The following is a 103,039-nucleotide window of genomic DNA, read 5'->3' as shown; positions in this document are numbered from 1 at the left end:
CTCGTTCACACACGGCCAGAGCCAGAGTCGATAGGGCCTCGTTGACTCGGCCCAGTGCTTCGAGTCCGTCGATGAGTTTGATCGCATCGTCAGGACCCATCGGCCGGTCGAAGGATCGCAGCCCGTCCTTGAGTCCGCTGAGCGCGGTGAGGCTGGTCGTGACTTCGGGAGCGAACCGTGACAGATCTGTCCACTCTTCACTCGAGAGCAGAGGATGAGGACCAGGGCTACCGGGACCGGGAATAGCCGGACCTGAGTCGACATCCGAAGCATTGGCGGCTGGAGTGCTAGCAGCCTGAACAGTCCTGCCGTCGTCTGCAGTCCCAGCGACCTCGCCGGTTTCGCAGGTTCCGCCAGTTTCGCAGGTTCCGCCAGCTTCGCAGGTTCCGCCAGCTTCGCTTGTTTCGCTGGCGTCCGAAACACGTGCCTCTGACTCACCGTGGCCATCAGCTTCATCGCGATCATTCGATACCTCTGGTTTATCAGTCGGCACGGCCGCGAGGGATTCGAACTTGCCCGCGAGTGGGTGGCCGGTGAGGTCGAGGTTGGAGTCCTTGAGCTGGTCGAACAGAGACTGCTGTCCCACTGCCGACGAGGAAGGCTCTCCTGCAGAAGACGAAGCATCGGCGGCACCTTCCCCCGCCATGGCATCACTGGGACCGGGGCGTGGGTCACGCTCTTCCGGGTTTCCTGGTGTGCGGTCGGGGGTGAGAGTCATGGTACTGAAGTCCATTCGCCAACATCGTCGTTGCTCTTCCCTTAATTATACATTCATTTCACCCTATTGCACCCTGAGTTTCGATTTTTGTTCGTTCATTATTCGATTCTCGTATCAATTGCTGATCCAGAAACTGAGTACCTCCCACGAAGCCCCAGGTCAGGACGTAGAACGACAATCGGTCGAAGTACTATCTCGACCACATGGTCACTTCCGACTTCGGTGACGATGATCTCGCGGGCAAACGCATATGAGGAACCGAGTGCGGCACGCAGGCCACTTCTTGCAAGGTGGCCCTATCTTTCTCTTCTCCCCGGGTGGAAAATGGAGACATGCATTCGATACGGGTGTGAGGAGGCCGTCATGGATCTGCTTATTCTGTTTATCATCGGGGTGTGCTTCGCCACGATTGTTTTCTTTGTCGGACGATTTGCCTGTCCGAGACACGACCGCGTGCCCCTGATGGAAGTCGACCATGTTCTCCTGTGGACCACTCTGCGTCGCGGATGGCACGCAATGGGTTCGTTGGGGCCTATCGCCCCGGGCAAGAGCGGGCCGTCAGGAAACCACCCGGCCTGATCTGGCTTAACGGGATCGCCGATCACCGATGCCCGATGCCCGATAACCGGCACCCGGCACCCGGCACCCGGCACCCGATAACCTTGCAATGTGCCTTCCTCAACGAAAGCGGACCCGAGCCGACGCCCTGGAACCGCCGCATTGCTCTGCGCAGTGGCGTCCCTCTTGGTCCTCATCGGTGTCGCTTTCTGGTTCTGGTTCAACGCACCCGACCAGGTGCCGAGCCACTTCGGGGTAAACGGTCAGCCCGAGGACTGGTCGCCAAAGAGTGAAGTCTTCGGATGGCTCGTTCCCTTTGGGAGTGGGCATCCCAGTGGTGCTCTCCATCCGCTGGATATTTGAGAAGCTGCCGATCGGCCTCGTCAACATTCCTCACAAGGAATACTGGCTGCAACGCGGCGAACGTGTCCATCTCTTCGACTGTCTGATGGAGTTCATGCGAATCACTGCTGGCGCGTGTGCTCTGCTGTTTGCATTGTCTCTGGCGCAGACGCTCAGCGTCGGGATCGGCAAATCGCGGCCGGATGCCCTTCTGGTCCTCCCGACCGGTGTCTTCCTTGCCATCGTCGCAATCGCAATGTGGAATCTCTTCCGCCGTCTCAAGCCCGACGGCAGAGACGACCGCGAGCTCAACCCCGAAAGATAGACCGAAAAGCAGGCCGAAGAATGAACCGAGACGATCTGCCGGACCGAGCTTTACACCGCAAGATCCGCAGATCCCGGCCAAGCCTCGTCACTGACGAATGGTGCTCAGCTCTGCGGCACGAACATTCCGGCGTCCCAGTCCTGCAGCGCATGCGCCGAGGCCCAGAAGTGAAGTTCGTACACACAGGCCTGCTCGAAGGTGGCACGCATCTGTGCGGCCACCTCGGCGGGGGCATTGGTGAGCTCCTGCTCAAGCAGCTGGACAGCCTGCCGGGTCGATTCGTCGAACTCGGGTGAGTCATAGGTCTGCACCCAGGTCCGGTACGGGTGGTCCGCACTCATCGCTCCGGCCCGCTCGACGAGCACCTTGCCCATATGCGCGTAGACCCAGAAGCACGGGAGCACTCCGGCCACACCTTCACCGTAGGAGCGGCTGGCGGCGGTGGCGACGAGGTAGGACACATATCCCATGGTCGTCGGTGAGGCTCGGAATCCGGCCCCGCTGTTGACCAGGTCCTCGTGGGCTGCGGCCAGGCGAGAATCGGCGAGCAGCTCTCCGTGCATCTCCTCTTCCACCGAGATCGCTTCGGCGGCGGAGCTGGCCCAGAATCGTGATGCGTCACGGTCGTTGGCGCGCGCAGCGAGGAACGACATCGCCTTGGCATAGCCGGTGAGGTAGATTCCGTCCTGGACGATGTAATTCGTGAATGCCTTCACGTCCAAGCTGCCATCCGCCAGCTGACCGAGGAACGGCAGCCTCTCGATCTCCTCAACTATCGGCCGCACCCGGTCCCATAGCTGAGTGGTCTGAGGTCCTGCGGAAAAGTCTGTCGTCATTGATATCTCCCATGCTCAAGGGACCACGGTGGTCCCGAAGTGTCATTGTGCGGTTCCCGGATGGCAAGCCGATCTGGGTGTGCAGCTGGCTGTTCTAGCGGCGGACGATGTCGACCTGGTGGTCGACGGGACCGTGAGCGCCCTGCGGATCCAGGCTGACCTGCCAGTTCGCGGCGGACTTCAGCGCCCGGGCCAAATAGTTCAGGGCATTGTCGACGGCTGCGTGGAGTAGATCCGGACCCACCTCGTCAACTGCACGTTCACGTTTGAGCACAGCCACCTCGGCGGTGATTGCCGCCGACAATGTGCACCCGGTGCCGTGAGTGTTCGGGGTTGCCACTCGCGGGTGGGTGAACTCGGTGACCGTGCCTTCGGCCGTGACGAGCACGTCGGCGACGTCACCCTCGATCGCGTGCCCGCCCTTGAGCAGCACCGCCCGAGGCCCACGATCGACAAGCTGTCTGGCCTGGGCCAACATCTCCTTCGGATTCTGCGCCACCGGCTCATCGTCACCGATCAGCAGCGCCGCCTCGGGCAGGTTCGGGGTGATGAGGTCGGAGACCGGCAGCAGGTGGTCACGGACCGCGGCCACGGCATCGACCTCGAGGAGGCGGTGCCCGGAGGTCGCGACCATGACCGGGTCTACGGTGTAGAAGCCCAGTTGGCTTTGGGCCGCTCGCGCGACGACGAGTTCCACGAGGGACCGTGAGCCGAGCATCCCCGATTTCGTGGCGTCGACGGGCATATCGCCCAGGACGCTGTCGAGCTGAACCGAGACGAAGTCATCGTCGATTCCGTAGACCCGAGAGACGCCGTGCGTGTTCTGCGCGACCAGAGCCGTGATGGCCGTGGTGCCCAGCACTCCGCGGGCGGTGAAGGTCTTGAGGTCGGCGTGGATGCCGGCTCCCCCGCTGGGGTCGGTGCCGGCGATGGACAGGGCGATGGGCGGACGCGTGGTCATCGCGCTGCCTCCGCACGTCCGTCGCCGAATTCGGCGAGCAGTTCTTCGGCTGAGGCACGCGGATCCTCGGCGCGACAGATGGCAGAGACCACGCAGATCCCAACCAGTCCCCGGCCGCGCAGTTCGGCGGCACGAGCAGTGCTGATTCCTCCGATGGCGACCGCCGGAAGTCCTGCTTCACTCACCAGCTCGCCGAGGCGGTCCGGCCCGATCCCATCGGGTGCATCGGTCTTCGTCGTGGTGTCGTAGACAGGCCCGATTCCGACGAGGTCGACAACGCCGGAGTCCCGGGCGGCTGCGAATTCGGTGCTGTTGGCCGCCGACAGCCCGATGAGCGGTTCGGGGCCGATGAGTTCGCGCACCTGTTCGACCCGAGTATCCGACTGTCCGACATGGATGTGGACGTGCGCACCTTCGGCAAGGAGGCGCTGGGCGACGGCGACGCGGTCGTTGAGGACGATGGGCACACGGCGGTCCGCGCCTGCCGAAGCGGAATCGAGGCTCGTACTGTCGGCCACCGCGCTGTCGACTGCGGAGATGACCTCGCAGGTCAGCGTGTAGAACGCATCGTCGTCGATGTCCTTGTCCCGGACCTGCACGATCCCCACTCCCCCGGCCACAGCTTGACGGACGGTGTCGGCGACGCTGCGTCCGGCTTCTCGGCACTGGGCCGAGTCCGTGACGAGGTAGAGCCGAGTATCGATTCCGGCCAGGCGTGCGTCGATTCCGGCCAGGCGGGAATTCACCTCGGGAACCGAGGGGCTCATGACTGTGCTCCGTCGACCGCGTCGGCCCCGACGGTGCCTGCTGCGACTGTGCCTGCCTCGACCTGGATCCTTGCCAGCTCCTCGCCCGTTACCGTGTGCAGCACGTCAAGGAAGTTCACGGAAAAGCTGCCGGGTCCGCGTACTCCCTCAGCGGCAGCTTCACCAGCAACCTTGAAGTGAGCGTGGGCGGCGACGACGGCCTCGAACCTCGCCGAGGCGGTCGTTGCGCCCACGAGATAGGCGGCGGTGACTGCGCCGAGTGAGCAGCCGGTGCCGATGACCAGTGGCATATAGGAGTGACCCCCGTCGAGGCGGACGACACGATCGACGCCGTCGATGTGAGCGACGATCGCGTCCCTTGGTCCTGAGACGGCAACGATGGCACCGGTGGACCGGGCCAGTTCGGCCGCGGCGGGAATCACCGCATCAACTTCGTCGGTGGAATCCACACCTCTCCCGCCCAAACCCATGCCGGCCAGGGCTGCGATCTCAGAGGCGTTTCCGCGGATGGCTGAGGGTGAAGAGTTCGCCGCGCGGCGGATTCGTGTGGTGCGGAAGTCGACGGCTCCGATGCTCACCGGGTCCAGCACCCATGGCTTGGAGTCTTCGTTGGCTGCGTCGATGGCGGCGTCAGCGGCGAGGAACTGCTGGTTCGTGGCGGTGCCGAAGTTGACCAGCAGCCCACTGGCGATCCGGGTGAACTGTGCGGCATCGGCGTCGTGGTCGAGCATCGCCGGAGCGGCGCCGATGGCCAGGAGCACGTTGGCACTGAATTGCTGCACGACGCTGTTCGTGATGCATTGGATGAGTGGATTGTTCGCACGCAGTCGTGCATTGGCAGAACGCAGTCTTGCATCGGCAGAACGCAGGTCGAAGTCAACCATGACGATCCCTTCGCTAGTATGGCCCAGATCAGGTTCGATGGGTGTTCTCTCAGCCTCACGCGAATGGCGTCAGGCACCCCATGTCATTGCCCACGACTGTATCAGCTCAGCCCCAGCACCGCCGATGCCGGCGCCCGAGGAGGGCTGATGCAGCGGCCCGGGACTGCCGAGCTGGAACCTCAGCACCACCTCGGCGAGGGACAGGATTCATTGACAGCAGAGCTGAGCGTCGAGAGCAGACTCCAGGGAGTGCGCTCTCGACGCTCAGCTCTGCTCTCGACGTTTCGCTACCGCATCGAGCGGCGCTAGCTGCGTCTCTCGGCAGCTAACCGCGTCCGACGTAGCGTTGGCCGCGGCGGCTGAGCGCATCGATGACGACGGCAGCGAGCAGGACGAGCGCGGTGATGATCTGCTGCGCATCGGAGTTGAAGCCGATGAGGTAGAGACCGTTGTTGATCGCGCCGACGACCAATGCGCCGAGTACGGCGGCCCAAGCTGAACCGCGACCGCCGAACAGCGAGGTGCCGCCGATGACCGCAGCCGCGATGGCATTGAGCAGATCCTGGGTGGGCACAAGAGTCGATCCCGCGTTCGTCGTCACCCCGGCCTTAATGAAGCCGAAGAGTGCGGCCAAAGTGCCAGCGGCCATGAAGACACTGATGCGCACCCACGTCACCCGGATGCCGGCTCGACGGGCCGCCTCGACCTTGCCGCCGACGGCGTAGATCGACCTGCCGTAGCGGGTCTTGCGCAGCACCAGATCGATAACGACCGCGATGACGATCATGAGGAGGAAGGGCATCACCAGCCCGAAGTCCTGGTTGATGAGAATGAGGAAGCCGAACACGACTGCCGCCAGCAGTGCAATGCGCACGATCACCGAAGTCCAGCTCGGCGCATCAAGGCCCTCGCCGTGCCGACGCAGCTTCGAGTAGATGATTCCGGCGGCGAAACCGATGACCGCGATCGTCCCGAACACATAGGCCCAGACGGCCGGGAAGTAGAAGTTCGCGAAATCGAAGGCGAATGTGTCCGACATCGACAGATTCTTCTGCGTGCCCAACGTCGTCAGCGTCAGCCCGGTGAAGGCGAGCAGTCCCGCCAAGGTCACGACGAATGCCGGGATGCCGACGACCGCGAAGAACCACCCTTGGATTGCTCCGACGACCATACCGAGCAGCAGCATGATGACCAACGCCACCAGGGGGTTCACTCCCTGCCTGACCACGAGTACACCGAGCAGCGACGCGGCCAGCCCACCCAGCTGCGCCAGGGACAGGTCAATCTCGCCGAGCAGCAGGATGAGGTTGATGCCCAGAGCTAGGATCGCGATGTAGGCAACCGTTGATGAAAGGTTGACGAGGTTAGCCGGAGAGAGGAAGTTGCTGTTCGCCGTCTGGAAGACGATAACGATGACGACGAGCGCGAGGATCACGGGAAGCGAACCGAGCTGGCCCTCCTTGACGCGGCGGAGGAACGTGGCGAATAGGCCCTCGTGAGAGATCCGTTCGTCGGTGATGAATGAGTTGCGGGTCATCGGCGCTCACCCCTGCGCGTGGCCCTTTGGGTCACGACATTGTCGCTGGCCCCGGTGATCGCGGCGACCAGCACGTCCGTGCGCTCGTCACCTGGGAAGTCACCGGCATCCTTGCCCAGGCGCAGCACATGCACCCTGTCGGCAACTGCCTGCACATCGGCCATATTGTGACTCACGAGCAGCACGCCCAGATCGCGTTCCTTCAAACGTTCGATGAGGTTGAGCACCTCGGCGGTCTGAGCCACACCCAGGGCTGCCGTCGGCTCGTCGAGCATGACGATGGACGGCTCGCCGAGGAGGGACCTGGCGATCGCGACCGTCTGACGTTGGCCGCCGGAGAGAGCTGCGATCGGCACCCTCACGCTCGGGATCTTCGCCGAGAGGCTGCGCAGGAGTTCCCAAGATTTGGCCTCCATGGCCACCTCGTCGAGAACGCCGCCGCGGGTCTTCTCGTGTCCGAGGAAGAGGTTGGCCACGACGTCGAGATTCTCACACAGGGAGAGATCCTGGAAGACCGTGGCGACCCTCGCGTTCTGCGCGTCCTTCGGCGAAGCGAACTTCTGCGCGGTCCCATTGATGATGAGTTCGCCCTCGTCGGCCGAGTGGACGCCTGCAATGACCTTGATCAGCGTCGACTTGCCGGCGCCATTGTCTCCGACGAGGCCGACGACCTCGCCACGGCCGATTGTCAGGTTGATGTCGGTCAGAGCCTGCACGGCTCCGAATCGTTTGTTGATCCCGCGCAGTTCGAGCACAGTTTCGCTGCTGTCGTCCGGTGTCCGCGGGGAGGCGGGCGCCGGTTCAGGTGTCTCAGGAGTCATCTGTTCCTACTTGTCGATGTCGATTCGCGGTGCCGGAGCCCGTGCGCTCCAGATGAAACCTCGCGGGTTCCGGCACTGAGCTGCGTGCTGTTATTTCACGCCTGCGTCGTCGCAGAGCTTCTTCACACCGCCGGTGCAGATGTCTTCGGCCTTGATCTGATCCCCGACGATGTCCTTCACAGTGTCTTTCGTGACGACCTTGGCCTCGACGAAGTCCGTCGGGGTGTTCTTGTAGGTTGTTGACCCTTCTGGTTCCTCGCCTCCGGCCAGGGCGACGGCAGCCTTGGCAGCGAACTCCGCCTGGGGCGGGATCGACTTGTAGATCGTGGCGTACTGGTCACCTCTGAGGATGTTCTGCAGACCGTCGACCTCCGCATCCTGACCGGTGACGACCGGTTTCACCTTGGCCTTCTTGGTGGCGGCGAGAACACCGCCGGCGGTGCCGTCATTAGCCGCGTAGATGGCGATCGGATCCTCATCTGCGCTCTGCAGCTGGCCTTCGACCCACTTACGGGCATCATCCGGGTTCCAGTCGAGGGTGTCGTGGCTGCCCGCAATGTCGACACCTGCGGCCTTGAGCGTCTCCTCGGCACCGGCCTTGAAGTCGGCGGCGTTCGGGTCCTTCGGATCGCCGTTGACCATCCACACCGGGCCCGATTTCGGGTCGACGCCCTCGGCCTTAAGCCCGTCGAGGACGGCTTGACCCTGGAGGTTGCCGATCTTCTTGTTGTCGAACGAGGTGTAGTAATCGGCGCCCTCGAAGAAACGGTCGTAGGAGATGACCGGAATCTTCTTGGCCTTGGCCTTCGACAGGGCCGATGACACCGCCGAGGCGTCGACCGGGTCGAGGACGATGGCGTCGACTCCCTCGGTGACTGCCGCTTCGACCTGCTGTTGCTGCTGGGTCGCATCTTGGTTGGCGTTGCTGTATTTGACCTTCGCATCGGGGTTCGCCTCTGCGACGTACTTCTCGAAGTTCGGCTTGTCCAGAGATTCGTAGCGGGTGGTCTTGGACTCCGGGAGCAGCAGGGCAATGGTCACCTCGCCGTCTGAACCAGAACCGCTCTCGGCTTCGGCGTTGCCTTGGCCCTTCTGGCTCCCACAGCCGCTGAGCGCGAGAGCGCCGATGGCAACCGAGGCACCGAGGAGCGCCAGCTTCTTTCGGGACTGCTTGTTACGGGACTGCAGGTTGTGCCTCATAATGAGCCTCTCAATCTTTCTGACAACGTTGTCAGGCTGAACAATATAATTCGCCCATCGACGCTCCGTGTCAACTGTTTCGCAGAAAAAATCTTCTCGGAGTGATCCCAGCGAACAGTGTCACTTGCCAGGTGCCTCTTCGCCGCTGCCGCGCGCGATCACGCGCACCGGCACCTCGAACGATCCTCCGTCCGTACCCTGTGCGGTCGCGGAACTCGGCACCTGCCGCAGACGTCGGACCGCCTCAGCGGCCATGGAGCTGACGTCGCGATCGATGACTGTCACGTCTAAGAGCTCCGCGGCGGGGAAATCGTCGATGCCCACCAGCGCCGGCCATTCATCGAGGCGCCGGCAGGCATCGATGGCTCCCTGAGTCAGAGTCGCGGACAGGGTGATCAGAGCGCTGGGCGCGCTGCGCGAACCCAGCCAGGCCGCGACGACGTTCTTCGCGCTGGCCAAGTCGTGGGCGTCTTCACGCATGTAGGCACGCCACCCGACGTCCAAGCGTCCGGCGAAGGCCGATTGGATTCCGGCGAGCCTGGCGGTGGTGATGGGGCTGGTCGAATGATCGCCGATGACGCCGAGGCTGATGTGCCCGTGATTGAGCAGTTGAGTCGCCGCCAGTTGTCCGGCACGTTCCTCATCACCGGCGATGAGGTCGACACCCGATCCTGCTGTCGATGGGTCGAAGGACACAATCTGCACGTCAGCGGACGTCGCATCGGTGTAGTACCGTGCGGCGTCCGGGTGCGATCGGATGACGCAGATCCCGGTCATGTCATTGGCCAGGCACTCGTCGAGGAAGCCGCGTTCACGGTCGAGATCGTCGGCGGTGACCGTGACGACCGGGCGCAGTCCGACCCTGCTCAGCTCGGCCTCCAGCAGGGTGAAGAGACGAGCCTGGAAGGGGTCGTTTCCGTCGCTCATGACCACACCGATGTAGGGAGATCTGCCACCGGCACGCAGGCGCCTGGCCGTGGAATTGAGGCGAAAGCCCAGCCCAGCCGCAGCGTCTTCGACCTTCTCAGCGGTCGACGCGGCCACATGTTTTTCGCCGTTGAGCACTCGGGATGCCGTTTTGATGCTGACGCCTGCGCGCGAAGCGACCGTGGCCAGGGTCGGCCGATCGTTCTGCTTCGCCATGACCACACCTTTGAGTCGGGAATCCTACGGACCGCTTGCGGTCTGCGCGCGGGCGACCGATAGGAATGATGATAACCGCTGGCCGGCGGAAGAACGCAGAATGTCCGGCGATCAGCACCTACCGGACAGGAAGATGTCACCGATCCCTGCATCAGTCCACGGCGTTGGCGATGCGCACTGCGAGGCCATCGAGGATGACTTCGAGACCATCCACGAAGTCGGGATCAGACTCGCCACCTGAGTTGGAGTCGCTTCCCACAGCCCCAGAAGCCAGCATCGCCGAGGTGAACGGGAACTGCGCTGAGGCGACGACGCGGAAGAGGGCCTCTCCATATTCGCGCTCACTCTCGGATTGAGCCTGGCCGGGCTCTCGTCCTTCCTTCAGCTCGTCCTGAAGTAGTGCTGACTGACGGACGAAGCCACTGAGCAGAGTGAGTGCCGTCAGCTTCTCGTTCCAATCGAGCTCAGTTGAAGCCAATTGCGCGAATCCTCGTTCGAGCCAGGCGATCTGGTGTGGTCCGGATGGTGCTTGGTAGATGGGCACGCGAGGAAGCCATGGCCGACGTCGATACAGAGACCACAGGTCACGTGCCCACAGTCGCAGACCTTCACGCCACCCTGCTGCGAGCGACTCGGGTATCCGCGGTTCACTTGCTGCGTCCATCATGAGCTGCAGCAGCTCGTGCTTGGAGCCGATGTGTCGATACAACGACATCGCTGTCACGTTCAACTCCTCGGCGACCTTGGGCAAGGTCGCGGCCTCCAGGCCGCCATGATCGGCAAGCTGAACAGCAGTGCTGACCACCGTCTCGACATCGAGAGTGGACTTGCGCCCCCGCTGCTGAGGAACCTCCGGCAGCCTCCAGAGTCGCCGGAAGAAGTCGGGCACCGCGCCGTCAGTCATGGAATCCACCTCTCTGTCAGTAGAGCAACAGTCTGACACACCATATAGTTTACTACATATAGTTTCTGTGTTAAATTCTGTTGCATGAATAGACGAACGGCTGCACAAGAGCCCATGAAGACCGGGCGAGTCCATGATGTCGATGCCCTTCGCGGGTTCGCCCTGCTGGGGATCTTCGTCGTCAACATCACGTTCATGGCCTCGGCCTATCCGGGGAACCTGGTCCATGATCCGAGCTTCTCGACACCGATCGATGCAGCGGCCCGATTCCTTGTGGCCGCGCTGTTCTCAATGAAGTTCTACCTGCTCTTCTCATTCCTCTTCGGATACAGCTTCGTTCTGCAGATGGATGCGGCGAAGCGCGCGGGTGCGGCGTTCGTGCCGCGAATGCTTCGCAGAGCGGTGGGCCTCTTCGTGATCGGAGTGGGGCACATCGTCCTGCTCTACGGTGGGGACGTTCTCACGACCTACGCAGTGGTCTGCCTCGTGCTCCTGGCAATGCACCAGGTACGTGATCGGACTGCGCTGCTCACGACCGGAATCATCTATGGCTTCGTGACACTCTCTCTCGTCATCAGCGCCGCGTTCCTCGATCGCTCGATGTTCATGCCCAGTCACGACGAAGCACTCCTCGGGGCCGCAGCGCAGACCCAAGCTCTGCTCGGGTCGCTGGCCGACATCGTGGGGCAGCACGTGGCCGGCCTTGACCTCCTCGTCATTCAAGCGGTCTCCCTGCAAGGACCGACCGCACTGGCGATGTTCCTCTTGGGAATGGTTGCTGCCCGGCGTCGTGTGTTTTCCGAACTGGGAAACCAGGCCACGCTTCTGCGACGGACTCAGGCGATCGGCTTCGCAGTCGGCCTCCCAGGCGGGGTGCTCTTCGCCGTTATGGGCGGAGACACCAACACCTGGGCCACCGCAGCGAGCGTCGTGACGGCCCCATTCCTCACGGCCGCGTACGTTGCGACCCTGATCCGAATCATGCACGCGCCCTGGGGAACATGGGTGCGCACAGCACTGGCACCAGTTGGGCGCATCGCGTTGACGAATTACCTGGGACAGTCGCTGGCTGGGATCGTGCTGTTCACAGGAATTGGTCTCGGCCTTGCCGGGCAGATGTCCCCACCGGTTCTGATGGTCCTCGCCGTCGCCGTCTTTGCGGTCCAGACGTTGATCAGCGCCTGGTGGCTGAAGCGCCACCGATATGGTCCTGCTGAGTACGTCCTCCGGTGTTTCACCAACTGGAGTCGACCCGGTCGTACGCTGGCCGACACTGCACGTGGCGTGGACGCTCATCCTCAGCGGACTCCTCCAGGAGAACAGTGAAAACTGAGCATCTCCGCCGCCGAGGTGGGCGCTGGGTCCCAGCGCCCACCTCGGCGAACATGTTGTTTCACTTGATCAGCGCGCTGTTGAATCGCCCCGCGCCACGGGGTTCCTCATCGTTCCGGCGTAGAGCAGGGATTCGGCCTGGTTGCCGATGTCGACCATCTGCACGGTATTGCGCAGCTGCAGACGGTTGAGGCAGGAATGGGCGAAACGTTCGGCTCTCAGGTCCACATCCCCGGCCAGACCATGGGCGAGTTCCGGATGCTCGGCCTCGTAATCATCGAGCACCTCGGCGACCAAGGTCCAGAACGTCTCCGAACTCAACACACCATCGGCGTCGAGGATCCCGCCGAGGTGGCGCAGCACTCCGTCGAACATGTCCGTGAACACGGACAGGGCCTTCTCCTCGCCGGGGACCAGCGCCCGGATCCGCTCGACGTCACCCGGCAGCTGGCGGTGGCCGAGGACGGCGACCTCCTCGCCGATGTCCTTCATGAAGGCACCGGTCACGACGTGGTCGTCCAGGATGAGGATGAGGTTCTCCCCATGCGGCATGAACACCAGATCGTGGGCCAGCAGTGCGTGGACGAGCGGCTGCAGGTAGGCCCTCAAGTAGGACCGCACCCAGTCCTCGGACGCCTGGCCTGAGGCGCGGATGAGTTCGCTGGCGAAGGCGACTCCCCTGTGATCGCGGTGCAGCAGGGACGCCATGGTGACGACCTTCTGACCAGGTTCGAGCACGGTCAAAGGGTTCTCTCGCCACAGGGCGGCAAGCATCTTGCGGTGCGGGTTCGTCTCCTGCGTTCGGTGGTAGACGTCTCCGGTGTAGCCGAGCGCGGTGCGTTCCCGCAGGACCCGGAACCCGGCGTCCCCGAAGGCGGGATCGGTGCCGATCAGCTCAGCGACCCAGTCATTGATGGCCGGAGTATCGCGCATGTACTTCGGGGACAGTCCGCGCAGGAACCCCATGTTCTGTACGGCGAGCGCGACCTTCACATAGGGGGCATCGGCCCGTGTTCGGTTGAAGAAGGTGCGCAGGGACTGCTGCGGCTGATGCTCGTCGAGGCCAGCGCCCAGGGGCAGCAGATCTCCGCGGGCGATGTCGGCGGCGAAGGTGATCGCAAGTCGGTGGTCGGCCTGCCAGGGGTGGACCGGGAGGAGGTGGAAGTCTTCCGGATCGCGGCCGGCTGACCGGATTCTGGTGTCGAAGAGTTCGCGCTCCTCGGCACTGAGTGCCCAGTCGGTATGTGCGGCCTCGTCAAAGCCTTGACCGAGTGAGAGGTGGCTGTGCTCGCGGGTCGCCGCCACCCATTCGATGCGGGTGGTGAGCCCGTTCTCTGGGGCCCACTTCCGATAATCGCTGAGGGAGAATCCGATGCGTCCGTTGTTCGCAATGAAGCCGGGATGGCCCTCGGTCATGGCCGCCTCGGTGGCCTGGAAGTCGGAGGTCAGGAGATCTGTGGAGTCCGGGCGGTGACCCTTGACCGCCTCGGCGAGTTTGAAGGCGCTGCTGGCCAGGGTCGACGCGAGTTCCTCAAGGTAGGTCGACATCAGGTTCTCCGGGATGTCGAGGGCATCCTGGAGTTCGACGACGAGTTCCTGCGCGTCGAGTCCCAGCTGCGTGTCACCTCGTCGGCGGGTGATGCTGGCCTCGTCGATGACCCAGTGCTCGAGCGGCAGGACTCGGGCGGTGAACGAGTACGTGACGGAGCCACCATCCGGGAACTCGGCAGCGTCCTCGGGCCGATCTGCATCCTCGGGCCGATCTGCGTCCTCGGGCTGACCTGCGTCCTTCGATCCGGTGTCATCGATCGTCAGTTCCCAGTCATCGGGCCCGGAATCCGGGCCGGTGGCGCGGACCGGGACGATGAGTCGTTCGTGGGCGAACTCGGACAGTGCCTTAGCCACAAGGTGGCGTTGGGCGACCGCAAAGGTGTCGGGATTGAGATGGGAGTATGTTTCGGGAGTCGCGGCGAGCGAGGCGAGGTCTTCGTCATCAGAGCGGCCGGCCTCGACATCTTCACGGTTGAGAAGTCCGACCAGCTCGCTGACTTCGAAGTCCTCACGAGCGCAGACGCTGACCAGGGCGCGCTTCCGCTCCTCCCCCATCATGATGGTCGCCTCGCTCACCGGACTGAAACCCGCTGCCCGGTTCTTCTCGAGGATGGCGGAGTTCCGCACGTCGGGTTCGACGATGACTCGGTGACCGCCGCGGCCACCTCGTTCGATCGGACGCAGGCAGAAGTCGATGACCTCGGCCATGATCTGGTTCGTGAGTCCCCGGACTCCATCGCCGTCAGGTGGAGCGACGAGCAGGTGCATTCCGATGTCACCGGGCCCGGTGGGAACAACATCGTGTGGGATCAGCGAGGAGGGCAGATAGGTTTCGACGTAGAAGCAGTCGATGCCGTCGACCGATCCTACCCAGCCGTTCTCGTCGGCGGAGCCGAGGACGGCGCCGAGGTAGTCGCGGACTCCGGACTCGTCGAGGTGGGTCATCTGCCAGTAGTGGGCGCGCGGGTGGGTCAGCCACACGTGGATGTTCTTGGTATCCCGGGCCGGGTCCACGGCTCGGATGTCCACGGTGAGCGCGGAGCTTGCGGTTGAGGGTGTGGGCGCGTCGTTGATGAGGTCGGTGGTCATGCGTGTGTCATCTCCCTGTCGTCTGCGGGCTGGGAATCAGGCTGGGAAGCGGAGTCGGCGAAGTCGAAGTGCGATTCGACGTCGTCCTGAGTGTTCAGAGGAGTCGTGTCGAGAGCTCCGTCGTCGAGGGCCCAGTCGTCGAGAGCTCCGTCGTCGATAGCCCCGTCGTCCGGAACTCCGAAGGTCTGGAAGGCGATGGTCTTCTCGATCGGGTACGGTTCGCGCCCGGTCACGTGTGAGAGCACGACCGATGCTCGCCAGGGCCCGAAGCCAAGATCGGGTGCGGTGACTCCGTGGGTGTGCTCTTCGCCGTTGAGGACGTGGATGGTGCCTGCGTCGTTGACCGTGTAGTGGCGGCTGACGTCGAGGCGACCCTTGGCGTCCAGGCGGATCTCATCTCCCAGCGGGGAGAGGAAGGCCGGGACCTGAGACTTATAGCCGGTGGCAGAGACAACCGATCCGCTGCGCCGGTCGAAGCACCTGTCCAGTGCCGTGTTGCGGAAGCGCAGAGCATAGTCGCCGGTGCTCGCATCGTGGTCGGCGGCAATCAGCTCTGATTCTGCGAGGAGGTTGGTGCGCAGCTTCCTGCCTCCGCGGCTGAGCCGGTAGAGGGTGTCGTGGATGTCGTCGACGAGCTCGGCGCTGATGCCCTTGTACAGGGTTCGCTGTTCACGTCCGAGCTGTTCGCGCAGGTCATCGGGCAGGGCTCGGAAATGATCCGTGTACTCCGGGGACGTCATCTCCAAGGTCAGCTTCGTGTACTCCATCGGGAAGAAGCGCGGTGAGCGCGTCACCCAGTCCAGTCGCACGTCACGGGCTTCAGCGTCGTCGATGAGATCACGGTAGATCTCGGCCGCAGACTGTCCGCTGCCGACGATGGTGATTGATCCGCTCTCGAGCAGTGCGTCTCTGTGGTCGAGGTATTTCGAGGTGTGGATGACCGGACCTGTGCCCTCAGTCTCCAGGTTCTGCAGGGCCTGTGGCAGGACCGGTTCGGTGCCGACACCGAGGATCAGGTGGCGGGCGCGGTAGGACTCGGCCCTCAGCCTCTGACCGCACTGATCGGCCACCTCGGCGGTCACGGTGTAGATGTCATCATTCCTGGTCACCGAGGTGACTGTGCGGTTCCAGCGCAGAGTGTCCAACTGAGCGGCGACCCATCGGCAGTATTCGTCGAATTCCGCGCGCAGAGGGTAGAAGGATTCGCGAATGTAGAAGGGATAGAGCCGGCCGCTGTCCTTGAGGAACGCCAGGAAGGAGAAGCGCGAGGTGGGGTCGGCCATGGTCACGAGGTCGGCGAGGAACGGGACCTGGACCGTCGCACCTTCGATCATCATGCCCGGATGCCAGCGGAATTCCTCGCGTTGGTCGAGGAAGACGGCGTCGACGTCGGGCAGGGGGTCGGACAGGGCGGCCAGTCCCAGGCCGAAGGGTCCGATGCCGATGCCGACGATGTCGTGGATGTGTGACTCAGGTGTGTTCATGCTGCGCCTCCTTCGATGGTCGTGCTCTCCAGGTGTCGGCCGGCGAGGATCCCGTGGCCGGTGGCGCGGACGAGGTCGAGCACGGCGGTGATGTCTGCGACCGTGGTGTCGGGGTTGAGCAGGGTGAGTTTGAGCCAGGGGGTGCCGTCGATGGTGGTGCGGGCGATCGCTGCGCGCCCGGAGCGGAAGAGGACGCGGCGGATCATCGGCACCAGCTCATCGGCGGTGGCAGAATCGGCGGTCGCGGGGGCGAACCGGAACAGGACCGTGCTCAGGTCGGTTGCTCCCAGCACCTCGAAGTCCGGCTGTGCGTCGAGGAGTTCTCGGACCTCGGCGGCCAGATCGCACACGTCATCGACCATCGAACCGATCTCTGCGGCACCGCGGGCGCGCAGAGTCGTCCAGAGTTTGAGGGCGTCGAAGCGTCGGGTGGTCTGCAGGGATTTGTCGACCTGGTTCGGTTCGGCATCGGCGCCCTGGGCCTCGGCGGCCGGGTTGAGATAGTCGTTGTGATGAAGCGTCGGGTCGAACAGGGCGAGGTCGCGCACCAGCAGTGCGCTTGAGGACACCGGTTGGAAGAAGGTCTTGTGGAAGTCGATGGTCACCGAGGTGGCGCGACCGATTCCCTGCAGCAGGTGCTTGCGTCGTGGTGCCCACAGCAGTCCCCCGCCGTATGCGGCGTCGACGTGCATCCACACATTCGCGTTCTCGCAGATCCCGGCGATGGCGTCGAGTGGGTCGATGACGCCGAGGTCGGTGGTTCCGGCCGTGGCGGCGACGGCCATGACGATGCCGCCGGTGTCGTCGATGTCGCGCATCAGCTCGGTCAGAGCCTCGGCGTCCATGCGTCCGGCGGCGTCGGTGTCCACGGTCACGACAGCTTCGGCGTCGAGGCCGAGGATGTGTGCGGCCCGCGATATCGAGAAGTGAGTCTGGGAGGTCGTGAGTATCCGCAGCCGAGACATGATCTCGCGGCGTGATGGCTCCTCGCGGCCGGGCTGGACGCTGCCGAGCGCCTGTGTCTGCTGTGCGCGCTGTGCCTGCTGTGCGCGCAGAACGTTCTCGCGGGCCAGCAACAGTGCCTGCAGGTTCGACTGGGTGCCGCCCGAGGTGAAGATTCCGTCACCGCCGGAGAATCCGACGTGCCGGCAGGCCCACTGCACCAGGCGGCGCTCCATGAGTGTGGCGACTTCGGACTGGTCGTAGGTGTCGACGGAGGTGTTGATCGCAGCCAGCATTGCCTCGGCCGCGACGGCTGGCACGGCGACAGGGCAGTTGAGGTGGGCGACGTAGCTGGGGTGATGGAACCAGACGGCGTTGCGGGCGTAGAGGTCATCGGCCTCGCGCAGGGCTGCGATGTTTCCGATCCCCTGTCCGTCGAGGTCGAAGTCTGCGACCTCGGATTCCAGGCTGGTGCGGTCATTCGCCGAGGTGGGCGCGTCGACACTCGCGAAACGCTGGGCGAGTGCATCGACGACCTCGTGCATGAGCTCGGCGTAGGCATCGGCGCTGTGCGACCCCAGCAGGGCGTCCTCAGTGCGCAGCGAAGTGTTCGGCAGAGGAGCTGCATCGGGCAGCAATGGTGCATCGCTCGGTGGGGCATCGGGCTGCGAGCGCGCCTCGCTCGGCGCGGTTGCCTCGGTCAGTGGAATCGGAGTGTCAGAGAGCAGTGAAGTCATAGCGGTACGGTTGCCTCCTTCGGTTCAGGGTCCGGTAAGGCCGGACTACATTAGGGAAACCTACCCTAAGTAAAGCGAGAAGCAAGGCAAGTGGTACTGCCGAATATCACTACACAAGTGACCTCAGCCCGGCGCAAGGAGTGTCTTCGTCAATCCTCGCGCGGCCAAGCCCGCGATCGACGACAGGTGTATACGGCCCAAAAAATCGCACGTGGCCTTCATCACATCCGGGCGATTCGTCTGACATCTTGAGACAGCGAAAACGGCCGTAGTCCCTGCCTAGGAGGCAGGAGCTACGGCCGTCGGCAATCGTGGGACAACCAGATTCCAGTCGCGATGTGCTGTCAGAGAAAGGTCTCCGAAGACCCTTATTTGACGACGTAGTTCGGGGCTTCGACGGTCATCTGAATGTCGTGCGGGTGGCTCTCCTTGAGGCCCGCTGTGGTCAGGCGAACGAACTTGCCCTTGGCCTTGAGGTCGTCGATGGTGGGAGCGCCGACATAGAACATCGACTGACGCAGACCACCGGTGAGCTGATGCGCGACCTGCTTGAGAGGTCCTCGGTAGGCGACACGGCCTTCGATGCCTTCGGGGATGAGGTCGGTGTCGGTGTCGATATCGTCCTGGAAGTAGCGGTCCTTGGAGTAGGACTTGCCCTGACGTGGAGCCATGGCGCCCAGTGATCCCATGCCGCGGTAGGCCTTGTACTGCTTACCGTTGATGAAGATGAGTTCGCCCGGCGATTCGCTGCAGCCGGCCAGCAGGGAGCCGAGCATCACGGTGTCGGCACCGGCGACCATGGCCTTGGCGATGTCACCCGAGTACTGCAGCCCACCATCGGCGATGACCGGCACACCGGCCGCGCGAGCCGCCTGAGCGGCGAGGTAGACGGCCGTGACCTGGGGGACGCCGACGCCTGCGACCACACGAGTGGTGCAGATCGAACCCGGTCCGACACCGACTTTGATGGCATCGGCTCCGGCATCGATGAGGGCCTGTGCGCCCTCCTTCGTGGCAACGTTTCCGCCGATGATCTGGACCTTGTCGAACGTCGGATCAGCCTTGATCTTCTTGATCATGTCGGTCACGCCGCGAGCATGTCCGTTGGCGGTGTCGACGACGAGAACGTCGACGCCAGCCTCGGCGAGAAGTGTCGCGCGTTCATAGGCATCGCCGTGGAATCCGACGGCCGCACCCACACGCAGACGCCCCTCGTCGTCCTTCGTGGCCAGCGGGTATTCCTCGGTCTTGACGAAGTCCTTGACAGTGATGAGGCCCTTGATGACGTTGTGCTCATCGACAAGGGGCAGCTTCTCGACCTTGTGCTCGGCCAGCAGCTCGAAGGCCTTCTCTGCAGAGACGCCGTCCGGGGCTGTGATCAACGGCATCCGGGTCATGGTCTCGGCCACGGTGCGGGTCGGGAATTCGCTGCGGGTGACGAAACGCAGGTCGCGGTTGGTCACGATGCCCAGCAGCACATTGTTCTCATCGACGACGGGCAGTCCGGAGATCCGGTACTTGCCGCAGATCTCGTCGAGTTCTTCCAGCGTCTTCTCGGGGGTGATCGTCAGCGGATCGTTGATCATCCCAGATTCGGAGCGCTTGACGTAGTCGACCTGCGCCGCCTGATCTTCCATCGACAGGTTGCGGTGGATGATGCCCAGTCCGCCGATACGGGCCATGGCGATGGCCATCCGCGATTCGGTCACGGTGTCCATGGCGGCCGAGACCAGGGGGATGTTGAGCTCGATCTCTCTGGTCAGACGTGTGGTAGTGGTGGCGTCAGAGGGGATGACATCGGTGTCACCGGGCAGGAGAAGGACATCGTCATACGTGAGCCCCGTCAACGAGAACGGATCGTTTGCGGCCTGTGTTTCCTGCTCGGGAATCCCCATGGGTACAGCCTTTCGACGCGGTGAGTACGGTGGCTCAATGCTATCGAAGACATACATCGCTTATCCAGCGTTTCAAATACCGAGCACTGTGAGACTGCCGACACCGGCACTCAGGAAAGTTCGCCGAGGCGGTCCATCCGCCGCTGCATCGGTTAGCTGGACGTTTTGGTCTGGTTCAGCGCAGAAAAATCAGTCCACAACGACCACCTAGCGCTCCTGCCGAGGCGGTTGCGCGGTCCCGATGGTTGCGTCGCCTCGCCCTCAGCGACCTTCGCCGACCGAGCGCGCCAGGTCGAGTGTCGAGGCTTCCGAGTCATCGAGATGGATGCGCAGCAGGCCTTCGGCTCCGTGTCGGTCCCCCGAGCGCATCTTCTCGAGGATGTCGCGGTGCGGGTTGGCCCAGTGGGAGTGGTATTTGCCTGGTTCCTGCGAGCGGGCGAATGTTGTTGAGAGGCGGGCCATGAGGTTGACGTAGAACTCGTCGAGCATAGGGGAGCCGAGCAGGCCGACGATGGCCTGGTGGAATGAAGCGGAGTGTTCCTGCGCGTCGGACCAGCTCTCATTGTTCGGAGCGTTCTCGGCCTTGACGACGGATGCTTCGACACGGTTCATCGCCTCGTCGGTGGCGTCTTGTGATTCTTGGACGGCGCGGATTTCGAAGACGCGTCGGGCCTGGTAGAGGTCTTTGAGTTCGTCGAGGTCGAAGGTGCGGACGAAGAAGCCGCGGTTCGTCTCCTGAGTCAGCAGTCCGGCGTGACGGAGCAGGCTCAGGGATTCGCGTGCGGTGTTGCGCGAGACGTTGAATTCCTTCGCCAGCGCACCATCCCGGACCGGGCTGCCGGCAGGGTATTCGCCGGTCGTGATTCGGGACCGGACCAGGGCGACGATCGCCTCTGAGGTACATCCGGGTGCGTGTGGACTCATATCACCAGGCTACCGTGTCCCCACCGCTCGTGGGCAAAGCCTGGGCGCAGCTCTCGACGATGATGCCGAGTCGAGACACAATATACGTCTGCAGCGGTCTACGGCGTCGGTCCCAGAGTGAGCCCCAGAGTGAGCCCGGATTCGAAGCGTCGCGGTCGCCGCGTCAGCGGATCCTCGAACCCGATCGACGCCGCCAGGAGCTGCAGCGGTGAGCTGAAATCGTAGGGGTCAGGAGAATTGTCGACGGGATAGACCGGGTCGCCGAGGATGGGCAGCCCGAGCGAGTTCATATGGACGCGCAGCTGGTGGGTCTTGCCCGTCAACGGTCGAAGTTCGTACTCGCCGACAGTCCCCGACTCGAACCCGACTTCGCGCTCGCGCAGCCGGTCGCGTTCACGCAGCAGGCTGATGTGACTGATTGCGTTGGGCTCGCCCTCGACTTCGAGAACCTGTCGGCCACCGCGAGGCTTGTACAGCCGCGATTCCTTGACGATGGGAAACTCCATGTCCTCGGGAGGCATCGGCGCCAGGGCACGATAGGTCTTATCGACCAACCGGTTTTGAAATAGGCTCTGATATCGGCCACGGGTCTCGGGGCGTTTCGACAGGATGAGCAGTCCGGCGGTGACACGGTCGAGACGGTGGATGGCCACGAGTTCGGGCTGGTTGAAATCCGTGCGAGCCCGGGTCACGACGCATTCGCGCACGAAGCGCCCGTTGGGAGTGCTCGCGAGGAAGTGCGGTTTGTCGATGACGAGCAGTTCCTCGTCTTCGAACACGAAGGAGATCTCGAACGGAATGCGCTCTTCCGGCGGCACCGGGCGGTGGAAGAAGTAGAAGCCACCGGGCTCCACGGGATCGTCCCAGGTCACCGGTACTCCGACGCCATTGCGCATGTCTCCTGTGGTCAACAGGCTGCGACGGGCTTCGGGGGGAGCATCGGGGAACTCTTCCCCCAGCCACTGACCGATCGTGTCCGGGACCGGCAGATGGTTCTTGTCGTGCGTCGACTTTCCGCCGGGAGCGCGCAGCGAGGTCGCCGAGATTCCTTCGCGAGGCGGAAGCGGACTGCGGGGCATCGAATCAGTCTAGCTGTCGACGCGTTGTCGCACATGACCCCGATGTCGAGCATGGCCTGCGAAGACGTTCGTGGCCAACGATTCAGCACACAGCCGCGCGTCTGCGAGAAATGCCGTGCGTATGCGAGCAATCAGGAGCGGACAGTTCTATGGTGGGAGACATGGACAACACCGAATTGACGGAAGAGTTCCTCCTCAACAAGGTCATCGCTCCAGTCGTTCTCGGCATGTTCGCCAACGACGAATGGGACGGCTACGGAATGAATCACGACCCGGCCGACTCACGAAAGTGGATCGTCAGGGTCGTCGCCAACTGGGAGTCCGTCGACATCTCCCTCGAATACTCCGAGGGCATCGATTCGGTCGACGACCTCCAGCTGAAGCTCATCACCGAACTCCAAGCCTTCATCGACCGCTCGGAGTTCGGGCAGCGCCGCGACGAGGACTGGGCGCCCGACGAACACAATGCTCCCCGCCCAAGTCTCAGACGCATGGTTCGCCCGGACTTCAACGGACCTCCGGAATGCGTGACGCGCCTGCTGAGGATCCGCTCGCGCACCCTCCGCCTCGACCGGCGCCGCTGCCGATCCGCCCACCGCCGGGGCTGAGCCGACACACCTCAGCAGCTGACCCGGCCCAACCGCTGACCAACTTCGATGGTTGACTCAGGTCGATGGCTGACTCAGGCACGTTCGACGAGGAAGTCGATGTCGACGTCGCTGGGCAGGGCACCGTATTCCCGGCCCCGATTGGGACCCAGCCGTGCCGACGCGAACCCGGCAGCCACCTCGGTGGGGGCGGATTCGAAGAGGATCGTGGCCTGCATGAGCAGTGCCATCTTCTCCACCAGCACTCGGCCACTGCGCTGGACGCCTGCGAGCCTGGCAGGATCTCCGCTGGTCACAGCTTCGAGTGAACTTTGGAGGGAACCGGCGAGCGCCTCAAAGGCAGCATCGAAGTCCGGATGGCGGCCAAGCCCGGTTTCGAGGAAGCCCAGGAAGGCCTTCGCCGTCCGCGGCTCACGACCCAGGGCGCGCAGCACGTCGAGGACGATGACGTTGCCGGAGCCTTCCCACACGGCCATCACCGGCTGTTCACGGTACCGGCGGGCCAGCGGGAAGGCTTCGGTATACCCGTTTCCGCCCAGGCATTCGAGCGCTTCGTAGGCGTGCTCGGGTCCGCGTTTGCAGATCCAGTACTTGCCGACGGCTGTGGCCAATCGCCGGAAATCGGCCGCCTCCACGCTGTCATCGTCGTGGACGGAGGCCAGGTGCATGGCGGTGAAGGTGGCCGCTTCGGCTTCGAGCTGCAGATCGGCGATGACGGCGCGCATCAGCGGCGCTTCGATCAGCGTCGCCCCGAACGCGGCCCGTCCTCGAGCGTGCCAGGCGGCTTCTGCCACGGACTGGCGCATGCCCGCGGTGGAGCCGAGGATGCAGTCGAGCCGAGTTTGGGACACCATCTCGATGATCGTGCGCACGCCCGTGCCCGGCTGACCCAGCAGCCACCCGGCGGTGGATTCGAATTCGATCTCGGAGGAGGCATTGGATCTGTTGCCCAGCTTGTCCTTGAGTCTCTGTATCCGCACCGTGTTGAGCTCGCCACCGGGCAGGATGCGCGGGACGATGAAGCAGCTCAGCCCCTCTTCGAGGTGGGCGAGGACGAGGAAGGCATCGGACTGCGGGGCTGAGCAGAACCATTTGTGTCCGGTGATGAGGTAGCGGTCGCCGTCCGGGACCGCGCGGGTGGTGTTCGCGCGTACGTCCGAGCCGCCCTGCTTCTCGGTCATCGCCATTCCGAAGGTGACCGCGCTCTTCTCAGCCGGGTCGATGCGCCTCGGGTCGTAGTCGTTCGCCGTGGCCTTCGGGACCCAGAAATCGGCCAAGGACGGGTCGGCCTGCAGAGACGGGATGACGGCATGGGTCATCGACACCGGACAGGCATGGCCGGGTTCGATCTGGGAGAAGAGCATGAATCTCGCGGCACGGTCCGCGCTCGCACCCGGACCGGGATGGCTCCAGGCGTGTGAGTGCGCGCCGCTGCGCAGTGCTTCGCCGATGATGCGGTGATAGGCGGGATGGAACTCGATCGCATCGATGCGGTTGCCCCACTCATCGTGGGTCTTCAGCTCCGGTCCGTGTTCGTTGGCCAAGCGCGCATCATTGATGAAGTCGGCACTGCCGACGAGTTCACCGATCCGCTCCAGCTCAGCCCTCGACGCATGGGGCGCGTATCTGCCCACGGCCTCGAGGAGTGCCGTGTTGAGGGTGAATTCGTTGATGTCTCGCCGAGGTGGCGCCTGGTTGAAGACATCGTGCGTGGCGGATGTGCTGGGCCGGGTCGTTGCTTCCGGTCGGGCTGCAGAGGGTGCGTGGGTCATTGTTCTCCTAGGGCGGTGCGCGCGAATGTGGACAGTGCGGTGATGAGTGATTCGACCTCGGAGGCGCCTGGAGGAGCCCGGTCTGGATCGAGAAGGTCAACGAGGTTCTCGGAGATGGATCCGACCACGGACCTGGCCACCACCTCGGCGGGGACATCGACGGTGTACCGGTGGGTCAAGCCTTCGGCGATCACGGCCACGTACCCGCGCCGCAGTGCTCGGCGCTCGATCTGCACTGTGTCGGGGACCTCCTCGAACAGGAGCGCGTGAGCGAGGGTGCGGCCGGCAACCGCGCGGCGGATGAAGACATCGACGACCGAGCTGACAACGTCCGCCGCATTCGTCGACGCTGCGACAGCCGCCTCGATCACGGCGAGTTCGTGGCCAGCGGCTCGAGCAAACACGATCCCCAGCAGCTCGTCGCGGTTGTCGTAGTAGGTGTAGATGAGGCCGGCGCTGCACTCGGCCTTGCGTGCAACAGCGGCAATGCTCGCCGAGGCGAACCCGCCCGAGGCGATGACATGGTGGGTTGCGCGTTCGACCCGGGCTCGCCGCTGTTCGGCCTTGGCACGAGTTCTGGGAGTTTCGCGATAGGCCACGGCACCCCTTCCCCAAAGAAATGAATCATGGTTCAATTGTTGAAAGTATGACACTCGTCACAAGGAGAAGCAATGAAGCTCGGTACTATGCTCGATTCCACCGTCCTACGCGACCCGGATCACGAAGCTCTGGTCTATGGGGATGAGAGGTACACCTATGCCGAACTTCGACACCACGCTCTCAAGGCGGCACGTGTGCTCGAGAACAACGGCATCGTGGCTGGTGACACCGTCGGAATCATGACGTTCAACGTACCCGGGTTCGTCTTCGCTGCCTTCGGCGCCTGGTATCTGGGAGCCATCGTCGTTCCGGTCAATCACAAGCTGCAGGCTCCTGAGGTCAAGTACACGATCGAGCACTCCGGTGCGAAGCTGGGAATCGTCAGCGCCGAGCTGGCCGAAACGGCGCGTGCGGGTGCCCCGGGCATCACCTGGTTGGAGACCGAATCCGCGGCGCCGGGCAGCTTCGACTCTGCGCTGGCGGCGGCCGAACCCGGCGAACCGGGTGATTTCACAGACGAACACGTGGCGCAGATCCTCTACACCTCGGGGACCACCAGCTCACCCAAGGGGTGCGTGCATTCGCACCGCAACATGTCCCAGGTCGCGACCCTGATCAACCTCAACATGGGTTATCGCAGCGACGACCGCTATCTCATCTGCATGCCGATCTGGCATTCGGCTCCGCTGAACATCAGCCTGCTCCCCACTATCCTCACCGGCGGCACGATCGTGCTCCAACGTGCGTTCCATCCGGTGGATTCGATGACGATCATCGCCGAGGAGAAGATCACCACCTTCTTCGGTCCGACCATCGCCTATGTTGCACCGGTGATGACGGCGAAGAAGCTCGGCCTCGACTTCGCAGACTATGACTTCTCCACCATCCGGCGTTGGAACTACGGCGGGTCCCCCATCGATCGGTCGACCGCGGCCATGCTCATCGACGCCTATGGGACCGATCAGTTCTTCAACCTGTTCGGCATGAGCGAAATGGGACCCACCGGCTGCATGCTCAGGCCGGAGGACCAGTTGCGCAAGGCCGGTTCGGTCGGCCGAACGGCGATGGTCGGCAATGCCATGCGTGTCGTCAAGGCCGACGGCACAGAGGCCGGCCCCGGAGACACGGGCGAAATCTGGTTCACTGGTGATACCCGCATGCGCGAATATCTCAACAACCCCGAGGCGACGAGGGCGGCCTTCGAAGGAGACTGGTACAAGACCGGAGATATCGCAACGCTTGACGAGGACGGCTACCTCTTCATCGTCGACCGCAGCAAGGACGTCATGATCGTCGGCGGAGAGAACGTCTACTCCCTCGAGGTGGAGGAGGCGATCATCGCCCACGAGCGGGTTGCCGATGTCGCAGTGGTGGCGAAGCCGGATGCCGAGTGGGGCGATCGAATCGTCGCATTCATCACCACCGCCGATGGTCAGCCATTCGACGTCGAGGAGCTGCGTGACTATCTGGCTGACAAGCTTGCCCGGTACAAGCTGCCGCGCGAGGTCATCATCACCGAAGAGCTCCCCCGCAACCCCTCGGGCAAACTGCTCAAGCACAAACTCCGCAGCGAGGTCGCCGCCGGATAGCGGCTGCCTCTGCCGAACGGGCGCGGTCACAGTATCGCCGGGCACGCGCCCGCGGCCTCTGGCCGGATCGTGGCTCCTGTGGTGCACTTGGTGCATGAGCTTCGACGCGCGCCACATCTCACAGACGATCCGCCGAGACCCCTCCGACATCGCGGTCTTCGCCGGAAATCCGGCCAACCTGCCGCAGTGGGCAGCCGGCCTGAGCGAAGGCATTCGCAATGACGCCGGACGGTGGATCACTGACTCGCCGATGGGTGAGGTCGAGGTCAGCTTCCGACCCGGCATCGAGGTCGGGATCCTCGACCACGACGTGATCTTCCCCGACGGCACCGCCGTGCACAATCCGCTGCGTATTCTCCACAACGATGATGTCAGCGAAGTCGTCTTCACCGTCTACCGCCTCCCGAACGTCAGCGATGAGGAATTCGCCCGCGACACCGCTGCCGTGCAGAAGGACCTTGAACGACTCCGTGATGTCCTCGAAGGCTGAGCGATCGGAGGCCTCCCAGCAGGCTGATTCCACCATGAGGTGGGGTCACAGGTTCATCAACGCCGCCATGCGCACCCTGTACTTCGGTCGCATCCGCGTCCTCGACCTCAGCGATGAGGACTCCGCAGGTAGCGCGAACCAGCGTCCGCGCCTCATCATCTCCAGTCACCGCAATGGTGCCATCGACGGCCATCAGGTGCTCGCCGCATTCCCGCGAGCGCAGTTCCTCGTCTCGATCCAGCTCATCCGCAGCTGGTTCCTCCGCCTCTTCATCGCCGGCATCCCCGTCGTCCGCCCCAAGGATGTCGAGCGCTACAACCTCGACCCAGCATCGGTGGCCAGCCCGGTCGAAGCCGGCACTGCACACCTTCGCCGAGGCGGTGACCTCGGCATCTTCCCCGAAGCCAGCAGCGAATGGGGCCACCGACCCCAACCCTACAAATCCGGTGCTGCCCGCATCGCCTGCACCCTGCTCGAGGAGGGCATCGATCTCGAGGTGATCCCGGTGGGCCTGTTCTATTCGACTCCTGACAGGTTCCGCTCCCGCGCCGAGGTGGTCCGCGGGAAGCCGATCATGATTCCTGATCGCAATGGCCAGGATCGATCCGTATGGGAGGCCGAGGTCGCCTCGGCGCTGGGATCGGCCCTCGACGAGGTTTCGGTGAACTGTCCCGACGAAGAGACCTTCGAGCGGATCCAGGCGAAGGCGCTCAAAGTCGCCCGCAGAACACCGGGTGCATCGGTCACGTTCGCGAAGGCGTTTCTGGACCTGCAGCGTGATACCTCCACAGCCGCGGCTGACGGGCCAGCCGCGGCTGACGGGCCAGCCGCGGCTGACGGGCCACCCGCCGCAGCGAGTCCTGCGATCACGGTCCTGCGCTGGGTCGGGCTCGCGCTCATGTGGCTCTTTGCTCCCGTGCTCGGAGCAGCAGCCTTTGCCGGATCGCGCGCGGACGGTCGCAATACTGTCACATTCTTCCGCCTCCTCGGCGGCTTCGCAGCAGTTATGGTCTGGGTACCGGTACTCATCGTTGCCGCGTTCTTCTGGCCTCTGGTCATCGGAATCGGCCTCGTCAGTGCGGTGGGCGGCTGGCTGCTTCTGGGCCTGCGTCGCGTCCGTCTGTGACCTGATCGACCACCGTCCACTGTCCCCTCGATATCAGCCCGCCCCACCTGAGACCCCTCTAGGAGCACTCGTGACCCTCACCCTCAGCTTCACCGATCCTCTCGCCACCGAACTGGCGACCAGCGGCGGTAAGGGCGCCAGCCTCGCGAAGTCCGCGCAGCATCTGCCCGTGCCTGGCGGCTTCATCGTCACCGCCGAGGCCTACACTCGGTTCGTCGCACCCCTGCAGTCGCGGATCAGCGAGCTCATGGACACAGACCACCCCGCCGAGGCGATCGGCGATCTCATCCGCAGCACCCCAGTCCCCGATGCGTGGCTGGTCGACTTCGAGGCGGCGGCCCAGGCTGCCGGCCTGAACGGTCAGGCCGTGGCGGTCCGCTCCTCGGGGACCATGGAGGATCTGCCCGGGGCGGCCTTCGCCGGACAGCACGACACCTACCTCGGGGTTCGCGGAACGAAATCCATCGCCGAGGCGGTGCGCGACTGCTATGCCTCCCTGTGGAATCCGCACGCCTTCCGTTACCGCCAACAGCTCGGCGTGGAACAGCTGGAGGCGAAGATGGCCGTCGTCGTCCAGCTCATGGTCGCAGTCGGAGCTGAGGAGGCTGCCGGGGTCGCGTTCTCCGTCGACCCAGTGCGCGGCAACACGGACGAAGTCCTCATCAATGCGGCGTTCGGACTGGGCGAGACCGTCGTCGGCGGGGAGGAACCCGTCGACGAATTCCGGATCGCCCGCGCCGACGGAACCCAGGTCGCGACCGAGATCGCGGACAAACCGAAGGCCCTCGTCATGCGTGAGCCTAAGGAAGCCGACGCGGTGAACGACGACGGGCGCGGCGATCACAACGGACGGGACGAACACGACGATGCGCGGACGAAGGAGGTCCACCTCGGCGAGGATCAGCGGACTCGTCCGGCACTGACTGCGGAGCAGGCCCGAGTGGTGGCCGAGCTCTCCGTCCGCGCGGAGGATCATTTCGGCTTCCCGCAGGACATCGAGTGGGCCTTCAGCGGTGACGACCTCTTCCTCCTGCAGTCGCGGCCGATCACTCGCGTCGCACCCCGCTGGACCCGCGACGAATCGGCCGAACGATTCCCCACTCCGGTCACGCCTCTGACCTGGGACCTCGTCGAGGCAGGATTCCACTACTCACTCAACCACAGCTTCGACCTCATGGGTCTGCCGCCGTTTGACGACAAGTGGTTCGTGATGCGTGACTTCTACATCTACGGCAACCAGACGGCCGTCGATCTCTACGCCGGGAGACTGCCGACGACGATGCTCTCCAGCGTGGAGACCATCACCGAATCGCTGCCGGAGATCGCCTCTCAGTTCGGGTGGGTGCAGGAACTTCCCGTGCGGTGGATGCGAGACCTCGACACGTACCTCATGGGCATCGGCAAGCTCTCCCACGAACCGCTGGAGGACAAATCGCTGGCCGAGGTGTGGGATCACGTGATCGCCATCAGCGACCTCGGCACGGAGTACTTCCGCCCCAACATCGCGATCTCCCTGACCCAGCAGACACTCTACGGTGCGCTCTCGCACATGCTCGAGATGGCAGTGGACAAAGAGACGGCGCGCCTCGTTTTCGAGCGACTGCTGGCATCGACGGAGACGAAGACCTCGCAGGTCAACGCCGAACTCTGGGAGCTCTCACGCATTGTGCGCAGCAATCCCGAACTGTTGTCGACGCTGCGCAGCCACACTGGCGAGGACGGGCTGGCGGTCCTCGGTGACTTCCCCGAGTTCTTCGACGAGTTCGCGACCTTCCTCGCCAAGCACGGCCACCGGGAACTCGACTTCGACGCCTACCATCCGACCTGGGTCGAGGCCCCGCACATCGTCCTCGATCAGGTCCGCCTGCTGGCCGATCGAGCTGCGAACGCCTCGGCAGACTCCGATCTGGAGCGCAAGGTCCTGCAGGCCGAGACCGAGCGGGCCGTGATCAATGCCGCCCCGGAGAAGCTGCGCTATCTGGTGCAGGAGGTCATCCGCCTGGCACGCTCGTACACGGCGCTCGATGACCTGGAGCACTACCAGACCACACGCCTGACGCTGCCGATGCGGCGGGCTCTGCGCGAGCTGGGTCAGCGACTCGTCGACCACGGTGTCCTCACCGATCCCATGGATGTCTACTTCATCAACTATGAGCCTCTCAACGCGGCGATCCGCGCTGCCGACGGGCAGCACTCCCCCGCCGGAGATTCCGCTGGCCCCAGCAACGGGCAGCGTTCCCCCGCCGAGGCTCTGGCCGACCTGACTGCGATCGCGGAGAAGAACAGGGCCGGGTACCAGGAAGCGGTCGAGCGGACCCCCGAATGGGAGCACGGTCGTGCCCCCGAGGTCGGTGATGACACGGACGGTGACTTCATCAAGGGAACTGCCGGCAGTCCCGGCGAGGTCACGGGCGAGGTCTTCGTCGTCCACAGTCCCGAGGACTTCTCGTCCTTCCCGGACGGGGCGATCCTCGTCGCCCGAACCACGAACCCGGCTTGGACGGCTCTGTTCTACCAGGCCAGCGGCGTCATCACGGAAAGCGGCGGTGCGCTCTCCCACGGGGCGGTCACAGCCCGTGAGCTGGGCCTGCCCGCAGTCATGGCCGTCCGCGATGCCACCAGCCGCTTCACCTCGGGACAGACGGTGAGCGTCAACGGCAGCAACGGCACGGTGACACCGAGCTGAGGCCCACCTCGGCGAGCTCCGTTCGCGAGTGCACGACCACCTCGGCGAGGGTCATAACCTATACCGCCTGGAGAGCGTCCACGGGGCTGATCGACGTGGCCGCCCGCGCCGGAGCACGGCTGGCGGCGAGCACAGCCAGAAGAGAGCCGGCGACGACGGAGATGATGACCCACCAGGGCACGGACGGAGCGAAGTATCCGGTCAGTGGGGACAGCAGAACCAGGGCACCGACCCACCCGAATGCGATGCCCAGGGGCACAGCGACCAGGCAGGCGGTCACGCTCAGCTGCATGCCCTCGGCGACGATCATGCGTCGGACCCGTCGCGGCGTCTGACCGAGGGCCATGAGCAGACCGATCTCCTGCGCGCGCTGCCGCACGGAGAGTGTGAGCGCGTTCGCGACTCCGATGACGGCGATGATGACGGAGAAGAGGACCATGCCGAGGAAGAACATCATCGTCTGGTCGATGATGGTCTTCAGCACATCCTCGAAGCCGCCCCACCCGTCGTCGCCGAGCGATTCAGCGTAGTCGAGAAGCTGGTCTCGAAATGTCGTCATGGCCGTGGCGAACATGACGATGAGAGTGATGCCGATGACGAGGCCGATCACCGTGCGCGCATTGCGAGTGGGGTGACGGGCGATCGTCGACGCAGCCAGACGCGCGGTTGCCGTACGGCCGAGCAGCAAGCCGGTGAGCGCCTGCAGCGGAGGAAGGATCCAGGGGTTGCCGACGATGACGCCCACGAAGGTCAGAGCTGCCCCGACGGCGACGAGGAGCACACCAAGGACACTCACCGTGTTCCCGCTGGCACCGACGACGCCGCTGATGAGAAGGGTGATCCCCATGGACAGCAGGATGAGTGCACCCGCCAGGGCCCCCATCGATGCACGGGCATCCTCGGGGCGACGTTCGACAGCCTGCGAGGTGGCCTCGATCGGCGAGATGCCGCTGATGCGTTGGGCACCCAGATACGCTGAGAACCAGGTCACGACGATGGTCGCGGCCCCTGGGAGGACCATCTTAGGACTGAGCAGATCCGGCTCCACGGTGATCTGTCCGCCGAGGTAGGCCGTCGTACCCTTCGCGAGTGCGGTGGAGACGAGGAACGCAGCGATGGCGCTGGGTATCGAAACGAGCAGGCCCTCCACCGAGGCGGCCCGGCGCAACCGTCGCGAGGAAGCTCCGATGAGACGCAGCAGTGCCAGTTGACGGCTGCGACCGGCGATGATGATGGAGAACGTATTGGCAATGACGATGCTTGAGACGAACAGCGCGATGACGAAGAAGACCAGTCCCACCGTTGTGAGCAGCCCCTGCGCCGTGTCTGACTCGGAGACGATCTTCGCCGAGGACATCCAGGCGGTGAGGATCTCGATGCCCTGCATGATGACGGTGCCGAAGAGCGCCGCGATGAAGACGACGAGGAAGCTGGGTGCGAACTGGCGCGGGTTGGTCCGGATCTCCCGCATCGGGTTCATCGGCGCCCTCCGGTCTCCGCGGCATACTGCGGGGACCGTACGGGATGCTGCGGGGTCCCGGCGGCTGCGTTCTCTGCGGCCTCGGCCTTCGCGTCGAGATCGAGCATCGTCTGTGCAATCACCTCGGCGCTGATCGAGTCGTTGAGCTCTGAGACGGGCGTGCCGTCGGCGATGAACACGACGCGGTCGGCATAGGCTGCCACGATCGGATCATGGGTCACGAGCACGATCGACTGTCCGAGCTCGCGCACGGCCTCGGACATAATGGCCATGACCTCACGCCCCGACCGGCCGTCGAGGTTGCCGGTCGGTTCGTCGGCGAAGAGGATGTCTGGCCTCGTGGCCAGGGCCCGGGCGATGGCGGTACGCTGCTGCTGTCCGCCCGAGATCTCACTGGGCCGATGCTTGAGTCGCCCGTCGAGGCCGAGCCGCTTGATGATGCTGGAGATCCAGGCGCGTTCATCGGCATTGGGCCTTCGATCATCGAGCTCGAAGGGCAGGACGATGTTCTCCCTGACGGTGAGGGTCGGCACGAGGTTGAATGCCTGGAACACGAAGCCGATCCGCCGCCGACGCAAGGCCGTGAGCTCGTCCTCGTGCAAGGCGGTGATCTCACGCTCACCGATGCGCACAGTGCCCGAGCTCGGCCGATCGAGTCCGGCGAGAATATGCATGAGCGTGGATTTGCCCGAACCTGAGGGTCCCATCACGGCCGTCAGTCGGGCAGGGGCGATATCGAGGGAGACCTGGTTGAGAGCCACCAGCGCTGCCCCGTCGGGATCAAAGATCTTCGAGACATTGCGAAGCTGAGCGATGGGCGTCGGTGAGGCGGTCGTCATACGGTCCCTACATTGGTGCGTCAAACTGTCTCATCCAGACTAGCGACCCACCACGGCAAGGAACATAGGATCTGACTGATCAGTAGGTGTGAGCCGCCTGTGCAATTCGCGTCGTTTGTGAGGCTGGATGTCGACCAGCAGGCCGAACAGGTCGCTGGCGGAGTGTCTGGCTGGCTGATGGTGAATACACGAGTGGCCCGGAACAGTGTTCCGGGCCACTTGTGTATCAGTTCAGCGCAGTCGCTGCGTGCCGATGCGAATCAGATGGGGACTCAGTCCTCTTCCTCTTCCTTCTTCTCGACGACCAGTGTCTCAGTGGTGAGAACCAGTGCGGCGATCGAAGCGGCGTTGCGCAGTGCCGAGCGTGTGACCTTGACCGGGTCGATGATTCCGGCGCCGATGAGGTCTCCGTAGGAATCGGTGGCGGCGTTGTATCCCTGGCCGGAAGCGAGCTCCTCGACCTTGGACACGACGACGTAGCCGTCCTGGCCGGCGTTCTCAGCGATCCAGCGCAGTGGCTGGACGACGCCGCGCTTGACGATGTCAGCACCAGTGGCTGCATCGCCGGTCAGGCTCAGGTCGTTTCCGGCCAGAACCTTCGCGGCGTGGATCAGAGCGGATCCACCGCCGGCGACGACGCCCTCTTCGATGGCTGCACGGGTAGCCGACACAGCGTCTTCGACACGGTGCTTGCGTTCCTTGAGCTCCACCTCGGTGGCGGCGCCGACCTTGATCACTGCGACACCGCCGGAGAGCTTAGCCAAGCGCTCCTGCAGCTTCTCGCGGTCCCAATCGGAGTCGGTGTTCTCGACCTCGCTGCGGATCTGGGCGACCCGACCGTTGACGTCCTCGTCGGACCCAGCACCATCGATGATGGTGGTGTTGTCCTTGGTGACGGTGATGGTGCGGGCGTTGCCGAGCTCTTCCAGGGTGACCTGGTCGAGCTTCATGCCCATGTCGGGCGTGACGACCTGGCCACCGGTGAGGACTGCGAGGTCCTCGAGGATCGCCTTGCGGCGGTCACCGAATCCGGGAGCCTTGACCGCGGCAACGTTGATGATGCCGCGCAGCTTGTTGACGACCAGCGTCGACAGAGCTTCGCCTTCGATGTCCTCGGCCACGATGAACAGAGGCTTTCCGGCCTGCTGCACCTTCTCCAGCACAGGGAGGAGCTCCTGGATGTTGGAGATCTTGCCCTGGTTGATGAGGATGAGCGCGTCGGAGAGCACAGCTTCCTGGCGATCAGCATCGGTCACGAAGTGCGGCGAGAGGTATCCCTTGTCGAACTGCATTCCCTCGGTGATCTCGAGTTCCACAGATGCGGCCTGGGACTCGTCGATCGTGATGACGCCGTCCTTGCCCACCTTGTCGAAGGCATCGGCAATGAGCTTGCCGATCTCTTCGGACTGAGCGGACAGACCGGCGACGTGTGCGATCTCCGAGGAGTCGGCGACATCGCGGGCGATGGTTCCGAGTTCGGTGGAGACAGCCTCGACGGCGGCTTCGATTCCGCGCTTGAGGGCACCTGGTGCGGCGCCGGCGGCAACGTTGCGCAGTCCTTCGTTGACGAAGGCCTGTGCCAGGACCGTCGCGGTGGTGGTTCCGTCACCGGCGATGTCGTTGGTCTTGGTGGCAACTTCCTTGGCCAGCTGCACGCCGAGGTTTTCGTACGGGTCGTCGACCTCGACCTCACGAGCGATGGTCACACCATCGTTGGTGATCGTGGGTGCGCCCCACTTCTTGTCGAGCACGACGTTGCGGCCCTTGGGTCCCAAGGTCACCTTGACGGTGTCCGCGAGAGTGTTCACACCCTTTTCGAGTGCGCGACGAGCTTCGTCGTTGAATTCAAGATTCTTAGGCATTCGTCCTCCTGTCAGTGAAGTAGTTGTTCAGGGGATTCAGCCGATGACGGCGAGCACGTCACGAGCCGAGAGCACGAGGAACTCTTCTCCTGCGTACTTGACTTCGGTGCCGCCGAACTTGGAGTAGATGACCTTGTCGCCAATGGCCACGTCAACTGGGACGCGGTTTCCGTTGTCAGCAACGCGGCCTGGGCCCACTGCGACAACTTCGCCTTCCTGAGGCTTTTCCTTGGCGGTTTCGGGAATGACCAGACCACTGGCGGTAGTCTGCTCTGCTTCGACCTGACGGATGACAATCCGATCTTCGAGTGGCTTGATGGAGACCGACATATCGGGCCCTCTCCCTTCGCTGGGGTTCAATTCTTCTTTGAGTCAGACGGCGGCGTATGCCGTGATCCACTCGTCGTCGCGGGTGCCGAGCAGATCGACCGTCTCATAAAACTGGCACTCAATGAGTGCTAGTGCTAATTCGACTTTAGAACGCTCTTAGCACTCGGTCAACTCGAGTGCCAAGGATTGTCCACGCTCTGGGCGAAACCCCAGAAAAGGTGATCGAAGACGGTCCTGAGACGTCCCTGGAGACCGAACAGTCGGCAAGTCCTGGTCGACGATAGTGGGCGATTTCGACCACAAGTTACCGACAGTTGCCGACAGTTACCGACAGTTGCCGTGGAACAGCCGACAGTTGCCGTGGAGCAGCCGCTTCGCACCGATTCATCTCGCACACGTTGTCAGCAGAGAGCACTCGCGCGGCATCAGCGGTGAATGCACAAGTGCGGATCCGGGATATTCCCGGATCCGCACTTGGTGCTTGCTGCCTATCGCTTCAGCTCGTGTGCCTATAGCTTCAGACCAGCTTGCTTCAGATCAGCGGCTGCGCTCTGGATCAGGCGCAGGCCCACTGCCCCCAGCCGGCTTCAGCCTGCAGCTTCTTGGCGCGATCGAACTGCTCCTGTGGGCTGGCATCGATCGGGTTGCCGCTGCCGCCCATGGCCTGCCAGGTCTGCAGCTTGAACTGGAACAGACCGAAGTGGGCGTTGTTCGACTTGTTCACTGCGCGCGGGTTGAACTCCGACTCGCACTCAGCGACCTGATACCACTTGGATCCCGGTCCGCCGAGCATGTCCTTGATCTCCTGGGTGCTCATGTCGCCACCACCGGAGCCGCCGCCGGTGCTCTTGTCACCGTCGTCGGAGCCGCCCGAACCGCTGTCGGAGCCGCCGTCGCCGGTCCCGGCGTCCGAACCGCTGCCGGAGTCTTCTGGCTCTTCAGCAGGGACTTCCTTCTTCTTGGTGCCCTCGATGACGACCTTGGCTTCAGGCTTGGAGAGGACCTTCTCGGCCTTCTTCTCCTTCTTCACCTCATCGCCGTTGACGGTCTTGACCTTGTAGGAGACCTGCTTCTGACCCGCCTTGCCTTCGTCTTCGACCTTGGTCTCGCCCTCGAAGAGGGAGTCCGACTTCTTGGTCTCAGTCTTAGGCTCGATGGCCTCCTTCGCCTTGACCGTGTCGTTCTTCACGCGGTTCAGGGTGAGGACCTGGCCGTCGGAGACCCTGGAGCTGAGAGGCACAGACATGAAGTCGTCCTTGTCGAGTTTCAGCTTAGTCTCAGCGAGGGCCTCCTTGGCGGTCTCTGCTGCGGCCGAGACCTTGTGGTCCTTGCCATCGGCGACGATTGTGAGATCCTTGGCGGTCGTCACATCGATGTCGTTGCCTTCATCTTTGAGTTTCTGATTCGGCTTGGTGTTGAGATCCGCGTTCTTCGCGTCCACACCGAGGTCGGCCAATGCCTGACCGACGGTGTTCGCATGCGTGGTCTCATCGCTCTTCTTGCCGTCGACGGACAGTGAGATTTCCTTCGCGGTGTTGACGGTGATCGTCATATCCCGCGAGATCTTCTTGTCTACGCCTGGCTTGATCTGGTCGCTCTTCTCGATGTCGAGGTCGCGGCTGTCGAGGACGTCCCCCACGGTTCCACCGAAGGTCCGAACTTCCTCGGACTGACCATTGACATCCAATGTCACTGGCTTGTTCATGGTGACCACGGCACCCGTGCCACCCACGAGTCCGGTAATCACGACCGCCTGTGCAGCAATTTGCACTTTGCGGTTCTTGAGAAAATCAATCACAAAAATATCCCTGGGGCAGAGGTCATCAACTCATCCACTGTAACCGATTCGTTACAAGATACGCAAAACATTACGAACATGTAACAGCGAGGGTCCCTGGGCTGGCGCTCTGACCAGGACTTCCCCGTGTTTCCGGGCTTGGTCACAATCGTGACATTTGCCCGCCGAGGTGGCTGATCGAGCGTCAATCCTGCCCTCGCCGAGGCGGCCGTTCAGTCCCAGCCTCGCCGAGGTGGTCGTTCAGTCCCAGCTTCCCAGTGCGGTCTCCGCGTTCTTCCACACTGCGGCGCAGAGGTCCTCTTCGCTCATCCCGCGCACCTCGGCGAGCTTGCGTGCCGTCACCGCAGCCAGATACGGACCGCCCGGCTTGCCGCGGTGCGGGTGCGGGGTGAGGAAAGGAGCGTCGGTCTCGGTCAGCAGCCGATCCAGCGGAGCCGCTGCCGCGGCACGTCGGAGCTCATCGGCGTTCTTGAACGTGAGGTTGCCGGCAAAGGACATGTAGTACCCGGCGTCTGCGCACTCGCGAGCCATCGCCTCGTCGCCGGAATAGCAGTGGAAGATCGTGACTTCGGGGGCACCTTCCTCACGGAGGATGCGCAGCACGTCGGCGTGGGCCTCACGGTCATGGATCTGCAGGGCCTTGCCCGTGCGTTTGGCCATCTCGATGTGAGCACGGAAGGCGCGCTGCTGTTCGGCGACACCGTCTTCACCGGTGCGGAAGTAGTCGAGGCCCGTCTCCCCCACCACACGCATACGGTCAGTGGAGGCCACGAGTGACTCAATCTCTGTGAGGGCATCGTCGAGCATGCCTCGTTCGGCCAGCCTCGGCGCCTCATTCGGGTGCAGAGCCACACCGCCGAGCATCCACTGACGGCCCTGCTGTGACTGCTGCGTGACCAGCTCGGTCGTCCACCGTGCTGCCGGCAGGTCACAGCCGATCTGCACGATGCGCTGGACTCCAGCAGATTGGGCGGTGTCGAAGAAGAAGTCGAGGCTCGGGAACTCTTCGTCCTCGTCGGGTCTGACCTCGGGCTCGGGTTCGCCGGCACCCAAGGGCAGTCGCACACCCGTGCAGATATCGAGATGCGTATGGGTATCGACGACGGGGTGGGCCAGCGGCTCAGGCACCGGAGGATAGGTTCCGGCGGCGCGAGAGGCCATTATTCGGTCTCCTCCACGAACTTGGGGAACACCGGGACCGGCTTCGGCAGTGGGATCCCCGGCTCCAGCGGGAAGTCGATCGCAGCGAAGGAACGAGGATCCACCTCGGCGCCGGCACCACTGTCAGTCGCAGTCGGGAGCACCTTCGCACCGGCTTGACCGACTCCGGCGGGCACGCCGAGGAGGTCGAGGATCTTGCCGGCGGAATCGGGCATGACCGGCTGGATGAGGATCGAGATGATGCGCACGACCTCGATCGTCACCCACAGCACGGTGGCCATGCGGTCGGCATCGGTCTTCTTCAGCTTCCAGGGTTCCTGGGCGGAGAAGTAGCGGTTGGCTTCGGAGAGCACCTTCCAGCAGGCCTCGACGTAGAGATGGAGGGCCTGGGTGTCGACGTGGCGGCGGGCGGTGTCGGGGACCGCGCGGGCCAATGCCAACAGCTTCTCGTCGTCTTCGGTGAGCTCACCGGGCTGCGGAACCTGGGCCTGGCAGTTCTTCGCGATCATCGACAGCGAGCGCTGGGCGAGATTGCCGTACTCGTTGGCGAGGTCGGAGTTCTTGCGGGTGATGATCGAGTCCTTCGTGTAGGACCCATCGTTGCCGTAGGAGAACTCGCGGAAGAGGAAGAAGCGCAGAGTGTCGAGGCCGAATGCGTCGACGAGGTCGATGGGGTCGACGACGTTTCCGACGGACTTCGACATCTTCTCACCGGCATTGAAGAGGAACCCGTGGGCGTGGACGCGCCCCGGCAGCTCGATGCCGGCACTCATGAGGAACGCGGGCCAGTAGACGCTGTGGAAGCGGATGATGTCCTTGCCGATGATGTGGACATCGGCGGGCCACCACTTCTTGAACGACTCCTCATCGTTCGGGTATCCGGCGGACGTGATGTAGTTCGTCAGCGCGTCGATCCACACGTACATCACGTGCTTCTCGTTGCCGGGCACGGGCACCCCCCAGTCGAATGTCGTGCGCGAGACGGAGAGGTCCTTCAGGCCAGAGGCGACGAAGGAGGCGACCTCATTGCGGCGCGAATCGGGGCCGATGAACTCCGGGTGGTCCTTGTACAGCTCGAGCAGCTTGTCCTGGTACTTGGACAGACGGAAGAAGTAGGACTCCTCTTCTGTCCAGGTGACCTCGGTGCGGGTCTCCGTGGACAGGCGAACACCGTCGACGACCTCGGTCTCGTCCTGTGCGTAGTATGCCTCGTCGCGGATCGAGTACCAGCCGGAGTAGGTGTCGAGGTAGATATCGCCGGCTTCTTCGAGCTTGCGCCAGATCGCCTTGCATGACTCGTAGTGGTCCTCGTCGGTGGTGCGGATGAACCGGTCGAATGTCGAACCCAGCGCGAGCTGTGTGTCGCGGAAGTTCTTCGCGTTGTCGTCGGCGAGCTCCTTGGGCGTGATCCCGAGCTTGTTCGCCGCCTGCAGCATCTTCAGACCATGCTCATCGGTGCCGGTTGAGAAGAACACATCGTGGTTGTCGAGGCGCTTGAAGCGCGCGATCGTATCGGCCGCAATGTACTCATATGCGTGCCCGATGTGGATGGCCCCATTGGGGTAAGCGATAGCTGTCGTCAAGTAATAACCCATAGGCCACTCAGTCTAAGGGACGCCAGCCCGCAGGCGCGCAAGGGTCCGCGGGACTCGTGGGTTGGGGCGCAGGTGAGCCCGGAGTGGCCGTGGGTGCGCAGGGGGCCGTGGGTGCGGAGGGCGGGGTGGGGTGCAGGGGTGCAGGAAGGTTGGGGTGCAGCGGGAAGGTTGGGGTGCAGCGAGCCGTCGATACGGAAACAGCTCAGGTTGCGGAACAGTACATAGGTTGCAACCCGTGTACTGCTCCGCAACGTGACTACTGCCGCTCGCTTACTCTGGTTCCCAGACAGGCGGGCAACCAATTGGTCAGGCAGGTGTTCAGACTACGAGCTTGTTGCAGCAAAACCCACGGAGCTCTGGCGCCTGGCCAAATAGCTTGTTGGCGAAGGTGCCGAGGCTGAGAATCTCATTGAACTTGAACCGAACTACTTTGTACCCCATCGCCAACAGCCGATTATGTTGGTGACTTTCCTTGTTCATTCGGTCGAATCCGGCATCTACGTACTTCTGGGTCCCGTCGACGTAGAGCACCACCTTCGTCGCCCTGTGGAGGAAATCCAAGCGGGTCAGCAATCGTTGGACGTCGAAGATGTCGACCTGCTGACTGAAGTCTCGCAGGCCCAGTTGGTGCAGGTTCAGTGAAGCACGGCTTTCCGCGTAGCTTTCGGAAAAGGGACTGATCGCTGAAGTGAGCGTTAGCGCCTGGATCTTCCCCGTCGCCAACCGCCCTATTACTGGCGCGAACAGTTCATCCACAGCATCCGGCACTCGAGTCACTGCATCTCGCGGATATCCGAAGCTGAAGATTGATTCTTCGTCGGAGCCGAACATATGCTCTCGAAGGACCTGCTCGAGTGCGACGAATCCGGAGGCTGGCCCCAGTATCCGGGCCAGGTCCACCGCCGTTCGTGCAATTGTCGTCGCTGTCAAACCGTCGACGATCTGTCTATCTGCAGCCACTAGAGTCCGTCGCGATCGAATCAGCTCGCGACTGCTTGAATTAGCTTTCGGGTGGCTCACTGTCACCGGGCCGTCGGTCACGTCGAACAGTTTGATCTTGTGTAGCCTGGCTGCCGAGACTCCCCAGATCACGTCATCGTTGCGATAGTGCGGATAGTGAAGAGTTCTCAAACGAGCAAGGTGGTCAAGATAACGATGACGATGCGATTTCTCCTTGTACAGGCCCCGCTCGTGGTAACGCATCCACTCTCTGTCGGTTCCGAACACTGCTATCGCCGAGTGCTTCGGATCCCTACACTGCCTGACAACCGAGTACACTCCTCGACAGATCTTCACCAGGCAGCAATTCTTCGCGCGTCTGATCAGGGTCGTGTTGACACCAGCGGCCGCGAGATCGTCGTAGCAAACAATGTTATACATGTCCGCATCATGTGCTCCGCACCATTGCGATGGCGAGCCTCAGGCAACACCCTGTGCACAGGGGGCCGGCGTCCCCAGGCTGAATACGCCTAAGTCGACGGGTTGTCCCCAGGATTCGAACTCAAGTCAATCGCACCTCGCCGGGAGTCTGCACGGATGACGCATCAGGTTGCGGAACAGTACATAGGTTGCAACCCGTGTACTGTTCCGCAACCTGAGGAGCGGCAGGTGTGCTCCGGCGCGAGAATCCGCGAGCACCTCACTCCCGGTGCAGCCAGGCCTCGTAGATCTCACGTTTGGACAGTCCGAACTGCTTCGCGACCTGCCCCGCGGCATCCTTCGCGCGCACTCCGGACTCCACGAGTTCTCCGACGGCCTCAAGGTGATCCTCCGGTGCCGTCTCGACCGCGGTGGCTCCGGCAAGTACGAGGGTCAATTCCCCGCGCAGTCCCTCGGCTGCGAGTTCGCGCAGCGAGGACACGGTACCGCGCAGGGTCTCCTCGTAGGTCTTCGTCAGTTCGCGGCTGATGCTCATCGGCCGATCTGGCCCGATAACCGTGAGGAAGTCACCCATCGTGTCGGCGATACGATGGGGGCTTTCGAAGAAGACCATGGTCCGCTTCTCACCGCGCAGCTCCTCGAGGAGGTTCTTGCGTGCCCCCGATTTGCGCGGCAGGAAGCCTTCGAAGCTGAACCGGTCGCTGGGCAGCCCGGATACTGCCAGCGCCATGAGCACGGCTGACGGTCCGGGTGTGGAGGTGATCGGAAGCCCAGCCTCCGCGCATGCCTTGACGACGCGGTACCCGGGATCCGAAACGGCCGGCATACCCGCGTCGCTGAGCAGGACGACGGTCTGGCCGGAGCGGATGAGCTCGACCAGCTCGGGCGCCCGAGACTGCTCGTTGTGGTCGAAGACGCTGATGACTCGTTTAGTGTGTGTGAGTTCCAGACGCTGCGTCAGGGACAGAAAACGGCGAGTGTCCTCGGCTGCGATGACATCGGCGCCGGCGATGGCGCGTTGCATGCGCCCGCTCGCATCGCCGAGGTTGCCGATAGGAGTCCCGACCAGGACGAGTTTGCCGCCGGCTGAGGCTGGGTCAGAACCCGTTGGGACGATGTCATCCTGCACCTCGTCCACGTCGTCCTGCCAAACCGGGGAGGATTCCGCATCATCGGCAGCGTGGTCATCGGCAGCGTGGTCATCGGCAGTGAGGTCATCGGCGGCGTGATCATGGGTAGCGTCGGCGTCCGGGCTTCCGGACATCAACCGGCCGACCCCGCACCGACCATGGCGACTCCGAAGACGAGAACCATGATTCCGACGTAGCCGACCCAGAACAGCACCCACAATGCCGTGCCGACGTAGCCGACCCACAGCGCGGCCACGGCCATACCGTCTCCGCGTTCGCCTGACTGCCGAATCTGCTTGCGGGCGATATGGCCCATGATGATTCCGGCGATGCCAGCGATGAAGATGCTGCTCATCACTCCGAAGATCGAGGCGACGAGGGCAATGATCGCCAGAGTGTTCGTGGGCGGAAGCGGCTGATAGGCGTAGGCCACCCCGGGTGCCCCACCGGTGTACTGGGCGTTGGGGTTATACGCGGCGTTGGGGTTATAGCTTGCAGCGCCGTAGTTGGCATTCGCATCGGTGTAACCGCTGCCCGCTGCGGGGCCTGACTGCGGCTGCTGGTAGTACATGTCTGGATTGTTCCAGTTGTTCTGACTGCTCATGGCGCGATCTCCTTGCGTATGCCTACAACGGTACCGAGTCGTTCTCTGGGACAAAAGGTGAGGTTGTTACAGATGCGTCTCAGTTCAGTCAATAGGTCGCTTCTTCAGCAGCAACGCCCGCCATAATTGCCAGCACCATGACCCCGATGTAGAGGCCCCAGAAGATCAGCCAGAATCCAGTCCCGAGGTAGCCTGCCCAGAGTGCGGTCAGCGCCATCGCGTCTCCGCGTTCGCCCCGCTGACGTATCTGTCTGCGAGCGATGTGGCCCATGACGATCCCGGCGATGCCGGCAGGGACAAATGATGCCATGGCCCCTGCAAGTGACAGCACCATGGCGATGATCGCCACGGTGTTGGTCGGCGCGATCGGCTGGTAGATGTAGGTGACGGGGCCCGCGAACCCCGGGTTGGGCCCGAACCCCGGGTTGGGCCCGAACCCCGGGTTGGGCCCGAACCCCGGGTTGGGCCCGAACCCCGGGTTGGGCCCGAACCCCGGGTTGGGCCCGAACCCCGGGTTGGGCCCGTATGCGGCTGACTGTGAGTAGACGGAATAGCCTGGGTAGCCACCGTTTGCCGAATGACCCGAAGCTTCTTTGCTGCCGCTGGCGGACAGTTGCCGAGTGTGCATATCTGGTTCGCTCCTGTTGCTGTGGCTGCTCACGGGATGATCCCTGCTGAAGGGATGCTCCCCTTGCGTCTGACTACAACGCTATCGAGCCGCACAGTTCCGACGGGGCCGAACCTGTTGCAATCCTGCACCACCGGTGTCAGGGCAGAAAATGGATTCTCATGAGCTGTGCCTCCCAAAGACGGTTTCCCAGCACCTGGTTCACCCGACGACGGTCCTGACGATCCCTCAGTAGCTCATCCCGGCAGCGAGGAATCCAAGACCCAGAACGCCGATGAAGATGACGATCATCAGCAGAGCGAAGCCGATGCCGATGTAGCCCATGACCAGCCCTGCGGTGGCCTGGCCTCGGCCGTCTTCGCCGCTTCTCTTGATCTGGCCGCGAGACACGTGACCGAAGATGACGGCGAGGATCGGGGCGATCCACAGGAACATCGCCACGATTGAGAACAGTATGCCGATGACAGGGACCAGGGCGAGGATGCTGCAGACCAAGCCGCCGCCGAGCCCGATGATGCCCATCCACATCGCCCAGCCCGACAGGGTGTTCACTGCTGGCCGCACCATCATCGGTGCCCCGTAGGTCATCGGCTGGCTGTATCCCGCCGGCTGGCTATATCCCGCCGGCTGGCTGTACCCGTACGCGCCCGGCTGGCTGTAGCCATACGTGCCCGGCTGGATGTAGACCGCTGGGCCGGACTGGGTCTGCTGATACGGGTTCGAGTACGGGTTCGGGTTCGAGTACTGGCCTTGGTCCTGGTACTGGCCTGAGCCGTACCCTGGCTGCGGCTGTGACGCGCCGTACCCATTGTTGAACTGTTGGGATCCGACCTGTGGTGGATCGCTCGGGCGATAGTTCGGGTTGTATGACACGCTCTTCACCGTTTCATTCGTTTGCCGCCTGTTGAGGACTACCTTAGTCGTCCTGAGGGTCCGAAGGACAATACGCCGACGTCCCCCAACCCGCCGCTCGCGCCGATCTCCCGCCGCACATGAACGACTCACCCTGAGGACCAGATGGGAAGAAGCGTCTCCTCGGACCTTAAACTTGACGATAATGACTCAACCCGAAGATCCCCAGGCGCCGAGGTGGTCCACAGACCCCGCGGATGAGTCCACCGACCCCACACGCTCCCAAACCGACTCCCCCTCATCCGCAGCGACTTCAGTAGCCGACTCCCCCTCGTCTGCAACGGCTTCGGCTGCCACCAAGCTCATCGCCCGGGAACGTCGTGCTGACCGGCGCGAATCGATCCGCGCCAATGCCGCTGCCATTCGCAGGCGCACATTCAGCGCCGGAATGTGGGCGACTCGCGCACCGATCTGGATGTGGCCGGCCCTGCTGATCATCACAGCTATCGGCGGTGTCCTCCGGCTCTTCAATCTCGACTTCCCTCGCCGTCTGATCTTCGACGAAACCTATTACGTCAAGGACGCCTACTCAGTCTTCAAGTTCGGCTACGAGCGCTCCTGGCCGGAGAATGCCGATGACTCCTTCAACGCCGGCGACCCGAGCGTCATCGAGTCCACTCCCGAATATGTCGTCCACCCGCCGCTGGGCAAATGGATCATCGGTGCCGGCATCCACCTCTTCGGCGCCGACGACTCCTTCGGATGGCGGTTCTCCGTCGCCATCGTCGGCACCCTGTCGATCTTCCTCATGGGCTTCATCGCGTGGAAGCTCTTCCGCTCCGCGTTCTTCGCCTGTGTGGCCGCTGGCCTGCTCTCGATCGATGGTGAGCACTTCGTGCATTCGCGCACGAGTCTGCTCGACATCATCCTCATGGCCTTCATCCTCCTTGCCTTCGCCTTCATCGTTCTCGACCGAGAGTTCGTCACGAAGCGCCTCGCCCGTTTCACAGCGTCGGTCGCTCCCTCGGCAGGCTCGGGCACACCGTCGGCAGGCTCGGCCACACCGTCGGCAGACTCGACATCGGGCCCGGAAGCAGAGCGATCTCGCGACCGTCACCCATCGCGAAGCAAGGATCTAATCAATTTCGGACCCCGCCTCGGCGTGCGTCCCTGGCTCATCGCCGCAGGCATCAGCCTGGGTCTGGCGATGGGAGTGAAGTGGTCGGGGCTCTATGCCGTTGCCGCATTCGGGATCCTCGTCGTCGCCTGGGACGTGCATTCGCGCCACCGCGCCGGGACCGTCCACCCCTGGCTGGGCATGCTCATCCGCGACAGCATTCCTGCGTTCATCAAACTCGTGCCCGTGGCGCTGCTGACCTACATCATCACGTGGTCCGGCTGGATCCGATCCGATGATGCCTGGGACCGGCAATGGGCGTTCGAGAACGGCGGCTGGTGGAGTGCACTGCCGGACTGGCTGCTGTGGCTGCCGTCACTGGCCCATTACCACTACACGGCGTACTCGTTCCATGTCGGCCTCGACTCGGAACACCCCTATATGTCGAACCCGTGGGGGTGGATCGTCCAGTGGCGGCCGACCTCCTTCTACTACGAATCCCCTGACCAGGGAAGTATGGGCTGTGCCGTTGAGCACTGCTCTGCGGCGATCACCTCGGTCGGCAATCCGGTCATCTGGGGGCTGGCACCGATCGCCATCCTCGTCGCGCTGGTCGCTTGGATCATCCGCCGAGATGTTCGCGCCGGAGTCATCCTGGCCGGACTCGCCGCAACCTGGCTGCCCTGGTTCGCCTACCAGGAACGCACCATCTTCACCTTCTACACGATCGTCATGGTGCCCTTCGTCGTCCTCGCATTCACCTACTGCCTCACGCTCCTCTGGGGCCGAGCCCCCACCGCTGCGACTGCCGCCCCGACTGCGGCGGGCCACCCTGCAGGCTTCTTCGACTCCGCACCCACACCGCGAGGCCTCATGTTCGCCGGTCGCGGCACGCGAATCCCCTGGTCCCTGTTCGGCCGTCGGATGGCCGTGGGGCTCATCCTAGTGGCCGCGATCATGGCCTTCGCCTACTTCTGGCCGGTCTACACCGGCGAAGTCATCCCGTTCGAAGCCTGGAACAACCGCATGTGGAACGTCACCTGGCGCTGACCGTTCCCAGCCATTCCGACGTCACTTGGCGTTGACGTCTCAGCACCGCCTCGGACGAGAAACCCTGCCACATGGCACCTCGACACACACCCGCCACGAAGGCGTCGCCTCGGCGACATTGATCGTTCACCTGGGGGCCACATGGCGTCGTTAGCGTCGAATCATTGTGAACTACCAACTGACTCCGACTCCCCCAGCGCCCACCGATCGCGTGGCCACAGCGCCCGCTGACAATGAGAGCGCAGCACGGCCGCATCGGGCCGTGGCCATCATTCCCGCCCGGGGCGGCTCCAAGGGAATTCCGTTGAAGAACCTGCAGAAGGTCGCCGGGGTCTCGCTTCTGGCGCGCGCGATCAACGCAGCCAATTCAACGCCGAGCATCGACCGCGTGGTCGTCTCGACCGATCATGAGGGCATCGCCGCAGAGGCGATTCGCGCCGGCGCCGAGGTGTGCCATCGTCCCGCTGACATCGCCGGTGACACCGCGACCAGCGAATCGGCCCTGATCTACACGCTGGCCAACCTCGGCGAGGAATTCGACACCACGGTGTTCATGCAGTGCACCTCGCCGTTCATCGACTCGGCCTCGATCGACAACGCGATCGCCGCCGTGCGTGACGGGGACGCCGACGTCGTGTTCTCCGCCGTCGAGGACCACTCATTCCTGTGGCGCCTCGACGAAGGCGAATCGGCGGTCGCCGTCGGGCACGAGGCCAGTTTCAGGCCTCGACGCCAGGACCGGGCCAAGCACTACAACGAGACCGGCGCCTTCTACGTCATGCGCACCGACGGGCTCATCGAACATGGGCACCGCTTCTTCGGCCGCATCACGATCGAAGAGGTCCCGCCCGAGCACGCCCGCGAAATCGATGACATGTCCGACCTGTCACTCGTCCGCGCGATCGCCTCCACGCAGGAGACCGCGCAGGTCATCGACGTCGACGCCCTCGTCACCGACTTCGACGGAGTCCACACCGACGACGGCGCCTACGTCGACGAGGACGGCAACGAACAGGTCCGCGTCCATCGCGGCGACGGCATGGGAGTCTCACGCCTCGTCAGATCAGGGCTGCCTGTCATGATCCTGTCGAAGGAACGCAACCCAGTTGTCACTCGCAGGGCAGAGAAACTTCACGTGGATGTCACTCAAGGCGTCGACAATAAATCGAAGGTTCTGCAGTCGTGGATCGACGAACAGGGCCTCGACGCGACCCGAGTGGCCTACGTCGGAAACGACATCAACGACCTCGAAGCCTTCGACGTCGTCGGCTGGCCCATCGCAGTCGCGGACGCCCACCCCAAGGTGCTCGCAGCGGCTCGAATGGTCCTCGATCGGCCCGGCGGAAAGGGAGCGGTCCGCGAAGTCTGCGACCTCATTCCCGTGCCCGACCAGGCAACGCAGCAGCTGCCGACACGGGGTCTGACATCCGTACTGGACTCCGACTCACACACCAATGCTCACCGACCATCCATCCAGCAGCAACAGCCGTTGCTCACGAATCACGCAGAAGGTTTGCGTACCAATCGAAAGCAGGTTTCATGACTGATCAACTCGCCCCAGTGGCCATCGGCAACCACCTCGTCGGCCCGAATCAGCCCGTGTACATGATCGGCGAAATCGGCATCAACCACAACGGCGACGTCGAGATCGCGAAGCAGCTCATGGATGTCGCCGTCACCGCCGGTGCCCAGGCCGTGAAGTTCCAGAAGCGCAACCCCGATGTGGCTGTGCCCGAACACCAGAAATCGAAGATGCGCTCGACCCCGTGGGGCGAGATGACCTACCTCGACTACAAGTGGCGCGTCGAGTTCGGCCAGGAAGAATACGCCGAGATCGACCGCTACGCCAAGGAAGTCGGTCTGCAGTGGTTCGCCTCCCCCTGGGACACTGACTCCGTGGACTTCCTCGAGAACGAGTTCGACGCCGTGACATACAAGGTCGCTTCGGCCTCGCTGACGGATTTCGAACTCCTCCGTGCGATCGCTGCAACCGGTAAGCCCGTCCTGTGTTCCTCGGGCATGTCCGACTGGGCCACGCTCGATGCAGCCGTCGAGGTCTTCGACCCCGCCTTGCTCGTCCTCATGCACGCCACCTCGACCTACCCGCTGCCTCCCGAAGAGGTCAACCTCAAGGCCATCCCGGCAATGCGTGAGCGTTACGGTGTGCCTGTGGGCTACTCCGGCCACGAACTGGGCCTCGAGATCTCCTTCGCCGCCGCAGCACTGGGCGCCGTGACCATCGAACGCCACATCACCCTCGACTCCTCGATGTGGGGCTCGGACCAGTCAGCCTCGATGGAACCACGCGAGTTCACCTCACTCGTCAAGGGCGTGCGCGTTCTCGAAACCGCCTTCGGCGACGGCGAGAAGCGCGTCATGCCGGGCGAAGAGTCGAAGATCGATTCGCTGCGCAAAGTCAGCGTCTGATCTGACCTGATCGCGCTCTGATCTGATCAACTGACAACGGCCCCATCACCTCGCCGAGGTGGTGGGGCCGTTGTCGTGTTCCCTCACCGAGGCGGTGGAAGAAGTTCCTATCTGCCCTCGCCACGGTGTCGAACCGTTCTGGGTGGTTGTACCGTTCTTCAGCGCTTAAATGCGCGCTTGATCCTCCGTGCTCTCCACGTCAGCCCGTGCGCCGTCTTGTCGATGAGAGCCTTCGCTTCGGCGGTAGCTGTACGGTCGCAGACCGTCCTGAGCTGGGCATCGGATTCGTCGAGCCGCGACCGCAGTCTGGCTGCCTCCTCGGCGTGACGGTTCTTCTCCGCAGTCTGAGTGTCGAGTTTCGTGGTCTGGGCGTCAAGCTCCGCAGACTGTCGTTCGAGCAGAGTCTCTTTGTGCTTGAGCTGTGCACAGAGCTTCTCACGTTCCGCCTCGAGTGCCTTGCGCTGCGTGTCCGCGCTCTCGAGTCTCTGCTTGTGCTCGCGACGGGTCTTCGAGAGTTCTCGCGTCTGAGCGGCGCTGAACTCCTCAGCCTCGGCCACGGCAGCGAGGTGGAACTCCTCGGCTCGGATGTCGGAGTCTGTATGAGGATCCACGTCCGCGCACGGGCTCCCGATATCCGCAGCGAAGCGCCCAGCACCCGCACCGAGGTTTTCGGCATCTGTCCCCGGTCGCCCAGTACCCGACGCGGGCCGCAGTGCATCGCGGATGTCGGCATGATTCTCTGCAGTGGTGTCGAAGAGCTTCTGCCGCGTCGATGCGAGGTCGTCTTGCAGGTCATTGCCCTGCGCGTAGGCATGCTCGATCGTATCGACGATCCGCTGGGCCAACGCGTGTACCCGCCGCGCCGCGTCGCCACCGGGACCATCAGGCCCGGCACCGTCGCCGCTGACAGCGCCGCCGCTGACGCCGGTGCCATCACTGTCCGCTCTCGCACTGTCCTCCGCCATGCCTTCCGGCCCCACCGGCACGACGAATTCCGGGTGCCCGATGTCGTGTGCGAAGTAGCCCAGCTTGGCGTGTAGATCCAACGAGATCGGGATCGAGCCGACTCCGAAGGGGATCATCTGCGCATGCCCGCGACCGCCCAGCACATAGGGGATTCTGGAGAACAGATCGAAGCCGGTGAAGAACCCGACGTCGGAGCCATACAGCCTGATTTCCTTGACCTCGGGCACCTCGGCAACCAACTTCCTCGACACCTCGGCGTCATCGGGGTGGAAGGGAACGCTGAGGATGGTCCATTCCTTGGCCACAAGCAGGCGGGCTGCTTCGATCGTGGCTTGGTGGATCACCTCGGCGTCATAGCCGGCAGCCTGTTGGCGCGGATGAACGAGCATCTGGATCGCCAGGACCTTCTGGCTCGGATCGGGGCGTCTGCCGATCAGAGGTTCGTAGAGCAAACCGGCGATGGTCGTCGGGCAGGGTTGGAACCGGATCCGATCCCCACCGGCGCCCAGGAACCGGGACATCGTCTCGATACTGCCGGTGTTGCGCAGGCCGAAGAACACGGACTGGTCGAGGACCTGACTGACATGGGAGCGCATCAGTTCGTCGAATTGGGGCTGGCCGGGGAACCGGTTGTCGCCGAGCGCATAGATGATGAGCGGGACTTCGATGGCGGCGAGCGCCTCGGCGGAGATATTCCACTGCCAGCCCGAGAGCCGATTCGGGTTCGTGTCTTGGAGGAACAGTCCTCCACCGCCGATGACCACAGCATCGGCCCGCGCGTTGATCCGCTCGACCAGCGCGGTGTCCACCTCGCGTCGCAGGGCTGCCGCCGAGGTGAAATCGACCTCACCGACCGTCGAAGAATCCGACGCCCGGCCCGGCGCTCGGCCCGACACAACATGGGTGCCGACGGCATCGTCGCCAGCGCCCATCACCCGGAATGCGTCTCTGACCACGGGGAACAGGGCCTTGTCGCCATAGTTTCCCCAGGTCGGGATGTCGAAGTGGAACAGTTTCAGGTTCGGCATCACATCAGGCTATGAGTGGTCGACAACGTGGCTGTGGGCGGCAAGCGAACACCGGGTGAATTCGCGCTGTCTGAACCGTCAACCTCGGCGCAACCCACCGTTCGCTTAGGAATTCTACGATCAATCGAATGCAAACCACACAACCCGTCCGCACAGGAGAACACGTGCATGCACCAGCGCACGCGACAAACTCCATAACAGAAGAGCACCACCGCGAAAGGACCCAATGACAGTCCCAGTCGTCAGTGTCATCATCGCTGCGAAGAACGCCGAGGAGACGATCGGCGGGAGCCTGAAGAGCCTGGTCAACCAGCGCTTCACCCGTGACGAGCTGGAAGTCATCGTCGTCAACGACGGGTCCACCGATGACACCGCGGGAGTCATCGCCGAATTCGGCGACCGGCTCAACCTCGTGACCATCCACAACGCGGAGTCACGCGGGGTCTCCACAGCACGCAACACCGCGTTGGAAGCCTCCGCCGGTGCGACCATCACGTACCTCGACGGCGACGACTGGTACGCGCCGGGCCATCTGCGGTCCCTGACGGATTCGATCACCGGACTGGGCGTGGACTTCGTCAAGACCAACTACCTCATCGTCAACGGTTTCAACCGCAAACTCCGCAACGCCCCCTGCTTCACCCACAACACGGCACTCAACCCCCGCGACTTCATCCTCCCCCACGACGCCTCGACGATGGTCGACTTCCCCGAGTGCTGGACCGGCATCTACTCCCGGTCCATGGCGCAGCGGGGCCTGCTCGAGTTCAACCCGGCCCTGCGCACCTGCGAGGATCGCCCCTGGACCTGGCGCCACCACCTCGAGACCGACAGCTTCGCCGTCGTCGACACCGCCGGCCTGTGCTATCGCAAGGGCAGCGCCACCTCGTTGACGGCGATCTTCGACGAACGCCAGCTCGACTTCATCCCCGCCTTCCGCTCCGTGTTCGCGATGCTCGAGGAGAAGCCGGAGTTCCGTCGCTTCGAATGCAAGGCCGTCCGCAACTTCCTCTCCATCCTCTATTTCCAGATCCACAACCGCGGCTCCTCGATGAACCACGAGGTCAGGTCGAAGCTCAACGTGGGTGCAGTGAACACCTTGCAGGGCGTCGACAACGACATCATCGACCAGGCCCTGCACAACTACGGGGAGCACCGACTGCCCGTGATCGAGTCGATCGTCAGGAGGGCCCGCTGATGACCCAGATCATCCAGATCTCCACCCAGTACCAGCTCGCGAACATCGTTGCCCTGATCCGCGCCGGACACCTCGGTGAGGCGAAGGAGCGACGGATCCTCGTCATCGCCAACAACTCCTTCGCCCCCGAGCTGACGCCGACCGCCGATGACATGCCCGGCTCGGCCGGCCTGCTGACCCATTTCGATCTCATCATCGACTGGAACGCCACCATCTGGCCCAACCATCCGAAGGCCTTCGGCATCTCCGGCGAACGTGCCCCGCTCATGCAGCGCTCGCTGCGCTCGGGATGGGCGATTGCCGATGACGAGCCCATCGATCTCATCGTCGAGTCCCTGCCCGGTCATCCGGCAGGTGTCCTCACCCAGATCTTCACCACGGCGAGGATCTCAGTCCACTCCGATGGGCTGATGAGCTACGGCCCGATCCGCAATCCGCTGTCCCTGCCCCAGTACCAGCGGCTGTCGACGATCTACTACACGGATCTTCTGCCGGGCATCACCCCACGCCAGCTCGCCGAACACTCCCCCGATCGTGTGGTCCTGCCGGCCGCGGATCTGAAGTCGGTCATCGAGGACATGGCCGCCGAGGTGACTCCGGAGTTAGCAGCGGCGGATCTCGCCGATCCGATCCCCGACGCTGCCATCGTCCTCGGCCAGTACCTCGCTCAGATCGACCTCATCACCGCCGAGGAAGAGCTGGATCTGCACCTGCAGATGATCGATGAGGTCAAGGCTCGCGGACTCTCCACGGTCATCTTCAAACCCCACCCCACCTCGGCGCGGACGACGATCGAACCATTGCGCCAGCGCAGCCACGAACTCGGACTGGAATTCGTCCTCGCCGACGTTCCCCTGCTGGCCGAGATCGTCATCGCCACCACTCGACCGCAGCTCGTCGTTTCCTGCTATTCGACGGGACTCGCGACGGCTCGCGCCCTCTTCGGGACCGCCGCGGCCGCGATCGGCACCTCGATGATGCTGCAGGTCTTGGCCCCGTACCAGAACAGCAACCGGATCCCGCTGACGATCGTCGATGCCCTGCACTCGGGCGGATATTCCCTGAAGGACCTGGGCCCGCTCATCGACGCCGTCACCTACTGCATGCAGTCAGAGACCGCTTCCTACCTGCGGGACAACGCGATCGAGTTCCTCGAATCGGCCGTCGGCGGTGTGGACATGAAGTACTTCAAACGCAAGCGACTGTCGAAGCTGGACCTGCCCGGACAGCTGGAGGTTCCACCGCATCGCAAGGGGCTGAGCTCGGCCAAACGACGTCTGCGCAGTCAGGCGAAGCGCGCTCAGCACACCCTGAAGACCTACGGGATCTCCATCGACGCCCCGAAGCTCGTCCCGAAGGTGAAGTCGACACTGAACTCGAAGCTGAGTGTGAAGCTCAGATCGGAGCCGGACCGATGATGTCCAAGAAGGGTTCGACGAAGAAGGACCCCAAGAAGAAGGACCCGAAGAAGAAACAGAGCGAGAAGCAGTCGGATAAGCAGAAGTCAGCTGAGAACAAGTCAGACCCGAAGGAAGACGAGGTCACCATGACTATCACGCAGGATGCCCAAGCCCCCGCACAGAAGACGAAGAAGGCGAAGAAGATTCTGTTCGCTTCGATCGCCTTCGTCGAATCTCCTCTGCAGTTCCTCTCCGCACTCGAGGCCCACGACCCCGCTGAGGACCTGCTGATACGCGCCCGCGCCAACGCGAAGGGCATGACCTCGTTCCTCGACGCCTTCGACTCCGCATGGCTGCCGGAGAACATCACCCTCGAACGTGTCGGAGCCAAGCCCGGAATCCTGCGCAGACAGAACTTCGATCGCATCTACATCGGCGACGCCTGCTCCGGGCAGGTCCACAAGGCCCTCGCGCTGGCCTACCTGGAGCGTCGCATGCCCGAGGTCGTCATCCTCGATGACGGTCTGGCCACCTATTCGACCATCGACATCCTCACCGCCAGACGTGGGCCCCTTGTGCGTCCGCGGCAGAAGCTCAAGGCCTCCCGCGCGATCATGTCCGCACATGTCGCGGACCGTCTGCGCGGGCTGGCACCGGTCGGGAGACTGCGCTGGCACACCGCACTGCCGGTGTCGAAGGCCAGGCGCAAGGCCTTCCTCAAAACAGGTGCGGAGATCACCCGCCACAAGTTCGAGCACCTGCAGACCCTGCCCACCGGCGGCAGCCACCCGCGGGACAACCCTGTCATCGGTTCGGCCCTGGTCGCCGACGGGCTCATCCACGCAGATGCCTACCGTGCCTGGCTCGAGGGACTGATGGCCAACGGTCCGATCACCTACTACCCACACCGCCGCGAGACCGACGAGTTCCTCGCCGAGCTCAGCCGTGACGAGCGGGTGCGCATCAAGCATGTCGGTCTGCCGATCGAGCTGCGCCTGGTCAACCTGCCGCCGAACTCCACCATCCGCAGCCTGCCCAGCACCGCAGCGATCTCCCTTGCAACACTGAACCCGGACGTGACGATCTCCGTCACCGAGATTCCGGCAGAATGGTGGACCGGTGCCTCAGCCGATAGTCTGCGTAAGTCCCTCAACGCCCAATCGGTCAAGGCAGATGTCGATACCTGAACCACCATCGCGCTCAGACGCACCAATCCGACTCGTCTCCATCTCCGACAGCGAGTCCTACCTCAAATGGGCGACCCAGCTGCTGAGTTCCCTGCCCGGCATCGAGGCCCACGTCTACCTCATCGACAACCCGATCCTGCCCACCGATGAGCAGATCACCCATGCCATCGCCGGCACTGCCTGGGCCGGCCGCACCATACCCGTCGTGACCCGCACCGACCTGGCCCGCATCATCGCCGACCATCACGCCGACATCGTCCTCGGCGCCGCCACCGGCCCGATCGTCGCCCAGCTCTTCCTCACCGCGCACATGCACGAGCACCGCCCGGCACTGATCTCTGGCCTGCCCGGCATGGGGCTACCAGCCAGCACCAAAGGCATGAACTATCGCCGTCTGATGGATGCGTTCATCACCCATTCCTTCGCCGAGGTGGCCCAATACACCGAGGTCAGCGCGCTCACTCGGGTGCCCTGCGAGATCTACCTGGCCCGCCTGCCCATGCTGCGGTCGGCCGGAGTGCCCCAGCGTGCCGCCGCGGCTGCCGCCCCCATCACTGCTGCTGATTCCGAGCCTCTCTCGCACACTGAGATCCCTCAAACGCTGGTGTTCGCTCCGCAGGCCAAGGTGCCTGAGTCACTGGAAGATCGCGAGGCGATCATTCGCGCCCTCGCCGAGTTCGCCTCCCGTCACACCGACTCGAGCGCGGTCATCAAGATGCGCTCGAGGCCCGGTGAACACGAAACTCATCACGAACAGCACTCCTACGTCGACATCCTCAACTCCCTGCGCGCACAGGGTATGCCTGGGGCAGAGCGCATCGGACTCGGCTATGGCCCCCTCGATGAGTTCCTCGTGCCAGGTGCCGCTCTGGTCACCGTGTCATCGACGGCCGCTCTGGAGTCCTTCGACCGGGGCATTCCCACCCTGCTGATCTCCGACTTCGGCTACGACAGAGATCTGCTCAACGAAGCCTTTGCCGATTCCGGTGCCACCGGCACCCTCGCCGAGGTTGCGGCCGGGGCCATCGGATTTCCCACCTCGGCGTGGTTGGCTCAGAACTACTTCCATTCCGATGACGGAAGACTCCGTCACCATCTGGAGCTGCTGGCCACGCGTGCCCGAGCATGCCAGCTGCCCAACCGGCGCAGCGCCGTGTGGAAGCAGAAGCGTCTGCTCATCCGCGCCGAGCTGCGCACCTTGGCCCCGAGTCCAGTCGTCCGCGCCTACCGAAAACTGCGTGCGGTGCGCTGACGGGACCACCTCGCGCGGGGCTACCTGGCCACTGCGCGTCGATACGACGGCGGAGCTTCGAGACTCGGGTGCGTGCCCAGCGGTATGGGAGCTCCACCGTTGTATCGATGGCACCAGCGCGGCAGGCTTCAGGCACGATTCTGCAACTGAGTCTCCACACCGAGGATGATGGTATCGAGCCCGTATTCGTAGATCGCTTGGTGGCTGGTCACCGCTTGGTACTTCCCCCCCCCCCCCCCCCCCCCACACACACAGCTGACCCCACCCTGCTCGAGATGGGGTGGCTAGCCGACTACGGGATTGTGGCAGCCATCGCCTGGCCGTTGGTGATCACTGCCGTGTTCATGCCGCTGTCCGCTCGGGCCTACCCAGTGGGTGCTCTCCGGGCCACCTTCAGAAAGCTGCTCATGCGCGGCGCTCCACATGCCGGTCGCGACGATCTCACGCCCGAAATGGATGCCCTGGCCCGAGGTGATATCGTGCTGGATGACCCTCTCCCGTGGACGCGCGATCTCCATCGAGACGGTGAATTTCATGGTGACGGCCTCCGGGTTCCGCAGTCGTCGGCCCTGGAGTCGTCGGCCCTGCAGGACTTGATCATCGCCGGTCCTCATCGATCTGGCGCTTATGGAAGAGAACGAGATCCTCGATCAGGTCGGCGGGCAGCGGCTTGTCCAAGGTGAACTGAATCGCGTGCACAGTGGTCTTGTAATCTTCCAGTCGGTCATTGAACTCTTCGATCGCCCACGACGAGGGGAACAGGCTCATGTGCTTCTTCGAGGCAGTGAAGTACACCAATGCACGATCTTTGTACTTCAGGGTCGGCATGCGGTAGCTCATCGATTCTTCAACACTCGGCACGAGCTCGGTCACGAGCGCACGAATCCGCTGCAGCTCCGTTCGGAACGCCGGATCAACACCATCAAGATAGTCGTCGACGGTCATCGCCTTTTCGCTCATCACAATTTCCCTCAGTTCGCTGTCAGTCCCGCAAGCAACGATGTGTCGGTGAAATCAGCACGGGAGCCTCAGTCCCGGTCGTCGGGAACGGTGCTCGGTTCGTCCATCTCCACGACCACCTCGGCGGCCGGCGTTGTTTCCTTGAATACCCAGGTCCGGTAGGCGTAGAAGCGGAAGATCATGGCCAGGCCGACGCCGATGATGTTCGTCGAAATGTTGTAGGTCAGCTGGTCACGCATGTCGAGCAGGTACCAGGTCACGCCCAGTGGGATGACGGTGATGATCATTCCGGCCATGTTGACGGCAATGAACAGTGAGATGCCGCGCAGATTCGAACCGGTCGTCCGGTCCCCGTAGGTCCAGAGCCTGTTGCCCATCCATACGACGGCCATCGAGATGATGGTGGAGACGATCTTGGCCTTGATCGGGCTGCCCTCGAGCAGGGCGGGGATCGATCCCAGGCCGTAGGCGAGGACGTTGGAGAGTCCCACGTCGACGATATATCCCAAACCACCGACAGTGAGAAACTTGAACGCTTCCGCTGCGAGGCGCCGCACACGGTCCGACAATGACTCCTTCATTACAGTCACCGAGTCTAATCGGCCAGGTTTCGGACTCGCTGAATGCCCCCGATCGCGGCGTGCCCGGCGATCACGGGGTCTTCCCCGGGTCCGAAGCGTCCGTGGCTGCAGGTGCTCGCCGGACTGCCGGGCCTCGCCGAGTCCGCCACATCGCGAGGACGAACAGCAGTGCGGTGGTCACGGCGAGCGCCGGCCAGAACGTGTATCGGAAATGGTTCGACGGGACGATCGGAAAGTATCCGAACACATAGAACAGCGCCGAGGTGGACAGCATCGTGATCTCGGGCCAGAAGGTCCGTGGCCCGGCAGTCTTCACCGACGTCGAATGCCGGACTCGAGCGCGGTATGCGAAGACCAGGAGGAGACCTGCGAGAAGGGTCCAGAACCAGGGTTTGAACAGCATCGGGAACGTGTCGAGTGCGAAGTCCTCGACATAGGGCTTGACGATGTAGTCGGCCTTGACGCCCCCCTGCTTGAGACCGGCCTTAGCCGCGTCGAAGTGCCACTCGGCGGGCCAATACTCGAGGGCCGAAGAGAAGAAGTAGAAGGAGAATACGGCGGATCGGTACTCGACGTAACGGAGCGGGTGGGTGATGACCTCGCTCAACCACAGGTCCTTCAGCTCATCCTGGTGGGCGATCGGTTCGAAATCTTTCCCTGTTGCCCCCTTGCCATAGCAGTTCCAGTAGGCGTCCCAGATCTCGCCCTTCTTCAGGCATTTGTCGCGGGCGGTGCGTATCTTGTCCTTGAGCTCGGCTGGGGCGTCCGAAGCCTGGAGATCGCCGTTGGGCACGGAGAACATGACGTCATCGAGGAAGATCTGCGAGATCTGGCCGGTGGCCGCCACGTCCTCCTGCGATTCGATGGCCGCATCCGTGGCCTTGAGGCCCGCGCCCAGGACGACGAGGACGAGCAGCGAGGCCACTGCCGTGGCCGCCCCTCGCCGTGCGGCGAGCCGAGCGCCCACCCGAGCACCGGCCCCTCCTGCGAACGTGGCGAAGCGTCGACTGCTGCGCAACCGCTTGACCATCACGTATCCGATATAGACGGCGATCGGGACGATGGCGAAGATGGCGTTCTTCCGCAGCCCGAACGCATACACGAGGAGCACCAGAGCCGGAATCCAGAGCAGCCACGTCTTCGGGATGAAACGGGTGATGATGAGGAGAACCACGGCCAGCAGCATGGCCACAGCCATCTGCGTGTCCTTCCACATCGTCGTCATCTGCGACACCACCCACGGGGTGGCCATGATCGCCGGCCCGAGCAGCGACACCCACCGAGGTGCTCCCCACCGGTGCACGATCACGCCGAGGGCCCAGCAGGCGAGCGCGAGGATGACGACCTGCAGGACGAACAGGCTTCCGGCTGCACCGGTGATGCTGATGAGAACTCGCCACACGGCGCTCATGACGGGTGGGTGCCAGTCGGAGAACGGGATGTCACCCGTGGCTTGGGCGTACTGGTTGCCGATGTCGACATTGGCCCGCCCCGGGAAGAAGAGCGCGGTGAAGACCAGGGAGGGCACGAGTGTCAGCAGCGCGAGGAAGACATCCCAGGCAAGCGCCGAGGCGAGGAAGCCTCGCAGCTTCGTTGGTTTCGGTGCTGTCATGAGGCGAGCGAGGTCCTCGTTGCTGGAGACTGTCGAAGTGTTTGACGCGGCAGGTCAAGTTCTGAGGTGCTGGCTTCAGGCACACTGACCGCCGGTAACCCCAGGTAGGCCAACCGCGAAGTCTCCCGCCTGGCGCGGCGCAGACCGTCCAGGGTCAGTCCCACACTGCCGAGCAGGAAGGCCAGTCCCATGAGGGCAGCGGCAAGGATAGCCGTCGGGAACCTGGGCACCAGTCCGGTCTGCCAGAACTCCCAGACCACGGGCAACCCGAACAGCAGAGACAACGCGGCCAGGATCGTGGTGATGACACCGTAGAACAGCCTCGGCCGCTCGTGTCTGACCAGTGCGGAGATGAGGCCGAGGATGCGGAACCCGTCCTTGAACGTCGAGAGTTTGGACTCGCTGCCGTCGGGACGGTCACGGAAGTCGATGGGCACCTCGGTGCTGGGCAGACGCAGCGACATCATGTGCACGGTCAGCTCCGTCTCGATCTCGAAGCGCTTGCTGATCGCGGGGAACGACTTCACGAACCTGCGGGAGAACACCCTGTAGCCGGAGAGCATGTCGGTGACCTGGGATTGGAACAGCCACCCGGTGAGCCGATTGAACATCATGTTCCCGGCTTCGTGGCCGGGCCGGTAGGAGGTGGACTCCTGATTGTCCTGGCGCACCCCGAGCACATGGTCATACGGCCCGGAGACCAGAGTTTCGATCATCTCGGGAAGGTGGGAGGCCTCGTAGGTGTCATCGCCGTCGATCATCACGTAGATGTCGGCCTCGATATCGGCGAAGGCACGCCTGACGACGTTGCCCTTGCCCGGTGAGTTCTCCTTGCGAACGATCGCGCCCGCCTCGGCGGCTCTCTGCGAAGTCAGGTCGGTGGAGCAGTTGTCGTAGACGTAGACGGTGATCCCGGGGACGGCCTTCTTCAGGTCGTTGACCACCGTCGCCACCGTGATCTCCTCATTGTGGCAGGGGACGATCGCAGCGATCCTGGTGGTGTCCTCGAGCATGCGGTATTCCTATCGTCGTCCTCGCCAGACCGCAGTGCCGAGACAGCAGGCGGCCATGAGCCTTAGCTACTCAGGGATACGGGCGCGAAGTGACGGTGAGGTTACGAGAACGCGAACTGCGCCGCTGCTTTCCCCCAGCTTCCGCCAGTGTTCACACTCCCGTCACTTCCCCGCCGAGGTTGTCCACCGATCCCGCCGAGGTGGGCCGCCGATCCCGCCGAGGTGGCCCACCACACAGAAACCGCGTGTCCTTGGTCACGACCTGCCGGTTGTGAGTCTTTTTATGACGCCGGTGCCCGAGACAGAGCGGCCTCCTTGGCATGCTGAATCATCGGCATTGCTGAACCGTAGGTTCATGTCGCCATTCCCCCCCATCCCACCCACAAGAGGAGACGCCTGTGATCGAGCTGCGCAGTCTGCGGAAGGTGTTCGGAGACACCGTCGCTCTGGAGGAGATCGATCTGTCGGTCCCCGCCGGAGAGATCCATGGCATCGTCGGCCGCTCCGGTGCCGGCAAATCCACGCTCATCCGGTGTCTGACCGGACTCGAACGCCCGAGCTCAGGCACTGTCTCTATCGACGAGGTGGACATCACCGATCAGTCCGGTTCGGGACTGCTCGAGGCCCGCCGCAGCATCGGCATGGTCTTCCAGCACGTGAACCTCCTCGACTCGCGCACCGCCCTGCACAATGTGGCCCACCCCTTGCAGATCGCGGGCGTATCCAAGGCCGAACGTCTGGCCAAGGCCCGTGAGCTGCTCGAGATCGTCGGCCTCGGCGACCGGGCCGACAACTACCCCTCTCAGCTCTCCGGCGGACAGAAGCAGCGCGTGGGCATTGCCCGGGCACTGGCTGCCGAACCCAAGGTTCTGCTGTGCGATGAGCCCACCTCGGCGCTGGATGCCACGACCACGGACCAGATTTTGGGTCTCATCCGCTCCCTGCGCGATCGCCTGGGCATCACCGTCCTCATCATCACCCACGAGATGTCCGTCATCCGCGAGATCTGCGACTCGGTGACTCTGCTGGCCGATGGTCGCGTGGCCAAGACCGGCAAACTCGCCGAGGTGATCTCCGAGCCCGGCTCGACCCTGGCCAAGGATCTCGTCCCCCTTCCGCCCATCGGCCTCGATGACAAGGGTGCGACTGAGGGTTCCGAGCCCGGGGCTGCCCGACTCGTCGAAGTCTCCCTGGCCGGCACCAGCCTGCCGGATGTCCTCACCCGCGCCCAGTCCGTGGGAGTCGGTGCCGACGCGATCCTCGCCGGTGCCGTCGAAACCATCGAGGGCAGACAGATCGGTCGGATCCGCTTCACGGTCGGCTCTGCCGCTGCGTCGAAGGAGCTCATCACGGCCCTGGAAGCCGATGGAATCTACGCGGAGGTGGCAGCCTGATGAACGATCCGACATGGTTCGACAACCCGGCGATCACGCAGCAGATGCTGCCCGCCACCATCGAGACCCTGCTCATGACCCTGTGGTCGACCGGGCTGGCCGTCCTCATCGGACTGCCGCTGGGGATCTGGCTGTTCACCAGCTCAAAAGGCGGGCTCAAAGCGCGTCCCGTGCTCTACCGAGTGCTGTCGATCATCGTCGACATCACGCGCTCGATACCCTTCATCATCCTCATCATCGCCCTCATCCCCTTCGCCCGCTTCGTCGTGGGTTCAGCCTTGGGCTGGCAGGCGACCGTGGTGTCGCTGACCATCGGTGCGATCCCCTTCTACGCCCGCCTCGTCGAGAACTCCCTGCGTGAGGTCTCGGAAGGGAAGGTCGAGGCGGCACTGATGATGGGGGCGTCGAACGGGCAGGTGGTCCGGCAGGTCTACGTCCCCGAGGCGAAGCCCGGCCTGATCGGAGCCGCAACGGTCACCTCGGTGACTCTGGTGTCCTACACGGCCATGGCCGGGGCCGTGGGCGGAGGCGGACTCGGTGCGTTGGCGATCTCCTACGGCTATCAGCGCTACCAGGCGGACACGATGATCGCCTGCATCATCGTCCTCGTCGTCATCGTCACACTCATCCAGTTCATCGGCGACCGCATCGCCCGCGCCGTCGACCACCGCTGAACCTGAATCACCTGAAATCTCGTCACTGAAACGAAGCACATCACTCAAGGAGAACCATGCAGACCAAGCTCATCGCCATCGCTGCGAGCGCGACGCTGTTGCTCTCGGGCTGCGGCCTCGTCGGCGGCGGGACTGATTCCGTCGGCGAGAAGGACGGCGACATCACCAAGCTCACCGTCGGTGCCACCCCGGTGCCGCAGGGCGACATCCTGAAGTTCGTCGACGAGAACCTCGCCGAGGATGCCGGCCTCGACATCGAAGTCACCGAATACACGGACTACACGCTGCCGAACAAGGCCCTGTCCGATGGCGACCTCGACGCCAACTACTTCCAGCACAAGCCCTACCTCGACTCCGAGGTCGAAGGCCAGGGCTACGAGCTCACCGCATTCGACCCGATCAACCTCGAACCCTTCGCCCTGTTCTCCAACGACATCAAGGACGTCAAGGACCTGCCCAAGGGTGCGAAGATCGGCATCAACAACGATCCTGCCAACCAGGGCCGTGCACTGAAGATGCTCGAAGAGGCCAAGGTCATCACACTCAAGGACGGTGTCGACGCGGTCGATGCGAAGCTCTCCGACGTCGAGGGCAACCCGAATAAGGTCGAGTTCGTCGAGGCCGACGCCGCTCAGCTGGCGCGCACCCTCGAAGACGTCGACGCCTCGGTCATCAACGGCAACAACGCCCTGGAAGCCGGCCTCAACCCGGCCAAGGACGGAATCCTCCTGGAATCGGCCGAGGACAACCCCTATGGCAACTTCCTCGCCGTGCGCACGGAGAACAAGGACGATGAGAACATCAAGAAGCTCGACGAACTCCTCCACTCCCCCGAAGTGAAGAAATTCATCGAGAAGAAGTGGTCCGACGGATCGGTCCTGCCCAGCTTCTGAGGTGGAGGCTTCTGAATCGTGAGATTCTGAGTTCCAAGATTCTGAGTTCCAGGTGAGCGTTTCACGCTCCTGAAGCTCGTCATTGTGGGCCCGCGTGCGATTTCTGAGTCAGAATCGCACGCGGGCCCACATTCACGGGTGCCTCGACCTCCTGGTCCAGAGGGTCTGCGTCGCCGAACGGCGATCTCGACATCCCGACGATCACTCCGCGATAATCTCGGCATGGTGGGCCAGGGTTGCAGCCTGCACTCGATTCGCGGCGCCGAGTTTGCTCAGGATCGCGCTGACGTAGCCTTTGACGGTGCCTTCCGCGAGGTAGAGCTCTCGCGCTACCTCGGAGTTCGCTCTTCCCGCTCCCACCAGCGCAAGCACATCGCGCTCTCGAGCGGACAGTGCCGCGATGGATTCCTGCGCCGCGGCATCGGGTCGGGGCCCGGAACGGAACCGATCGATCACGCGGTGCGCCAACCGCGGAGAGAGGAAGGCCGCGCCTCCCGCCAGCCGACCGCGGTCTTGGTGTTGTTGGGTTGGGCCGCGGCGGGGCTGCTGCTGGGGTATCTGGTGCTCCGCAACCGCGACGCCTGGGTCCGCCCACAGCGCCACATTCCTTCTCACTTCGTGATCAGTGCTGTCCCGATCCTCGCTGGTCCGATCAGTGCTGGCCAGACCAGTGCGGGCTGTACATGAGTCCGAGCACATTGCCGAACGGGTCCATCACCGCAGCGGTCACGAACTCCGGTCCTCGCGGCGTGAGGGGCGTGTGCACCGTCGCACCGCGGCTCACCAGGTCGGTGAGGATCTTCTCCACATCCTCGACATGCCAATGCGTGACCGAACTGCCCCCTGCGGCCGTTCCCTCCGGCGCATACGAACGATCCATGATGCCCAGCTCGTCTTCGTCGGGTCCTATCCGGAACTCGACATAGGCGGCCGGCCCCTCGGGCGGCTGGTGGAAATAGGGAGTCTGCCCGAGGAAATCCGCGTACCACTCGGACGCGGCGTCGACGTCATCTGCGGTGAGAACCATCGTGGTCAGCCCTTTGAGAATGCTCATGTCATTGTCCTTCGCTCTGCGTTTCCGTCCGCCTGGTGCGGTCGATATCTCCGAGTCTCACAGTCAAAGTGATCATCAAGTGAGCACTTTTAGTGAGAGACTTCTTCTATGCGCGCAGACCGACTTTTTGCCCTGCTGCTCTTCCTGCAGACCCGCGGGAAGGTCACCGCTGCCCAGGTCGCTGAGGAGCTCGAGATTTCGATTGCCACTGCTCGCCGCGATCTCGAGGCACTGTCCACGGCCGGCGTACCTGTCTATGTTCAGCCCGGTCGAGGCGGCGGCTGGCAGCTCATCGGCGGTGCCAGGACGAACCTCACCGGATTCTCCGGACACGAGGCACGGGCCCTGTTCTGGATGCTCGGCACCGCGGGCCTCTCCGGTCCAGAAACCCGCGTGGCCACCCGCAAGCTCATCCGCGCCCTCCCCGAGTCACTGCGAGCCGAAGCCGAGACACTGGCCACGAGAATCCACTATGACCACACCACGTGGGGAAAAGCGCCACCAACAGACGACGGACACGAACTCCTCGACACCCTGCGTAATGCGCTCGTGCATCACCAGACCCTCAAGCTCAGGTACACCGGGCGCAATGGAATCACCGACATGCACGCTGCGAGTCCGCTCGGCCTCGTGGCGAAGGCCGGCACCTGGTACCTCGTCGCCCGCTCTGACACGGTGCGGACCTATCGCGTTGACCGCATCACCGAGGCGGAGGCTGTGGAACCGAATGCCGATGCCCCCGGCGGTATGACTTCAGGACACATCACTGCCTCGGCGACTGATCTCGATTTCGACCTCGCCTCCTACTGGGCCGCGCATGTCGAGGAGGTGGAGGCGCTTCGCTCATCCGTCACGGCGACGATCCGCTGTCCGAACTGGACCGTTTCGATCCTCTCCGCACACTTCGGCAGGTACTTCACCGTCGTCACCGAGGACTCAGATTTCACCATCGCCGAGGTGAGGGCCCACCTCATCGTCGCACTGGCCGAACAGTTGGCCGGGTGGGGGCGAACGGTCGAAGTGCTGTCACCGCCCGAGCTTCGCCGCGAGTTGGCACGGATCGGCGCCGAGCTGATCGAGTACGGCTGAGACTTGTGATTCGATCAGCTCATCTGAGCGCATCGTGCAGTGCCCGCGCTGCCGCCCCCAGAGCCGCCTCCGCGGCTGGCTGCACCGCGGCCGAGTTGCTCGATTCGCTGAGCACCACGACCGCGATGGTCTGCCCATCGGCGTGCTCGACGACTCCGATCTCGTGTCGGAGGTGCAGCAGAGTGCCGGTCTTCGACGACCACCGTGCCACATCGGACATGAGGTCGGGGGCCAGTCGGTGGCGCACGACGTTGCCAGCCATGAGCTCTCGCAGCCGGGAAGCGGCCGAAGTGTCGATCCTCTCGGGGCGCCACAGTTCAGCAAGCAGGTCGGTCAGCCCTGCAGCTGTGGCGACATTCGCCTGCGAGACGTCGAGCTGCCAGATCCGATGCCCAGCGCCCTGCGTGGGGTTCGCGTGAGCGAGTTCGTAGGCAAGGTGAGCCTCCGGAGGCGGAAGACTCTCAAGAGGAGTCCTGACGAGCGCATCGAGATGGTGTCGGATCTGGATTCCTCCGAGCCCGAGGTCATCAAGGTCACACTGAACCTCCTCGGTGGGGACGAGATCGAGCAGGGCATCGGTGGCCGTGTTGTCGCTGAAGCACACGGAGAGCATGAGCAGATCATCAACTGCGATTCGTGAGGGATATCGGAAGCGGCTCGTTGCCATCGGGCTTCCGGCCTCAAATCGGCGGGGCTCGACGAGAACCTGGCGATCGGCGTCGAGTCGACCATCGGCAATGCGGTTGAGGACGGCGAGGGCGATCGGCACTTTCACGACAGACGCCAGAGGAACCGGCCCATCGGGCGCGATCGAGATCTCAGCCTGCGAATCGAGGTCGCGGACCACGATCCGGGCGCGCAGTCCCGCCGCCTCGAGCTCATCGCTGACCTCCCTGGCCAGGCGCGCCTCGCTCCTCATCGCACAGTCTCCTTCGGTGAGTCGATTCCGGTCGACGCAGCTTCTGTAGGTGAGTCGGCTCCGGTCGACGCAGCTTCTGTAGGTGAGTCGGCTCCGGTCGACGCAGTCGAGGCAGGAGAGCCCGAGGTCGCGCCCAGGCAGTCGGCGATCTCCTCGTCGAACTCTCCGAGGAGCGAGACATCTTCCGCCGAGGTGGCTGCGAGGACGTATCCCCTCGCGACGCCCGGATCAAGCAGCGGAGCCCATGAGAGTTCGAGTTTCGCGGCTTCGTCCGCACTGCAGACCAACAGGTCCCCCTCTCCCAGGACTCCGGCGACAGCAGCCGGATCGGACAGGTCCGTCACCACCTGATACGGCAGAAGGCCAGACTCTTCCGCGGCCCGCCGGATACGATCGCGCACATGCGGGACGTTGTCCTCGCTCAATAGCCTGAGCCGCTTACCTGCAAGCCTCGCGCCGACTCCGGGGACCCGTGTCCGCGCCCGCCGCAGATCGGCGATGCGCACCGGATTCAGTGTCCCGGAACGGTGAGCACACCCCAGCGGAACCGTCCAAGCCCCTTCCTGAGCGGGGACGGATCGCAGTGCCGCTCTGACCCGACGGGCAGTGAGGTCTTCATCCCTTCGGCCCGGCGGTCCCGGATGAAAGTCGATACGCAGGCCCCGAGAATTCGCCGAGGCGGCCAGCACAGCGAGATCGCGCGTCGCACACGATGCCGGAACTGCGAGGGAGACCGGCCGGAGCTTGGCTCTGTCGGCATCGAGCATCATCTCATCGGCCAGTTCGACCAGGTGGGTCGCAGAGGCGAGCATGTCACGGCCGAACGGTGTGAGGCTCACGCCCCGGCCCGTCCTATCGAGCAGACGTGCACCGAACTGCTTCTCCAGACCGGCGATGCGCCTGCTGGCGACCGGTTGCGGGATTCCATTGGCTGCGGCACCCAGCGTCATGCTTCCCAATTCGCTGACGGCGGTGAAGGTACGGCAGGCCTCAATCAGGTCCATCACCCCATCGTATGCGTCCTGTTATGCGTTTTCGGTATGCGATGCACCGAAACCGTGTTCGACTGCATGAGAGAAGTGGTGAACAGTGGTTCTCAGCAGGGCGAACCCGACGTGATGTGTGAACCGACGAGAGAACGGATCAACCATATGGACAGACGACCAGTGAAGCTTCTGACCGCAGCAGCCCTGACGCTTGTCATGGCCACCGGCTGCTCACCCGCCGACGCGCAGATGGAATCGGCCAGTCAGACACCGAGTCCGGACCGAACGCGCCAGGAGGTCACAGCGCAGCTCGAAGCCGTCGAGAACAAATACGACGCGAGAGTCGGAGTCAGCGCGATCGACACCGGGGACGGTTCAACCGTGGACCATCGCTCCGATGAGCGCTTCGGCTTCGCATCGACGCTCAAGGTGTTCGCGGTGGCCGAACTGCTCGCCGGAACAACGCCCGAGGAGCTCGACGAAGTCGTGACATGGACCCAGGCGGATGTCGACGCTGCCGGCTGGACACCCGTGACAGAGAAGCACGTCGATACGGGACTGCCGTTGGAAGATGTTGCCGAGAGCGCGCTGAGGGTCAGTGACAATGCGGCGATGAACATCGTGCTCGACGAGATCGGCGGACCCCAGGGACTCGATGCGGCGCTCGAAGAAGCCGGCGACCCGGCCACCGAGGTCATCGACGAAGAACCGGAGCTCAACGACGTCGAACCCGGCAGCTCCGACAACACCACGACTCCCGCTGCCTACACTGCTGACCTGCAGGGCCTGCTCGACCCCGACCGGCTGTCGGTGGACGACCGTGCGGTGCTGCTCGAATGGATGTCGGACAATGAGACCGGTGACCCCCTCATCCGTGCGGGCGCGCCGGAGGGTTGGACAGTCAAGGACAAGTCAGGACATTCCGATGCGATCCAGAACGACATCGCCGTCGTCTACCCGCCGGGCGAAGACCCGATCATCATCACCGTGCTCACCGAGACCGAGGACCCGGAGTCCGAGGACGGGCCGGCCATCGTCGAGGCAGCTGCGGAGGCCGTTCTCGGCAGCTTCGAATGAGCACCTCGGTTAAAGCATGGTGCGATCCGCACAGCGATGGCACCACGCTGCGAGTCGGCGCCGACCTGAGAAATCGGTAAGGTGGCCAACATGACCGAGTCTCTGACCTTTGCCGATTCCATCCTCGTTGCAGCCGACCCAGCAACCGTCTACGCAACCGTTTCGGACGTGACTCGAACTGGCGAATGGTCACCGATATGCGCAGAGTGCTGGTGGGACGAGGGCGACGGTCCACGTGTCGGAGCTTGGTTCACCGGACACAATGTCACCCCCGACCGCGAGTGGCAGACTCGAAGTCAGGTCATCGTCGCCGATGAAGGACGTGCGTTCGGGTGGAGCGTGGGGCCGGGTCGGGTTCACTGGACATACAGTATGAAGGAAGCAGAAGGCGGCACACTGCTCACTGAATCGTGGGAGTTCCTGCCGGAGGGGCAAGAATTCTTCAACGAGAAATACGGGGACCAAGCCGCCGAGCAGATCGCTGAACGCACCTCGGCCGCGCGGAGGGGCATCCCCGAGACTCTCAGTGCGATCAAGAAGGTCATCGAAGCTCGCTAGAGCTTCTTCGGTTCTGGACGCGGCCAGACATGAATGCTATTGAATGGACGAGGCGGGATCCCCACGCCGATCTTCTCAACGGCGTTTCCAGGAGGACCATCATGAGCACAAGCATCGGGATCATCGGAGTCGGCGAGATCTCCTCGGCGATTGTCGAGGGCTCGTGTGCGAGTGACGATCACCCGGGCTTCTTCCTCTCCCCCAGGAATGCGGAGCGTTCGGCACGGTTGGCGAGTGGCTTCGACCGGGTCGAGGTCTGTGAGAGCAACCAGGACGTGGTTGATCGCAGCGACCACATCATCGTCTCTGTGTTGCCCCAGCAGACCGAGTCCGTACTCTCCACACTCGACATTCCATCCGACCGCACGCTGATCAGTGCGATCGCAGGCGTCTCGATCGAGGCGCTGTCTCCGCTGCTGCCGCAGAAGCCCTCAACCGTGCGCGTCATCCCACTGCCGCCCGTGCGCGAACGCCGCGGTGTCACCCCGGTCTACCCTGGCCACTCGGAAGTCGAGAGGTTCTTCGATACTCTCGGCGGCACCGTCGTGGCAGCGACCGAAGAACTTTTCAGCACTTTGTCGGCCACAACAGCCACGATGTCGTCCTACTATGCCTTTCTTCAGGGCATTGCCGACTGGCTCGTCGAACAAGGATGGGAGAGGGCAGCTGCCGAACGCATCGTACGCGGCCAATTCGCCGGTTTGGGCAATACCCTCGCGACTACCGACACCCCCTTCTCTGATCTGGTCAAGGGCCATGAAACCCCTGGCGGCCTCAACGAGATGCTCCACCGGGAGTGGATGGACGCGAACAACCACGCCGCACTCTCCCGCTCACTTGATCGGATCTTCGCACGCGTGAGCGGAAGCGACTGACCAGAAGAATGCCAAGGCAGAATTGGCTAAAATCTCCCCTATGTCCCAACACTCTCCGATCACTGTGTCGATCACGCGCACCGTCCTGCCCGAGCACCATCGTCGGTTCAACGCCTGGGTGCAGGCGGGACAGGAACTGGCGCGGGAAAGGCCCGGGTATCTAGGATCCGGGTGGGTGAGGACAGCGCCCGACTCGGATGAGTGGCACGTGCTCTACCGGTTCGCTGATGAGAAGTCGCTGCGAGCCTGGGATGAATCCGATGACCGCCGCTGGTGGATCGACAGCGCGGCCGAGCTCGTCGAGACCACGCGAGTCGAGCATCGCACCGGCATCGAGGGATGGTTCGAACCACAGGGCGAGGAGACCCTGACGATCCCTGAAACAGTCGTTCCCCCTCGGTGGAAGCAGGCAGTGAGCATCTTCCTCCCGTTCTTCCCGCTGAGCCTGCTCTCGACGCTGCTCCTCATGCCTCACCTCGAGAGTTGGCCGACCGTCCTCGCCGTGCTGCTCAACATCTGCATTCTCACGCCGTTGATGACATACATATTCCTGCCGGTGAGCACCCGACTGCTCCGACCCTGGCTGCAGAAACCCCGACGCTGACTGCCAGACCGCCCCGAAAACCGTACGCGGAGCCGACTATCGGGTGCGTGCGTGCGGTTCTTGGGGCAGAGCCCGGTTCTCGACGTCCCGGACAGAAGGTTCAGAACAGTCCGGTGATGTTCCCGTCTTCGGTGACGTCGATCTTCAGCGCGGACGGTTCCTTGGGCAGGCCGGGCATCGTCATGATGTCACCGGCGATGACGACGACGAAGCCAGCACCGGCCGAGAGCCGCACGTCTTTGACCTCGATGATGTGATCCTTCGGTGCCCCGCGCAGACTCGCATCTGTGCTCAGCGAGTACTGGGTCTTGGCGATGCAGATCGGGGCATCACCGTAGCCTTCATCTGTGAATTGCCCCAGCTTGCGTGTGACCTTGGTCGGCAGGTCGACATCGGCCGCGCCATAGATCCGCTGTGCGATCGTACGGATCTTCTCCTCCAGGGGCAGGTCGAGTTCGTAGCTGTACTGTGCCCGCGGCGACCCATCCGACGAGGTGCCTGCTGACGAAGTGCCAGGTGGTGGAGCTTCCGCATCACCCGAGGCCGTTCCCGCGACGAAGAGCGATCCGTCATCGACGGCCGCTCCAGCATTTCCCGCACCACCGGCAGCCTCAACGACCGCCTCGGCGAGTGCCAGCGCGCCCTTGCCGCCATCGGCCCAGTGGGTGGACTCGACGGCCGAGATGCCCTTCGAGCGCAGGTGTGCGATCGCGGCAGCCATCTCCTCGTCGGTGTCAGTGGGGAACCGGTTGAAGCACACGACCGGGGTGAGCCCGTAGATGTTGAGGAGGTTCTCGCAGTGGTGTTCGAGGTTGCTCATCCCGTCGAGAACCGCATCGGTGTTCGGCGTCTGCACATCTTTGACCTCGATACCACCGTGGTATTTCAACGCCCGAAGCGTCGCGACGACGACCACTGCCGAGGGCCAGATACCGGCGGCACGGCATTTGATGTCGAGGAACTTCTCTGCACCCAGGTCGGCGCCGAAACCGGCCTCGGTCACGGTCCAATCACCCAGAGACAGCGCGGCCTTCGTCGCGAGCACGCTGTTGCAGCCGTGGGCGATATTGGCGAAGGGACCGCCGTGGATGAACGCCGGTGAATGCTCGAGGCTCTGGACGAGGTTGGGTGCCAGGGCGCTGCGCAGGAGAGCAGTCATCGCCCCGGCAGCACCGATGTCGGCGACAGTGATCGGGGTTCGTGAGCGGCTGTGGGCGAGGACGATCCGTCCCAGGCGCTCCTTGAGGTCGGTCAACGAGGTGGAGAGGCAGAAGACGGCCATGACTTCGCTGGCGACGACGATGTCGAAGGCGTCCTCGCGGGGCACTCCCCCGTTGATGCCGCCGAGGCCCACGACGACGCCGCGCAGCTCTCGATCATTGAGATCGACGACTCGGCGGATGTGGACGCGCCTGACGTCGACGTCGAGTTCATTGCCGTGATGGATGTGGTTGTCGAGCATGGTCACGGCGAGGTTGTTCGCAGCTGCGATGGCCGCGAAGTCACCGGTGAAGTGGAGGTTGATGTCCTCCATCGGCACCACCTGAGCGTATCCCCCGCCAGCTGCTCCGCCCTTCATGCCGAAGACCGGCCCCATGCTCGGTTCACGCAGCGCGAGGATGGCTTTGCCGACTTCCGGTTTCGAGCGTGCGAGTTCGTTGAGCCCGTCGGCCAGCCCGATGCTCGTCGTGGTCTTGCCCTCGCCCGCCGGTGTCGGGCTCATCGCGGTGACGAGGATGAGGTGACCGTCGGTCGTGGCCTCGGCAGCCTTGTCGAGAACGTCGATGGGGACCTTGGCTTTCGTCCATCCGAAGGGGATGATGTCCTGTGATTTCAGACCCAGGCCGGCGGCGATATCGATGATCGAGTCGAGCTCGGCGTTGAGCGCAATATCCATATCTGTGGTCATAAGGCCATCATGCCGCTTATGGTCCGTTTTGTGACCACCTTCGAGGGATGAAATTCACCCGACACCGAGGTGGCGCTGCTGATCAATCGTGTACGCCATATCTCGTCTTCGCCTCGGGTCCTGGGCATCAGGCCTGCGAATACTGCGAACACTCCGGACATCTGGCCATGAGGTCGTGCCGGCACTGACGAACATGGAGCAGGAACCGCTCGGCTGAATCAAGTGAAGAGCGCTGGGCCCGGATGGCGGCGATCCGGGCCGCGATGATCTCCGCACGCCCCGCTTCACCACGGTGCACGACCGCCCGGATCTCCGCCAGACTCATCCCCACCTCCTGGCAGGAGAGCACGATCCGACACCGAGCCAGATGCTCGGACCCGTACAGTCGGTGGCCTGTGGCCGTGCGGTCCGGAACCACGACCCCTTCGTCTTCCCAATGCCGCAGCACATGTGCGGCGATCCCCAGGCGCTGCGCCGCTTCACCGATCTTCATGCCACCATGATGACACCTTGACTTCAGGTTGACCTGAAGTTCTAGGTTCTCAATATGGATGAGAACATCACACTTCACGACGGCACCGTGGTAGCCGCTCAGGTCATCGGACCGGCCTCAGGCGGAGTCAGCCTCGGCGATATCGTCATCTGTCACGGGACACCATGGTCATCGCGGATGTGGCTGCCGCTTGCCCGCGAACTCGGCCTCCATCGTCGTGTGTTCCTGTGGGACATGCCCGGGTACGGTGATTCCATCGCCGAGGTGGCCGTTGCCGTTGACCTCGTCACCCAACGTCGTCGTCTGGCAGAGCTTCTGGACATCTGGGGCATTCAGAAGCCGCACGTCATCGCCCACGACATCGGAGGAGCCGTCGCCCTGGGCGCGCACCTGCTCGAGAACCGCGATTTCGCTTCGCTGTACCTGCTCGACATCGTGACCCTGGACCCATGGGGCTCACCGTTCTTCCGCTTGGTGGCTGAGAACGAACCGGTCTTCGCGGCACTTCCTCCGCAACTGCACCGCGCCCTTGTCACCGAATACATCGCCGGTGCGGGAGGCGACGGATTGGGCCACTCGTCAGTCCAGGAACTCGCGGCTCCCTGGTGCACAGGCGCAGGTCAACCAGCCTTCTACCACCAGATCGCCAGCTTACGGTCCGAGCACACGGACCCGATCGTCAACCGCCTCGGCGAGGTTCGCTGCCCTGCACGCGTCGGCTGGGGAGAGGACGATCCGTGGATTCCTGACGAACAGGCCGAGCGACTCGCGCGCACTCTGCCTGGCAATCCCAAAGTCACTCGGTTCCCGGGAGCTGGGCATCTCGTGCCCCTCGAAGCGCCGTCGTCACTCGAGACAGAGGTAACAACCTGGCTTGCCACTGATTTCTCAGGACCACCTGTACAAGCGGTCGACGCATAGGCAACGATTGCATTATGCGCACGTTCGACACACTGGTCTCCGAGGCACTGGCCGCCGATGTCACCGGTTGGAGTTTCACCTGGCTCGACGGTCGTGCCACAGAACAACGGCCACCGTGGGGCTACGCGAATCTCCTCGCCCAGCGCCTGTCCACCGCGAACGCCGGACTCGCACTCGAGACCCTGCGCACTGCGCGCTGCCGCATGGAGTTCTACGATATCGGTGCCGTCATCTGGACCCTGCGCAAATGCCCCTGGTGGGTGCCGGGCTTCAGCGTCGAGGACTACCCGTCCCAGCTGCAAGAACTTGATGGCCGGTTCCGCCGAGGCGACCCATTCGTCGCGCACTCCACTCGCCATCTCATCGTGGCTCGGAAACCCGACTGACCTGCCTCTAAGCTGGTGGCATGGAAGATTCCACTCCCCGAACCGGCTCCCGCGCGTGAACAGACTGTCTCGAGCAGTGCTGCGCCTGTTCGCCGCGCCCCGGCTCAACATGCGTGAGGACTACGAGAAGGTCCGCCGGATGCAGCGCCGGCTCGCCGTGCTGCTGATGCCACCGTATCGGACCTCGCGCTGGCACCACCTAGCTCGCGACGGACACTCCCATGTCCCTGTCCGGATCTTCCAGCCGAAGGAGAAACGCCGCGAGGATGTCCTCGTCTTCTTCCACGGCGGCGGCTGGGTCACCGGAGACATCGACATCTACACTCCGGCGTGTGCCAGGATGGCGGACCTCACTGGCTGCGCCGTCGCTTCTGTCGATTACCGGCTCGCGCCGGAGCACCCGTTCCCGGCGGGGTTGGAGGACTGCTACGACGTCGCCCGACTGCTGCTGGACGAACCGCATCGGGTGGGTGCCGCAGACGCCAACCAGATCGTCCTGGTCGGAGATTCTGCCGGAGGGAACTTCGCTGCTGTCATCTCATTGCTGCTGCGAGAACGCGGACTTCGCCTGCCGAACCGGCAGATCCTGCTCTATCCGGTGACGCATTGGGACCACGACCCGAAGACCTCCCCATTCGCCTCGGTGCGCACCCATGGCGAGGACTATCTACTCACCAACACCGAGGTCGAAGACTACTTCGACCTCTACGTTCCCAACCGTCAGCAGCGGCGCGACGCTCTTGTCGCTCCGCTGGTGGCAGACGACCTCTCCTGCCAACCAGCGACCTTGGTGATTACGGCGGAGTTGGACCTGCTTCGCGATGAGGGTGAGGCCTACGGACACGCCCTCACCGAAGCCGGGAACGCGGTGCGGATACACCGGGTAGCCGGAGCGCTGCATGGCTTCATCTCGCTGCCCAGGTTCTCCCAGTCCGTCCAAGAAGCCTATGAGGTGATCAACGCGTTCCTCAACGACGACACAGTCGAGGGCGAGCAGCCTGCTCAGGAGTCGAAATGACCCACCGGGACTGGGTACGACTCGACAACGCCTCGAACATCTTCCTCGCGGCTCGCAGCGCCGCTGATCCCAAAGTCTTTCGCCTCAGTGCCGAGGTGGATCACGACGTGGACCCCGAGTTGCTGCAGCAGGCACTGGACGAGACTTATCACCGGTACCCGCTCTACCACGCAGTGCTGCAGAGCGGCCTATTCTGGTACTACCTGCAGGACAGTGACATGCGTCCGCAGGTCACCGCGGATGAGCAGCACACGTGTGCCCCCATCTACCAGGCTGGTCGGCGCAATCTGCTGTTCCGCGTTGTCCACCATCGTCGGCGGATCAGCCTCGAGGTCTTCCACGCGCTGTCCGATGGCACCGGTGCGGCATGGTTCCTCTCCGACCTGGTGAACGCATACATCAGACTGCGGTATCCCGACTCCGACCTGAGTCCGCAGCTCGAAGACAACACCGGAGCCGACGAGGCACCGGCCGAACCGGTACATGGGCTGAGCATCGACAGCTTTGCGGATTACTTCCGCCAACGGCATCAGTCGCCCGCGTCCGGTTCCGTTTTCAGCCGGGCAGCCAGGTCGGCCACATTCTCCTTCGTCAACAGCTCCCAGTCGCCTGCCGATCGGTGGAAGATCAGCCGCTTGCGCCGTCCGGCGGAGAAGAAGGTCCACCGGGTCGGAGGAACCCGCACCCCGGACAACCGCACACGCGCTGTCGAACTCACCATGCCCACGGACGCTGTGCTCGGGCTTGCGCGAGCCGCCGACGTCTCGCTCACGATGTACCTGACGGCACTGTTCTTCGAGTCCATTCGCATCTCCTCGGGTGGTCTGGGACGGGCCCGGACTCTGGCCGCTTCGGTGCCGGTGAATCTGCGCCAGTTCTTTCCCTCGGAGTCTGCACGGAACTTCTTCGCAACCGTCCGTGTGGAACATACCTACGGCCAGGGCGAGGACGATCTCGGCTCGATCTGCAAGCAGCTCGAGAGCCAGTTCCTGCCCCAGGCGACCCACGAGGCGCTGGAGAAGAAGCTGCGATGGTTCATCCGAGTCGAGCGGATGCCCGGGTTGAGGATCATGCCGCGCCCGCTCAAAGATGTCATCCTCGGGATGGCCAACAGGCACAGCAATCGTAGTCTGAGCGTCGCCGTCTCGAACTTGGGGCGCATGAGCCTGCCCGAACCGGCTGATTCGCATGTGGGCCGCGTCCTGTTCCATGTCTCCGCAGTCCGCCCGCAATTCTGCGCGACGTCCCACGCCGGACTGCTCACCGTCAGCTTCACCTCGCCCTTCATTGAAACCGACCACATCAGGGAATTCGTGCGGATCCTCACTGCTGAGGGGGTCGATGTCACGGTCGCTGCGGAACGAGTCACCGAGGATGAGATCGCTGAGGGGCAATCATGAGACGCTGCCGCGAGTGCTCGATCGCCGTTGAAGGTGATTGGACCCGATGTCCCCTATGCACCGCTCCAGTCATGGGGGACGCGGTGCCGAGTCCGCTGCCGACGGTGCCCCTCACGTTCTCGAGGCACCGGCTGCTCAGGATACTGTTCCTGACCTCGCTCGTCGTGATCGCTGGGTCTTTGGCTGCCCAGCTCCTGCTGAGCCACACACCCGAAGGCTTCGGAGTCCTTCGCTCCGGCTGGTTGGGGGTCACCGCTATGTGGCTTGTGGTCCTCATGGCAGTTCGCAAACGACGCAATGTCGCTAAGGGCACCATCTATCTCGTCGTCCTCATCGGTCTGGTCTGCGTCTATTGGGACTACCTCACCGGCTGGCGTGCTTGGTCACTGACGTACGCGTTGCCAATCGTCTGCGCTTCTTCGATCGCTGCCCTGCTGATCACGGTCAGGGCGATGCGCTTCGAGGCGACGGAGCATATCCTCTACAGCGGTTTGGCGGCGGTGCTGGGTCTGGCACCCATCGTGTTCCTCGCCTTCGGCTGGGTCACGTACCCCCTGCCGTCGGCTCTCTGCGGTGGCCTCAGCATCCTCGCTCTGGTGCTGCTGCAGCTTGCTCGGGGCCGGGAAGTCCGCCTCGAACTCGCCAGGCGACTGCATGTCTGACCCTCGCGCACAGATCTGCTGCGCACCCAGTCGAGGGCGGCCCTCGCCGAGGCTTCGAGCTCAGTCACTGGTCCGTTCCGGCAACATCCCCGCAGCCTCAACCGCGCTGCGCACGATCTCGTCGAGGTCGAACTCGGCCTTCCAGCTCAACTGCGCACCGATGCGGGAGACGTCGGCGACGAGTGCGGGTGGGTCGCCTGCGCGACGCTCGCCCATTTCGGGCACGATCTCACGGCCGGTCGCCTCGGCGATAGCGTCGATGACTTCCTTGACGGAGGCACCGGTGCCGGTGCCTACGTTGAACACCGTCTCCGAGGTGGCACCCGACTTCATGTAGTCGAGTGCAGCGATGTGCGCCTCGGCGAGGTCCTTGACGTGGACGTAGTCGCGGATGCATGTGCCGTCGGCGGTGTCGTAGTCGTCGCCGAAGACGATGGGCGCTTTGCCGTCTGCGATGCGGCCGAGGACGATCGGGATGAGGTTCATGACTGCCGTGTCGGCGAGCTCGGGCCAGCCGGCTCCGGCGACGTTGAAGTAGCGCAGCTTCACAGCGTTGAACTTCGCACCGCGCATCCTCGCCGAGGTGATCGCGTTGTCGATCATCCATTCGCCGATGAGCTTCGTCTGTCCGTAGGGGTTGATCGGTCGGCAGTCGAGGTGCTCGGCGACCATCTCGACATCGGGCATGCCGTAGGTCGCGGCCGAGGATGAGAAGACAAGGGATTCGATGCTGGTGCGTTCGGCGGCGGCGAGGACATTGGTCAGTCCGCCGACGTTCTGGCGGTAGTACATGATGGGTTCTTCGACCGACTCCCCCACCTGCTTCTTCGCGGCGAAGTGGATGATCGAGTCCACCGAATGCTCCTCGATCGCAGCGACGAGACGATCCTCGGCGTCGGCGGCGGCAAGGTCGATGCTGACGATCGGCAGGCCGGTGACGCGAGCCTCGATACCGGTGGAAAGGTCGTCGACGACAAGAACGTCGTCGCCGCGCTCGGACAGCAGCCGCACTACGTGGGAGCCGATGTATCCGGCCCCTCCGGTCACCAGAACTGTCATGCCTCGTCCTCTCCTTCATGCGTCGGTTGCAAGTGATGGCCACACGTGGTCTGCTACCCGGTCAGCACCGCTGCCGACCACGGTATTCACCTAAGAGTACTGGGTGCCTGAACCGAGATTCCAGCGAGGCCCTATGCTCGACGCGAACCGAAGGATCCGGAGTCTGCCGCGTTCCAATCATCGGCCCAGGACTCAGGAGGCTGTGAGAGCAGTTCTCCGGGTTTGAGCCATTCGTAGAGATCGGCGTACTTACGATGCTCATTGCTGCCGCTGCTCTGCTGCAGCAGCCCCGGGTGGAGGTCCTTGGGGTCGTTGACTCCCAACGATGCCATGATCTCGATAGCCTGTTCGACGGTGGACTCGTGGTAGTTCAGCACGCGTTGGCTCTTGTCTCCGACGTGGAGGGCACGCTGCCGTTTCGGATCCTGTGTCGTGACTCCGACCGGACACAGTCCCGTATGACAGATCTGCGCCTGGATGCAGCCGACGGCCATCATCATCGCGCGAGCCGAGTTGGTGTAGTCGGCGCCCTGGATGAGTCGTTTGACGATGTCGTTTCCCGCAGCGACCTTTCCGCTGGCACCGATGCGGATCCGATTGCGCAGACCTGTTCCCACCAAGGCGTTGTGCATGGTGATCAGCCCGTCCGTCAGCGGAGTGCCCACATGATCTTCGTATTCCAGAGGTGCTGCTCCCGAGCCGCCTTCGGCACCATCAACGATGATGAAGTCCGGCGCAGTGCCGACGTCGAGGATCGCCTTGCACATAGCCAAGACTTCAGACCTGGACCCGACGCAGAGTTTGAAACCAGCTGGCTTCCCGCCGGACAACTCTCGCATGCGGGCGATGAATTCGATGAGTTCGGTCGGCGTCTCGAACACCTTGTGCGCCGACGGGCTGACGCACTTCTCGCCTTCGGGAACGCCCCGTGTGCGGGCGATCTCAGCATTGACTTTGGCGGCCGGCAGCACTCCCCCAACACCTGGCTTGGCACCCTGGCTCAGTTTGAGCGAAACACATTTGATCTGTTCCCGGGAACTCTGATCCGCGAACTGTTCAGGATCGAAATCACCATTGGAAGTACGGGCACTGAAATATCCCGTCCCAAGTTCCCACACCAGATCGCCGCCGTTCTCGAGATGGTACGGAGAGATCCCACCTTCCCCAGTGTCGTGAGCGAAGCCGCCCATCGCCGCACCCTTGTTCAGGGCCCGGACGGCGTTGGGCGACAAGGATCCGAAGCTCATGGCGGAGACGTTGAGCAGTGACATGCTGTAGGGCTGCGAGCAGTCCGGGCCTCCGATCAGCACTCGTGGAGTCTGCTCCGGCTGTGCGACAGGTGCGGTGGTGTGGAGCAGATACTCATAGCCGGCGGCACTGATATCGCGCTCCGTGCCGAAGGCCTTCTCTCCGTGGATGCCTTTGGCCCGCTCGTAGATGATCGAGCGGATGTCACGGTCGAAAGGCCGACCGTCCCAGTTGCGTTCGATGAAGTACTGCTGAAGTTCGGGCCGCAGAGTCTCGAGCAGAAACCTCATATGACCGACCACCGGATAGTTGCGCAGGATCGAATGCTTCTTCTGCGTCAGGTCGTAGATGGCGACACCAATCAGGCCCAGAACAATTGCTCCCAGCACCCACCAGGCCCATGCCCCCGCGACCGCAGCCCAGCCCACTGCAACCAGCACCACGAACAATGATCCAAGGATCAGGAAACGGCCCATCTTGCTCTCCTCACACACATCCAATTCGTGGCGTGTTCTCCGGCTGAGAAGGCAGCATCCGCATCTGCACTCGGTCACGGAGGCTAGCCAGCGTCACGACCCCTGACCAGCCAGCGTCACGAACCCCTGACCAGCCAGCGTGACGAACCCCTGCTCAGTCGGCCAAGGCTGCTGAGACGTCATAGCGCAGGATCGCCGCGATTCCGTCGGCCGCCTCACCCTCGATGAGGCCGACGTCTGCTGAGGAGAGTACAGCCTCGGCCAGAATCGCTCCCTCACCTTCGGAGCCGACGTCGTAGTTGAGGAGCACGGTCGCTGCGGCGCCCCGCTGAACGGCTTGAGAGACCTTCTCATGACCCTCCACTGCGAGGCTGTGAGCCTTGCTGTAGGACAGGTTCTCCAGCTGTTCGCTCTCCTTAACCTGAATGTAGTCGGAAGCCAGGGACTTCAAGGCGTCATAAAGCGCCTCTTCAGCCGCATCGTCGTCCGTGCCTCCTTGTGAGGTCTCGTGCATCAGCTCATTGACTCTGGTCGACAGCTCGGCCTTCACTGCGGTGCGACCCTGGACTTCGCCGGCAACGACAACCAGGTCCGGGACGCGCGCCTTCACAATCCCATCGACATGTTCGGCAACTGCGCGGGCGTTGTCTTTGATGATCTCATCGGCCCGGCGCCGGATCTGGTTGTGGGACATCGCCCCCTCTCGAGGTGCGTGAATATCCTCATCATTGTCGCCGGTGATGAGCGACTCATCGTGCTGCTTTGCTTCATGCTGTGGGGATACCCGCAGCTCGCGGATGGTGGCGCCCTCCTGATCGGCGATGATGAGGACCACGTCCACCAAGCGAGTTCTTTCACGGATATAGGCACCCAGCTCAGGAACCTCAGAATAGTGCGCAGCGTCGCCTGTGCCGAGTGCAGCGTCCCAGTGCTCGTCAAGGACAACCCCGGCCGAGTTGGCAACGACAGTTCGCCCGTCGGTCTGAACCTCTGAGATGTCGTCGACGATCATGGTGTCATCGAGATGTGACAGGATCTCTTCCGCTGCCCCGGCATTCGCCAAGCTCTCCCGAAGTCCGTCCCACCTCAGTCGCACCTGCTGCTCGGAATCAGCCGCGGGCGAGCGTCCCTCCAGGTAGACGGTAGCGAAAGGTCCCTGGTTGTCATATACCGTGCGCAAATTCTCGAGGTTCATCATCAGCTCCTCATCTGTTCTCGTCGGCATCTGCCGACGACCGGGGGAAGTCCAAAAACGGCTGGGCGATCAGGCAGAACACTCGGCCTTCGCCTCAGCCGACTCACGGTGGCTCAATCAGCTCCGTTCTTCGTCCATGCCACATATACGTCTGGTCTCCCCAGACTTGCACCTATCCCTGTGCTTGTAAATACCCATTCGAATCGCCACATCAGTTTGAGAAATTCCGAACCCGTGAGCCCCTAGCCCCTCTTATGTGAGACCCTGACCCCTCCTATGGGGATCGGCCACCTGCGCTACTGTCGAGTACAGGCACCGCAGACATATGAACCATCCGACGGAAGAGGTGAACGATGGCTCGTCAGCGACTGAATCGCGATGACGTGGTCGAAGCCGCCATCGCATTCATCGATGAGCATGGAATCCAATCATTGACGATGCGTCGGCTGGGGGCAACGCTCGACGTCGAGGCAATGGCGCTGTACAGACATGTCGCAGGCCGGGGCGAGCTGGTCGCTGCCGTCGTTCATCAGGTCATCGACGATCTGTTCAACGACACCTTGATGACGGCAGAGCCGAACTCCTGGGAAGACTACTTCCAACATGTGGCCAACGCCATGCGCAATCTGGCACTTGAACACCCGAAGATCTTCCCCCTGGTCACCGCGCATCCTCCAGAGGCACCATGGTTGCGCCCGCCTCTGCGCAGCCTGAAATGGGTTGACCACTTCCTTGCCGCTCTGCGAGATTTCGGGTTTTCGGATTCTGCTGCCGTGGATGCGTACAAGACGTTCACGAGCTTCCTCCTCGGCGCTCTGCTGCTTCAAGTCGCGGCTGCAGGCGTGGCAAACAGCCCTGAGGAAGCCTCGATGATCGGGGAGGGCTCTCTCGAACAGTATCCGACTCTCAAAGAGCTGCAGGTGAAACTCGCAGAAGACCACTCCCAGCGCGAATTCGACGATGGTCTTGACGATCTGATCGAGCGCATACGAAGCAACTTGGCCTCCTAGCTCGATGTCTCCCCGGACACGATCGTGCGGCTGCCGGGCGGCAGGTCAGTTGAGGGGGAATCGAGGAATTTCAGCGCAATAGGGCATGTGACGGTGACCCTCATATGGCGATTGCGCACATCATTGAGGGACCTGGTCATGAGTTCTCTGCAGTGACGAGCAGCTTCGAGGGTCTCGATCGCTTCACAATAGATGAACATGACCTCCTTCTCGTCGATCGTATAGTGCAGAGAGGCCACAAGTTTTCCCGGGAGATAGAGATCGAACTTCGAAGCTTCCTGATTATTGAGCAGTGTGTACATAGCGAGCCCTCTCAGTTTCGGTGATTGTCGTGTCCTGTGTTTCGCACTCACTGCTGAGCTTCGATGCCGGGCGCTTCTCTGCTCGGGCCGGTGATCTGAATCCGAAGTTTACTGCGTAAACGTTTCGTATGTCACATTACCTCATAGACTGTGCACAGCAATAGTCTTGCCGCCCGCACTCCATCTCCCGCACTCGTCTGCCGAAAGGAATTCCGTGCTGCTGCAGCATCGTCGGCAAAGGAAGTCCCGACGAAGCTCAAGGGCCACCGGTATCACGCCTCGGAGGTTCCCAGCAGTGGTCTTGTTGAGGCGCACAGGCGTTTCTGCCATGGGGACGGCCCCTGGGGTCTCGTGTGCATGTGGGACTTTTCCAGGAAGTAATCGTATTGTGGTCGCAACCCGCACAACCAGGCTCCTCATGGTGCCGGGAGGGAGAAGGCTCGGATGACCGAATCGGCAACGAGACGATTGCATGTGCTCATCATCGCGGACCCCGGGGCCGCAAGTAAGCGGATAGCTTCACTCACGGATGAACTCGAAGAGGAGCTGCGCCAGGTTTTCGACATGGACGTATATCTCGAAACGTGCACTCAGACCGTTCGGGTGCAATCCGACCATCAGTTGGAGCTGGCGGTTCTCGACTCATTCGTCAACAGCTACCCCGATGTCGACGCGGTTCTCATGCTGACGGGTATCCCCAGGCATACCGATAGGAAACCACTCGTCGCTGAAATATTGGACGATAGGAAGGTCGCTGTCGTTTCGTACCCCACCTTGGGCGCCCGACCCTCGAAACGTCGAGTCAAGCAGGTGCTGACCAGCTGTGCCAATCAGCTGCTCCCCTATGGCCCTCCCGCCGACACTTACCCGTTCATGCCTCGGTGGGGCCACTGGTCCGACAGAGGTGAGTCGGGGAGCCAGACCCTTCACGCCCATACCTTCACCGGCGGCCCACGTCTCGTTCTGGGGATGACCAGCGCGAACAATCCTGTGCGGATGGCATCGAAACTGTCGCGGGCATTGGCAGCGGCCTCGGCAACCGGAGCGTTCGGCATCTTCTACAACTCCATCTGGCAGATGTCGCACCACCTGTCGGTCGTACGACTGATCTCAATCGGTGTGATCGCCATTGCTGTCATGGTGGCCTGGCTCATCACGGTCAATCGCCTATGGGATCGCCCCGTCCGCGAACGCTTGGCTCCAGTCGTCCTCTACTACAACCTGTCCACGGTCCTGACGCTGCTCCTCTGCGTCGTCACCCTGTACGTCTCGCTTGTCGCTGGGATTCTCGCCGGAAGTCTGATCATCATCGATCCGGGTTTTCTGAGTCAGACCATCAAATCCCCCGCTACCTTCAGCAACTACCTGGACATTGCATGGCTCAGCGCCGCTCTGGGGGTCGTCGCCGGCGCACTGGGCTCAACTTTCGATTCGGATGCCGATATCAAGAATCTCACCCATGCACAGCGGTTGCGAATGCGTGTCTACTCCGAAGATGAGTCTGGCTGACTGCTGTCGCCCTCACGTTTCGGCGCGCGCCCACGCCCGATGCTCGCTGAGCGCTTCAATCAGCTGCCTCGTCACCTCTCCCGGCTCGCCATCGCAGAAGATTCCTGCATCGCTGTGCTCGATCCCCGGTTCTTCAAGCAGGCGCACAGCGCTGCCGCAGGTGGCAATCGGCTTGAGATGACGCCAAGATTCGGAGATCAGCAAGTCGACTTCCGTCGACGGTTCGACCCCTTCGGTCAGTATCACAGCGTCGAATTCCACTGATCTCATCGTGGCGTACGTGCGCTCAACTGCGATCGATTCGCTGCCCTCGCCCAATCTGCCACCTCTCGGAGCGATCAGCAGGGGCACCATGCCTGCGTCGCCAACAGCCGCTCGCACCGCTGTGATCTGCGCGAAAGGCGTGTCCGCAGAGACGACGATGCCCACCTTCCGACCGGTGACGGGCCATAGCCCCTTGATTTGGGACAGTGCGGGGCTCGGGGTGACTTCTCTTGGTGGTTGTTCACCGGCTTGAGGGGTGTCCAAACCCAAACCTGTGGCCACTGTTTCACAGAGTTCGGCATCAATCGCAGCGATGTTCTTCAGTTCGCGGCGCCGAATCGTCTCCTCATAGCATTTGCCGAGCTCGAAGATGAAGGCGTCTGCCAGATGCTGTTGCTCGATTTCGGTCAGGCTCTTCCAGAAGAGACTCGGCTGGCTGAAGTGGTCGTCGAAGGATTTCGGTGCTCGTCGTTCCTTCACCGATTCGGCGACACGCTGTGGAATGTCGATGAGTGCATGTTCACCGTCGGTTGAGAAGGGGTTTCCCCCATCGAGGGAATTCGGTTTGTAGGGTGCTATGCCTTGGTGGACCGCTGTTTGGTGCATTCCGTCGCGGAACATGTCATTGACCGGGCACCGGGGACGGTTGATCGGCAGCTCGCTGAAATTCGGTCCGCCGAGGCGGCTGATCTGTGTATCGAGATAGGAGAACAGGCGTCCCTGCAGCAGGGGGTCATTGGTGACATCGATTCCCGGTACGAGGTGACCCGGATGAAATGCCACTTGTTCGGTTTCGGCGAAATAGTTCTCCGGATTCCGATCAAGGGTGAGCACCCCCACTGCTTTGACCGGGGCGAGCTCTTCGGGCACAAGCTTGGTGGGGTCCAACAGGTCGATGCCCTCGAACATTTCGTCTTCGGAGTCCGGCATCACCTGCAGACCCAGCTCCCACTTCGGATAGGCGCCCGCTTCGATCGCATCGGCAAGGTCTCGGCGATGGAAATCCGGATCGAAGCCATTGACCATCTGCGCCTCTTCCCAGAGAAGGGAGTGGACCCCGTTCTGCGGTTTCCAATGAAACTTCACCAACGAAGTCTCGCCGGCGGCGTTCTCGAGGCGGAAGGTGTGGACGCCGAAGCCTTCCATCATACGAAAGGAACGAGGTATCGCACGATCCGACATCTGCCACATGGTGTGATGGGTCGCTTCGGTATGCAGAGACACGAAATCCCAGAATGTATCGTGTGCACTCTGTGCCTGTGGAATCTCACGGTCCGGGTGAGGCTTGGCAGCGTGAACGATATCGGGGAACTTCAACGCGTCTTGGATGAAGAACACCGGAAAATTGTTGCCCACGAGATCGAAGACGCCTTCGGAGGTGTAGAACTTCGTGGCGAAGCCTCGAGTGTCTCGAGCGGCATCGGCTGACCCGCGTGATCCGACGACGGTTGAGAAGCGTGTGAATACCTCGGTCTGGGCATCGGACTGCAGGAAGCCTGCCTTCGTCACGTTGCTCGCCGTTCCGTATGACACGAAGGTCCCGTGCGCGGCTGCACCACGGGCATGGACGACCCGTTCCGGGATGCGCTCATGGTCGAAGTGGGTGATCTTCTCCCGCAGGTGATGGTCCTGCAGGAGCACTGGACCTCGGGGCCCCGCCTTCAGCGAATGGTTCGTGTCTGGCAGTCTGCCGCCTTGCGCCGTCGTGTGGTATTCGCCTTGCTGTCCTTGCTCGGCCTGCCCATCGGCGCTATCGGCTCCGGTGGGAGTCGTCGGCTTAGGCCCACTCTGGTCCGACTTCGGCGACGGAGGACCTTGCGGATGCTGTGGCTCATCGAACTTCGGCGTTGAGGACGCCGGTTTTCCTGGGATGAACGGGCTGTCTTCGGATGGCATCTTTGCTGTCCTCACCTCGGCGATTGCTGCTGTTCAGGGTCACGTTATGACCAGATTCCCGCGAAGACAATCCCCCTTACGGGGATTGTGTATGTGGGCTATCCTGGCGACAACCGTGACCTCTACACGTGTGAGGAGATGTGGTCATCATGCCGAAAACCACTGCGTCAGGAAAACCCAAGAAGTCGGAACTGCCGTCCACCCTGAAGAAGTCGGATCAGAAGGCTCAACGCACGTTCGCCAAGGCGTACGACTCCGCCATGGAGGAGTACAACGACGAGAAGCGCGCACACCAGGTCGCCTATGACGCACTGAAGCACACCTATGAGAAGGTCGGCGACAGTTGGGAGCCGAAGAAGTCCTCCGGGCCCTCAGACGCACAGAGCGCTGGTGGTAAGAATACGAACCGCAAGACCGCTGGTGGTATCGATGCGAATGCATCGAAGGACCATCTGTACAAGGAAGCGAAGAAGCTCAACATCTCCGGGCGATCGACGATGACCAAGAAGCAGCTCGTCGATGCCCTTGAGAAGGAGAGCAATCGGGCGACCAGTAAGAACTCGTGACAGGTCAAGATCATTCACGACCTTGGTGGTCATTCAGGATCGAGAACGCACCGTGTTTCACGCCCTGACCACCGACCGTGGACCAGAGTAGAGTACGCATGTGACCAGCTATAAGAAGCACGAGAAGATCGCCGCCAAGATCGCCGGCAGTCTTGCCGAGCTGTGTGACGAGCACGGCGTCCGTGTGGCCGTCGCAGAATCACTCACCGGCGGCAAGATCTCCAGCCAGCTAGCTGCCGCACCTGGTTCAGGGAGCTGGTTCGCTGGCGGCGTGGTGGCATACTCGAGCGAGGTCAAGCACCGTCTTCTCGATGTGCCGCGCGGTTCGGTCATCTCCCAAGCCTCGGTTGAAGCGATGGCGCATTCCGTCTGCAGCTTGATGGAGGCCGATGCCGCTGTAGCCGCCTCCGGTGCAGGCGGCCCAACCAGCCAGGACGGGCAGGAGCCGGGAACCACGTGGATCGCGGTTCTCGTTGACGACGAGGTGCAGTCCGAACTTCACAGATTCCAAGGGGATCCGATCAAGATCCTGTCCAACACCGAGGAACGCGCGCTGGCAATGCTGCTCGAGGCGCTCCAGAAACGCTACGACAATATGCCGGAACAGAGGTCAACGAGCTGACGGCAGACTAGTCGGCGACCAAGAGAGTTTTCGGCAATCAGCACAGCACCAGGCAGAACGGTCGGCCGACCGGATCGGCATAAACCCGGAAATCAGGATGCCGTGTGGAATCATCGATCAGTTTCCCGCCTGCGGCGAGGACGGTCGGTTCGGCATCTTCATAGGAATCGACCCGAATGTCGATGTGCACCTGCAATGGGACGGTGTTGTCCGGCCAGGTCGGAGCCACATAGTCGTCCGCCCTTTGGAAGGACAGAATCTGCCTCCCTGACGGCTCGAACAGGTTGACCCAATCCGTGTCCTCGTCTGGAGAGATGTAGCCGCCGAGGAGCGCCTGATAGAACTTGGCGGTGTCCAAGGGGACGGGGCAGTCCATGGCTGTCGTGTTCAAGGTACCGATCATCGTTGATCCTTCTTCCGTCCGACGGTGTGCTGCTGATGTCCATCTTGGTCGCCAGGAAGCCTATCGGCAAGCCCCGTCTGCAAAGCAGATGAGGATGTTGAATGCCCCGGAGATGCGGCAAGGGCATCCAGGAGGCGAGGAAGAGCGCTTCATCTCCGATGCTGCGTCAATCAGATCACGGTCGCTGTTGGGTTGGATCAGCCACGCGAGATGGATGACGGCATCGACACCGGCCAATACCTCGGCATTCGTCTGGCGATCCCCACCACCGAGGTGACCTCTGGGTCTGCGCGAGAACCTTCAGGATCGCGGTGCCCACGTTCCCGGTGGCCCCGGTGACTGCGACTCTCAAGTGCTCTCCTGACTTTCGCGCTGCTGCGCTTCAGGGCCGGACATCTCAGCGACGGAATCGGACATATCCGCGAATGAGTACGGTGGCCACGGCCCCAGGAAGCGGATCTCAGTGTCAGGGAGTTCATTCTGGATGGCGGTGAGTTCGGCGCCGAGATTCTGAATGCCGGGCTCCGTCACCAGACAAGACGCCGTGAGAATGGGAGTCTGTCCCGCGTTACGGGCCGGCGTGCGGTACTCCTCGATGGCCAGACACTGTTCCGCGATCCGGGCTCTCACGGCGGGATAGAGATCGTCGGCGGCACGATCGGCAAGTTCCTTCTCGGTTTTCTCCAGACGCTTCTCAAGCAGCCGGCGTACGCCTGCCGGACGCTCAGCCATATCGGTTCTGATGCTGCGAATCTCCTCGTTGCCATCGAGGAAAGCGCTCCGATCAAGGGCGATCTCGACGCGCAGCTCGGAGGTTCCGCCCAGCTCTTCTAAGCGCTCGGACAGCGATGAGCTGGTCGCTTGGAGCCACCTTTCGAGCTGCGCGGTCGCCGACGCGCCCGAGTCGATGTCCGGACGGACAATGACATTGAACGACACCGGGAGCACACTCCCGGCCCCCTTCCAACCGTCCTCGATGACCTCGCTGTGCTCAAGGATCCATCGTTTGACGTCGTCATCGGGTCCGTCGTACGGACCCCCGCTGTGAGTATGAACCACCGCTCGTGGACCATTCGCGTCGCCCACCATGTGCAGGGCCGAACCGTCGATGCCGGTGGTCGTCGGAGCGTAGCTTTCGGCAGACACGATTGCGTAGACATAGAGTCTGGACGGCTCATGCTCGACGGCCGAGGCCTGGCCTGCGGCCGGGCTGCTGCCTGTCATTGAATGTCCTTCGCGTTCTCTTCGGCCCATCTGCTGGGATTGATGAGCTTGTCAACGACTTCGTCGACGACATCGTCGAGTCCGCGATGCAGATCGTCGACGGAACCGGTGATACCGTGCTCCGCCTTGATCTGGTCCATCGCCTCATCGAGCTCGAGGAGTGCTTCGCCGAGGCGGTTCTGCTCGTCATCGGTGAGGTCTCCGCCTTCCATCCGTCGCACAGCTTGAGTCTCCAGCGCTTCCTGGATCACCTCGACGAGGGTGACGACCAAGGTGAGTACGCCGTGTTTGAGGCTCTCCTCATCCACATTCAGTGTCATTCTTCTCCTCCATCAATCTTCGCCTCGGCGGGGATCGGCTGGTCTGCCGTGCGCCACCGCTCGAGTTCCTCGTGCCAGTCGCCGATGTCGTCTGCGGCCAGGCGCACGGTGGACCGGTCTGTGTCGAAGGTGAGGATCCGGCGCCCGTCGGTGGGATTGTCGTGACGTTCCCAGCGCAGGTCTCGCACCTGGCCCGCGGATGCCCTCACCAGAGCACGGCTGTCCATCGGAGACTTCCAGGTCAGTTCCTTCTCCGTCAGGCTGGCTTCACCGCCCCGCCAGGTGCCTCCCGTCGCCACAGTCTCCAGGTACCACATTCGGCCATGTCTCAACGGCTGAGTAGGATTCCCCAGCGTTCGACCGGAGGAGGCCTCGGCCGCTGCGCCTCGCTGCTCCTGGACCAGGGAGATCAGGCGCTCAGGTTCCAGGGCCGAGAGCTTCGATTCGCTGCCGTCATCGAGTCGGACGAAGATTCTGGTGCGCTCTTCGCCCCCGATCGACGGTTCTCGCAACGCAGTGATGGATTCTATCGAGCTCAATTTCGCCTGCCACAGGGTCTCCGCCGGATCGCGCCTGTGGATGATGAGTCGCTGCGAAGTGAGATAGGCACTGCCAGGTCTCCAGGTGCGGTAGAAGTTGTCCTGGTAGTGCCCGCCAGCCATCTTCGCCAGTATTTCCTCCCCCTCGGCCAAGGGCAGATGCGTGCGCACAGATTTCTGCACCCATTCTCGGGTCTCCTTGTCCCACTGGCGCATCATTCCGTATTCGAGCATGGTCTCGATTCCGGCAATGGTTGCACGCAGGTTGACCCCGATGAGCGGAATGTCTGCGACCGAGATGATGAGATCAAGGTTGAGGTACACACCTTTGTTGAGGAGCACTTCGATGAGGTCCGGCAGTGTCGCACGAGGATCCCGGGTGGGCTGCATGATCGCGTCTTCAGCCATCTAGCTATGCTCTATTCGCTGTCGGACGAGCGTTCAGAGTCGTCAGAAGACTTCTTGAGCGCCGCTGACTCCCCCGCCTCCACACGCTCGGAATGAGCACTCTGCCAGCCGCACCACGGGCAGTACTCGTTCATCAGCTGCGCCAGCTCGGCACGTTTGCCACATTCCGGGCAGGTGTCCTTCTGCTCGATCGCCTCTTTCCACGCCACCGTGTCTCTGTCGGTGCCAGCTGGGAAGTCCAAACCGTAGCGTGCCGCGGTTTCAAACGAGGCAAGAGCTGCTCTGATGCGAATTCCGAGAAGCTCCACACCCGCCACCGACACCATGATGTCGGCGTTGAGAACGAGACCTTTGTCCAGCAGCGTCTCCACCACCTGAAGAAGTGTCCCCTCCTGGCTGCGCTGTGGCTGCATCGCACTGTTCGACTGGTTCATGATGCTCATGTCGTCGGCCTCCTATCGGCTGCTGCCTCTGTCCCGAGTGGGTATGGAAAGTGGTCCGCCCAGGTCGGACGGGACGGATTGATCACTCGGTAGGCCGACCACGCACGTAACGGTCCTTTCGGCTGTATGAGAGGAGCTCGCCCTGCGCGTCGAGTTCCACGTCGTATTCGGCCAGCAGATCCGCGGTGTCGGGAATTCGCCGTGACTCCACGACTTCCAGCCTGACCGCCCAATGGTCGTCGTTCCATCTCGTTCCGACGACGGATTCGGGCGCTCTGCCGGTCAGGTCGCTGAATTGCTCGACGGCCTTCTTGACTGCTTGGACCGCGGAGACCCTACCCCCGGTCGACCCGCTCTTCGTCTCCTTGGGGTTCGACCTCGTGGGCCGTGGTCCAGACGATGACTCTGCCGACGAGGTCCGGCGTGAAGATTCACCCGACGCGGCCCGTCGTGGGCGTCGCTTCTCGTCACTCCCCTGCTCAGTTCGCCGGTCTGCAGAAGCTTTGGTGTCGCCTGTGGGCTTCTCTTCTGTACTGGCCTGGTCGCTCATTTAGCGCTCCTTCGAGTTTCGTCGACGGGTGGATTCAAGCAATCGGGCAACAAGATCGCGCTCAAGCTCATCGGCCTCGTCCTTGCTGATTGCGCCGGATTCTTTGGCTTCGGAGACCTCTTCCAACTGCCGTCGAATCGCACCGGGGTCGTAATGGCGTTTCTCGGCTTCGTTGCGAACCTGTTCAGCGACCCAGACAGTGCCTTTGAGCGGGGCCAAGGGTGCGCCGATGATCGCCGAAAAGATTCCCATGACAGCTCCTATATCTCCGGTACGAAGTCGTAGGGGGCCTGCGGTCCAACGAGCCGAAACCTCAAACGTTCCTGATGAGCCTCCGCCATCTCATCGACTAGGTCATTGAACTTCGGGATCGCGTCATGGCGAAGGAGCACCGCCACCTCGGTGACGTCCTCGGCCTGCCCAGACTCTCGTTCTGACATGTCAGCGGTGAGAGGCGCCAGCTGCTCGAGAAGCGGAGGAGCTTCGGACGATTTCCAGCTCTCCATCGTCTTCACTATGATCTCGCCGAGGCGGATGCGCTCTGTGCGCGTCTCATCCTCGCTCGTGCCGACGATTCTCCCCCTCAGCTCAGCAGCCTCAGGGTTGTCGAGAATGATCTCACCGAGAACCGTGTCACGGTCGTACCGAGCCAGAAGAGTGAACTGCGCATGCCCGGACAGCTTCTCCAAAGCCTCGGTGTACTCGGCTTCGCGTGGGGCGAGTACGTCGCCGGCGATATCCGTGTCCCCCGAGACCACGGTCCCGAAGGCGAGGGGAAGAATAGGCTGCGTGGTGGCAATCCCGTCGAGCACCTCGATGTGGGCCCTCAGATCATCTGGGGTACCCAGAATGTCGGGCTCGACGAGATCGGACACCACTGCCGCCACCCTGCCGGAGCTGACGGTGTGCAGCTGGCCTGCTTGCACACCGTCAGCTCCGCTCGGGAGGCCGCTATCTGTCAGGACGATGCCGTACAGATATTTGTCGCTGTCAACGACGGTGTCTTCGCTCATTCGGAGTCCGAGGAGCTGCGGGCGGGACGCTTGGTGCGACGCTTCGGCTTTTCGTCCTCATCGTCATCGGACGTCAACGCATTCTTGACGCCTTCCACGGCTCCTTGGGTTTTGCCCTTGGCGCCGTCCTGCATCATGCCGCCCATCATCTCCGGCAGATCGCGACCGCCCTGCTGAGTCAGATCGAGTCGGTTGGTTGCCTCGGCGAAGCGCAGATAGGTGTCCACGCTGGCGATGACGATGCGGGCGTCGATTGTCAGAATTTCAATGCCGACGAGTGAGACTCGAACATATGCGTCGATGACGAGCCCCTTGTCGAGGATGATCTCAACGACGTCTGCCAACGAGCTCGACGATGGACGATCGACATAGCTGCCGCGTGAGCGTTCAACGGTTCCTGTACTCATTCTCGCTACCTACTTTCAAACAGGTCGGGCGCCTACTGGCGTCCTTCCTCATCTTCGGTGGATTCTTCGTACTCTTCTGGTTCGCCTTCTTCGTATTCCACTGGCTCGTCTGTGTCCTCGACCGGCTCCTCCTCACCTTCGGCGGGTTCCTCGTCCGCAGGTTCGTCTTCTGCGAGTTCCTCTTCAGGTTCGTCTTCGGCGGGTTCCTCGTCCTCGGGCTCGTATTCTGCGGGTTCGTCCTCGTAATCTTCTGCGGGTTCGTCCTCAGCGGGTTCGTCTTCGTAGCCCTCGGCGGGTTCCTCGTCTTCGGCGGTCTCGGGCGACTCTTCATCCGCCTCCCCCTCGTCTTGGGGTGCGGCATCCTCGTATTCGTCGTCGCCTTCCTCGGCCTGCGCCTGTTCCTCTTCGAGGGCATCTTCGTGAGAGGTGACGAGTTCGCCATCGCGGATCTCTCCGCGCCAGCCTTCGACGCCTTCCTGATCGAGTATCGTCTGCGTCATTACGTGATGGACGAAGAACTTCAGCTCGAGACGGAACCGGCGTGGAACGGTGAACCACAGAGCACCGACACCTTCCACGAAGCCCTGTTTGTGGTACTCGCCGATCGCGATGATGCGGGTGAGCGTCGGAGTGACCTCGTGGAATGACACGCTGCCACTGATGTATCCCTTGCTGCCGGTCGATTCCCACACGATATGCGAGTCCGGAACCTGCTCGGTGATCGTCGCTTCCCACGTGCGGTGGGACCAGACAGCCTGGCCTTTGACACTGAGCTTGACGTCGTCCGTCCATTCGACGTTCTCGACCTTCTTCATGAAGTCGGGCCAGTCTTCGAAGCTCGTGAATGCGTTGTAGGCCACGGACAGTGGAACACCGACATCGGCTGTTTCGACGATATTCGAGAATTTGAAGTCGCCGGAACCGCCGGAGCCGCCCGATCCTCCGCCGAAGGCACCTTTGATCTTGTCCTTGGCCCCCGCTGCAGCGGCAGAGAGCGCTGCCTTGGCTGGTGATTTGCCTTCAGCGATCTCCTCGGCACCGGCCTTTGCAGCCTCGCCTGAGGATCCTCCGCTGCCACCGCCAGAACCATCGAACCGATCAGCAATCTTGTCGACCTGGTCGCCAGCGGAACTCAGCGCCTTGCGGCCGAGGGTCTTAGCGTAGTCTGCGACCTGGCTCTTCAGGCCACCGAAAATGGAATCATCACTCACTGGAAGCCTCCTTGGACTTGCTGGAAGCAGAAGGCTTCTTCGCCGCAGTAGACGGCTTCTTCGCCGCGGTCGAACGCTTTCGCGTTGCAGCTGACCTAGTGCCTGACTTGGCCGAGGTCGTGCCTGACTTGGCTGAGGTGGTCGAACGCTTGGATGTTCCACCTGTCTTGTTCGACGCAGCTGTCTTGCTCGTTGAACGGCTCGATGATGAGGACCGCTTACGAGCGGGCTTCTTCGGAGCTTCTTCCTCCGCAGCCGGTTCATCCTCTACGGGCTCGTCCGAATCGTCGGAGGCTTCAGGCTCCTCGGCCTCTTCAGTTTCGGCCTGTTCGTCCTCTGCCTCAGGTGCCTCGTCTTCGGCGCTTTCGCTGACCGGCTCGTCTGCTTCATCCGAACTGGGATCGAGATTCTCAGCCGTTTCGTCCAGGGTCGCTTTCATCTTCTCGGTCTGATCCTGGAGCCTGCTGCTCAATTGGTCGACGCCTTTAGCGGCTAAGGCCTTGGCCGCGCTTTTCCCGGAGTCTGCCAAACGTCCCGTGATCTTCTCTTGGAGGCTCTTGAGCTCCGGAGAGGAATCCGCGAACTCCTTCAATCCGCCTACGAGGCTCTCGCGATTCTTCATCGCTGTCGTCCCAGCAACCGAAGAGGCGATTGTCAGCGCTAAGCCCAACTTTTTGGTTCTGCCGAGCATGTAGCCCGCAAGTATCAGGCCTGTGAGTTTCATCTTGTCGTTCACTGGGTACCTCCGAATCTTTGCGCAGTACGCATGTGGTTATCGGACCCTTGAACACGGTGTTCCGACAATGCCGCCAAGAATGGTCCACCATGCCGTGTCGTTATATGAATTGTCTCTCCGAGGTGACAGGGGAGACAGGTCTTCACCTGTGTTTTGAAGTTCTCCTGTCCGGAGCTGCAGCAGATTCCTCTCTGTGTCTGCTAGCTTCGCATCTGGTTCGAAGCCAAGAGCGATGTGCCCTTACAACTTCAATCTGCCTGCTCAGTACCAATCCGTCAAGGGGGTCAGGATTGCTCTAAGGGGGCTTTCAGCCAATGGTCGACACGGATATGGTGGTGTTCTGCTCCGGCAACCGGAGGGATTGGAGCAAGTCACATGGCAAAGTCAGTCAACGTTCCTGAACCCCATGGCTCAGAGAGGACACAGCGAGAGAACGCCGAGCGGGGTTTCGTGGCTTCTGAAGCCCTCACTAAGAACCTGCAAGGCGTGTTGGTCGATTTCATCGCTCTCAGCCTGACGGCCAAGCAGGCGCACTGGAACATCGTCGGCACGAACTTCCGAGATCTCCATCTCAACCTCGACGAAGTAGTGAGCATCGCTCGTGCTGGAAGCGACACGATGGCCGAGAGGATGCGTGCTCTTCACGGATCACCAGATGGCAGGCCGGCAGTTGTGGCCGAGCAGACCCGGCTGCCTGAGTTCCCTGACGGTGAGATCACGACTCACCAAGCCATTGATCACATTGTCAAGACAATCGAGACAACGGTGGGGACTATGCGAAATTGCCATGATGAGGTCGATTCCGCTGATCCGACAACCGCGGATCTCTTCCACGAATATATCGCTCAGCTCGAACAGCAGGCTTGGTTCATCAGCGCCGAGACCCGTACGCCCCAGTGAGCCGATGACCTGAACTGGTCGAGCCCCGGCCCCATCCGCTTGCTCGGCGGGTGGGGCTTTTCATGTTCAGAAATCGTTCGCGGTACTCGCAGACAGTTCAGGTGAGGGGCGCGGTGTCAATGAGATGTTCGGCAATCGCCAGCGCCGAGGTGGCTCCGGGCGAGGGTGCATTCCGGACGAACATCGTGGCTCCCGCACGATCGATGACGAAGTCATCGACTAGGTTGCCGTCCCGGTTCATCGCCTGAGCGCGAATTCCCCTAGTGGCCCGGTGACCGTCGGCTCCGTAGAGGGCGGGGACGTAGCGAGCGGCCTCGGCGACGAACTTCTCGATCGAGAGGACCCCGCCGATCTCACGTGCAGCCGTGGCCATATTGCCGGAGGCGAACTTCCAGAATCCCGGATCCGTTGCCACGGTCAGGGAGTCGGGGACGTTGAGGCCGAGACCCTTGTACCCCTCCCGGGAGAAGGAGAGGAAGGCATTCGGTCCGATCATCAGACCGCCGTCGATGCGGCGGGTCACGTGGACGCCCAGGAACGGGTACTTCGGGTCTGGGACCGGATATATGAGGCCGTTGACGACATCATTGAATCGCGGTTCGAGGATGAAGTACTGGCCGAAGAACGGCACGACGCTGGGACTCTTGTCTTCGCCTGAGCGTGTTGCGAGTCGGTCCGCCTGCAGGCCGGCGCAGGTGATGACCTGGTCGTATTCCTGCGAGTCGACGCTCGAGTGGACGATCGCGGTGCTGCCGGCGCTCCCACTGCGCTGCTCAATCCTCTTCACTTCCGTAGAGAAGCGAACCCGACCGCCGCTACGACGAAAATCGGCGACGAGTGCTTCCGTCAGCCCGCGATAGTCGATGATTCCGGTATGCGGTGAGTGCAGTGCGGCCACGCCCTCGGCATTCGGCTCGACCTCGAGAAGTCCGTCACGGTCCAGCAGTTCAACATCAGGGACACCGTTCGCTCTGGCGCGAGCATGGATTCCGTCCAGCCGCTCCACTTCAACATCGTTCGTCGCGACGACGACCTTTCCGCACTCTTCGAAAGCGACATCGTGTTCGCGCGCGAAGTCGAGCAGCAGCGAGACGCCACGACGGCAGAGGCGAGCTTTGAGGCTCCCCGGCTCATAGTAGAGACCGGCGTGGACGACACCGGAATTGTGGCCCGTCTGATGCGCCGCGGGGTGATCTTCCTTCTCATACAGGGTGACGTCTGCACCGTCGTATTTTTGGACCAGACTGCGAGCCACAGCCGCACCGATGATGCCAGCACCGATCACAGCAAAACGCTTCTTCACGCCCACACTTCACCCCCTTCGTCTGCCGCTGCGGTTGTGATGACCCTATTGCGGCACTGTGCACCGCGCAAACAGGCCACAGTCAGCCTTCTCCCAGTCCACCATCCGGGGATAAGGTCTCGAAATAGCCGCATTTTCTGCGGATGGTCGCGGTATGGTCTCATATCCAACAAACTTGTCATGATTTAAATTACTCGCAAGTCACTTCAGTAGTTACCACAGAATGACAACGCAGCATGACCTTGCCGACTTTTCTCGAGCCACCCTCCCTCAAGAAGGGGAAGTCCAGGCGGTGTCGATCTACTTGGCCATGACCTTGCAAGACGTTCATACATCCAGACCAGAACGCCATGGCCGCCTCCGGCAGATGGACCAGAAACGACAGGACAGCAGAACCCTCCGAAGCTTGACTTCATGGAGAATTCACAATCTCGAGCGAGAACGCCCGTTCAGATTTATAACGAGCTTGTAACTTTGCCCGTGATTTTGTGATTACTTTTTTGTTACTACGTATTGTTGTGAGGGATCTGTCAGGAGACTGCCTGTTTCCGTCCAGCGGATGTTCAAGTTTCGAACGATGTGGAGAACCATGAAGATGCTCCGAAACCGGCACACGACCGGTCGTAGAATTGCTGTCGGAGGCGTTGCCGCCGCCACAGCGCTAGGGCTCACGCTGATGACAACGTCACCAGGTGCCGCCGCCCAACAAAACCCGAACGAAGATGCCGAAGCACTAGGCCAGCTCATCGAATCAGACCTTTTCAAGGGACAGCTGCTCGATATTGCCTCTGCCTACAGCAGCGCTCCGGGAAGTATCGATGCGGAGTCGACTCCGCTCGATGTGGATGCCCTAAACGCACTCAAAATCGATCTTGGCGACGGAATCTCACTGCCTCTCGCCAGCGAGCCAGACGGTGGCGGTCTTCTCGAGATCGGCAACGCCGGCACACTTAACGCCTTTGGGCACGCGTCGGAATATAACAATGCGCTCGCCAGCGCCGGAGCAGTCGGAACAGACGGCGCGCTCAACATCGATGACGTCAATGCTGGCAAATACGGCAATGCCAACGTAAATCTGACTACTCTGTTCGAGCAGCTTGGTGTTGAAGGAGTCACGAACGAAATCGTCGACGACCTCAGCCTTGAGCTCGGCGCAATTGCCTCGACGGCCAACAGCGACGGCAACGCCAACAATTCAGAGTATGTTGTTGCAGACGGAAAACTCACAGTGTCTAGCCCGGCGGTGGAGAAGCTTTCCTCCGCAGTAACTACGACCATTGACGGCGCCGGAGGGACACTGCAAGAGGTCCTCGGCAATGAGGGGCTGGCCAGTAAACTGGCTGCCGTCGGGATCGATCTGAATGTCCTAGCGGCCAGGGTACAGGTAGGCGGATCCGACGCAGAGATCTCAGTTGAGGTCAGAGACGCACTCAATGGCGTTGTCGCAGAAGTTATCAACGAAGAGTTGACTGATGACAACCGGCTTGTCTCAGTAAATCTCGAAACCGGAAAGATAGCCATCGACCTGGCCAAAATTGTCAAGGGCAAGGACGCTGAGGATCTCAATGGCCTGGCACCAAACACTCAGGTCCTAACGGATGACACGATTTCGACAATTACAACGGCCGTTGCCGAAGCCATTGGTTCTCTTGCCGAACGAGCAAATATCGCACTCGCGGGCGACCCAGATGCACCAGAGGATTCTGCTGAAAGCAAGGGCGCCCTTGACGACTTCCACGTCATTATCAAATTGCCGGCATCCATCTCCCTTCTTGGAAGTACCGTCACCGGTGGCGTTACTGTCGATGCGACACTCGGCCAGCTAGCTGGCAATGATCCGACACCCCCGAAGATCGCCACTGATCTGAAAATCGGTTCCATCAATGCCGGACAGGTACTCAACTTGATCACAACTCCTGTGATCAACGCGGTACTCAATATCACTAAGCCCCTCGTCGCTGGAATCTTGGATGCCACAGCTGATGAAATTTCCGGTGCAATCACTGGACTTGTCGATCCGCTACTAGCGAGCCTCAAGCCTGTATTCGAAAACCTCAAGAACGTCGTCGATTTGACAATCAACGAGCAGCCGACTGCCAAGGACGAGGAAAGTCAGGTCAAGGGAAATGGAAGCAACGGCGACGGCTTCACCGTCAGCGCGGTCAGCCTCGAGCTGCTTCCGAACGCTCTGTCGCGGGCCGCAGTTGCCGACATCAATCTGGCGTCGTCTTCAGTGCGCGCAGTGCCAGAAGCAGCCCCGGGCGACGCTAACGCGAATGCGTCTGCCGCAGCAGCCGCATCCGCTGACGCCGACGGCAACGACAATGCAGTAGCCGAGGCTGCCTCGGAAGCAGCAGCCAACAACGATGCAACCAGCACAGCTTCTGCCGACGCGGATCCAGCGGCTGAAGCAGCTGCGCAGTCTGCAGCCAATGCAGATGCATCAACGACTGCTTCAACGGACTCGACGACAGATGCAAATTCGTCCTCAAACGCCGCTGCACAAGCGTCCTCTGATCCAGATGCAGAGACGAACGATGACACCAACGCAGAAGCATCAACCGCTGCCAATGCGAATCCAGCCGCGGCCTCAGACTCAGCTGCAATCGCCGACTCGTCCACCGATGCGTCGGTCGAAGCCGCAGCCGCCACTGATACAACGGCTGATCCAGATTCAGCAGCTACTGAGGATGCAGACGTCAATGTGAACGCCTCGGCCTCGACAGCAGCTTCGGCTTCCGCTGATGACGACGGCAATCCGGCTGCTGAAGCGGCAGCTGATCCTGCAGCATCACCAGATGCTGACACCACAGCGTCCGCAGCAGCAGACGAAAACGCTGAAGCAGCAGCGGAATCAGCAGCGACCGAAGATGCGTCATCTGAAACCTCAGCCGATGCGACCACCGAGACAAACGCCTCGGCGACCGTAGCAGCAGAGGCAGCGTCGAACGCTGACAACACGGACGCAGCCAACGCAGACACAAATGCGGCGGCAGACGCTGACCCGGCAGCAGCCGCCAGCGTTGCTTCGAATGCGGACTCGTCTTCGGAAGCATCTGCTGCGGCCGCAGCCGACGCAGATGACTCGGCAGTGGCCGACGCCTCCAACGAATCGGACGTCAACGCCAATGCTTCGGCCTCGGCCGCAGCCTCGGCCAACGCTGACAACAACGACAATGCCATCGCAGAGGCAGCCGCACAGGCCGCCGCTACCGCAGACGCTGACACCACTGCTTCTGCAGCCGCGGATATCGACGCTTCGGCAGCAGCAGAATCCGCAGCGACTGAAGATTCCTCTTCGGAAGCCTCAGCAGACGCAACGTCTGATCCGAATGCTTCAGCACAGGCCGCAGCAACCGCGGCTGCCAATGCTGATGACTCAGAGACGGCAAACGCTGACACCACTGCAGCAGCCGACGCCGACCCTGCAGCTGCAGCCTCGGCGGCATCGAACGCCGACTCTTCGGTAGCGGCATCCGCAGAAGCAGCGTCAAGCGCTGACGCGGATGGTGCTGAAGCTGAAACCTCGGCCTCAGCAGACGCAGACCCAGAGGCATCTGCCTCAGCTGATGCTGACGCTGATCCTGAAGGTGCAGCAACCGCTGCAGCAGACGGAGCCGAAGCAGAAGCTACAGCTTCCGCGGACACCGACGGTGCAGAAGCCAGCGCCTCGTCGGATGACGACGCGGATAAGGCATCTGCATCCGCTGATTCCGATCAGGCAGCCTCGGCTAGCGCCGGAGCATCCTCGGATTCCGAGTCTTCGGCCAGCTCCTCGAGCCAGTCGAACGCTTCGGCTAGCTCAGCCGGTGCCAGCACCAACGCCTCCGGCAGCAGCAACGGCGGAGACTTGCCACGGACAGGCGCCGACGGCGTCCTGACCATGGCTGGCATCGCAGCCCTGCTGATTGCAGGCGGTGCAGCGGCGATCTACGGAACCCGCCGCTACCGCGCCTCGGCAGGTCAGCACTGATACACATGACACTCAGCCACTGAGCTGAGCGCCTCAACGGCGGGGTCGGAGTGAAAGCTCCGGCCCCGCCGTTTTTGTGACCTGCAACACAAATAGTCGTTACTCTTAAGTAATTAGCGACACGCCACTCATGACAATTTCGTCATATTGCGCTTCGTGACTCGACCCACAGGAGCCCGACTTTAGTTCGACCAAAAGTATTGCCATTTCACACAGTGAGACACAAGGTCACCTGACTGCACCGGGCGCGCCGAACGCGATCCCCAGCATCTCAAGGAACAACCTCGGCTACACCAAAAAGCCTTCATCCGACACCTCTGAGCATCGTTCATTGACCATTCACTTGTAACCCACCCACCTGGGAACACACAGTTCTCGTTACGGTTCCGTTACTTTTCACATTACTTTCGCATTATTTGCCAATGACCTTGTAGGGTGAAATCCGTTCGGCCGAAAAGCACCATGTCCCTTGTACGCAAACACCGTCGGTCGATCCTCACAAATGGAAGTGGAGAAGTATGAAGAAGCTCCGTAACGGGCAGCCGCCCGTGCGAAAGATCGCCGTCGGTAGCGCAGCCGCAGTCACCGCTCTGGGGCTGACTGTCATGGTCACCTCACCCAGCGCTGCAGCCATCGAACAGGACCCAAACGAAGACTCTGAGGCGCTCGGCCAGCTGGTCCAGTCGGATCTCCTCGACGATCAGCTCGTCGATGCCGCTGGTGCATACAGCAGCTTCCCCAGCAATCCTGAGGAAGCCAAGACCCCTCTCAATGCAGAAGCACTGAGCGCCATCGACCTGGATCTGGGCGACGGTGTCTCACTGCCAGTCATCAGCCAGCCAGGTGGAGAAGGCCTCCTGAAGCTCGGCGAAGCCGGAGCGCTCAACTCCTACGGCTACGCTCCCTCGGCAGACAGCGCCAAGGCCAGTGCCGGTGCAGTCGGCAAGGATGGCGCCCTCAACGTGGACGACATCAACAACGGTGAGTACGGAAACGCCGAAGTCGACCTCACCCAGGTTCTGGGACAGGCCGGCATCGACGGAGTCACCGACAACATCGTTGACGAGCTCTCGCTCTCCCTCGGTGCGGTTGCTTCGACCGCAGAGGCCAAGGGATCTGACGAAGCTTCTTCCGAGTACGTTGTCGCCGACGGCGTCATGACCGTCTCCAGCCCCGCCGTGGGCGACCTCAACAAATCGCTGACCAAGGCTGTCGACGGAGCCGGCGGCACCCTCGAAGATGTCATCGCCAAGGAAGGCCTCGCTGACAAGCTGGCCAACGCTGGCATCGACCTCAACGCTGGTGTGGCCGACCTCAAGCTCGGCGGCGAAGGCACCACCGTTGACATTGAAGCTCAGGACGCTCTCAACAGCGTCGTCGAGAACGTCGTCAACGAGAAGCTCGAGGACAAGGCGGGCATCGCCTCGATCGACCTCAAGAACGGTGACATCAAGATCGATCTCGCGAAGGTCGTCAAGGGCGAAAACGGCGAGGACCTCAACGGCCTCGACCCCAACACCCAGGTCCTGACCTCCGAGACAATCGGAAAGATCACCGACGCAGTTGCTGAAGCTCTCGGCACGCTGAGCGGCAAGTTCAACGAGACCCTCAAGGACGGCCTCAACGACGCTCACGCCAAGATCTCGCTGCCTGCTAAGGGTTCACTTGCGGGCGTCCCAGCTGACGGCAAGATCGACATCGATGCGACCCTCGGCCAGCTTGCCGGCACCGGCGAAGGCGATCCGAAGATCACCACCGATCTCAAAGTCGCTGGAGTCGACCTTGGGCAGCTGATCAACACGATCACCGATCCCCTGCTCAAGGGACTCCTGGGAGTCACCCAGCCGCTTATCGGTGGAATCGTGAACACCACTGCTGACCAGGTCACCGGCGGAGTCACCGACGCCGTCGATCCGATTCTCTCCGGTCTCGATCCCGTCTTCGAGGGCCTCAACAAGATCGTCGACCTGACGATCAACGAGCAGCCCACCAAGCGCGATCCTGCTGAAGACAGCAACGTCAAGGGCACCGACGCTGACGGCTTCACCGTCAACGCCGTCAGCCTCGAGCTGCTGCCAGACGGCGTCCCCGCAGCGGGCGGCGCACAGGCCGCCCCTCAGGCAGCCGACGCACTTGCTGACATCAACCTGGCCTCGTCCTCGGTCCGTGCGACCGCAGCCGACGAAGCACCAGGCGATGA

The 103,039-nt window shown here is 62.7% G+C and carries 93 protein-coding genes, 1 pseudogene and 1 riboswitch (1 of these 95 only partly in view); of the genes and pseudogenes, 35 read left to right on the top strand and 59 right to left on the bottom strand.

The window, feature by feature from the left end:
- Positions 1-718: pseudogene (locus tag JFC13_RS09370) on the bottom strand (hypothetical protein); the annotation flags it as partial.
- 669 nt (positions 719-1,387) lie between these two features.
- On the opposite strand from JFC13_RS09370, the gene JFC13_RS19335 reads away from it, so the two are divergent.
- Complete coding sequence (locus tag JFC13_RS19335) at positions 1,388-1,639, top strand: DUF1648 domain-containing protein (protein WP_332839374.1); 252 nt, start codon at positions 1,388-1,390, stop codon at positions 1,637-1,639.
- Positions 1,566-1,943, top strand: coding sequence for a hypothetical protein (locus JFC13_RS09365; protein ID WP_232488441.1), 378 nt, complete (start codon positions 1,566-1,568; stop codon positions 1,941-1,943). The genes JFC13_RS19335 and JFC13_RS09365 overlap by 74 nt, the downstream gene beginning before the upstream one ends.
- Positions 1,944-2,047: 104 nt before the next feature.
- Here the strand turns inward: JFC13_RS09365 and JFC13_RS09360 are convergent, their stop codons facing one another.
- The 9 genes from JFC13_RS09360 to JFC13_RS09320 all read right to left on the bottom strand — a co-directional run bounded on the left by JFC13_RS09360 (position 2,048) and on the right by JFC13_RS09320 (position 10,996).
- Complete coding sequence (locus JFC13_RS09360) at positions 2,048-2,779, bottom strand: TenA family protein (RefSeq protein ID WP_198396809.1); 732 nt, start codon at positions 2,777-2,779, stop codon at positions 2,048-2,050.
- Positions 2,780-2,873: 94 nt separating this feature from the next.
- Positions 2,874-3,740: a bifunctional hydroxymethylpyrimidine kinase/phosphomethylpyrimidine kinase gene (gene thiD, locus JFC13_RS09355; RefSeq protein WP_198396808.1), complete on the bottom strand. Its 867-nt coding sequence runs from the start codon at positions 3,738-3,740 to the stop codon at positions 2,874-2,876.
- The gene (gene thiE / locus JFC13_RS09350) at positions 3,737-4,507 is read right to left on the bottom strand and encodes a thiamine phosphate synthase (RefSeq protein ID WP_198396807.1); all 771 of its coding nucleotides are present in this window, start codon (positions 4,505-4,507) and stop codon (positions 3,737-3,739) included. The genes thiD and thiE overlap by 4 nt, the downstream gene beginning before the upstream one ends.
- Positions 4,504-5,391, bottom strand: a complete 888-nt coding sequence (gene thiM / locus JFC13_RS09345) for a hydroxyethylthiazole kinase (RefSeq protein WP_198396806.1) — start codon at positions 5,389-5,391, stop codon at positions 4,504-4,506. Before thiM ends, thiE begins: the two co-directional genes overlap by 4 nt.
- Positions 5,379-5,482, bottom strand: a riboswitch (TPP riboswitch). (Overlaps the previous gene by 13 nt.)
- A 234-nt stretch (positions 5,483-5,716) precedes the next feature.
- Positions 5,717-6,928, bottom strand: coding sequence for a sugar ABC transporter permease (locus tag JFC13_RS09340; RefSeq protein ID WP_198396805.1), 1,212 nt, complete (start codon positions 6,926-6,928; stop codon positions 5,717-5,719).
- Positions 6,925-7,749, bottom strand: a complete 825-nt coding sequence (locus JFC13_RS09335) for an ATP-binding cassette domain-containing protein (protein WP_198396804.1) — start codon at positions 7,747-7,749, stop codon at positions 6,925-6,927. The genes JFC13_RS09340 and JFC13_RS09335 overlap by 4 nt, the downstream gene beginning before the upstream one ends.
- A 90-nt stretch (positions 7,750-7,839) precedes the next feature.
- Positions 7,840-8,949: a substrate-binding domain-containing protein gene (locus JFC13_RS09330; RefSeq protein ID WP_198396803.1), complete on the bottom strand. Its 1,110-nt coding sequence runs from the start codon at positions 8,947-8,949 to the stop codon at positions 7,840-7,842.
- Positions 8,950-9,069: 120 nt separating this feature from the next.
- Positions 9,070-10,092: a LacI family DNA-binding transcriptional regulator gene (locus JFC13_RS09325; protein ID WP_198396802.1), complete on the bottom strand. Its 1,023-nt coding sequence runs from the start codon at positions 10,090-10,092 to the stop codon at positions 9,070-9,072.
- Between the two features lie 151 nt (positions 10,093-10,243).
- The gene (locus JFC13_RS09320; protein WP_198396801.1) at positions 10,244-10,996 is read right to left on the bottom strand and encodes a TetR/AcrR family transcriptional regulator; all 753 of its coding nucleotides are present in this window, start codon (positions 10,994-10,996) and stop codon (positions 10,244-10,246) included.
- Positions 10,997-11,080: 84 nt separating this feature from the next.
- Here JFC13_RS09320 and JFC13_RS09315 point away from each other — a divergent pair, with 84 nt between their 5' ends.
- A complete protein-coding gene (locus JFC13_RS09315; RefSeq protein ID WP_198396800.1) occupies positions 11,081-12,322 on the top strand; it encodes a DUF418 domain-containing protein in 1,242 nt (413 codons plus the stop codon).
- Positions 12,323-12,397: 75 nt separating this feature from the next.
- Here the strand turns inward: JFC13_RS09315 and JFC13_RS09310 are convergent, their stop codons facing one another.
- The 6 genes from JFC13_RS09310 to JFC13_RS09285 all read right to left on the bottom strand — a co-directional run bounded on the left by JFC13_RS09310 (position 12,398) and on the right by JFC13_RS09285 (position 22,029).
- Entirely contained in the window at positions 12,398-14,968 is a 2,571-nt protein-coding gene (locus JFC13_RS09310) for a GNAT family N-acetyltransferase (RefSeq protein ID WP_198396799.1), read from the bottom strand.
- On the bottom strand, positions 14,965-16,452 hold the full coding sequence (locus JFC13_RS09305) for a lysine N(6)-hydroxylase/L-ornithine N(5)-oxygenase family protein (protein WP_198396798.1): 1,488 nt from the start codon (positions 16,450-16,452) through the stop codon (positions 14,965-14,967). Before JFC13_RS09305 ends, JFC13_RS09310 begins: the two co-directional genes overlap by 4 nt.
- Entirely contained in the window at positions 16,449-18,131 is a 1,683-nt protein-coding gene (locus tag JFC13_RS09300; protein WP_198396797.1) for a pyridoxal phosphate-dependent decarboxylase family protein, read from the bottom strand. The genes JFC13_RS09305 and JFC13_RS09300 overlap by 4 nt, the downstream gene beginning before the upstream one ends.
- A gap of 368 nt (positions 18,132-18,499) precedes the next feature.
- On the bottom strand, positions 18,500-20,026 hold the full coding sequence (gene guaB / locus JFC13_RS09295; protein WP_198396796.1) for an IMP dehydrogenase: 1,527 nt from the start codon (positions 20,024-20,026) through the stop codon (positions 18,500-18,502).
- Between the two features lie 261 nt (positions 20,027-20,287).
- The gene (locus JFC13_RS09290) at positions 20,288-20,950 is read right to left on the bottom strand and encodes a GntR family transcriptional regulator (protein WP_198396795.1); all 663 of its coding nucleotides are present in this window, start codon (positions 20,948-20,950) and stop codon (positions 20,288-20,290) included.
- Positions 20,951-21,048: 98 nt separating this feature from the next.
- Positions 21,049-22,029 carry a pseudouridine synthase gene (locus JFC13_RS09285; protein WP_198396794.1) on the bottom strand — a complete coding sequence of 327 codons (981 nt, stop codon included), beginning with the start codon at positions 22,027-22,029 and terminating at the stop codon, positions 21,049-21,051.
- A gap of 161 nt (positions 22,030-22,190) precedes the next feature.
- Between JFC13_RS09285 and JFC13_RS09280 the strand changes: the two genes are divergently transcribed.
- Positions 22,191-22,637: a hypothetical protein gene (locus tag JFC13_RS09280; RefSeq protein WP_198396793.1), complete on the top strand. Its 447-nt coding sequence runs from the start codon at positions 22,191-22,193 to the stop codon at positions 22,635-22,637.
- A 74-nt stretch (positions 22,638-22,711) separates the two neighbouring features.
- Here JFC13_RS09280 and JFC13_RS09275 read toward each other — a convergent pair whose 3' ends face one another.
- Together JFC13_RS09275 and JFC13_RS09270 are read right to left on the bottom strand one after the other, a co-directional pair.
- On the bottom strand, positions 22,712-24,409 hold the full coding sequence (locus JFC13_RS09275) for an acyl-CoA dehydrogenase family protein (RefSeq protein ID WP_198396792.1): 1,698 nt from the start codon (positions 24,407-24,409) through the stop codon (positions 22,712-22,714).
- Positions 24,406-25,008, bottom strand: a complete 603-nt coding sequence (locus JFC13_RS09270; protein ID WP_198396791.1) for a TetR family transcriptional regulator — start codon at positions 25,006-25,008, stop codon at positions 24,406-24,408. Before JFC13_RS09270 ends, JFC13_RS09275 begins: the two co-directional genes overlap by 4 nt.
- A gap of 72 nt (positions 25,009-25,080) precedes the next feature.
- On the opposite strand from JFC13_RS09270, the gene JFC13_RS09265 reads away from it, so the two are divergent.
- The 4 genes from JFC13_RS09265 (at position 25,081) to JFC13_RS09250 (ending at position 30,900) form a co-directional block, all read left to right on the top strand.
- A complete protein-coding gene (locus tag JFC13_RS09265) occupies positions 25,081-26,598 on the top strand; it encodes a class I adenylate-forming enzyme family protein (protein WP_198396790.1) in 1,518 nt (505 codons plus the stop codon).
- Positions 26,599-26,692: 94 nt separating this feature from the next.
- Complete coding sequence (locus tag JFC13_RS09260; RefSeq protein WP_198396789.1) at positions 26,693-27,088, top strand: SRPBCC family protein; 396 nt, start codon at positions 26,693-26,695, stop codon at positions 27,086-27,088.
- Complete coding sequence (locus JFC13_RS09255; protein WP_198396788.1) at positions 27,057-28,214, top strand: lysophospholipid acyltransferase family protein; 1,158 nt, start codon at positions 27,057-27,059, stop codon at positions 28,212-28,214. Before JFC13_RS09260 ends, JFC13_RS09255 begins: the two co-directional genes overlap by 32 nt.
- Before the next feature lie 70 nt (positions 28,215-28,284).
- The gene (locus tag JFC13_RS09250) at positions 28,285-30,900 is read left to right on the top strand and encodes a PEP/pyruvate-binding domain-containing protein (RefSeq protein WP_198396787.1); all 2,616 of its coding nucleotides are present in this window, start codon (positions 28,285-28,287) and stop codon (positions 30,898-30,900) included.
- Positions 30,901-30,958: 58 nt separating this feature from the next.
- Here the strand turns inward: JFC13_RS09250 and JFC13_RS09245 are convergent, their stop codons facing one another.
- The 12 genes from JFC13_RS09245 to JFC13_RS19875 form a co-directional block, all read right to left on the bottom strand.
- Complete coding sequence (locus tag JFC13_RS09245; protein WP_198396786.1) at positions 30,959-32,380, bottom strand: FtsX-like permease family protein; 1,422 nt, start codon at positions 32,378-32,380, stop codon at positions 30,959-30,961.
- A complete protein-coding gene (locus tag JFC13_RS09240) occupies positions 32,377-33,219 on the bottom strand; it encodes an ABC transporter ATP-binding protein (protein WP_232488399.1) in 843 nt (280 codons plus the stop codon). The genes JFC13_RS09245 and JFC13_RS09240 overlap by 4 nt, the downstream gene beginning before the upstream one ends.
- 272 nt (positions 33,220-33,491) lie before the next feature.
- Positions 33,492-35,081, bottom strand: a complete 1,590-nt coding sequence (groL, locus tag JFC13_RS09235) for a chaperonin GroEL (protein WP_198396785.1) — start codon at positions 35,079-35,081, stop codon at positions 33,492-33,494.
- Between the two features lie 36 nt (positions 35,082-35,117).
- Entirely contained in the window at positions 35,118-35,411 is a 294-nt protein-coding gene (gene groES, locus JFC13_RS09230) for a co-chaperone GroES (RefSeq protein ID WP_009883265.1), read from the bottom strand.
- 556 nt (positions 35,412-35,967) lie between these two features.
- The gene (locus JFC13_RS09225; RefSeq protein ID WP_332839373.1) at positions 35,968-37,158 is read right to left on the bottom strand and encodes a ubiquitin-like domain-containing protein; all 1,191 of its coding nucleotides are present in this window, start codon (positions 37,156-37,158) and stop codon (positions 35,968-35,970) included.
- A gap of 291 nt (positions 37,159-37,449) precedes the next feature.
- Entirely contained in the window at positions 37,450-38,370 is a 921-nt protein-coding gene (locus JFC13_RS09220; protein ID WP_198396783.1) for a TatD family hydrolase, read from the bottom strand.
- Positions 38,370-39,965, bottom strand: coding sequence for a methionine--tRNA ligase (gene metG / locus JFC13_RS09215; RefSeq protein WP_198396782.1), 1,596 nt, complete (start codon positions 39,963-39,965; stop codon positions 38,370-38,372). The genes JFC13_RS09220 and metG overlap by 1 nt, the downstream gene beginning before the upstream one ends.
- A gap of 318 nt (positions 39,966-40,283) precedes the next feature.
- The gene (locus tag JFC13_RS09210) at positions 40,284-41,345 is read right to left on the bottom strand and encodes a DUF559 domain-containing protein (protein ID WP_198396781.1); all 1,062 of its coding nucleotides are present in this window, start codon (positions 41,343-41,345) and stop codon (positions 40,284-40,286) included.
- A gap of 259 nt (positions 41,346-41,604) precedes the next feature.
- Complete coding sequence (gene rsmI, locus JFC13_RS09205) at positions 41,605-42,609, bottom strand: 16S rRNA (cytidine(1402)-2'-O)-methyltransferase (RefSeq protein WP_232488398.1); 1,005 nt, start codon at positions 42,607-42,609, stop codon at positions 41,605-41,607.
- Positions 42,609-43,079 (bottom strand): DUF4190 domain-containing protein, encoded by a 471-nt coding sequence (locus JFC13_RS09200; RefSeq protein WP_198396780.1) that lies wholly within the window; start codon positions 43,077-43,079, stop codon positions 42,609-42,611. The genes rsmI and JFC13_RS09200 overlap by 1 nt, the downstream gene beginning before the upstream one ends.
- An 88-nt stretch (positions 43,080-43,167) precedes the next feature.
- Positions 43,168-43,707 carry a DUF4190 domain-containing protein gene (locus tag JFC13_RS09195; RefSeq protein ID WP_198396779.1) on the bottom strand — a complete coding sequence of 180 codons (540 nt, stop codon included), beginning with the start codon at positions 43,705-43,707 and terminating at the stop codon, positions 43,168-43,170.
- Between the two features lie 228 nt (positions 43,708-43,935).
- Positions 43,936-44,589, bottom strand: a complete 654-nt coding sequence (locus tag JFC13_RS19875; protein ID WP_198396778.1) for a DUF4190 domain-containing protein — start codon at positions 44,587-44,589, stop codon at positions 43,936-43,938.
- Between the two features lie 175 nt (positions 44,590-44,764).
- Between JFC13_RS19875 and JFC13_RS09185 the strand changes: the two genes are divergently transcribed.
- The 3 genes from JFC13_RS09185 to JFC13_RS09175 all read left to right on the top strand — a co-directional run bounded on the left by JFC13_RS09185 (position 44,765) and on the right by JFC13_RS09175 (position 49,153).
- Positions 44,765-46,726, top strand: coding sequence for a dolichyl-phosphate-mannose--protein mannosyltransferase (locus JFC13_RS09185; RefSeq protein ID WP_232488397.1), 1,962 nt, complete (start codon positions 44,765-44,767; stop codon positions 46,724-46,726).
- Between the two features lie 166 nt (positions 46,727-46,892).
- The gene (locus JFC13_RS09180; RefSeq protein WP_408610734.1) at positions 46,893-48,269 is read left to right on the top strand and encodes a cytidylyltransferase domain-containing protein; all 1,377 of its coding nucleotides are present in this window, start codon (positions 46,893-46,895) and stop codon (positions 48,267-48,269) included.
- Complete coding sequence (locus JFC13_RS09175; protein WP_198396777.1) at positions 48,266-49,153, top strand: N-acetylneuraminate synthase family protein; 888 nt, start codon at positions 48,266-48,268, stop codon at positions 49,151-49,153. The genes JFC13_RS09180 and JFC13_RS09175 overlap by 4 nt, the downstream gene beginning before the upstream one ends.
- Before the next feature lie 158 nt (positions 49,154-49,311).
- On the opposite strand, the gene JFC13_RS09170 is transcribed toward JFC13_RS09175, so the two are convergent.
- Positions 49,312-51,147 carry a polysaccharide pyruvyl transferase family protein gene (locus JFC13_RS09170; RefSeq protein ID WP_198396776.1) on the bottom strand — a complete coding sequence of 612 codons (1,836 nt, stop codon included), beginning with the start codon at positions 51,145-51,147 and terminating at the stop codon, positions 49,312-49,314.
- Positions 51,148-51,373: 226 nt separating this feature from the next.
- Here JFC13_RS09170 and JFC13_RS09165 point away from each other — a divergent pair, with 226 nt between their 5' ends.
- From JFC13_RS09165 to JFC13_RS09150, 4 genes are read left to right on the top strand one after another with little or no spacing between them, the layout of a single operon-like run.
- On the top strand, positions 51,374-52,345 hold the full coding sequence (locus JFC13_RS09165) for a glycosyltransferase family 2 protein (protein WP_198396775.1): 972 nt from the start codon (positions 51,374-51,376) through the stop codon (positions 52,343-52,345).
- Complete coding sequence (locus JFC13_RS09160) at positions 52,345-53,763, top strand: polysialyltransferase family glycosyltransferase (protein WP_198396774.1); 1,419 nt, start codon at positions 52,345-52,347, stop codon at positions 53,761-53,763. Before JFC13_RS09165 ends, JFC13_RS09160 begins: the two co-directional genes overlap by 1 nt.
- Complete coding sequence (locus JFC13_RS09155; protein WP_232488396.1) at positions 53,760-54,932, top strand: hypothetical protein; 1,173 nt, start codon at positions 53,760-53,762, stop codon at positions 54,930-54,932. Before JFC13_RS09160 ends, JFC13_RS09155 begins: the two co-directional genes overlap by 4 nt.
- A complete protein-coding gene (locus JFC13_RS09150) occupies positions 54,919-56,184 on the top strand; it encodes a DUF6716 putative glycosyltransferase (RefSeq protein ID WP_232488395.1) in 1,266 nt (421 codons plus the stop codon). The genes JFC13_RS09155 and JFC13_RS09150 overlap by 14 nt, the downstream gene beginning before the upstream one ends.
- 284 nt (positions 56,185-56,468) lie before the next feature.
- On the opposite strand, the gene JFC13_RS09145 is transcribed toward JFC13_RS09150, so the two are convergent.
- The 5 genes from JFC13_RS09145 to JFC13_RS09125 form a co-directional block, all read right to left on the bottom strand.
- Positions 56,469-56,720: a hypothetical protein gene (locus JFC13_RS09145; RefSeq protein ID WP_198396773.1), complete on the bottom strand. Its 252-nt coding sequence runs from the start codon at positions 56,718-56,720 to the stop codon at positions 56,469-56,471.
- A gap of 61 nt (positions 56,721-56,781) precedes the next feature.
- Positions 56,782-57,144: an iron chaperone gene (locus tag JFC13_RS09140; protein WP_198396772.1), complete on the bottom strand. Its 363-nt coding sequence runs from the start codon at positions 57,142-57,144 to the stop codon at positions 56,782-56,784.
- 68 nt (positions 57,145-57,212) lie between these two features.
- The gene (locus tag JFC13_RS09135) at positions 57,213-57,725 is read right to left on the bottom strand and encodes a GtrA family protein (protein ID WP_198396771.1); all 513 of its coding nucleotides are present in this window, start codon (positions 57,723-57,725) and stop codon (positions 57,213-57,215) included.
- A gap of 70 nt (positions 57,726-57,795) precedes the next feature.
- A complete protein-coding gene (locus JFC13_RS09130) occupies positions 57,796-59,337 on the bottom strand; it encodes a hypothetical protein (RefSeq protein WP_198396770.1) in 1,542 nt (513 codons plus the stop codon).
- A complete protein-coding gene (locus tag JFC13_RS09125; RefSeq protein WP_232488394.1) occupies positions 59,334-60,350 on the bottom strand; it encodes a glycosyltransferase in 1,017 nt (338 codons plus the stop codon). Before JFC13_RS09125 ends, JFC13_RS09130 begins: the two co-directional genes overlap by 4 nt.
- Positions 60,351-60,748: 398 nt before the next feature.
- On the opposite strand from JFC13_RS09125, the gene JFC13_RS09120 reads away from it, so the two are divergent.
- From JFC13_RS09120 to JFC13_RS09110, 3 genes are read left to right on the top strand one after another with little or no spacing between them, the layout of a single operon-like run.
- Positions 60,749-61,744 (top strand): methionine ABC transporter ATP-binding protein, encoded by a 996-nt coding sequence (locus JFC13_RS09120; protein WP_198396769.1) that lies wholly within the window; start codon positions 60,749-60,751, stop codon positions 61,742-61,744.
- Positions 61,744-62,418 carry a methionine ABC transporter permease gene (locus JFC13_RS09115; protein WP_198396768.1) on the top strand — a complete coding sequence of 225 codons (675 nt, stop codon included), beginning with the start codon at positions 61,744-61,746 and terminating at the stop codon, positions 62,416-62,418. Before JFC13_RS09120 ends, JFC13_RS09115 begins: the two co-directional genes overlap by 1 nt.
- Before the next feature lie 56 nt (positions 62,419-62,474).
- Positions 62,475-63,311 carry a MetQ/NlpA family ABC transporter substrate-binding protein gene (locus tag JFC13_RS09110; protein WP_198396767.1) on the top strand — a complete coding sequence of 279 codons (837 nt, stop codon included), beginning with the start codon at positions 62,475-62,477 and terminating at the stop codon, positions 63,309-63,311.
- A gap of 201 nt (positions 63,312-63,512) precedes the next feature.
- Here the strand turns inward: JFC13_RS09110 and JFC13_RS09105 are convergent, their stop codons facing one another.
- Both JFC13_RS09105 and JFC13_RS09100 read right to left on the bottom strand, forming a co-directional pair.
- Positions 63,513-63,926, bottom strand: a complete 414-nt coding sequence (locus tag JFC13_RS09105; protein WP_198396766.1) for a helix-turn-helix transcriptional regulator — start codon at positions 63,924-63,926, stop codon at positions 63,513-63,515.
- 37 nt (positions 63,927-63,963) lie between these two features.
- Positions 63,964-64,365: a VOC family protein gene (locus tag JFC13_RS09100; protein ID WP_198396765.1), complete on the bottom strand. Its 402-nt coding sequence runs from the start codon at positions 64,363-64,365 to the stop codon at positions 63,964-63,966.
- Positions 64,366-64,473: 108 nt separating this feature from the next.
- On the opposite strand from JFC13_RS09100, the gene JFC13_RS09095 reads away from it, so the two are divergent.
- Positions 64,474-65,454, top strand: a complete 981-nt coding sequence (locus JFC13_RS09095) for a helix-turn-helix transcriptional regulator (protein WP_198396764.1) — start codon at positions 64,474-64,476, stop codon at positions 65,452-65,454.
- Between the two features lie 19 nt (positions 65,455-65,473).
- On the opposite strand, the gene JFC13_RS09090 is transcribed toward JFC13_RS09095, so the two are convergent.
- Positions 65,474-66,373, bottom strand: coding sequence for a serine hydrolase (locus JFC13_RS09090; RefSeq protein WP_198396763.1), 900 nt, complete (start codon positions 66,371-66,373; stop codon positions 65,474-65,476).
- Positions 66,370-67,377 carry a LysR family transcriptional regulator gene (locus tag JFC13_RS09085; RefSeq protein WP_198396762.1) on the bottom strand — a complete coding sequence of 336 codons (1,008 nt, stop codon included), beginning with the start codon at positions 67,375-67,377 and terminating at the stop codon, positions 66,370-66,372. The genes JFC13_RS09090 and JFC13_RS09085 overlap by 4 nt, the downstream gene beginning before the upstream one ends.
- Positions 67,378-67,524: 147 nt before the next feature.
- On the opposite strand from JFC13_RS09085, the gene bla reads away from it, so the two are divergent.
- The 4 genes from bla (at position 67,525) to JFC13_RS09065 (ending at position 70,473) form a co-directional block, all read left to right on the top strand.
- Positions 67,525-68,436, top strand: coding sequence for a class A beta-lactamase (gene bla / locus JFC13_RS09080; protein WP_198396761.1), 912 nt, complete (start codon positions 67,525-67,527; stop codon positions 68,434-68,436).
- Positions 68,437-68,526: 90 nt separating this feature from the next.
- Positions 68,527-68,994 (top strand): SRPBCC family protein, encoded by a 468-nt coding sequence (locus JFC13_RS09075; RefSeq protein WP_198396760.1) that lies wholly within the window; start codon positions 68,527-68,529, stop codon positions 68,992-68,994.
- 101 nt (positions 68,995-69,095) lie between these two features.
- Entirely contained in the window at positions 69,096-69,869 is a 774-nt protein-coding gene (locus JFC13_RS09070; protein WP_198396759.1) for an NAD(P)-binding domain-containing protein, read from the top strand.
- A 40-nt stretch (positions 69,870-69,909) separates the two neighbouring features.
- Entirely contained in the window at positions 69,910-70,473 is a 564-nt protein-coding gene (locus tag JFC13_RS09065; RefSeq protein ID WP_198396758.1) for an antibiotic biosynthesis monooxygenase, read from the top strand.
- A gap of 100 nt (positions 70,474-70,573) precedes the next feature.
- Here JFC13_RS09065 and JFC13_RS09060 read toward each other — a convergent pair whose 3' ends face one another.
- Both JFC13_RS09060 and JFC13_RS09055 read right to left on the bottom strand, forming a co-directional pair.
- A complete protein-coding gene (locus JFC13_RS09060; RefSeq protein ID WP_198396757.1) occupies positions 70,574-72,382 on the bottom strand; it encodes a formate--tetrahydrofolate ligase in 1,809 nt (602 codons plus the stop codon).
- Positions 72,383-72,509: 127 nt separating this feature from the next.
- Positions 72,510-72,875 carry a MerR family transcriptional regulator gene (locus tag JFC13_RS09055; RefSeq protein ID WP_198396756.1) on the bottom strand — a complete coding sequence of 122 codons (366 nt, stop codon included), beginning with the start codon at positions 72,873-72,875 and terminating at the stop codon, positions 72,510-72,512.
- Positions 72,876-72,929: 54 nt separating this feature from the next.
- Here JFC13_RS09055 and JFC13_RS09050 point away from each other — a divergent pair, with 54 nt between their 5' ends.
- From JFC13_RS09050 to JFC13_RS09030, 5 genes are read left to right on the top strand one after another with little or no spacing between them, the layout of a single operon-like run.
- Complete coding sequence (locus JFC13_RS09050) at positions 72,930-73,796, top strand: alpha/beta fold hydrolase (RefSeq protein ID WP_198396755.1); 867 nt, start codon at positions 72,930-72,932, stop codon at positions 73,794-73,796.
- Between the two features lie 14 nt (positions 73,797-73,810).
- Positions 73,811-74,182: a hypothetical protein gene (locus JFC13_RS09045; protein ID WP_198396754.1), complete on the top strand. Its 372-nt coding sequence runs from the start codon at positions 73,811-73,813 to the stop codon at positions 74,180-74,182.
- 55 nt (positions 74,183-74,237) lie between these two features.
- The gene (locus JFC13_RS09040; RefSeq protein ID WP_332839372.1) at positions 74,238-75,200 is read left to right on the top strand and encodes an alpha/beta hydrolase; all 963 of its coding nucleotides are present in this window, start codon (positions 74,238-74,240) and stop codon (positions 75,198-75,200) included.
- Entirely contained in the window at positions 75,197-76,600 is a 1,404-nt protein-coding gene (locus tag JFC13_RS09035) for an alcohol acetyltransferase (protein WP_198396752.1), read from the top strand. Before JFC13_RS09040 ends, JFC13_RS09035 begins: the two co-directional genes overlap by 4 nt.
- Complete coding sequence (locus JFC13_RS09030) at positions 76,597-77,262, top strand: DUF6320 domain-containing protein (RefSeq protein ID WP_198396751.1); 666 nt, start codon at positions 76,597-76,599, stop codon at positions 77,260-77,262. The genes JFC13_RS09035 and JFC13_RS09030 overlap by 4 nt, the downstream gene beginning before the upstream one ends.
- Positions 77,263-77,322: 60 nt before the next feature.
- Here JFC13_RS09030 and galE read toward each other — a convergent pair whose 3' ends face one another.
- The 3 genes from galE to JFC13_RS09015 form a co-directional block, all read right to left on the bottom strand.
- Positions 77,323-78,321: a UDP-glucose 4-epimerase GalE gene (galE, locus tag JFC13_RS09025; protein WP_198396750.1), complete on the bottom strand. Its 999-nt coding sequence runs from the start codon at positions 78,319-78,321 to the stop codon at positions 77,323-77,325.
- Between the two features lie 131 nt (positions 78,322-78,452).
- Complete coding sequence (locus JFC13_RS09020) at positions 78,453-80,045, bottom strand: FMN-binding glutamate synthase family protein (RefSeq protein WP_198396749.1); 1,593 nt, start codon at positions 80,043-80,045, stop codon at positions 78,453-78,455.
- Positions 80,046-80,199: 154 nt separating this feature from the next.
- Positions 80,200-81,240 (bottom strand): baeRF2 domain-containing protein, encoded by a 1,041-nt coding sequence (locus JFC13_RS09015; protein WP_198396748.1) that lies wholly within the window; start codon positions 81,238-81,240, stop codon positions 80,200-80,202.
- Between the two features lie 353 nt (positions 81,241-81,593).
- Here JFC13_RS09015 and JFC13_RS09010 point away from each other — a divergent pair, with 353 nt between their 5' ends.
- Positions 81,594-82,250, top strand: coding sequence for a TetR/AcrR family transcriptional regulator (locus tag JFC13_RS09010; protein WP_198396747.1), 657 nt, complete (start codon positions 81,594-81,596; stop codon positions 82,248-82,250).
- Here the strand turns inward: JFC13_RS09010 and JFC13_RS09005 are convergent.
- Positions 82,247-82,552, bottom strand: a complete 306-nt coding sequence (locus JFC13_RS09005; protein ID WP_198396746.1) for a GNAT family protein — start codon at positions 82,550-82,552, stop codon at positions 82,247-82,249. The genes JFC13_RS09010 and JFC13_RS09005 overlap by 4 nt on opposite strands.
- A 444-nt stretch (positions 82,553-82,996) precedes the next feature.
- Between JFC13_RS09005 and JFC13_RS09000 the strand changes: the two genes are divergently transcribed.
- The gene (locus JFC13_RS09000; RefSeq protein ID WP_198396745.1) at positions 82,997-84,061 is read left to right on the top strand and encodes a hypothetical protein; all 1,065 of its coding nucleotides are present in this window, start codon (positions 82,997-82,999) and stop codon (positions 84,059-84,061) included.
- 12 nt (positions 84,062-84,073) lie between these two features.
- Here the strand turns inward: JFC13_RS09000 and JFC13_RS08995 are convergent, their stop codons facing one another.
- On the bottom strand, positions 84,074-86,221 hold the full coding sequence (locus JFC13_RS08995) for a catalase (protein ID WP_198396744.1): 2,148 nt from the start codon (positions 86,219-86,221) through the stop codon (positions 84,074-84,076).
- Positions 86,222-86,370: 149 nt separating this feature from the next.
- Between JFC13_RS08995 and JFC13_RS08990 the strand changes: the two genes are divergently transcribed.
- Both JFC13_RS08990 and JFC13_RS08985 read left to right on the top strand, forming a co-directional pair.
- Positions 86,371-86,787: a ChaB family protein gene (locus tag JFC13_RS08990; protein WP_198396743.1), complete on the top strand. Its 417-nt coding sequence runs from the start codon at positions 86,371-86,373 to the stop codon at positions 86,785-86,787.
- Between the two features lie 100 nt (positions 86,788-86,887).
- A complete protein-coding gene (locus JFC13_RS08985; RefSeq protein WP_198396742.1) occupies positions 86,888-87,409 on the top strand; it encodes a CinA family protein in 522 nt (173 codons plus the stop codon).
- A 37-nt stretch (positions 87,410-87,446) separates the two neighbouring features.
- Here the strand turns inward: JFC13_RS08985 and JFC13_RS08980 are convergent, their stop codons facing one another.
- The 11 genes from JFC13_RS08980 to JFC13_RS19870 form a co-directional block, all read right to left on the bottom strand.
- Positions 87,447-87,812: a VOC family protein gene (locus tag JFC13_RS08980; protein ID WP_198396741.1), complete on the bottom strand. Its 366-nt coding sequence runs from the start codon at positions 87,810-87,812 to the stop codon at positions 87,447-87,449.
- 348 nt (positions 87,813-88,160) lie between these two features.
- On the bottom strand, positions 88,161-89,036 hold the full coding sequence (locus JFC13_RS08975) for a GvpL/GvpF family gas vesicle protein (protein ID WP_198396740.1): 876 nt from the start codon (positions 89,034-89,036) through the stop codon (positions 88,161-88,163).
- Positions 89,033-89,356 carry a gas vesicle protein K gene (locus JFC13_RS08970; RefSeq protein ID WP_232488392.1) on the bottom strand — a complete coding sequence of 108 codons (324 nt, stop codon included), beginning with the start codon at positions 89,354-89,356 and terminating at the stop codon, positions 89,033-89,035. The genes JFC13_RS08975 and JFC13_RS08970 overlap by 4 nt, the downstream gene beginning before the upstream one ends.
- Entirely contained in the window at positions 89,353-90,303 is a 951-nt protein-coding gene (locus tag JFC13_RS08965) for a gas vesicle protein (protein WP_198396739.1), read from the bottom strand. The genes JFC13_RS08970 and JFC13_RS08965 overlap by 4 nt, the downstream gene beginning before the upstream one ends.
- Before the next feature lie 11 nt (positions 90,304-90,314).
- Complete coding sequence (locus tag JFC13_RS19670; protein WP_269770013.1) at positions 90,315-90,746, bottom strand: gas vesicle protein; 432 nt, start codon at positions 90,744-90,746, stop codon at positions 90,315-90,317.
- A gap of 82 nt (positions 90,747-90,828) precedes the next feature.
- The gene (locus JFC13_RS08955) at positions 90,829-91,296 is read right to left on the bottom strand and encodes a gas vesicle protein GvpO (protein ID WP_198396738.1); all 468 of its coding nucleotides are present in this window, start codon (positions 91,294-91,296) and stop codon (positions 90,829-90,831) included.
- Positions 91,297-91,548 (bottom strand): gas vesicle protein GvpG, encoded by a 252-nt coding sequence (locus JFC13_RS08950; protein WP_198396737.1) that lies wholly within the window; start codon positions 91,546-91,548, stop codon positions 91,297-91,299.
- 8 nt (positions 91,549-91,556) lie between these two features.
- Entirely contained in the window at positions 91,557-92,309 is a 753-nt protein-coding gene (locus JFC13_RS08945) for a GvpL/GvpF family gas vesicle protein (protein ID WP_198396736.1), read from the bottom strand.
- Entirely contained in the window at positions 92,306-92,716 is a 411-nt protein-coding gene (gene gvpJ / locus JFC13_RS08940) for a gas vesicle protein GvpJ (RefSeq protein ID WP_198396735.1), read from the bottom strand. Before gvpJ ends, JFC13_RS08945 begins: the two co-directional genes overlap by 4 nt.
- 32 nt (positions 92,717-92,748) lie before the next feature.
- On the bottom strand, positions 92,749-93,927 hold the full coding sequence (locus JFC13_RS08935) for an SRPBCC family protein (RefSeq protein WP_198396734.1): 1,179 nt from the start codon (positions 93,925-93,927) through the stop codon (positions 92,749-92,751).
- Positions 93,920-94,663 carry a hypothetical protein gene (locus JFC13_RS19870; protein WP_198396733.1) on the bottom strand — a complete coding sequence of 248 codons (744 nt, stop codon included), beginning with the start codon at positions 94,661-94,663 and terminating at the stop codon, positions 93,920-93,922. The genes JFC13_RS08935 and JFC13_RS19870 overlap by 8 nt, the downstream gene beginning before the upstream one ends.
- A gap of 375 nt (positions 94,664-95,038) precedes the next feature.
- On the opposite strand from JFC13_RS19870, the gene JFC13_RS08925 reads away from it, so the two are divergent.
- Positions 95,039-95,563 carry a Dps family protein gene (locus JFC13_RS08925; protein ID WP_198396732.1) on the top strand — a complete coding sequence of 175 codons (525 nt, stop codon included), beginning with the start codon at positions 95,039-95,041 and terminating at the stop codon, positions 95,561-95,563.
- A gap of 97 nt (positions 95,564-95,660) precedes the next feature.
- Here JFC13_RS08925 and lhgO read toward each other — a convergent pair whose 3' ends face one another.
- A complete protein-coding gene (gene lhgO / locus JFC13_RS08920; RefSeq protein ID WP_408610733.1) occupies positions 95,661-96,866 on the bottom strand; it encodes an L-2-hydroxyglutarate oxidase in 1,206 nt (401 codons plus the stop codon).
- 589 nt (positions 96,867-97,455) lie between these two features.
- Between lhgO and JFC13_RS08915 the strand changes: the two genes are divergently transcribed.
- Complete coding sequence (locus JFC13_RS08915; RefSeq protein WP_198396730.1) at positions 97,456-100,839, top strand: choice-of-anchor G family protein; 3,384 nt, start codon at positions 97,456-97,458, stop codon at positions 100,837-100,839.
- Positions 100,840-101,357: 518 nt separating this feature from the next.
- Positions 101,358-103,039 carry the 5' portion of a choice-of-anchor G family protein gene (locus JFC13_RS08910; protein ID WP_198396729.1) on the top strand. 466 nt of this gene lie beyond the right edge of the window, so 1,682 of the gene's 2,148 nt are visible here — the first part of the coding sequence; it begins with the start codon at positions 101,358-101,360; its stop codon lies off the right edge, out of view.

Origin of the sequence: Brevibacterium antiquum (assembly GCF_016107655.1) — a bacterium.
Taxonomy (GTDB): Bacteria; Actinomycetota; Actinomycetes; order Actinomycetales; family Brevibacteriaceae; genus Brevibacterium; species Brevibacterium antiquum.
The sequence above is the reverse complement of the archived record's forward strand: the minus strand, read 5'-3'. Positions and strand labels throughout refer to the sequence as shown.

Excerpts from the sequence above, each read along its gene's own strand:
- JFC13_RS09360 (WP_198396809.1), bottom strand. The coding sequence starts at position 2,779 with ATGACGACAGACTTTTCCGCAGGACCTCAGACCACTCAGCTATGGGAC.
- thiD (WP_198396808.1), bottom strand. The coding sequence starts at position 3,740 with ATGACCACGCGTCCGCCCATCGCCCTGTCCATCGCCGGCACCGACCCC.
- thiE (WP_198396807.1), bottom strand. The coding sequence starts at position 4,507 with ATGAGCCCCTCGGTTCCCGAGGTGAATTCCCGCCTGGCCGGAATCGAC.
- thiM (WP_198396806.1), bottom strand. The coding sequence starts at position 5,391 with ATGGTTGACTTCGACCTGCGTTCTGCCGATGCAAGACTGCGTTCTGCC.
- JFC13_RS09340 (WP_198396805.1), bottom strand. The coding sequence starts at position 6,928 with ATGACCCGCAACTCATTCATCACCGACGAACGGATCTCTCACGAGGGC.
- JFC13_RS09335 (WP_198396804.1), bottom strand. The coding sequence starts at position 7,749 with ATGACTCCTGAGACACCTGAACCGGCGCCCGCCTCCCCGCGGACACCG.
- JFC13_RS09330 (WP_198396803.1), bottom strand. The coding sequence starts at position 8,949 with ATGAGGCACAACCTGCAGTCCCGTAACAAGCAGTCCCGAAAGAAGCTG.
- JFC13_RS09325 (WP_198396802.1), bottom strand. The coding sequence starts at position 10,092 with ATGGCGAAGCAGAACGATCGGCCGACCCTGGCCACGGTCGCTTCGCGC.
- JFC13_RS09320 (WP_198396801.1), bottom strand. The coding sequence starts at position 10,996 with ATGACTGACGGCGCGGTGCCCGACTTCTTCCGGCGACTCTGGAGGCTG.
- JFC13_RS09315 (WP_198396800.1), top strand. The coding sequence starts at position 11,081 with ATGAATAGACGAACGGCTGCACAAGAGCCCATGAAGACCGGGCGAGTC.
- JFC13_RS09310 (WP_198396799.1), bottom strand. The coding sequence starts at position 14,968 with ATGACCACCGACCTCATCAACGACGCGCCCACACCCTCAACCGCAAGC.
- JFC13_RS09305 (WP_198396798.1), bottom strand. The coding sequence starts at position 16,452 with ATGAACACACCTGAGTCACACATCCACGACATCGTCGGCATCGGCATC.
- JFC13_RS09300 (WP_198396797.1), bottom strand. The coding sequence starts at position 18,131 with ATGACTTCACTGCTCTCTGACACTCCGATTCCACTGACCGAGGCAACC.
- guaB (WP_198396796.1), bottom strand. The coding sequence starts at position 20,026 with ATGGGGATTCCCGAGCAGGAAACACAGGCCGCAAACGATCCGTTCTCG.
- JFC13_RS09290 (WP_198396795.1), bottom strand. The coding sequence starts at position 20,950 with ATGAGTCCACACGCACCCGGATGTACCTCAGAGGCGATCGTCGCCCTG.
- JFC13_RS09285 (WP_198396794.1), bottom strand. The coding sequence starts at position 22,029 with ATGCCCCGCAGTCCGCTTCCGCCTCGCGAAGGAATCTCGGCGACCTCG.
- JFC13_RS09280 (WP_198396793.1), top strand. The coding sequence starts at position 22,191 with ATGGACAACACCGAATTGACGGAAGAGTTCCTCCTCAACAAGGTCATC.
- JFC13_RS09275 (WP_198396792.1), bottom strand. The coding sequence starts at position 24,409 with ATGACCCACGCACCCTCTGCAGCCCGACCGGAAGCAACGACCCGGCCC.
- JFC13_RS09265 (WP_198396790.1), top strand. The coding sequence starts at position 25,081 with ATGAAGCTCGGTACTATGCTCGATTCCACCGTCCTACGCGACCCGGAT.
- JFC13_RS09260 (WP_198396789.1), top strand. The coding sequence starts at position 26,693 with ATGAGCTTCGACGCGCGCCACATCTCACAGACGATCCGCCGAGACCCC.
- JFC13_RS09245 (WP_198396786.1), bottom strand. The coding sequence starts at position 32,380 with ATGAACCCGATGCGGGAGATCCGGACCAACCCGCGCCAGTTCGCACCC.
- JFC13_RS09240 (WP_232488399.1), bottom strand. The coding sequence starts at position 33,219 with ATGACGACCGCCTCACCGACGCCCATCGCTCAGCTTCGCAATGTCTCG.
- groL (WP_198396785.1), bottom strand. The coding sequence starts at position 35,081 with ATGCCTAAGAATCTTGAATTCAACGACGAAGCTCGTCGCGCACTCGAA.
- groES (WP_009883265.1), bottom strand. The coding sequence starts at position 35,411 with ATGTCGGTCTCCATCAAGCCACTCGAAGATCGGATTGTCATCCGTCAG.
- JFC13_RS09220 (WP_198396783.1), bottom strand. The coding sequence starts at position 38,370 with ATGGCCTCTCGCGCCGCCGGAACCTATCCTCCGGTGCCTGAGCCGCTG.
- metG (WP_198396782.1), bottom strand. The coding sequence starts at position 39,965 with ATGGGTTATTACTTGACGACAGCTATCGCTTACCCCAATGGGGCCATC.
- JFC13_RS09210 (WP_198396781.1), bottom strand. The coding sequence starts at position 41,345 with ATGTATAACATTGTTTGCTACGACGATCTCGCGGCCGCTGGTGTCAAC.
- rsmI (WP_232488398.1), bottom strand. The coding sequence starts at position 42,609 with ATGTCCGGAAGCCCGGACGCCGACGCTACCCATGATCACGCCGCCGAT.
- JFC13_RS09200 (WP_198396780.1), bottom strand. The coding sequence starts at position 43,079 with ATGAGCAGTCAGAACAACTGGAACAATCCAGACATGTACTACCAGCAG.
- JFC13_RS09195 (WP_198396779.1), bottom strand. The coding sequence starts at position 43,707 with ATGCACACTCGGCAACTGTCCGCCAGCGGCAGCAAAGAAGCTTCGGGT.
- JFC13_RS09185 (WP_232488397.1), top strand. The coding sequence starts at position 44,765 with ATGACTCAACCCGAAGATCCCCAGGCGCCGAGGTGGTCCACAGACCCC.
- JFC13_RS09175 (WP_198396777.1), top strand. The coding sequence starts at position 48,266 with ATGACTGATCAACTCGCCCCAGTGGCCATCGGCAACCACCTCGTCGGC.
- JFC13_RS09170 (WP_198396776.1), bottom strand. The coding sequence starts at position 51,147 with ATGCCGAACCTGAAACTGTTCCACTTCGACATCCCGACCTGGGGAAAC.
- JFC13_RS09165 (WP_198396775.1), top strand. The coding sequence starts at position 51,374 with ATGACAGTCCCAGTCGTCAGTGTCATCATCGCTGCGAAGAACGCCGAG.
- JFC13_RS09160 (WP_198396774.1), top strand. The coding sequence starts at position 52,345 with ATGACCCAGATCATCCAGATCTCCACCCAGTACCAGCTCGCGAACATC.
- JFC13_RS09155 (WP_232488396.1), top strand. The coding sequence starts at position 53,760 with ATGATGTCCAAGAAGGGTTCGACGAAGAAGGACCCCAAGAAGAAGGAC.
- JFC13_RS09150 (WP_232488395.1), top strand. The coding sequence starts at position 54,919 with ATGTCGATACCTGAACCACCATCGCGCTCAGACGCACCAATCCGACTC.
- JFC13_RS09145 (WP_198396773.1), bottom strand. The coding sequence starts at position 56,720 with ATGAAATTCACCGTCTCGATGGAGATCGCGCGTCCACGGGAGAGGGTC.
- JFC13_RS09140 (WP_198396772.1), bottom strand. The coding sequence starts at position 57,144 with ATGAGCGAAAAGGCGATGACCGTCGACGACTATCTTGATGGTGTTGAT.
- JFC13_RS09135 (WP_198396771.1), bottom strand. The coding sequence starts at position 57,725 with ATGAAGGAGTCATTGTCGGACCGTGTGCGGCGCCTCGCAGCGGAAGCG.
- JFC13_RS09130 (WP_198396770.1), bottom strand. The coding sequence starts at position 59,337 with ATGACAGCACCGAAACCAACGAAGCTGCGAGGCTTCCTCGCCTCGGCG.
- JFC13_RS09125 (WP_232488394.1), bottom strand. The coding sequence starts at position 60,350 with ATGCTCGAGGACACCACCAGGATCGCTGCGATCGTCCCCTGCCACAAT.
- JFC13_RS09115 (WP_198396768.1), top strand. The coding sequence starts at position 61,744 with ATGAACGATCCGACATGGTTCGACAACCCGGCGATCACGCAGCAGATG.
- JFC13_RS09110 (WP_198396767.1), top strand. The coding sequence starts at position 62,475 with ATGCAGACCAAGCTCATCGCCATCGCTGCGAGCGCGACGCTGTTGCTC.
- JFC13_RS09100 (WP_198396765.1), bottom strand. The coding sequence starts at position 64,365 with ATGAGCATTCTCAAAGGGCTGACCACGATGGTTCTCACCGCAGATGAC.
- JFC13_RS09095 (WP_198396764.1), top strand. The coding sequence starts at position 64,474 with ATGCGCGCAGACCGACTTTTTGCCCTGCTGCTCTTCCTGCAGACCCGC.
- JFC13_RS09090 (WP_198396763.1), bottom strand. The coding sequence starts at position 66,373 with ATGAGGAGCGAGGCGCGCCTGGCCAGGGAGGTCAGCGATGAGCTCGAG.
- JFC13_RS09085 (WP_198396762.1), bottom strand. The coding sequence starts at position 67,377 with ATGGACCTGATTGAGGCCTGCCGTACCTTCACCGCCGTCAGCGAATTG.
- bla (WP_198396761.1), top strand. The coding sequence starts at position 67,525 with ATGGACAGACGACCAGTGAAGCTTCTGACCGCAGCAGCCCTGACGCTT.
- JFC13_RS09075 (WP_198396760.1), top strand. The coding sequence starts at position 68,527 with ATGACCGAGTCTCTGACCTTTGCCGATTCCATCCTCGTTGCAGCCGAC.
- JFC13_RS09070 (WP_198396759.1), top strand. The coding sequence starts at position 69,096 with ATGAGCACAAGCATCGGGATCATCGGAGTCGGCGAGATCTCCTCGGCG.
- JFC13_RS09065 (WP_198396758.1), top strand. The coding sequence starts at position 69,910 with ATGTCCCAACACTCTCCGATCACTGTGTCGATCACGCGCACCGTCCTG.
- JFC13_RS09060 (WP_198396757.1), bottom strand. The coding sequence starts at position 72,382 with ATGACCACAGATATGGATATTGCGCTCAACGCCGAGCTCGACTCGATC.
- JFC13_RS09055 (WP_198396756.1), bottom strand. The coding sequence starts at position 72,875 with ATGAAGATCGGTGAAGCGGCGCAGCGCCTGGGGATCGCCGCACATGTG.
- JFC13_RS09050 (WP_198396755.1), top strand. The coding sequence starts at position 72,930 with ATGGATGAGAACATCACACTTCACGACGGCACCGTGGTAGCCGCTCAG.
- JFC13_RS09045 (WP_198396754.1), top strand. The coding sequence starts at position 73,811 with ATGCGCACGTTCGACACACTGGTCTCCGAGGCACTGGCCGCCGATGTC.
- JFC13_RS09035 (WP_198396752.1), top strand. The coding sequence starts at position 75,197 with ATGACCCACCGGGACTGGGTACGACTCGACAACGCCTCGAACATCTTC.
- JFC13_RS09030 (WP_198396751.1), top strand. The coding sequence starts at position 76,597 with ATGAGACGCTGCCGCGAGTGCTCGATCGCCGTTGAAGGTGATTGGACC.
- galE (WP_198396750.1), bottom strand. The coding sequence starts at position 78,321 with ATGACAGTTCTGGTGACCGGAGGGGCCGGATACATCGGCTCCCACGTA.
- JFC13_RS09020 (WP_198396749.1), bottom strand. The coding sequence starts at position 80,045 with ATGGGCCGTTTCCTGATCCTTGGATCATTGTTCGTGGTGCTGGTTGCA.
- JFC13_RS09015 (WP_198396748.1), bottom strand. The coding sequence starts at position 81,240 with ATGAACCTCGAGAATTTGCGCACGGTATATGACAACCAGGGACCTTTC.
- JFC13_RS09010 (WP_198396747.1), top strand. The coding sequence starts at position 81,594 with ATGGCTCGTCAGCGACTGAATCGCGATGACGTGGTCGAAGCCGCCATC.
- JFC13_RS09005 (WP_198396746.1), bottom strand. The coding sequence starts at position 82,552 with ATGTACACACTGCTCAATAATCAGGAAGCTTCGAAGTTCGATCTCTAT.
- JFC13_RS09000 (WP_198396745.1), top strand. The coding sequence starts at position 82,997 with ATGACCGAATCGGCAACGAGACGATTGCATGTGCTCATCATCGCGGAC.
- JFC13_RS08995 (WP_198396744.1), bottom strand. The coding sequence starts at position 86,221 with ATGCCATCCGAAGACAGCCCGTTCATCCCAGGAAAACCGGCGTCCTCA.
- JFC13_RS08990 (WP_198396743.1), top strand. The coding sequence starts at position 86,371 with ATGCCGAAAACCACTGCGTCAGGAAAACCCAAGAAGTCGGAACTGCCG.
- JFC13_RS08980 (WP_198396741.1), bottom strand. The coding sequence starts at position 87,812 with ATGATCGGTACCTTGAACACGACAGCCATGGACTGCCCCGTCCCCTTG.
- JFC13_RS08975 (WP_198396740.1), bottom strand. The coding sequence starts at position 89,036 with ATGACAGGCAGCAGCCCGGCCGCAGGCCAGGCCTCGGCCGTCGAGCAT.
- JFC13_RS08970 (WP_232488392.1), bottom strand. The coding sequence starts at position 89,356 with ATGACACTGAATGTGGATGAGGAGAGCCTCAAACACGGCGTACTCACC.
- JFC13_RS08965 (WP_198396739.1), bottom strand. The coding sequence starts at position 90,303 with ATGGCTGAAGACGCGATCATGCAGCCCACCCGGGATCCTCGTGCGACA.
- JFC13_RS19670 (WP_269770013.1), bottom strand. The coding sequence starts at position 90,746 with ATGAGCATCATGAACCAGTCGAACAGTGCGATGCAGCCACAGCGCAGC.
- JFC13_RS08955 (WP_198396738.1), bottom strand. The coding sequence starts at position 91,296 with ATGAGCGACCAGGCCAGTACAGAAGAGAAGCCCACAGGCGACACCAAA.
- JFC13_RS08950 (WP_198396737.1), bottom strand. The coding sequence starts at position 91,548 with ATGGGAATCTTTTCGGCGATCATCGGCGCACCCTTGGCCCCGCTCAAA.
- JFC13_RS08945 (WP_198396736.1), bottom strand. The coding sequence starts at position 92,309 with ATGAGCGAAGACACCGTCGTTGACAGCGACAAATATCTGTACGGCATC.
- gvpJ (WP_198396735.1), bottom strand. The coding sequence starts at position 92,716 with ATGAGTACAGGAACCGTTGAACGCTCACGCGGCAGCTATGTCGATCGT.
- JFC13_RS08925 (WP_198396732.1), top strand. The coding sequence starts at position 95,039 with ATGGCAAAGTCAGTCAACGTTCCTGAACCCCATGGCTCAGAGAGGACA.
- JFC13_RS08915 (WP_198396730.1), top strand. The coding sequence starts at position 97,456 with ATGAAGATGCTCCGAAACCGGCACACGACCGGTCGTAGAATTGCTGTC.